The organism is Actinomycetospora chibensis (genome assembly GCF_028737215.1).
GTDB classification, from domain to species: domain Bacteria; phylum Actinomycetota; class Actinomycetes; order Mycobacteriales; family Pseudonocardiaceae; genus Actinomycetospora; species Actinomycetospora chibensis.
In genome coordinates this window covers 1-110,735 of record NZ_JAQZAM010000017.1, presented here as the reverse complement: position 1 = coordinate 110,735, position 110,735 = coordinate 1, and the positions used below count along the sequence as shown (strand labels likewise).

The window sequence follows — 110,735 nt, the reverse complement described above, 5'->3', positions numbered from 1 at the left end:
ACAGGCGGTGCGCGATGGTCAGCGTGGTGCGGTGGCGGGCGAGGTCGTCGAGCGCGAGCTGCACGGCCCGCTCGGTCTCGGTGTCGAGCGCGCTGGTGGCCTCGTCGAGGACGAGCACCCGCGGGTCGCGCAGGAGCGTGCGGGCGATGGCGATGCGCTGCTTCTCGCCGCCCGAGAAGCGGTGGCCTCGGGCGCCGACCATCGTGTCGTAGCCCTCGGGCAGGGCGGCGACGACGTCGTGGATGCGGGCCGCGCGGGCGGCGGCCTCGATCTCGGCGTCGGTCGCGTCCGGCCTGGCCGCGCGCAGGTTCTCGCGCACGGTGGTGTGCAGGAGATAGGTCTCCTGGCTGACCACCCCGACGACGCCGGCGAGATCGGCCAGCCGCAGGTCGCGCAGGTCGACACCGTCGATGGTGATGCGCCCGGCGTCGGGGTCGTGGAGGCGGGCGACGAGCGCGCCGAGCGTCGTCTTGCCCGACCCGGTCTCCCCCACCAGCGCGAGCGTCGTGCCGGCGGGCACCGTCAGGTCGACGTCGTCGAGGGCGGGTCGATGGCCGCCGGGGTGGGTGAACGTGACGCCCTCGATGCGCAGGTCGCCGCGCACGTCGGTCAGCGACACCGGCTCGTCCGGATCCGCGATGTCCACCGTCAGGTCCTGGTACTCGAAGATCCGGGCGAACAGTGCCAGCGAGCTGGCCACCTGGACGCCGACGTCGAGCAGCCCCGAGAGCGGACGGAAGACGCCGGCCTGCAGCGAGGTGAAGGCGACGAGGGTGCCGATCGAGAGCGCGCCGACGGTCCAGGGCAGGCCCGCGCCGACGTAGATCAGGGCCGGGATGGCCGCGAAGACGACGCCCATCGTGGCCATGCGCCAGCGTCCGGCCAGCTGCGAGCGCAGCTCGAGCTCGGTGAGGCGCGCCGAGGACGACGTGAAGCGTTCGACGAGGGCGGGGCCGGTGCCGAGCGTGCGGTGCAGCGCGGCGGCGTCGACCGACAGGCCCTCCTCGATGGTGACGTTGAGGTCGGCGAGCTCGCGCTGGCGTGCCGCGGTCAGCTCGCGGCGCATGCGCGCGACGCGGCGGCTGACGAGCACCGCCGGCGGCAGCACGACCAGGGTGACGAGCGCGAGCTGCCAGGACAGGGCAACCATGGCGACGGCGGTGGCGACGACCGTCGTGAGGTTGGCGGCGATCGACGTCGCCGTCGAGGTGACGACTGTCTGCATGCCCCCGATGTCGTTGGTGATGCGCGACTGCACCTCGCCGGTGCGGGTGCGCGTGAAGAAGCCGAGCGACTGGCGCTGCAGGTGGGCGAAGACGTCGGTGCGCAGACGGTGCATGACGCGCTGACCGACGCCGGTGGAGATCCAGGTCTGGACGACGCCGAGCGCCGCGGTGACGGCGGCGACGCCGATCATCCCGGCGGCGAGCAGGACGAGCAGGCGCAGGTCGCGCTGCGGGAGCGCCTCGTCGATGACGGCGCGGAGCAGGAACGGCGAGGCCATGGCGACGATCGAGGACGCGACGATGACCACGACGACGACGGCCAGCGGGCGCCGGTCTTGACGGAACAGGCGCGCGACGCGGCGCAGGGAGACCTGGCGCGCCAGCTCGGCGTCCTGGGCACGGGTCTCACGGCTGGGTTCAGGGGGGCGGGGCAAGGGGCGGCTCCTCGGTGGTGGTTTTGTTGAGGTAACCTCAACGTGAGGATACAACAACAACTCGCGAAGGGTATTCCCCGTGGACGACGAGCGCAGCGACGGTCCGGAGCAGGGCTCGCTCGCCGAGGCGTTCTGGCAGGTCGCGCGCCGGCTGCGCCACCAGTCCCGCGAGGCGCTCGCGCCCTGGGGCGTCTCGCCCTCCCAGCTCCGGGCGCTCGGCGTGCTGCTGCGCCATGGCGCGGTGCGATCCGGCGAGCTCGCCGACCACCTGCGCATCGCGCCCCGCTCGGCCACCGAGGTCGTCGACGCGCTCGCCGAGCGCGGCCTGGTCGAGCGCCGACCCGATCCCGAGGACCGGCGGGCGACCCAGGTCGTCGCCACCGAGGCCGGTGCCGAGCTCGGGCGGGCGGTGCAGGCGGCGCGCGCCGTCGAGGCCGATCGCGTGTTCGCGAGCCTCGACGAGGACGACCGCGCCGAGCTCGCCCGCCTCCTGCGCCTGCTCGCGCAGTAGAGGCTCGCCGGTCGGGCCCGACCCGGCGAGCCCGGCTCTCTCCCGTCCCACGACCCTTCGGTTTCCGAAGCATGGCGATGAGAGACAGTCAGCCGCTGAGGTTGCTGACGCCCCCCCTCACGCACCGCCGTCGAGCACGGTCCGGAGCACGACGGCGAACTCGTCCGGCTTGCCGGGCCAGCCGAACTCGCCGTCGAGGAAGCCGCCGTGGTGGCTCGGGAAGACCACGGCCTCCTGGCCGAGGCGCTCGGCGGTGGCCACCGAGGTCCGCGCGGTGAACGTCCCGGCCGTCTCCTCGGCGACGCCGATGACGACGCGGGTCGGCGCCGCCATGAGGGCGTCGACGTCGAGCTCGTAGTCGGTGACGGCGACGGAGCGCGCGGAGAGCAGCGGGTCGTCGCGGGACCCGTCGTCCTCGGTCGGCATGCCGAACATCGCGGGGTCGGGCGCCGGCTGGGCGAAGTACTCGTCGGTGAACTCGCCCTGCCACATCCCCAGGGACATGAAGCCCGCCATGCCGTGGCCCCAGCCCTTCGCCCGGTAGGCGTCGCGGAACTGCTTCGCCGCCCGTTGGGCCGCCTCGGCGTCCGGCAGCACGCCGATGATCGGCGGCTCGTGAGCCACGAGCGTCACGACGTCCTCGGGGTGGGCCGTCACGAGCGCGAGACCGGCGATCGCTCCCCCGCTGCTGCCGAACACGTCGACGGGGCCGGCGCCGAGCTCGGCGATCAGGGCGTGGAGGTCCTCGGCCTGGGTGGCGGGGACGCTGGTGTCGAGGCCGTCTCTCCGGGTGCTGCGGCCGAGCCCGCGGGGGTCGTAGGCGACGACGGTGCGGTCCTCGAAGCGCGCCGCGAGAGCGCGGAAGCCGCTCGCGTCCATCGGCTGGCCGATCATGAGCAGCACCGGGTGCCCGTCGGCCGGCGGCAGCGGGCCGTAGACGTCGTAGGCGATCTCGGCACCCGATGTCGACAGGACGTGCGTCTCCACCACGACTCCTCAGCACTGGAAGTACGAAAAGAGGACTATCTGGTTGTAGCGTAGTGGGACTGATGGGCGCCGCGTCAAGTGAGGTGTCGCCGAGCGCCCGCGCGATCGCGGTGATAGGTCTGCGCCCATGGCGGACGCCCCGAGCACCATCGTCACGACTCCGGAGCAGGAGAAGCTGCGGGGCGAGGTGCGGGAGCTGTGTGCGCGGTTCCCCGATGAGTACTGGCGGGAGCGGGACCGGGCGCGGGAGTACCCGGACGCGTTCGTCGACGCGTTGACCGAGGCGGGGTATCTGGCGGTGCTGATCCCCGCCGAGTACGGCGGCGGCGGGCTCGGGATCACCGAGGGCTCGATCGTGCTCGAGGAGATCAACCGCTCCGGCGGGCACTCGGCGGGCTGCCACGCGCAGATGTACACCATGGGTGCGGTGCTCAAGCACGGCTCGCAGGCCCAGAAGCAGACCTATCTCCCGGCGATCGCGGACGGGACGCTGCGGCTGCAGGCGTTCTCGATCACCGAGCCCGAGGCGGGATCGAACACCACCGACATCGCCACCACCGCCGAGCGTGACGGCGACGAGTATGTGATCTCCGGGCACAAGAACTGGACCAGCCGCATCGAGCAGTCCGACCTCGCTCTGGTGCTCGCCCGCACGACCCCGCGCGCCGACGATCCGGCCGAGCGCACCCGGGGGATCAGCCTGTTCCTGGTCGACCTGCGCGACATCCGCCGCGACCAGCCCGACACGCTGCAGGTCACCCCGGTGCGCACGATGTTCAACTACGCCACCAACGAGGTCCGCTACCACCGCATGCGGGTTCCGGCCTCGGCGCTGATCGGTGAGGAGGGCAAGGGCTTCCGCTACGTGCTCGACGGGTGGAACGCCGAACGCATCCTGCTCGCCGCCGAAGCCGTCGGCGACGGCTACTGGTTCATCGCCCGCGCCACCGCCTACGCCAACAACCGCGAGGTGTTCGGGCGCCCGATCGGGGCGAACCAGGGCGTCCAGTTCCCCCTCGCCCGCGCCTACGGCCAGGTCACCGCCGCGGACCTGATGCGCTACCGGGCGGCGGCGCTGTTCGACGCCGGCGAGAAGTGCGGCGAGCAGGCCAACCTCGCCAAGCTGCTGGCCAGTGAGGCCAGCTGGCAGGCCGCGAACGCGTGCCTGGACACCCACGGCGGCTACGGGTTCGTCGACACCTGGGACGTGGAACGCAAGTTCCGCGAGACCCGGCTCTACCAGGTGGCGCCGGTGAACAACAACCTCGTGCTCGCCTACCTCGGCCAGCACGTCCTCGGCCTCCCGCGGTCGTACTAGACACCCACCGGGTCCTCGCCGACCAGGGCACCGGGCACGACGGCTAGCGCTGCTGGGCGCGCCGGGCCGCGGCGATGACCTCGGTGAGGGCGCCGTGCAGGTCACGCAGCTCACCGAGCTCCATGTCGAGGCGCTCGACGACGGCCGGCGGGATCTGCTCGGCCTGCGCGCGCAGCGCGACACCCGCCGGGGTCAGGCGCACGGCCAGCGAGCGCTCGTCGCCCGGGTCGCGCTCGCGAGTGAGGTAGCCGGCGGCCTCGAGGCGCTTGAGCAGCGGCGAGAGCGTGCCGGGGTCGAGCTCGAGGCGGTGGCTGAGCTCCGTCACCGACAGCGGTGCGTCCTGCCAGAGCGCGAGCATCACGAGGTACTGCGGGTGCGTGAGGTTCATCGGCTCGAGCAGCGGCCGGTACACCGAGATCACGGTGCGGGCCGCGACCGCGAGCGCGAAGCAGACCTGGTTCTCGAGGGCCAGGGGATCGAGCTCCTCCAGTGCGGTGTCGCCCATCCCACGTCTCCTCGTCGCCGGTTCGTGGTCATAATACTGGTGTGCAAACCATTGGTGCACCAACGATGGAGACCGATGTGACCGTCCGCCGCCCGAACCCCCTGCAGTGGCTCTGGTACGCCTTCGGCGGGTCGTTGCCGGCGCGGTACGCGCCGTGGGTGCTGCGTGACACCACCTGCCGCACGTGGTGGCTGCGCCACGTCCTGCGCGCGGTCGTGCAGATCGCCCCGTTCGTCATCGCGATCGTCGTCTTCGTCCCCGGCCCACTCTGGCTGCGCCTCATGTGCTCCCTCGGCGGGGCGATCATGGGTCTGATCTTCTCGATCAGCTACCTGCACGAGACCGCCGAGCACCGCCTGGTCAAGGCGGGCTACCCGGTGGGCACCGGCCCCGCGACGCGCGCCGAGCGCACGGCCGAGAAGGACGCCGCGGCGGCCGATCGCTACGCCGCCCGGTACCGGACCCCGCCCGGCGACTGACGGGCCACGGACATCTGAGCCACGGGCACACTGGGCACGTGACCACACCCGAGACCCCCGACGGGGACGACCCCGACACCGACGACGACACCGTCTTCGAGCAGCTCGACGAGGCCGAGTCCCTCGACAACCCCGACCTCGACGACCCGCTCGACGAGGGCGTCTCCCCGAACGAGCAGCCCTGGGGCACCACCGCCTGGGGCGTCACGCCCGAGGAGGAGGAAGAGGGCGAGCCGCTGGCCGACCGCCTGCGCCGCGAGGTGCCCGACGACGAGGACACCGACGACGGGGACGGCCTCGGCGACGAGTCCGACACCGACGGCGAGCTCCGCGACGACGAGGTCGGCGACGAGCGCTCCGGGCGGCTCGTCCTGAGCGAGGACGGCGAGGACTTCTTCGCCGAGGACGTCGGCGTCGACGGTGCCGGGGCGAGCGCCGAGGAGGCCGCGATCCACCTGGTGGACGACGACCGCTGACGATCGACCGCCGGCGCGCGCCCCTCGGCCAGCCGGATCGCGCTCGACAGGCCGATCACCCCGGCGCCCACCACCACGACGTCGCTCATGGTCGACATGAGGGGCCCACCCGGCGACACCGGGCTCGGACGAATCCGATCACCGCGCGAGCTCCGAGAGCGTCACCGCCGCCAGCCCGCGTCGCCCGGTCCGCGCGAGCAGGGCGTCGACGGTGCCGGCGACCGCCCCGCGTCCCGGGCCCTCGTGCAGGACCACGACGGCGCCGCGTCGGACGACCGCGTCCAGCCACCGCGCGGTCCCCGCCGTGCCGGCGCCGGCCCCGGCGACCGCCACCGCGCTGCCGAGCACGGCGTGCAGGCCCTCCTCCTCCGCGATCGCGAGGTGCTCCCCCGTCGGCCACCCGGAGCCCGGCCGGAACCACCGCACCGGGGCGTGCGCCTCCAGCGTCCGCTGCGAACGCCGCAGCGAGTCCCGGAACGCCTGGTGCTCCAGGCGCCAGCTCGGCTCGTCCCGCCAGGTGTGGTTCCCGAGCTCGTGGCCCTCGCCCACGAGGCGGGCGACGAGGTCGGGGTGGCGCTCGGCCCGCTCGCCGAGGACGAAGAACGTCGCGTGGGCGCCCCGCCGTGCGAGCACGTCCAGCAGTGCCGGGGTGGTCGACGGGTCGGGCCCGTCGTCGATCGTCAGGGCGAAGTGCCGCGCCCGCGTCGGGACGGCGAAGCGCACCCGACCGCGCAGGACAGGGCCGAGCGCACGTGCGACCACACGGGCGAAAGGAGCCACGGGTTGATCCAACTCCTGCGGGACCGGGAGTACCGTGAAGGGGTACGTCGAGCCGTTGCGGGGCTGAGCCCGCCCGCAGAGCACGCCCCTCACTCGCCCCGGAAGGTCGCCTTCCCGTGGCCCTGCTCGACGAACGACGCCATCGCGTTCTGCAGGTCGGCGGTGGCGAACAGCTGCCCCGCGGCGCCCGGCGTCACGCGGTGGGCCGCCTCGAGGCCGCCCTCGGCGAGGTGGCGCAGGATCTCCTTGGTGGCCGCGTGCGCCCTCGTCGGGCCGGCGGCCAGCGAGGCCGCGAGCTCCCGGGCGGCGTCGTCGAAGCCCTCCGCGGGCAGGAGACGGTCGACCACACCCCAGCGCTCGAGCTCCTCGGCGCCGAAGCGCCCGCCGGTCATCACCAGCAGGCGCGCGCGTCCCGGGCCGGCGCGCTCGGCCAGGCGCTGCGTACCGCCCATCGCCGGGGTCAGGCCGACGGTCGCCTCGATCAGCCCGAACGAGGCGCGCGGGCTCGCGACGATGAGGTCGCACGCCAGGGCCACCTCGAACGCCCAGGTCAGCGTCAGCCCGTGCGCGGCGAAGACCGTCGGGAACGGCAGCCGGTGGATCCGCCGGCCGAGGTCGACGAGCTCGTCGAAGTAGCGGGTCCCGCGGTCGACGTCGCCGGCCTGCGCCATGGGGTGGAAGATCTGCTTGACGTCGACGCCGCCGCTGACGACCTTGCCCTCGGCGCGCACCAGCGCCGCCCGCGGCCGTACACGCTCCAGCTCGGCGACGGCATCGCGCAGCGCCTCGTGCAGGGCCTGGTCGTAGAGGTTGAGCGGCGGGTGGTCGACGGTCACGAGGGCCAGGCCTGCGGCATCGTCGGTCGTGTCCACGTCGACCGTCACGGGGCGGGTCGTCATGACCGGAGAACCTGCCCTACACGCGGCGGCCGAGCAGCGCGAGCAGCTCGTCGCGGGCCGTGGGGCCGGTGGGCGGCACCGGCTCGCCCCACAGACCCGCGCCGGTGAGCATGATCGGGTCGCTGCGGATGTAGGCCAGCGCGCGGTCGACGCCGACCTCGTCCAGCGTCTCGTGGAGCCCCGCCCCGCGGGCGAGGTCCCACTCGTGCACGGTCAGGTCGAGCAGCATCTGCTCGGCGTACTCCCCGACCGGGAGCCACCCGAACGACGTGTGCACCTGCGCGGCGTGCCCCTCGGTGGCGGTCCACAGCGGCCGCGACCGGGCGACGGCGCGCCACCACGCCGCGGGCGGGTCGCCCTGGAGCAGGTCGCCCGCGTACCGGTCGCCGACCTCGTCCATGGGCGTCCCGGCCAGGACGTGCGGCGCCCAGAGGTGCTCGAAGCACAGGTGGGAGACGAGATCGCGGACCGACCATGCGCTGCACGGCGTCGGGGCGTCCCATCCCGTGGGATCGACAGCACGGACCCGGATCGTGAACCGGTCGATGGCGGCGGGCACCAGTGCACGGGGATCGGCCATGGGCACGACCCTCCTCGCCGGCACCCGCGTCTGGGAAGCTCACCGACGATGGCCGACGTGGACGACGTCCGTCGACTCGCCCTGGGGCTCGACGGCGTGGAAGAGATCGACAGCGACGGCTTCGACTTCCGCGTGGACGGTCGGGGCTTCGTCTGGTCGTACCCGGACCGCAGCGGCGGGCGCCGCGTGCTGCGCACCGACGTCGCCGTGCTCTTCGTCGGCGACGAGGCCGAGCGCCAGGCGCTGCTGCTCGGCGAGCCCGACCTGTTCTTCTCGACCCCGTCCTACGAGGGGTTGCCACTGGTGATGCTGCGTCTGGAGAAGGTGGACGTCGTGCGGTTGACCGAGCTGGTCACGGACGCCTGGCTGATGCGCCGCGAGCGCTGAGGTCCGGCCCGGGCGGGAGGCACGCCGTCATCCGCACCGTCGTCCCGTCCCCCGGGTCGCTGTGGATCTGCACGAGGTCGCACAGCTGGTGGGCGAGGCTCAGGCCGTACCCACGCCCTTCGGCGGGTCCGCTGCGGTGCCGGCCGACGAGGGGGTCGGCGATCCACCCGCTGTCCTGCACCTCGCACACCACCGCGGCGGGCTCCCCCTCCGCGCCCCGGCCCTGCTCCCGCGTCCACAGCGCGAGCAGGCCCGGGCGCCCGGTGTGCACCACGGTGTTCACCGCGACCTCGTAGGCGGCGAGGCTCAGGTCGGCGGCACGGTCCTCGTCGAGCCCGGCGCGCAGTGCGTGCTCGGCGACGGCGCGGCGCACCACCCGCGGTCCGTCCGGTGCGCCGAAGACCAGCGTCTCGCCGATCTCGTCGGGATCGGCGAGCGGACCGCTGACCCATTGCGCGAGCTCCGCGGGGTCCGCGTAGTGCGTGCTCGCCGAACTGGTGCCCCGCTCGAGGATGACCGGGTGCGTGCGCTCCGCGTCGGCCACCATCGCCGGGGCGAGCGCGGTGGTGTCGTACGGGCAGAGGATCGTCGCGGGACGGTCCGCCAGCGCGACGTTGATCAGCGCCTCGTGCTGCACCGCCGCGGCGTACTCCGCCGGGCTGCGGCCGGCCCAGATCGGCTCGCCGATGATCCGCACGCGCCGGCCGGCGTGCTCGTCCACGAACGCCCGCAGCACGCCGGCGATGATGCGCCCGGGGTTGCGGCCGGCGACCGTCATGTCGTGGAGGACGACGTCGGAGGTCTGCGGACCGAGGGCGGCGTGCACGAGGTCGAGCCGGTCCGGCGGGGCCGCCATCATCACCGGCTCGCCGGCGTCGATCCCCTCGCGCAGGAACGGGACGGTACCGGCGAGGTAGGCCTCGTCGTCGGCGTAGAACAGGGCGGGATGGACGAGCGTGTCGGCATCGCCCTGGCGGTGCCGTGCGTGCTCGTCGTCCGTGCTCATCCTCGCCATTCCGGCCGTCGGCTCCCTGACGGACGACATCCTGCCTGGTCCGGGCTCTGAACACCGCCTCCACCCGCCGCTTTCCACCCGGATACCGACGTGCGGCGCAGCCGCCACGGTGGATGCCCGAGGACCTTCCCCCGACCGCACCAGCCGAGCACACTGCCGGCGTGGACGCGGGGACGCTGCGGGTCGGCTCGGCGCTGCCCGACCCACCCTTCGAGCTCGAGGGGCCGGGGGGTGGTGCCGTCGGTTTCGACCCGGCCGTCATGCAGGCCGTCGCCACGGCGCTGGGCCGGGAGTTCGTGCTCGTCCGCTACGCGGCCGACGACTTCGACGGCATCTTCGCGGGCCTCGACCGCGGCCGGTACGACGTGGTCGCGTCCGGCGCGACGATCACCGAGCACCGCCGCACCCTCGCCCGCTTCTGCCGGCCGTACGTGCGCTCCGGGCAGAGCCTCGTCGTCGACCGCGAGCGGAACCCGGACCTCCACGGCGTCGACGACCTCGCCGGGCGCGCGGTCGGGGTGCAGCACGGCAACACCTCCGAACCGGTGGCCGACGACCTGGCCCGTACCGGGCGCATCGCCGGGGTCCGCCGCTACGCCTACCGCGACATCCTCGTCGCGCTCGACGACCTCGCCACCGGCCGGATCGACGCGTTCATGAAGCTCGAACCCGTGATGCGGTGGCTGACCCGCGACCGGCCGTCGCTGGCCGTGGTGCAGACCGGGATCACCCGGGAAGACCTGGGGGTGGCCGTGCGCCGGGACGACGCCGGGCTCGCCGGGCGGATCGACGACGCCCTCGACGGGCTGCGCGCCGACGGCACGCTCGCCCGCCTCGGACGGCAGTGGCTCGGCACCGGCGAGCCGGGCACCACGACGTCCGTGGTGTAGCTACCGCCGGCCCTTGCTCTGCCAGTAGCCCGGGCCGGGGGTGTCGACGGTGTGGCGCCGGCTCTTCGCGTTCCACGACCAGCGTCCGGCGCCGAGCCCCCAGCTCACACCGTCGGGCCCGGCGTGCAGCCGGACCGGGCCGAGCCGGAACGTCCGCCGCAGGTGGTGGCGGGGATGGACGTGGGGCAGCAATCGGAATCCCATGGAGCCTCCTTCGTCGTCAGGACAACGGCTGCCCGGAGGGCGGAGTTCCCGAACGCCACCAAACAGACGAATCGGTCAGGCGAACAGGTGCCCGCGGACGACACCGCCGTGCACGGTCCGGACGACCACGACGGCCCACGCGGCGAGGAGCACGACGGAGAGCACGACCGCGGCGCCCGCGAGCGCGGGCAACGGGAGGCGGGCGGCGAGGGCACTGGTGCCGGTGACGCAGGTACCGACCGGGAACGTGAAGCTCCACCAGGTCAGCGAGAACGGCAGGCCGCGGCGGGCGGTACGGATCGTCACGGCCGTGGCGAGGGCGAGCCAGAGCATCGCGAAGCCCCACACCGGCACGCCGTAGAGCAGGCCGAGGACCGCGGCGCCGGTGGCGTAGGGCTCGGGCAGGCTGCCGGCGGCCTGGCCGCCGAGCAGGTTCACGGCGGTCACCGACTGGCCGAGCGGGCCGAGCACGATCCACATCGTCGGTACCGCCGCGGCCGGGCCGGTGCCGTGGACGACGAGCTTGTGCCAGATCTGGGGCAGGATCGCGAGTGTGGCGAGCAGGCTCATCCCGAACATCGCATAGCAGGCCAGTAGCAGCGTCGTGCGGGCCGTGCCCGCGTCCAGGTGCGGCAGGAGCAGGGCCCCGTCGGCGGCCGAGACCATCGGCGGCACCACCGGCATCAGCCAGCCGCCGAACACGCCGTCGGCAGCGATCTCGTGCTCGGTGATCATCCGGTACGGGATCCAGACGGCCGTGATCAGGCCGATCACGGTGCCGGCGCCCCAGAGCACGCTGCTGGCCGCCACCGCCGGGCCGACCCCGAGCACCGGCCCGCCGAGCAGCACCGTCCCGGCGCCGACGGTCATGACGGCCATCGCGACCGCCCCGAAGGACTGGGCCATCACCGGGTTGCTCGCGTGGCGACGGGCGGCGGCGGGGTGACGCAGCCAGTGGACGGCCCACGCCGCGACGAGCGCGACCAGCAGTACCGAGGCGACGCCCCAGACGACGGTCGCGAACACCCGCAGACCGGGGACGGCCACCGGCAGGCTCGCCGCGGCGCCACCGACGACGCCGGTGCCCATGACGGTGGAGAACCAGTTCGGGCCGAGGTTCGCGAACACCGCACCGGGCCGGTCGAGGTCCCGGAGGAGGCGGCGCGGACGAGCGGCCGGGGCCACTGCAGGGGCCGGCGGGAGGGTCGTCGGTCGCTCGTCGCTGATCACCGTCATGACGGGAATGCTGCTGCCGCGCGACCTCCCCGAGTAGGTGGCCCGACCTCATGCACCCATAAGCTGCGGTTGTGCCCCTACCGCCCCGCGTGGCCGATCTCGGCCCCTACGACCTGCTGCTCTCGGTCGCCGAGCGCGGCAGCATGGGCCGCGCTGCGGCGGCGCACGGCGTCTCTCAGGCCGCGGTCAGCGCCCGCGTGCGCTCGCTCGAGGCCGCCCTCGGCGTGACGCTGCTCGAGCGCTCGCCGCGTGGGACCACGCTGACCCCGGCGGGCGCGCTGGTCGCGGGGTGGGCGCGGTCCGCGGTCGACGCGGCCGAGGCGCTGGAGGCCGGGATCGCCTCGTTGCGCGCCGAGCAGTCGAGCCGCCTGCGGGTGGCCGCGAGCCTCACGGTGGCCGAGTACCTGCTCCCCCGCTGGCTGGTCGCCCTGCGGACCCGCAACCCCGGCACCGCGGTGTCGCTGTCGTCCCAGAACTCCACCGACGTCGCCGCCGACGTGCTCGCCGACCGCGCCGACGTCGGCTTCGTCGAGGCGCCGACCGTGCCCGACGAGCTCGACGCCCAGGTCGTCGCGCGGGACCAGCTCACCGTCGTCGTCTCCCCCGACCACCCGTGGGCCCGCCGCCGGCACGGGATCGACGCCGCCCGCCTGGCCACCACCCCGCTCGTGGCGCGCGAGCACGGCTCCGGGACGCGGTCCCACCTCGAGCGGGCGATCGGTTCGCTCGCCGAGCCCGTCCTCGAGCTGGCCTCGACGACGGCGATCAAGAACGCGGCGGCGGGCGGGGTGGCGCCCGCGGTGCTCAGCTCGCTGGCCGTCGCCCCGGACCTCGCCGCCGGCACCCTCGTCGCGGTCCCGGTCCGCGGGGTGGCGCTGCACCGCGCGCTGTCCGCCGTGTGGCACCGCGGCCGCCCGCTGACCGGGCCGTCGGAGGACCTCGTCCGGATCGCGACCGGGTCGGGCTGAGTCTGCGCCGGGACGCCGAGGTCAGGCCGCCGTCGCCTGCACGACCTGGGAGCGGTAACTCTCGATGATGTCCATGAACTCCCGGTGCTCGGCCGCCGGAACGCCGAGGAAGTTCAGGGTCGCCGCGATCTCCATCGCGACGGCGTCGAAGCCCGCCTCGTCGATGGCCAGGTCGTCGTGGGCCTTCACCATGTCCTCGCCGACGTAGCACTTCGGCCCGCCCGTGGCCTCGATCGACCAGGCGGTCACGAGGAACTTGTAGCCCGGGGCGTTCGCCGCGACCCCGTGGTGCGCGTGGACGGCCGGGTTGGCGTTGACCGCGGCGTTCTCGAAGAGCCGGTCGACCAGGACGTCGACCGCACCGGAGATGCCGTAGACGCCGCCGAGGCGCTCGAAGAGGGTCTGCTCAGCCATGACCTGGTCCTCCCCGGAGGTGACCGCCGGTGACGTGGTGGGTCGGCGGTGTGATCACGTTCACTGTCGCCGACGGCCACTCCCCGGTCAATGGTGCACAACCGATTACCGTCCGACCGGGACTCCGGCGGGGAGGTCCCGGGCCGACGCGGCGTCCCGGTGGCGGACGAGCATGCGGCGCCCCACCAGCACCCCGACCCCGGCGATCAGCATCGCGACGGCCGCGACGATCCATGCCGCCGCGAAGGAGACCCCGGTGGCGAGCAACCCGAACCCGACGGGACCGAGGCACCCGCCCGCGTACACCCCGACCTGCACGATCGCGGTGGCCGCCGCCGGGGCGGACGGGTTGAGGCGCACGACGGCGAACTGGAGCAGACCGGGCCACGACCATCCGAGCCCGAAGCCGAGGACGGTGCCGACGACCAGGGCCACCGACCCCGGGACCGCGAGCAGGAGCACCCCGGCGGCGCCGAGGAGCAGGGACCCGGCGACCACCGCCACGTGGCCGCCCGCGCGCCGGTCCGCGAGCCAGCCGTGGAGCATCCGCATCACGACGGCGACGACGCTGCCGAGCGTCAGGACCAGGCCGGCGAGGCCCGGGGCCACGCCCTGGTCGACCGCGGAGGCCACCAGGAAGATGCTCAGGCCGGTCGAGCTCGCGGCGCCGAGTCCCGCCGCGATCCCGACCACGGCCAGAGCCCCGGTCGCGCGATCGGCCTTCCCGGCGGCCGACCGCTCCTCGGGGCCGGACCCGCGTGGCGCGACGGCCAGGGCGCCGAGCGCCATCCCGGCCGCGATCACGTACGCCCACCGCCACCCGACGGTGAGGCCCACGGCAGGCACGGCCAGGCCCGCGAGCAGCGTCGCCAGCGGGACGCACGCCTGCTTGACCCCGAACGACAGCCCCAGACGGCGGGCCGGCATCGCCCTGGCCAGCGTGAGGTTCGTGCTGAGCTGGCCCATGACGTTGGTCCACGCCCCCAGCAGCACGATCGCCACGACGGCCGCGTAGCTGCGCGCGAGGCCCGCGATCAGCAGCATCGAGATCGCGGCCCCCACCAGCGCGATCCGGCTGGTGCGCCGCGACCCGAGCCTCTCGACCAGCTTCCCCACCGGGAGCGACACCAGGGCGGACACGCCGAAGTACGCCGAGACGATCAGACCCAGCGCCGCCGGGTCGAAGCCCAGCTCGGCACCGACCTGCACCGAGAGCGCGCCGAGCAGGAAGATCGGCAGCACCGTCGCGGTGGTGATCGCGACGGCACCGGATCCGACGCGTACCGCCGATTGTTCGGCCTGCCCCGACTGCCCCGACTGCTCTGCCATCGTGAGCAACGCTAACCGAATCTCGGGCTCCGCGGCCGGGCCGGCGCACGGGTCACACCGGTCACACTGCGGCGGTGCCGATCAGCCCCTTGCGCGTCACGAGTCCGGCGAGCTCCTGCTCGGACAGGTCGTCGGTGCCCTCCGGGCGACGCGGCACCACCATGTACCGCGTCTCCGCGCTCGCATCCCACACGGTGATGTGCACGGCGTCGGGCAGCTCGAGGCCGAACTCGCGCAGGACCCCGCGGGGATCACGCACCACCCGCGACCGGTAGGCCTCGCTCTTGTACCAGGTCGGCGACGGGCCGAGCAGCGCCACGGGGTAGCACGAGCACAGCGTGCAGACGACGACGTGGTGCTCGTCGGCGGTGTTGGCGACCGCGACCAGCGGCTGCACCTGCAGGCCCGCCGCCATCGACATCCCGAGCTCCTCGATCGCGGTGCTCGCGTCGGCCAGCAGGCGCTCGCGGAAGCCCGGGTCGACCCAGGCCCGCGCGACGATCGCCGCGCCGTTGGCCGGGGAGCCGCCGGCGGCGAACGCGTCGATGCGCGCGTCGAGCTCCCCGTCCGCCAGCCACCCCCGCTCCTCCAGCAGCGCCTCCACGTGCCGGACCCGCGCGGCGAGCGGTCCGTCGTCGTGCGTGGTGCTCATGTGGGGTCTCCCTCCGGGGCGGGATCCGGGGAGGTCGGTTCCAGGTAGTCCTCCCAGAGCTCGACGACGACGGCGTGGTCGCGGCCGTCCTCGCCGGGACCGAAGAGGTCGCTGGCCCGGAACCGCACCTGGTGCACGGCGCGCGGGGCGGAGTCGAGACCCTGCGCGAGCTCGTCGGCCAGCGGATGCCGCCCGCAGGTGCCGACGATCTCGCCGCACACCCCGCGCGCGTAGCGCGGCAGCCGGGTGTGCCCCGGCGGGTCGGCGGTCCGGGTTCGGACGCGGTCGCCCGGCGCGAAGCGATCAGCCACCGGCGAGCTCCTCCGGCGTGGCGATCCCCTTCTCCGCGAGCAGCGTGGTGATCGCGTGGAACCACTTCTCGTAGTACGAGGACGCCAGGTACTCCGCAGGCGGCATCCGCTCGATGGCGTCGCGGAACTCGTCGAGGTTGTAGACGCCCCGACGCAGCATGACCCCGTTGAGGGCGAAGACGTGTGCCTCCCAGTCGGCGTGGAACGCCGGCTCGTCGGGCTCCTCGATCACGGCCGGGAACCCGACCATCCCGCCCACGTCGTTGATGCGGCTCACAGGCCGTTCCTACCGCAGACGGACCCGGACGCAAGGGGGCCAGAAATACCGAAAGGCTGTGATCCCGCGGGTATGAGGCGCGGGATCACAGCCCGGCAGGTCGGACGCGCACCCTGACGGCGGCCTCCGACCAGGCCACTCCGGAGTGGATTCTCCGGGAAGGCTGGGGAAGGTCAGGCGGGGCGGACCGAGTCCGCCTGGGGGCCCTTGGCGCCCTGGCTCGACTCGAAGCTCACCCGCTGGTTCTCCTCGAGGGAGCGGAAGCCGCCACCCTCGATGGCCGAGTAGTGGACGAAGACGTCCTTGCCGCCGTCATCCGGGGCGATGAAACCGAAGCCCTTTTCGGCGTTGAACCACTTGACTGTGCCGTCGGACATGCATCCTCTTTTTCAGGTCGGACAGAGCGGGCCTCGCCCGCTCTCGAGCGTTGCCCGATCCACTCAAGGCACGGCACGGAGATGTGGCGAGCTGTGCGAGCGGGTCGATGTCAACATGATCCACGAAGCTCAGAGCACAGCGAGGACAACGAGACGGCAACGGGATCAACGTATCAGAGCCGTTCGGGGCCGTCGGTAGCCCCGGGCGCAACGGTCGGCAACGGCCGGAACGTGACCCCCGTCATGCGCCGCGCCGTACGATCCCACGGGTGAGCACGCCACCCCTCCGGCTTCGGCTGATCGGCCGATTCCGGGTGGAGGGCGTGCCCGACGGGGCGGTGCCCGGAGGGCAGGCGGAGCGGCTCCTGTGCATCCTCGCCGCCCATCACGGCCGCTTCCTGCCCACCGCGGTGCTGACCGACCTCCTGTGGCGCGACCGGCAGCCCGCGGAGCCGGCGCGCAACCTCGCCGCCCTGGTCAGCCGCCTGCGACGGTCGCTGGGACGCGACCGGGTCGAGGGCGATCCGCGGGCCTACCGGCTGGTGCGCGACGACACCACCGTCGTCGACGTCTCCGAGGCGCTCGACCTGGTGGCCACCGCCGAGCGTGAGCTCACGCGGGGACTGCGGGCCCTCGCCGCGATGAGCGCCGAGGTCGCCGAGGGACTGCTGACCGCGGGCGTCCCCCTGGCCGGCGAACCGGACGCCGACTGGGTCGACACGGTCCGCGCGTCGGTCGCCGGCGCGCTCTCCCGGGCCCGCACCTGTCGCTGGACCGCCGCCCTCGACCTCGGCGACCTCGAGACGGCCGTCGACGAGGCGTCCCGGGCCCTCACCGACAACCCCCTGGACGAGCCCGCCGCCCGGGCGCTCATGACCGCCCACGAGCGCCGCGGCGCGCACGCCGATGCCCTCGGCGCCTACGACGACCTGCGACGCCACCTCGCCACCGACCTCGGGAGCGACCCCTCGCCGAGCACGCAGGAGGTCTTCCTCGCCGTGCTGCGCCACGGGTCGGAGGCACCCGTCGCCGAGCCCGAGCCGGCCCCGCCCCCGCTCTCGGCCCCACCCACGGCCTCCGCACCGGAACCGTCGCCGCTCATCGGCCGTGAGTCGGAGCACGCGGTGCTCTCGCGGGCCTGGTCGGCGGCGGCCCGGGGCCGGGGCGGCCTGGTCCTGGTCACCGGGGAGGCCGGGATCGGCAAGAGCGCGCTCAGCCAGGCGCTGCGGGTCGAGGCCCGGCGCAGCGGGGGGCTCGTCGCGGCGGTGCGCTGCTCGGGCGCGGAGCGCTCGCTCTACCTCCAGCCGCTCGCCGAGGCCGTCCGGGACGTCGTCCTGCGCCTGGCGCCCGGGGCCGGGGACCTGCTCTCGGAGCGCGATCGCGCCGCGCTCGCCGACCTCGTCGGCGAGGTGGCCCCCCACCGGGCACCCGCCCCGTCGCACTCCGAGCTGCGCCGGCGACGCACGCTCGAGGCGATGGCGGAGCTGTTCGGCCAGGTCGGCGAGACGCGTCCCCTGCTGCTCGCCGTCGAGGACCTCGAGCACGCCGGGCAGACGACGATCGAGGCGCTGCACGTCCTCGCCACGCGCCTGGCGACCCGCCGGGTGCTGATCGTCGCGACCGAACGGACCGCCGAGTCGGCCGGCGCCGCGGAGACCCTCCGCGACGTCGCCACCGTCCTCGACGTCGGGCCGCTGTCCCGGGAGGCGTTGCGCGCCCTGCTCACAGCCGCCGGGCGGGAGCAGGACCTCGAGCGCTTCTCCTCCTGGACCGGGGGCTCGCCGCTGCTCGTCAGCGAGCTGCTCCGCCACCCCGAGACCGGCCCGGCCGGAGAGGATGTGGCGGCCGACGACCCGACCGCCCCGGCCATCCCCGGCTCGCTGCAGGAGGCCCTGTCGCGCCGGCTCGCCGCGACGGCCGAGGACGTCACGGTGCTGCTGGCCCAGGCCGCGGTGCTCGGGACGTCGTTCGGGCTCGACGAGGTCGCCGCGCTGAGCGGAGTGGGCGTCGAGGAGTGCGCGCACCGGGCCGGACGCGCGACCCGCGCCGGGTTCCTGCTCACCGACGGCGCGCGCTACCGCTTCGCCAACGACATCGTGCGCCGGATCGCCTACGAGTCCGCTCCCCTGCCGGTGCGCGTCAGCAGGCATCGGCGCGCGGCGGTCCTGCTCGCCGACCGGCCGGAGGCCGCGGCCGCCCACCACGCGGCGGCCGGCGACCACGCGGCCGCGGCGAGGTCGTGGATGGCCGCGGCGGACGCCGCGCACATGGTCTTCGCCCACCAGGAGGCCGACAAGCTCCTGACCGCCGCTCTCGGTGCCGCGGACCGGGCCGGTGACCGGGCGCTGCACGCCACGCTGCTCGTGCGCCGCGGAGGGGTCCGGGCCGACCTCGGGCACCACGAGGACGCGCGCGACGACCACGACGAGGCGCTCGCCCTCGCCCGCGACCTCGCCGACGAAGAGCTCGAGGCGCGCGCCCTGGAGGGCCTCGGCTGGACCGCGCTCTGGGCGCGCGACGCGCTGGGTGCCGTGGACCTCGCGGAGCGCGCCGGGCACCTCGCCGAGTCGGCGGCGGCGGCGCCGGGCGCGCGCCGGACCTCACTGCTGCTGCTCGGGCGCGTCCGGCACTGGGACGGCGACTACACGGGAGCGACGCACGCCTACCAGCAGGTGCTCGCCGTCGACGCCGACGACGCCACGAGCGCGGTCGCCATGGCCTACCGGGGCGCGCTCCTGCAGCACATGGACCGCTTCGCCGAGGCTCGCGCGGTGCTGGAGCGGGCGGTCGCGCTGTGCACGCGCACCGGCGAGTTCCGCACCCTGCTGCAGAGCCTGTTCTTCTGCGGGCTGGCCCGGGGCGACGTCGGCGACCTCGCCGGCGCGCTGCGCTCGCTGGACCGCGCCCGGCGCCTGATCGACGAGGCGGGCGTCAGCTACTACCGCGCCGGGATCGAGACGACGACGTCCTGGCTGTGGCAGGAGGTCGGCGACATCGGCCGGGCCCGCGAGCACGCCGAGGAGGCCGTCGAGCTGGCGAGCCGCGGCGGCGGGGCGCTCGAGCTGGAGCAAGGCCTGCACGCCCTGCTGGCCCTCGCCGACTGCGACCTCCTGGCGGGCCGCGACGACGACGCCGGGGCGCGGGTCGAGGCCGCCGCGCCCCTGCTCGACCGACCCCTGCCCTTCCGGCCGCGGGCGGCGATGCGGCTGCTCGAGATGCAGGCCCGCTGGGAGCCCGCCCGCGCGGAGGCCCTCCTCGAGCAGGCCCGCACGTTCCGGTCGACGAAGTACGAGGCGCTGGCGCTCCAGCACCTGGGGCGGGACGCCGACGCCGCGACCGTGGCCGCGCAGACCCGCTCGGACCTGGTGGTGGCGCAGATCGGCGCGCCGTCGGCGCGGGAGGCGGCCCGCGACCGGATCGCCGCCGCGCTGCCGCCCGAGCTGCGCACCCGGTTCGTCGCGCGCGGGCGGCTCGCGGTGCCGTCACCCAGCACGCACTGACGGACGCCACGACCCTCAGCGCAGCGCGATGTCCATGACCACGTGGGGCCGGCCCGCGTAGATCTCGTCCGCCCGCGCGGTCCAGCCCAGCCGTTCGAAGAAGCGGCGGTTGTCCCGCTGCACGTGGGCGACCATGCGCCTGCCCCCGCGCGCGGCCGCCGTGGCGACGGCGAACCGGACGAGCGGGCCACCGACGCGCGCGGTGCGGAACCCGGGGAGCACGGCGAGCCGGTCGCCCTGCCACTCGCCGTCGGGGTCACCCGCCGCCAGCGGGAAGAGCCGCACCACGCCGGCGGCCCGCCCGTCGATCCACGCGACGACCTGCAGCACGTCGGGCCGGGCGTCGTGGGCGTCGACGTCGGTCCCGTCGAAGATGCCCTGCTCGGCCACGAACACCGCCCGCCGGATGCGGTGGTGCTCCTCGGCCTCCGCGGCGTCCGCGACGAGGCGGCAGTCGGCCTGCGCGGGCGCGACCCGCACCTCGGTCACGGGTGACCCCTCACGAGGCGGAGCCCGGACGCGGGCCGATCTGCAGCAGCGGCTGCTGGACCGCGTTGATCGCCGAGCACGCCTGGCACCGCGCGCAGCCGGCCACCGCGTCGTCCGCGCTCATGCCCCGCCGGCTCATGTACGCGGCGACCTGCCAGTAGATGCGGTTGCTGTACGGGCCGGGCGGGGGCGCCCAGTCCTCCATGAGGCTCCCCGCGACGGGACGCAGCGGGACGACGAACGGGTAGACGCCGATGTCCACCGCGCGCCGGCAGGCCTCGACGGTCAGGTCGGGGTCCTCGCCCATGCCGAGGATGACGTAGGTCGACACGCGACCCGACCCCCACAGCTCGACCGCGCGCTCCCACGTCCGGAAGTAGGTCTCGATCCCGGTGCGCGCCTTGCCCGGTGCGACGTGGGCCAGCACCTGCGGGTCGAAGGACTCGACGTGGATGCCGACGGCGTCGGACCCGCCCATGTCGTGGACCTCGTCGAGGATCGCGAGGTCCCGCGGCGGCTCGAACTGGATCTCCACCGGGAGCCCGGAGGCGTCCTTGACGGCCCGGCCGCACCGGGCGACGTAGCGCGCGCCGCGGTCGGGCGCGGTCGAGCTGCCGGTGGTCAGGGTGGCGTCCACCGCGCCGTCGAGCTCCTTCGCGGCCACCGAGACCTCGCCGAGCTGCTCGGGCGTCTTCTTCACGATGGTGCTGCCCGCGGCCAGCGAGACGCCGATCCCGCAGAAGCGGCACTGGTCGGCCGTGTTCCAGTAGTTGCAGGTCTGGACGACGGTGCTGGCCATCGAGTCCAGGTGCAGCAGCGCGATCTTCCAGTACGGGACGCCGTCGGCGGTCTCGCGGTCGTAGTAGCGCGGGCGATGGGACGCGGCGACCGAGGCGAGCCGCCGGCCGTCGCGGTAGATCGCGCGGCCGCCGTCGTCCTCGGGCCGCAGCACGTAGGGCGAGCGCCGGGCCTCCTCGGTGCGGACGGGGACCGTCACCGGCATGCCCTCGATCCACAGCATCCCGGAGTCCGACGGCCCGGCCCCGCCGGTGCGGGTCTCGACGTCGGCGTCCGTGCGCAGACCCGCGCTCTGCAGCTCCACGATCAACGCCGCGACGTCCGCGGGGGTGGGGGTCTCCCCCGGGTCGTCGAGCGGCGCGATCTCGTGACCCGTGTCGGAACGCAGGACCCCTGTCATCCCTGATCCACCCTCGATCCTCGTTGATTACAGGAAACGTTCATCGCTCATCGGAAACCATCCGCCCGCCGCCGTCAAGGGACCCGATCTCCGCGCGGCGCTGCGCGAGCGCGGCGTCGCGCTCGGCGCGCGTGGCGAACCAGGCCGTGTCGTCGTCACCCCCGGCGAGCACCTCGCCGGTGTCCGCGGCGAGCGCCACCTCCGCGACACCGTGCGGCTCGGAGTCGCGGTAGGGCTCGTCGATCGCCACCAGGGCGAGGCCGGTCGGCAGGTGCATCGACACGGAGCGGGTGAACCCCTCCTCCAGCACCACCCAGGTCCGGCCCTCCTCCCGCCCCGCGGCGACGAGCGCGGCCCGGCGGGCCCGTGCCCGCTCGGCCTCGATCTCGTCGGCGCGCACCGCGCACGCCGCGGCGTCCACGAGTACGGCGTCCGGTCGCTCCTCCATCGCCAGCAGCTCGGCGGGCGTCGCCGTCGTGCGTCGCAGCTCGGCGAGCCGGTCGCCGACGCCCTCGGCGAGGCGCCGGTAACCCTCGGCGTCGGTGAGCGCTGCCGCCCAGAGGCGGTTCGCCGCCGAGCGCCACCGCGCCCGGGCGGCGTCCCAGTCCCCGTCCCCCGAGGTCTCGACGCTCCTCATCTGCGACCACCTCCCGACACGATCATCTACTATAGTCGACGACCTGACAGCTCCGGTTGCCGATGAGGAGTGCTCGTGCCCAGGACCGCAGTGGTCGCGCTCGGCGGCAACGCCATCACCCGCAACGGCCAGTCCGGGACCTACGAGGAACAGTCGCGCAACGCCCGCGCCATGGCGGTCGCCGTGTGCGCGCTGCGCGACGCCGGCTGGAACGTCGTCCTGGTCCACGGCAACGGCCCGCAGGTGGGCAACCTCGCCATCCAGCAGGACGAGGCCGCGGACATCGTCCCCGCCCTCCCCCTGTTCTGCGTCAACTCGATGACGCAGGGCCAGCTCGGGAGCCTGCTCAGCCTGGCCCTGCTCGCCGAGGGCCGCGGCCGCCTGCCCGGCGTGGTGTCGGTGGTGACCCACGTGATGGTCGACCCGGCCGACCCCGCCTTCGACAGGCCCACCAAGCCCGTCGGCCCCTTCTTCACCGAGGACCAGGCACGGCGCCTGGCCGCGGCCCGGAACTGGCAGATCGTCAAGGACGGCGACCGCGGGTACCGGCGGGTGGTCGCTTCCCCGAAGCCCGTCGGCATCGTCGAGGTCGACGCCATCCGCGCGCTCATCGAGCAGCACATGATCGTGGTGGCGGCCGGCGGAGGCGGCATCCCGGTGATGGCCGGCGACCGCGGCCTCGAGGGCATCGACGCCGTGATCGACAAGGACTTCACCGCGCAGCGGCTCGCGGCGTCGGTGAACGCCGACGCGCTGGTCCTGGTCACCGACACCGCCAAGGTCCACCTCGACTTCGGGACGCCGCAGCAGCGCGCCATCGAGGAGATGACCGTCGACCAGGCGGCCGAGCATCTGAACGACGGCCAGTTCCCCGACGGCAGCATGGGGCCGAAGGTCCGCGCCGCCGTGCGCTTCATCAAGGAGGGCGGCCGCACGGCGGTGATCACCACGGCCGACCGCGCCGGGCCCTCCCTCGACGCCGTCGGGACGCACGCCGACGACCGCATCGGCACGCGGATCGTGGGGGGGCGGGCGTGACGACGCGGGTCCGGATCATCAAGGACACCTACCTGGACTCCGTCGTCCAGCTCTCCGGCACCCGCGCGATGCGTGCCGTCGAGGGCGTCGACTGGGCGACCGCGGCGATGGCGACGCCGGGCAACCTGGAGACGCTCGAGCAGGAGGGCTTCGCCGGCGACGACCTGGAGGGTGCCGCCCCGGGCGACCTCGTGCTCGCGGTGCGGGCGGCGTCGCAGGACGCGCTCGAGGCGGCCGAGGAGGCCGGGCGGGACGCGATGTTCTCGGCCCGCGCCGCCGAGAACGGCGCCGACGCCGCCGAAGCCACCGCGCGCACCCAGACGGAGGCGCTCGCGCGCCTCGCCGGCGGCAACGTCGCGGTCATCTCCGTGCCGGGCGACCACGCCGCCCTCGAGACCCACAAGGCGCTGAGCGAGGGCCTGCACGTCCTGCTGTTCAGCGACAACGTCCCCGTCGCCGCCGAGGTCGAGCTCAAGACCCGGGCCGAGCAGCTCGGCCTGCTCGTCATGGGCCCGGGCGCCGGCACCGCGATGCTCGGCCGCACCTGCCTGGGCTTCGCCAACGTCGTCGCCCCCCTCGCCGAGCGCACCGGGGCGGTCGCCGTCGTCGCGGCGGCGGGCACCGGCGCGCAGGAGGCGGCCGTGCTGCTCGACCGCGCCGGCGTCGGCGTGACGCACGTGGTGGGACTGGGCGGGCGCGATCTCAGCGCCGACGTCGGCGGGATCATGGGCCGCACGGCGGTCCGCGCGCTCGCGGCCGACCCGTCCACCGAGGCGATCCTGCTCGTCTCCAAGCCGCCGGACGCCCGGGTCGCGGCCACCGTGACCGCGGAAGCCGGCGACACGCCCCTCGTGGCCGCGCTCATCGGGCTGGAGGAGCCTGGGGTCTCCCCCACCCTCGAGACCGGGGTGCTCGCCGTCCTGGACCGCCTCGGTCATCCACGACCCGACGTCACCCTCGGCCTGCGGACCCAGGTCGAGGCGGCGATCGCCGCGATCGGACCGGAGCGCACGCTCGTGCGCGGGCTGTTCTCCGGCGGGACCCTCTGCTACGAGTCGCTGGTCGTCCTGGGCCGTGTCCTCGGCCCGGTGTACTCGAACACCCCGGTGGACAAGGAGCTGGGCCTGCCGGCCCCGGCGTCCGCGCACGTCTGCCTCGACCTGGGCGAGGAGGAGTACACCCGCGGGCGACCGCACCCGATGATCGATCCCGAGGCGCGCATCGAACACCTGCGCGAGCAGGGCCGCGACCCCGAGGTGGCGGCGATCGTGCTCGACGTCGTCCTCGGGTACGGGGCGCACCCGGACCCGGCCGGCGAGCTCGCCCCGGTCTGCGCCGCGATCACCGCCGACGGCGGCCCCCGGGTCGTCGTCTACGTCCTGGGCACCGAGCACGACCCGCAGGGGTTCGAGCGCCAGCGCCGGGCGTTCCGGGAGGCCGGGTGCGTGGTCACCGAGACCGCGGCGCGGGCATCGCTGGCCGCCGCCGCGATCGCCCGGCGCGAGCCCGCGCTGGCGGAGCTCGCGCTGTGAGCCCAGGGGACGGACCGGGAATCGTGCTGGTCACCCACTCCACGTCGCCGCGCGGCGGGATGGTGCACACGCTGGCGCTGGCCGAGGCGCTGCACGACCTGGGGCGGCGGGTCCACCTCGTCACCCAGGGCGACCGGCTGTTCCGGCCCACGACGGTGCCGCACACGGTGCTGCCGGCCCCGGCGAGGGACGGCACGCTGACCGACCGCGTGTTCGCCTCGATCGACGCCCTGACCGGCGCCCTCGGCGAGCTCGCGGACGGCGCGGACGTGCTGCACGCCCAGGACTGCATCGCCGCCCGCGCCGCGGCGCGCGTCCGCGCGGCCGGCGCCCCGGTGTCGGTGGTGCGCACCGTGCACCACGTCGACGACTTCACGACGCCCGCGCTGGTCTCCTGCCAGCGCGAGGCGATCATCGAGCCGGACCGCGTGCTCGTCGTGAGCGAGTACTGGCGCCGCGTCCTGCACGATCACTACGCGACCGAGTCCACGGTCGTCCCGAACGGCGTCGACCCGGACCGCTTCCCGCCGATCAGCCCCGAACGCCGCGCGGAGATGCGCACGCGTGTGGGTGCGTCGTCGGGTCGGGGGGACCGCTTCCTCTTCCTCGCCGTCGGCGGGGTGGAGCCGCGCAAGGGCACCCACCACGCGTTCGAGGCGCTCGGGGAGCTGGTCCGCCGGATGGCGCACCCGCCGATGCTCGCCGTCGTCGGCGGGCACTCGTTCCAGGACTACGCGCCCTACCGCGAGGCCACGCTCGCCGCGCTCCCGGGCCTCGGCCTCACCCTCGGCGAGGACGTCGTCCTCCTCGGCACCGTCAGCGACGACGAGCTCGGCGCCTGGTACCGCAGCGCGGACGCCCTGTGCTTCCCGTCGGTCAAGGAGGGCTGGGGGCTGGCCGTGCTCGAGGCGATGGCCGCCGGCCTGCCCGTCGTCGCGGGCGACCTCCCGGTGTTCCGCGAGTACCTGCTCGACCACCACGACGCCCTGCTGCCGCGCTCGGGCGACAGCGCAGCGCTCGCCGCCTCGATGATGGAGATGTACGCGGACACGGCCCTGCGCCGGCGTCTCGTTGCGGGGGGGCTGAACACCGCGGGCCGGTACCGGTGGTCGGCGTCGGCGCAGCGGCACGCGGCGATCTACGACGAGGTGCGCGCGACCCGGGCCCCGGCCGTCCGGCGGGGGTAGGTTCCCCGGCGCTGATCGCGTGACGCCAGACGCCCGGGAGCCGCGTGGGGAGTGCCGCCGTCCTGCTCGCCGGGGCCCCGACGGCCGGGGTCCCGGCCTTCGCCGTCGCGATCACCCTGGTCGCCGCGGTGCTGCACGCGGTGTGGAACGCCGTCGCCCACGGGATCTCCGACCGGCTCGTCGGCTTCGCCCTCATCGGGGTCGCCTACACGGTGATCGCCGGGGCCGGCGCGTTCGTGCTCGGCCTGCCGCCGGCGGCGGCCTGGCCCGCGATCGTCGCCTCCGCCGGACTCCACGCCGTCTACACGCTCCTGCTCTGGACGAGCTACGAGCTCGGCGACTTCAGCCAGGTCTATCCGGTCGCGCGCGGCAGCGCCCCGCTGATCGTCGTCGCGATCGAGACGGCCCTGGGGCGCGACCTGCCGGCGCTGCAGCTGCTCGGGATCGGCGTGATCTCCCTGGGGCTGATCAGCCTCGCGCTCGACGGCGGGCGCCCGTCCCGGGCGTCGCTCCCGGCGCTGGGCGCCGCGCTCGCCACCGGCGTCGCCATCGCCGGCTACACCGTCGTCGACGCGACCGCGGTCGCGTCCACCCCGGTGGCCGTCTACGCGGTGTGGATGTTCCTGCTGCAGGGCCCGCTGATGCCGGCGATCGCCCTGGCGCGCCGCGGGCGAGCCCTGAGCGCCCAGGTGCGCCCCGTGGCCCTCGCCGGTCTCGGCGGCGGCGTGGTGTCGCTGGTGGCCTACGGGCTCGTGCTCGTCGCCCAGACCAGCGGCGCGACCGCGGCGATCGCCGCCCTGCGCGAGAGCAGCATCGTCATCGGCGCGCTCATCGGCTCGCTGTTCCTCGGCGAACGCTTCGGGCGCAGCCGGGTGATCGCCGCGGCGGTGGTCGCCGTCGGCATCGTGCTGGTCGACCTGTGAGGCTGCGGGCGATCAGTGCCCGTGCCCATGGCCGTGGTCCTCGCCGTCGGCGTGGTCGTGCCCCGACGGGCGCTCGGCGAGCAGCGCGGTCCGCTCCGCCACGGCGGCGCCGGGCAGCGTGCCCGCCGCGACCAGCCGGTCCTCGAGGGCGCCGAGCCAGCAGCGGTAGTAGTGGAAGTCCTCGCCCGGCGCGTGGTCGGCCTCCCAGGCCGCGATGCGGGCGACCAGGGCGTCGCGGAACTCGTCCCAGGTGAAGACGCCGGCGTCGGCGAGCGTCACCGCCATCCCGAACGCCCGGCTCTCCCAGGGCTCCGCGAACACGAGCTCGCCGTTGGACCGCGGTGGGGCCGCCGCGCCCGTGACGTCGAGCATCGCGGTCACGGGGCGCTCACCGTGCTGACCAGGGCGACCCCGACCATCGCGTCGCGCGTGACGATCCCGGCGAGGGCCTCGGCGTCCCAGCCCTCGGTGCCCGTGGGGCGCTGGGGCAGCACGAGGTAGCGCACCTCGGTGCTGGAGTCCCAGACCTGGATGTCCTTGCCCTCGGGTACGTCGAGGCCCATCTCGCCCAGCACCCGGCGCGGCGTGCGCACGATCCCCGCCCGGTAGGCGGGGTCCTTGTACCAGCTCGGCGGCAGCCCGAGGATCGGCCACGGGTAGCAGGAGCACAGGGTGCACACGACCACGTGGTGGACGTCGTCGCTCTGCTCGAGCACGACCATGTGCTCGCCCTGCGGCCCGCTGAAGCCCATGTCCTTGATGGCGGCGGTGCCGTCGCGCAGCAGCCACTCCCGGTACTCGGGGTCGGTCCACGCGCGGGCGACGACCTTGGCGCCGTTGAGCGGGCCCACGTCCCGCTCGTAGGTGGTGATGAACTTGTCCATCACCGCCGGGTCGATCAGCTCGCGCTCGACGAGGAGCTGCTCGAGCGCCTCGGTGCGCAGGGCCGGGGAGAGACGGCGGGAGATGTCTCCTGCAGGGGCGTTCACTGCGGCTCCAGGTAGCTCTCGAACAGGTCGATGTGCAGGGTGAACGGCTCGGCGTCCGGGCCCCACAGCTCCGTGGAGGCGAACCCGACCGTGTAGACGTGCTGGGCGTTCTCGCCCTCGAACACGGCGTGGGTGTCGGGCAGGACGTGCGCGGGACGGATCGCCGTCACCGTGCCCGAGCGTCGGCGCACGTAGGCCGGGAGCTTCGTCGGGCCCTCGGGGTGCATGTCCTTCGTCCGCACCGCGCCGCCGACGGCGAACGCCGGCGCCTGCTCGACCTCGCGCAACGAGCCCGCCGCGGTGGGCTTGTAGTCGGGGCGGTCGGGCTCGGGGAACGCCGGCTCCGTCACGTCCTCGCCGAGGTTGCGCCGTGCGCGGGCGTCCACCGCTCCCGGCGCGAGGATGTGGGAGTCGGTGAGCATCAGCTCGGCGGCGTTGAGCCACCGGCCGTAGTAGCCGTCGACGAGGTAGTCGACGGGGTGCAGCCGGCCCAGAGCGTGGCGGAACGCGTCGAGGTTGCGCCCCGAGATCCGCCCCATCGTCAGCACCGTGATGGCGAAGCTCCGGCCCTCCCAGGGCTCGGCGAAGGGCGGCTCGTCGGTGGGCACCTGCGCGGGGCCCCATGCGTGGGTGCCGCCCATGTCGGCGATCGAGTCCATGCGAGGACCCTCCTCTGCGCTGCGCGCGAATGCGTGCTCGTCCGTGCTCCCGCACGGACGAGCACGCAGGGGACCGAAGGTCAGACCGTCCAGGTCTGCATCACGAGCGCACCTTCGCGCCGTGCCGTGAGCTGGGCGTCGAGGACGTCGAGCGGGTTGATCGGCTTGACGCCCTCCATCATGTCGACCTCCCGCATGCCGTAGAGCATCGCGGCGGAGAACCGACACGCGTAGACCTTGCCACCCTCGTTCATGAAGGTCTGCAGCTGCTTGTTGTAGCCGAGCGCCCCGGGGAAGGCCTCGTCGCCGACCGTCGGGAAGCCGCGGGAGGCCGAGGCCATCAGCGACCCCGGGCCGAAGAGCACGATGCTGGTGTCGAAGCCCTTCCGGCGCACGCGGGTCGCGGTCAGCATGTTGACCAGCCCGACCGAGCCCTCGAAGGGCACGGTGTGCATGAAGATGTACGCCTTCTCCCCCGTCTCGGCCTGGATGTCGTCGAAGACCTTGTCCTCGTAATCGACGATCGCGTCGCCCTTGCTGACCCGCTCACCAACGACCTGGACCACGGTCACACCCCATTCTCTGTGTCGCTCGACTCGTGCTGCACGTGCTCAGACCGCCGGGTCCCGCCGTTCGGGGGGCGGTGACCAGGTCCGGCGATGGCTGCCGGGCATCGCGCGCATGACGCGGTGACGCAGCGGCCAGGGCAGTGCCCGGTAGGTCGGCGCGAAGACGCGCCGCCAGAACAGTTCGACGGCCCCGTGCGGTCGCCGGGGCGGGCGGGTGCCCGAGTAACGCCGGGCGAGCCGCTCGTGGGCGTCGATCATCAGGTAGTGCTCGGAGTTCTCCCGCAGCCAGCGGGAGAAGGAGTTCCGCGTGCGCGGCATCTAGAGCTTCCCCGCCTTCCGCAGCTCCTCGAGCCCGTTGGTCGCCGCGACGACGATCGGCTCGTTGAGCGCGCCGATCGCCGGCGAGTAGACGTTCTCCATGGCGGAGAGGTCGTGGAACGTGAACCCGTGCTTCACCGCCATCGCGAGGAAGTCGGCCCGCTCCTTGATCCCTTCGCCGCCGACGATCTGCGCGCCGATGAGGCGCAGCGACCCGGGCTCGGCGAGCAGCTTGACCTTCACGGGCTTGACGCCCGGGTAGTAGCGGGCCCGGGAGATGCCCTGGGCCTGGCCGACGACGTACGGGATGCCGAGCGCCGTCGCCGTGGTCTCGCCGAACGACGCGCCGCCGATGATCCACTTACCCGCGGGCGTGCCCCATGGGACGTACACCGCCTTGTACCGCCGGTCGCCGCCGCCCGCGTTCTGGCCCGCCGTCTTGCCCTGGGCGTACGCGTGGCTGCCGGTGAGGCCCTGCAGCGGGACGCGGGTGAGCCCGTGCGGGATCTCGGTGCAGTCGCCGGCCGCGAAGACCCCGTCGACCGACGTCGCCATCCGCTCGTCGACGACGACGCCGCCGGTCGAGCCGATCTCCAGGCCCGCCGCCGCGGCGAGCCGCGCGTTGGGCACCTTGTGCGTCGCGACGACGACCAGGTCGCAGGGGATCTCGCCGTCCGAGGTGGCCACGGAGCTGACCCGGCCCTGGCCGACGAACCCCTTGAGCGTGGTGTTGAAGTGCGTGATGACGCCCAGCTCGCGCCAGGACTCCTCGACCGGCGCCATGATGTCGGGGTCGGCCATCTCCGCGAGCGGCCACGGGTGCGGGTCGACGAGGTGCGTCTCGATCCCGCGGTGCGCCAGCGACGTCGTCATCTCGACGCCGAGGGGCGTGGCCTCGATGACCACGGCCGTCTTCACGGAGTCGAGGACCTCGTCCCACTCCATGGCCCGGCGGATGTTCTTGACGTAGTAGAGGCCGCCGAGGTCCTTGCCCGGCACGCCCGGGTCGGCGTAGTCGAACCCGGTGGCGAAGATCAGCGTGTCGTAGGAGACCGCGCCCTCGCCCTCGACGTGGACCTTCCGGGCGGCGGTGTCGACCTTCGTCACCGTGGTCTCGTAGTGCACGTCGATGCCGACGCTGACGTACTGCTCCTTGGTCGCCAGGAACAGCTTGTCGAAGTCCGAGATCTCCTTGCCGTGCACGTAGGGGATCCCGCACGGGCTGTAGGCGACATCCTCGTACTCGGTGTAGACGACCACCTCGGCGTCCGGGGAGGCGGCCTTGACCCCGCCGGCGGCGCCCAGCCCGGCGGCCCCACCCCCGATGATCACGGTCTTGTGCGGCACACGGAACCCCTCGTCGGACTCGTACGATGCGTCGGCGCGGGCGGACGGGCTCGCTCCGGGATGGCCACCATAGGTGATGGTCATTTACGATACTAAGCGCGCCATCCGTGTCAAGGAGGCCCCATGGCCCGATCAGCGGCCGCCGCGACGGACCGCGGCGAGCCACCCGTCGAGCCCGCTGCCGAGCCCGCTGGCGTGCCCGGGGCAGGCCCTGACCCGGGCTCCGACGCCGCCGCCCCCGGGTGGGCCGCTGTCGTGGACGCGATCGGTCCCAAGGTCCGTGACCTGCGACAACAGGCCGGGCTCTCGCTGCAGCAGCTGGCGCGGCGCGCGGACGTCTCGGCCGCGTCGGTGCACAAGGTCGAGCGCGGCGACATGGTCCCGACGATCACGACGCTCCTGAAGCTGGCGGCGGCGCTCGAGCACCCGATCGGCCACTTCGTCGACGACCGCATCCCCGAGCCGGTCGCCAGCCATGTCCCGGCCGACGCGCGTCCCGACCTGCCGGCGCCGCCGTCGGTCCACCGCGCGGGCATCACCGGTCCCGCCGCCCGCTTCCGTCTGCAGGGCACGGTCACCGAGGTCGACGAGGGCGCCTCGGGTGCCGACGAGGGCCCGCGCAGCGGCGAGGTCCTCGTGCACGTCCTCGACGGTGAGCTCAGCTTCGAGCTGGCCGGCGAGCGCCACGTCGTGGCCGCCGGCGACACGTTGCACTACCCGGGCGACCGGCCGGCGCTCTGGCGCAACAGCGGCGCCGGGCCCGCGCGGGCCATCTGGCTCGCGGTCCGCGGGAGCTGAGATACCGCCAGCGCCAGCCCGGCGGCCAGCTGCGCGCCGGAGCTCGCGCCGACGGCGACGAGCGAGCGCCGTGCCGCGGCGAGCTCCCTGGGCGGGCCCGGGGCCACAGCGGCCACCGCGGCCAGCCAGTCGTGCACCGGCGCGATGCACTGCCCCCGCGCGGCCCACGCCAGGAACGCCCGGGCGATCTCCGTGGTCGCCACGCCCGCGGCGAGCGCGTCGAGGCGCGGCCCGGCGGCCGGCCCCCCGAACAATCGGGCGACGACGAGGACGCCGGCGAGCAGGTCGTCGCCCGACGGGGTCAGGCCGGGGCCCCGACCGCCCACCCGCGCGGCGAGCTCCTCGAGCCGCCCGGCCCGCACGAGGTCGGCGATCTCGGGCTCGACATCGGCCCCGAGCTCCCCGACCGGGGCGCCCGGGTCCAGCGCGCCCGGATCCAGCTTGTCCGGATCCAGCTTGTCCGGATCCGGCAGCGCGCCCCGCCACACCGGGCCGTCGACGCGCAGCGCCCAGTGCCCGCCCGCGAGCCGGGTGCCGTCGCCCGACACCGGCTGCCCCGCGCGCAGCGGGGGCAGGACCTCGCACCGCACGTGCAGCGGCCCCGGGGCGAGGGAGGCGTCGACGAGCGCCACGATGTGCCCGTCCAGCCGCAGGTACGCTGCCCGCCGGTAGACGGCGACGACCGTCCCGCGGCACGACTGGGCGAGCACCGCGTGGGCGCCCTCCCCCAGGTCCACGGTCACACGGCTAATCCTCCTCGCCGGCCAGGTCGAGCAGCGCCTCGACGAAGCAGTCCAGGGGCGCCGTGGCGACCCCGGCGCCGACCTGCCCGACCCCCGAGTGCGCCGCGAGGATGCCGGTGGTGACCTTGGGGGTGATCCCGAGCTCGACCACCGCGCGCACGTCCACCCCCACCGGTGTCCCGCTGAACCCGAGCGCGGGCAGCGTGAACCGGCTGCTGGCGCCGACGCAGATGCGGCGGAAGAGCTCGGTGGCCCGGGCGGCGTCGGCCATCGAGCCGCCGAGGAACGCGGCGACCGCCGGCGAGTTCCCCGCCGCCGGCCCGCCGAGCCCGACGAGCTCGAGCACGGCGCTGTCGCCGATGTCCGGCGCCGCGTCGTCCGGGCCGTAGCCCGAGTAGTACAGGGCCTCGCCGACCGGCGGGGAATCCGTGACGTACCAGCGGTCGGAGCCGGCGAGGCGGATCCCGAAGGTGGTGCCGTTGCGCGACATCGTCGTGACGATGCTCGAGCCCTCCACCTGGCCTGCCCACTCCGTGAGCGCGCGGGCCGCGCCCATCGCGAGGGTGAGGAAGAACAGGTGGTTGCCGCCGAGGAAGTCGGCGAATCCCTGGCGGGAGTCCTCGGGCAGCGCGGCGATGTGCGGCAGCCAGGTGCGGACCAGCAGGTTCGTCGCGGCCTGGGTGCGCATGTGCAGGTCGTCGCCCATCGCGATGCCCTGGGCCGCCGACGCCAGGATGTCGAGCGACCCGGTGCGCGCCAGGATCGCGGCGACGGCGGGGCCGGCGACGTCGCGCAGCAGGCGCAGCCGGGCGATCGCGGCGTCGGTGTCGCGGCCGAACCAGGGGACCTCGCCGGGTCCCTGGTTGATCGGCGCGAACGTGCGGACGATCCCGTCGCCGGTCGACATCTCGATCACGAGCACCGGCGCGGTCGGCCCGATCGCGCTGGCCATCGGGACGACGGTGTCGTGGAGGTTCGCCGGCTCGAGGCGCACCGCCCCCGAGGCGAGCAGGCCGTCGGCCTCGGCGGTGTCGGCGGCCCAGCCCTCGGCCACCGTCGCGGCGCGCATCGAGCGGCGCAGCGGGTCGGCGACCTGCTCCCACCCGATCGCCGGGCCGCAGTGCAGGAGGACCCGGCCGGCGGCATCGGAGACGCCCGGGACCACCTCACCGGCCGGGGCGACCCCGACGAGGAAGGGCACGCCGGTGTCGAGGCGGCGCAGGACCTCGGCGTTGGCGGCGTCGATCTCCGCGCCGCGGCCGGCGTAGAGCCGGGTCAGCGCCTGGACCGCGTCCGGCCGCCCGCCGGCCGGCGGGCGCCAGTCCACGTGCTCCACCGGACGCCCCTGGGCGCGCACCGCGTCGGCGAACATCGGCAGCCCGACGTTGACCACCGCGACCTCGTCGGGCAGGACGATCGGGGGGAGGGTGGTGCTCATCGTGCTCCTCCTGAGCGGTGCGGGCCTGAGGGGTGCGGGCCTGAGCCCTGCCGGGCTGCGGCGAGGAGCGCGTCCTCGGCGGTGTCGTAGCCGGCGAGCCGGTCGGCGGCGGACGCCGCGAGACCGGTGAGTCGGGTGCGCAGGCTCGTCGTCATGCGGGCCAGCGCGTCCGGCGACGCCCCGCCCCGGGCATCGCGCGAGAGCACGATCTGCCACGGGTCCAGCACGGCGGACAGGTCGCGACCGGCGACCCCGAGCGGCGTGCCGCGGTGCTCCACGGCCGCCTCGTCGATCATCTCGCCGGTGATGGCGACGCCGCGCACACCGGCGCGGCTCGCCGCCCGCACCGTGCGTCCGACGATCAGGTACGCGGTCCGGTAGTCGACGTCGCAGGACTGCACGAGGTACTCGGCGAGGTCGGTGGCCTGGGTGTAGCCGCCGCGGACCTCCTCGGCGAGACGGTCCTTGTTCACCCGCAGCGTGCGCACCACGCCGGCCGAGAGGCGGGCGATGCGGACGGCCAGGTCGAGCGCGCGAGGCACCTCGCCATAGGCGTAGATCAGGTTGTCGCTGCGGGCCGAGGGGCTCTTGGTCACCGCGAGGAACCCGGCGAGCCGCCCGATGAGCACGCCGGACGCGCCCCGGATGATCGACAGGGCGTAGGGGTTGCGCTTCTGCGGCATGAGGACGCTGGCGCGGGTGTAGCCGTCGTCGAGGTCGACGTAGTCGAACTCGCTCGACGACCAGATCTCGAGGTCCTCGGCGAGCTTGCAGAACGTCGTCAGCAGGCTCGACGACGTCGCGAGCACGGCGATCAGCCCGTCGACCTGCCACATCGCGTCGCGCGTGTGCTCGATGACGTCGGAGAAGCCCAGCGTGCTCGCGATGAACTCGCGGTCGGTGAGCAGCCGGGTGCCGTTGACGCAGCCCGCGCCGCCAGGGCTCGCGTCGACCCAGTCGAGCTCGCCGAGCAGCCGCTCGGCGTCGCGCACCGCGGAGTAGACGAACGAGAGGACGTAGTGCCCGAACGTCGAGGGCTGCGCGTGCTGCAGGTACGTCTGGTCCGGCATCACCGTCTCGGCGTGCTCCTCGGCGCGGTCGACGGCGGCGAGTCCGAAGCGCGCGGTGTCGCTGATCAGCTCGACGATCTGGCGCCGGATGTGCAGGCGCAGCGCGATCCGCACGGCCTCGCGGCGGGGGCGCCCGGCGTGCAGCCAGCCCGCGGCGTCGCCGATCCGGGAGACGAAGTAGGCCTCGCGCGAGTTGTAGGGCTCGCCCAGCTCCGGGTCGTACGGGAAGTCCTCGGGCGGCGTCGCGTCGGCCTCGAGGAGCAGCGCCAGGACCGCCTGCCGGGCGTCGTCCGGCACGAGGCCCCGGCGCGCGAGGTCGAGCACGTGGCCCATGTCGGCCAGGTTCAGCCCGCGGTGCAGGAACGGGGCGTCGGCGTTCTCCAGCGCGAAGCCGGAGTCGACGAGCTCGGGTGCCGCGGCCGTCCGCGGGGGGCCCGACTCGCGGACGCTACGAGCGGTCATGGTGCTCCTGTCGTGGCGGGGACGGGCTCGCCGAGGTGGGTCAGGGCGGACGCGACGCCGCCGGTGTGCCAGAGGACGACGGGCCCGGGCCGCCCCTCGTGAACGAGCCCGGCCCGCAGGCGCGCGAGGGCGACGGCGAACGCCTTGGCGCCGTAGGTGTCGTCGAGCAGCAGTCCCTCGGTGCACAGCGCCGTCGCCGCGGCGGCCCGGTCGGCGGCCGACGCGCGCCCGAAGCCGGGTCCCCGGTGGTCGACCACCTCGAGACGGTCCTCCCGCGGCGGCGCGGTGCCCAGGGCCGCGGCGCAGGCGCGCGCGAGGTCCAGCACCGTAGGGGTGATCTCCTCCGGCGGCCGGCTCACCGACACCGCGAGCACCATCGTGTCGGCGCCGGCCGCGGCGAGGCCGACGAGCAGGCCCGCGGTGCTGCCGCCGGAGCCCAGCGGGAGCACCACGGACGCGGGGAACGCCCCGTCGAGGCGCACGCACTGGTCAAGCAGCTCGGCGGCGGCCCGCGCGAAGCCCGCGGCGCCGACGGGGGTCGAGCCGCCGCGGGGCACCGCCAACGGCCGGCGTCCCGCGGCCCGGAGCTCGGCGGCCCGCTCGGAGACGACGACGTCGACGCGCTCCCGCCGGTCGTCGCCCAGCGGCACGAGCCGCGCGCCGGCCGCCTCCGCCAGCGCCAGATTCGGGGTGGGGCCCAGGGACGCGCCGCCCCACACCACCAGCTCGCACGCGATGCCCGCGACCCGCGCCGCCATCGCCGCCGCCGCGACGAAGTTCGAGTCCGGGCCGCCGCCGGTGACCAGAACGTCCACGCCGTGGGCCTGCGCATCGCCCAGCAGGTACTCGAGGGGGCGCGTCTTGTTGCCGGCGATCCCGAAGCCGGCGAGGTCGTCCCGCTTGATCCGCAGCGGCCCGCACCCGAGCTCCGCGCGCAGCCGCGGCGCGTCCACCAGCGGGGTCGGCAGCGTGCCGAGCAGCAGGCGGGGCGGGAGCCGGGGCAGCCAGGTCACACGCCCTCCCCCGCCCGGGCCTCGCGGGCCCGCGCCACCACCTCGTCGACCATCCGGCCCGCGGTGGCGACCGGGGCGCGCGCCATCCACCCGCGCACCTCGTCGGCCGACGCGACCCCGCGCGCCACGACCCCGTCGACGACGTCACCGCCGCCGGCGAGCACGCCCTGGAGCAGGTCCTGGGCGGCGTGCTTGCCGAGGCGCCCGGACAGCCCCGCGAGCACGCGCTCCGAGGTGAGCCGGTCGCCGAAGCGCTCGAGGTTCGCGGCCATCGCCTCGTCGTGGACCTCGAGACCCGCGAGCAGGGTGCGCGCGAGCCCGAGCGCGGTCCCGGCCAGCAGGCAGACCTCGGGCAGGGCGACCCACTCGGCCTTCCACCCGCGGCCGTCGCGCTCGTGGCTGACGACGGTGCCCTCGAGCAGCACCCCGGCCGACGACCGGGCGAGGCGGGCGAGGGTGTCGAGGTGCTCGCCGACCTCGGGGTTGCGCTTGTGCGGCATCGTGATGCTGCCGACGGCCGTCGCGGTGGTCGGCTCGGCGAGCTCGCCGATCTCGGGGCGGGCGAGCTCGTAGACCTCGGTCCCGATGCGCGCGAGCGTCCCGCACACCAGCGCCAGGACGTGCCCGAACTCGGCGACGCGGTCGCGGCTGGTCAGCCAGGACGCGCCCGGATCGCCCAGACCGAGCTCGGCGCAGAAGTCCCGGCGCAGCGCGAGCGGGTCGAGCTCGGCCTCGTGGAACGCGAGCGCGCCCACCGCGCCGGCGAGCTGGCCCACCGCCCACCGCGGACGGCCCTCGCGCAGACGGTCGAGGTGGCGGCGCAGCTCGTCGGCCCAGGACGCGGCCTTGAAGCCGAAGGTGATCGGGGCGCCGGGCTGGCCGTGGGTGCGCCCGACCATCACCGTGTCGCGGTGGCGCTCGGCGAGGTCCAGCACCGTCGCCTCGAGGGCCAGCAGGTCGCGCCGGACGATCGCCCCGACGTCGCGCATCAGCAGGCCGAACCACGTGTCGCTGACGTCCTGCACGGTGGCGCCGACGTAGACGTGCTCGCGCGCGGACTCCGGGAGCACCCGCTGCAGCTCCCGGATGAGGCCGAGCGTGGAGTGCGACGTCGACCGGGTTCCCGCCGTGACCCGGTCCAGGTCGAGCGCCTCCGCGCGGGCCCCCGCGGCGATCTGCTCGGCGGCCTCGGACGGGACGAGGCCGTGGCGCGCCTGCACGCGGGCGAGCGCGACGAGGACGTCGAGCCAGGCCTGCCAGCGGGCGGTCTCCCCGAGCAGCTCCTCGAGCTCCGGAGTGGACCAGAGGTGCGCGTAGACCGGCGAGTCGGTCAGGCGGGTGACCACGGCGCCGCCCCCTGGGTCTCGGCGAGCTCGGCGAGCCGGCCCAGCGCCTCCCGCACGTGCTCCAGAGAGGCCCCCCAGGGCACCGAGACCCAGGTCGTCGGCCCGTCCGGACCGTCGGCGACCCCCTCGTCGAGCTCCTCCTGCTGCAGGCAGCACTTGGTCAGCAGGGCACCGGGGCCGGCGGCGGACGGGTCCACCTTCGGGCAGAAGTCGACCTGCGGTGCGTCGCGGCCGTAGAACCACCGGTGAATCTGGCGGGAGCGCTCGCAGCCGACGAGGGTCCAGTCGGCGGGCTCGGGTCGTTCGTCGAGGTAGGACACCGTGGCGCCGGGGATCTCGCTCCCCCCGCCGCGGCACGGGAGCAGGTAGTGCTCGGCGGGGAGCCGGTGGGCGAGGTCGGCCAGGTCGACGACCTCGCTCTCGAGGCGCAGCGGCCGCAGGGTCTCGGTGACGTCGACGATCCGGCGGGCCTGGTCGGCGAGCTTGGCCGGGTGGGGCGGCACCACCTCGCGCACCACCACCCGCAGCGGGTCGGGGTCGACCACGAAGTTGACGTGCTCGTAGCGGCCCTGCACCACGACCGCGCGCGCGCCGGGGACCTCCGCCGCCACCGCGACCAGTGCGGACGGGATCGCCGTGTCGACGTCCGGGCGGTGCACGAACACGCACTCGTCGGGGCCCGCGAGCAGCTCGACCGCCGTGATCGGGCTGAAGAGCGCGTCGCCGGGGTCCCGCGCGACGGCGAGCAGCGCGACGCGGTCGTCGGTGTCGTCGTGCGGGCGGACCACGAGGAACCGCGTCTTCCAGTAGGCCTCGCGCCCGAGGTGGTGCTCGCGCAGGGACGCCTCGTCGAGCGGCCCGTCGTACCGCGCGACGGCGACGCCGCGGTAGCGCCCGGGGATGCGGTTGGGCGTGCCCGTCACCGCACGGGCTCCATGGTGACGGGCAGGGACACCTCGGCGGTGTCCGAGCGCAGGCCCAGCCGCAGCGTCTCGACCGAGAGGATCTCGTCGAGCGCGACGTTGCCCAGGTTCACCCCGGGCCCGAAGCGCCGGACGAACCACGCCTGCTGCGCGGTGCGGGGGGCCTCGAAGACGATGCGGTCGAGGCCCACGGCGTCGACGATCTCGTCCACCACGTCCTCGCGGACCGTCCCCTCGCCGTCGTAGATCCCGACGGTGCCGCTCTGGCGCCCCTCGGCGACCACGAGCGCGGCGCCGGCGTCCCGGTCCTGCCCCGCCTCGTCGCCCCACTGCGCGAGGGTGTGCTGCTGGGCCGGGTCCTTGGCCCCGACCTCGGTGACCACGACGAACCGGTCGGCGGCGCGCCGGACCAGCTCGTGCTTGGCGTCGAGCGCCATCGGCACGGTGCCCCGCGACACCTCGACGTGGGTGAACCCGGCCTCGTCCGCCCACGCGAGGCACGCCTCCGCCGCCCCCTGGGCCCAGGCGATCTCGAGCAGCGTGCCTCCGAGACACGACGCGACGGCGTGGTCGGCGAGCACGGCGAGCTTGTCCGCGATCCGGTCGTCGAGGTACGCGGTGCCCCATCCGGTCTTCCAGATGTCGACGTACGGGGCCGTGCCGGCGAGCAGATCGGCCGCGACGGCGGGCGTCACGCCCGTGTCGAGGACGTGGGTGAGCCCGGACGAGCGGGGCTTGGGCGGCCGGGACAGCAATGTCAGGAAGCTCGCGGGGCCCATGGCCGTCGATGGTAGATCAGATAGTAGATGTACGCCTACGATGCGAGACGATCGAGGAGGTGCGGTGTGGGAACGACCGTGACGAGCGAGCTGGACGAGATCGTCCGGGTCGTGGCCGAGCACCCCGGGCTGCTCGCGAAGACCGAGATCGGGCTGGTCGGCGAGGTCCTCGGAGACACCGACTGGACCAGCGGACCGGGTGACGACGGGGCCGTCGTGCGCACCTCGAGGGGCTCGGTGGTCGCCTGCGGCGAGGCGCTGTGGCCCCCGTTCGTCGCCCACGACCCCCGGGCCGCGGGCTTCGCGGCCGTGCTGACCAACGTCAACGACGTGGTGGCGATGGGCGCCGAGCCTCTCGGGATCGTCAACACGGTCGCGGCCTCGGAGGAGACCGCCCGGGCTGCCCTCGAGGGGATGCGCCACGCCTCCCGGCTCTTCCGGGTCCCGATCGTCGGCGGCCACCTCACCCGCCACGACGGCGAGCCCTCGATCTCCGCCTTCGGGCTCGGCGAGGTGGGCGGGGTGGGCGGGGCCGAGGGGACACTGTCGATGACGCGGGTGGAGCTCGGGCAGAGCCTTGTCGTCGCGGCGGCCACCGACGGCGCGATGCGTCCCGACTTCCCCTTCTTCCCGGCGTTCGAGCAGCGCGGAGAACGGTGCGCGGACGACGTCCGCCTGCTGCCGGCGCTCGCCCGCAGCGGGGCCGCCGTCGCGGCGAAGGACATCAGCATGGCCGGGCTGGTCGGCTCGCTCGCGATGCTCCTGGAGTGGGGGACGTTCGGGGTGGAGATCGACCTCGACGTCCTGCCGGCGCCGCGGGGCGTGGACACCGCGGCGTGGCTCACGTGCTTCCCGAGCTTCGGCTTCCTGCTCTGCGTCCCGCCCGGATGCGAGGACGACGCCCTCGGCCCGTTCCACGCGCGCGGCCTCGAGGCCGCGGTCGTCGGGCGCATCGACGACACCGGGCGGATCGACCTGCGCCGAGGCGGGTCCGTGGCGACCGCCTACGACCTCACGCGGCGCGCGGTGACCCGGCTCCCCCGGACCGGCCGGTGAGCGGCTCAGAGCTCGCCGGCGAGCAGGTCGGACGCCGCGAGGTCGCGCCGGACGGCGTCGACGCCGGTGCAGGGCGCGGGGACGTGATCCGGCGCGAGGTGGGGGCCGCGCAGGGCGACGTCGGCGGCGACGGAGAACAGCCGCAGCACGCGCTCCGGGTGGCGCCACCGGTGGCCGGCCGCGAAGTCGATCCACGCCTCCGGCGGGACCACGTCGCTCTCGGAGTAGTCCAGCTCGCCCCAGGTGACGGCGAGCTCGAGCAGCTCGATCACCTCGTCGGGGTCGTCCTCGACCCGCAGCAGCCGGTCGTGGTGGATGCGGGTGCGCCGGTCCGGTCGGCATCGTTCGACGCCCGGCGCCCAGGCTCCTGCGGCAGGGGGTTCCGTGGCCGGCCCGGTGGACGGCGGCCGGCCCACCAGCGGCACGACCACCGGGTGCGCCACGCTGTCGATGCTCATGGGCCGATCCCCCACTCCGTCGAAGGAAACGTGATGGCCGCCACCTTCCTCACCGGTGTTGCAGCGGTGTTGCACCGTGGCTGAGCGCACCGTCTCGGCCGTCTGGGAGGAGGGCCTGCGCTGCTCGGTGGACGCCGGCGGCTTCCCCCTCACGGTCGACGAGCCCACCTCCGTCGCCGGCGGCACCGGCCGGGGACCCCAGCCCACGGAGCTCCTCCTGGCCTCGGTCTCCTCGTGCTTCACGCTGGCCGTCGCCCACAGCGCCGCCAAGCGCGACATCGACCTGCGCGGCCTGTGCGTCGACGCGACCGGCACGTACGACGGCCCGAGGTTCGTCGCGATCCGGATCACCGTGCACGCGGACGCGCCGCAGGGCGAGGAGCTCACCCGGTTGATCACCGCGGCGGAGCGGGTCTGCTACGTCACCAACACCCTGCGGCTCGCCCCCGAGATCGAGATCCGGAGCGCCTGAGCGCTCAGGCCCGTCCCCGGTACGCCGCCAGCGCCGCCTCCAGGACTGCCCGGACCGGCCACCCGAGGACCGCCGCGGCGGCCTCGGCCTCGGCCAGCTCGGGGGTCGCGAGAGGGAGGGGCGCCCCGGGGTCCCCGGGTTCGTCGGGGTCCTCCGCGACCTTCACCGTGACCACCCGGGTCGCGCCCGCCGGGCCGACCTCGACCGGCACCGACCGGCGCCGCGCGGTCGCCCGCTCCCAGCGCGACCAGCGGACGCCGAAGGTGCTCGTGTGCCGGAACACCGCCTGGACGACGGCCTCCCGGGCCGCCTCGGGGCACAGCACCGAGAGCACCTGACCGGGCCGTCCGTGCCGGCCGACCACGGGCGTCGTCCAGCAGTCCCAGGCGCCCGCCGCCCGCACGGCGGCGAGCACCGAGGGCCACAGCCGCGGGTCGAGGTCGTCGACCGTGGCCTCGACGACCACGACCTCGTCGCGTCCCCGCTGCCCGGCGTCGGCGGCGGCCCGCCCCAGCACGACGCGGGTGATGTTGGGCCGGTCGGCGGGATCGCGGCGCCCGCCGCCGACGCCGACGGCCGTGACCCGCATGTCGGGCAGCGCCCCGGGGGTGGCGAGGGCGGCGACCAGCGCCGCGCCGGTCGGGGTGGTGCGCTCGCCCTCCAGCTCGCCGCCCGCCAGCTCGAGCCCGGCGTCCGCGGCGAGACGCAGCACCGCGGGGCCGGGCACCGGCAGCGGGCCGTGGGCGCTGCGGACCGTCCCGTGTCCCACCGCGAGCGGCGAGCACCACGTCGCGGCACCGTCGTCGAGCAGGCCGAGCGCGTCGCAGGCAGCAGCGACACCGACGACGTCCGCGAGGGCGTCGAAGGCTCCGACCTCGTGGAAGTGCACCTCGCCGGGCTCGAGTCCGTGGACCGCACCCTCCGCCCCGGCCAGCAGCCTGAAGACCTCCCCGGCCAGCCGTCGCGCGGGCGGGCGCAGGCGGGCGGTGTCGAGGAGCTCCAGGACGTCGGCGAGGCGCCGTTCACGGTCCGGGACCGCCGGGCTGCCGACGACGACCCGGGCGCACGCGAACCCGCCGCGGCGCTCCCGGAGCACGTCGACCGACAGACCCGGGACGCCCAGCGAGGCGACGGCGTCGCGGACCGCGTCGAGATCGGCGCCCGCGTCGAGCAGGGCGCCCAGGAGCATGTCGCCGGCGACGCCCGACGACGCGTCCACGAAGGCGACGGAATCAACCACGGTGCACGATCTTCACCACGTGGGCCGCTGCGCCGAAGCCGTTGTCGATGTTGACGACGACGACCCCGGGGCTGCAGGCGGCGAGCATCGTCGCGAGCGCGGCCCGGCCGCCGGCCGCGACGCCGTAGCCCATGCTCGTCGGCACCCCGATCACCGGGGCCGGGACCAGGCCCGCGACCACGCCGGGCAGCGCCCCGTCCATCCCGGCGACGGCGATCACGACGTCGGCGCGGCCGATGTCCTCGATCCGCGACAGCAGGCGGTGCAGGCCGGCGACGCCCACGTCGGCCACGAGGCGGGCGCCCACGCCGAGGGCGGCGAGGGTCGCCGTGGCCTCGCGCGCGACGGGCACGTCGGTGGTGCCCGCGGTGAGAACGACGACGTCGCCGACCGGGGGCGGGAGGGCCCCGACGGTCACGGTGCGGCCGACCCGGTCGACGGTGACGTCGTCGAAGGCGTCCGGGGCGCGGTCGAGCACCTCGTCGGGGCACCGCGTCGCCAGCGCCGGGCCGTCGGGGTCGAGGCGGCGGAGCTCGGCGAGGAGCGCGAGCGTGCGCTCGGGCGTCTTGCCCTGCGCGAACACCACCTCGGGGACACCGGTGCGGGCCCGGCGCCCGCCGTCGGGGAGCGCGTCGTGGGGCTCGCTCACGCCGGCGTGATCTCCAGGTTCAGCGATCCCGACCGGAACGGATGCGGGTCGATCTCGACCTCGCGGTAGCCCGCCGCGCGTACGGCGGCCTCGACGGCGGCCCGCTCCCCCGGCTCGTCGACGCGACCCAGCTCGTCGCCGGCGATCTGCACGCGGCCGAGGTCGCCGTGGTGACGCACCCGCAGGACCGCGTAGCCCCGCTCGTGCAGCGCGGCCTCCGCCCGGTCGATCTGTGCGAGGACGGGCGCGGAGACCGTCGTGCCGTACGGGATCCGCGACGCGAGGCAGGGCGACGCCGGCTTGGCAGCGCTGGGGAGGCCCAGGAGCTCGGCCAGCGCCCGGATGCGCGCCTTCCCCAGCCCGGCCTCGACCAGCGGGTGGCGGACGCCGTGCTCGGCCGCCGCGGTCAGCCCCGGCCGCCAGTCGCCCAGGTCGTCGGCGTTCGCACCGGAGAGCACGACCCGGTCGCCGGCGATCGTCGTCAGCCGGTCGTAGAGGTCGGTCTTGCAGTGGTAGCAGCGGTCCCGGCCGTTGCGCCGGTAGCCCTCCCGCTCGAGCTCGGTGCTGGTGACGACGCGGTGCGCCACGCCGATCGCGGCCGCGACGGCCGACGCCGCCTCGATCTCCCCGGTCGCCAGCGCGGGCGACACGGCCGTCACGGCGAGCGCCCGCTCCCCCAGCACCCGGCCCGCGACGGCAGCGACCACCGACGAGTCGACCCCGCCCGAGAACGCGACGACCGCACCGGGGAGGCCGGCCAGCAGCGGCTCCAGCGCCGCGAGGTCGTCCGCGGGAGACGGCGCGGGGAAAGCCATGCCCGCAGCATGGACGCTGCCGTGGCCGCCGTTCAAGATTCGTGCATGACGACGGGGTCCATCACCGGCCGGGGCATGACCCTCAGCGACATCCTGGCCCGCTGGGCGCGCGTGACGCCGGAGGCGGAGTTCGTCGTCGACGCCACCACCGGCGAGCGCCGGACGTACGCCCGCTCGCACGACCGGATCACCCGGCTGGCCACCACGCTGGCCGGCGAGGGCGTCGAGCCCGGCGACCGCGTCGCGGTGCTGGGTCTCAACGGCGTCGACCTGCTCGAGTCCTACATCGCCGTCCTGCGCACGGGCGCGATCTGCGTGCCGGTCAACTTCCGGCTCGCGGCGCAGGAGGTCGCCTACGCGCTGGTCGACTCCGGCGCGGTGGTCGCCGTGGCCGACACGGCGACCGCGGACCTGATGGCCGCGGCCCGGGACGGAGCGCCCGCCGTCCGCCGGACGATCACCATCGGCGGCGACCTCGAGGACGTCCTCGCCGCCGCCGACCCGACCTACCGCGAGCTCGCCGTCCCGGACGACGCCACCGCGTTCATCATGTACACCTCCGGCACGACCGGGGCGCCCAAGGGCGCGATGCTCACCCATCGCAACCTCTACCTGCACGCGTTCTCGTCGACCATGCACCTGGGCGGGCCCGGCGGGCCGAGCGTCTGGCTCTCCGGGACGCCGCTGTTCCACATCGCGGGCGTCGCGGGCTTCCTCCCGTCACTGTTCGCGGGCGGGACCACCGTCATCCCGCCGTCGGGCGGGTTCGACCCCGAGGAGGCGCTCACGGTCCTGGAGCGGGAGCGGGTCACGTCGTGCTTCTTCGTGCCCGCGCAGTGGGCGGCGATCTGCGAGCGGGTGGGCGCGCGGGAGCGGGACCTCTCGGCGCTGCGCAAATGCGGGTGGGGCGCGGCCCCGGCCTCGACCGGCCTGCTGCGCACATTGAGCGCGAGCTTCCCGGACGCCGAGATCGTGAGCTCGTTCGGCCAGACCGAGTGCAGCCCCGTCACCACCACCCTGCGCGGGCAGGACGCGGTGCGGAAGATCGGCTCGGTCGGGACACCGATGATCAACGTCGAGGTCCGGGTGGTGGACGACGACATGAACGACGTCGCCCCGGGCGAGGTCGGCGAGATCGTGTACCGCGGGCCCCTGGTGATGAGCGGCTACTGGAACAAGCCCGCCGAGACCGCCGAGGCGTTCCGGGGCGGGTGGTTCCACTCGGGCGACCTGGTCCGGCAGGACCCGGAGGGCTACTACTACGTCGTCGACCGCAAGAAGGACATGATCATCTCGGGTGGCGAGAACATCTACTGCGCCGAGGTCGAGAACGTCCTGGCCGCGCATCCCCAGGTCGCCGACGTCGCCCTCATCGGCGTCGCCGACGAGAGGTGGGGCGAGACCCCGCTCGCGGTGGTCGTCCCCGCCGACCCCGCCGACCCTCCGACGCTCGCCGCGCTCGAGGAGCACTGCCTCGCCCACCTCGCCCGGTACAAGCGCCCGCGCCGCCTCGCGGTGGTCGACGCCCTGCCCCGCAACGCCACGGGCAAGGTGCAGAAGACCGTGCTGCGGGAGAGGGCCGACGCGCTCTCCGAGACCGCCGGACGCTGACGTCACTCCCGAGAGACGTGCTCAGGACGAGGTGGCGGCCTCCAGGAACCGCTCCAGCTCGCGGCGGGTGTCGGAGCCGCAGGGCTGGAACACCACCTCGGTGACGCCCTGCTCGCCGAGCTGGTCGAGACGGCGCTTGACCTCGTCGCCGGTCCCGGTGATCGTCGCGTCGCGCAGCATCGCGTGGCCGCCCGCGGCCCACGCCGCCTCGTCCGCCTTGTTGAGCTCCACGCAGTGGCCGGAGTGGACCGCGAGGTGCCGCTCGCCCTCGGGGGCGGACTCGACGACGTCCATCCACGCGTCGCCGCCGGGGAGCCCGCGCACGGCGTCGGGACCGCCGAACTCGTAGGCGCCGTGGTACGCCAGAGCCCACCCCGGGCCGGCGGCCTCCCGGGCGTGCGCGGAGTCCGCGCCCTCCGACTCGTCGAGCACCGTGCCCCACAACAGATAGGGCACCCACGAGTACTCGCCGAGGAAGTCGGGCACCTGCAGCGTCGCGTAGAGGCCGTCGCCGAGCTCGCGTGCGACCGCGTGGCCCTTCGGCCCGAGCGCGCCGACGAGGATCGGGACCTCCACCGGCCGCGCGGGGGCGTGGCCGTCCGGGTGCAGCATCTGCATCCGGGTGCCCTCCCACTCGACGACCTCGCCGCGCAGCAGGTCGCGGTAGGCGCGGATGTAGGCGTCCATGAACTTCCAGGTGATCGCCCCGTAGCCCATCGCGCGGCGCCCGGTGAAGCCGGTGCCGAACGCGACCGCGACGCGGCCGGGCGCGAGGTCGACGAGCGTGGCCGTGGCCGCGGCGTTGACCATCGGGTGGCGCAGGCTCGGGATGAGGACGCCCGGCCCGATGCCGATCCGCTCGGTGCGCTCCGCGGCCAGCGCGAGCGTCATCCAGACGTCGGGGCTCTGCTGGGGCGTGTCGTAGACCCAGGCGCGGGCGTAGCCGAGGGACTCGGCGAGGGCGATGTCGTCGGGCGAGCTCAGGGCGGTCGGGAAGGCGCAGGACACGTCCATGGGTCCTCCAGGCATCAGGTCGTCGGACGGAGCGAGGTGTCCCACCCGGCGACGTGCACCTCGGCCACCTCGTTCGGGCCGACCGTCCAGCTGGGGTGCCGCTCGAACACCAGCGTGTCGTGGCCCGGGACGATCCGGTCGAGCTCGCCGCCCAGGTATCGATGAATCTCGCCGTAGGTCATCAGCATGGAGTAGGTGTTGCCGTTCGTGTAGCCGCTCGGCCACATCTCCTCGACGTTCGAGTACCACATGACCGCGTCACCGGCGACGACGTAGCGCCCGCCGGAGGTGTCCACGGAGATCCACTGGGTGCCGAAGGTGTGGCCGTCCTTCGAGAGATGGCCGCGGATGCCGGGGGCGAGCTCGTCGTCGTCGCCGACGAACTTCAGGCGGTGGTCGCGCGCCAGCTCACCGAAGACGCGGGCGTCGTCGCGGTCGAACGACGAGGTGATCCAGCTCTCCTCGCCCAGCGGGGTGTAGAGATCCGGGAGCGCCAGCGCCTTCAGCCAGCCCTGGTACTCCTCCCACTGCACGAAGACGTCGGCGTTCTCGAAGGCCCGCACGTTGTTGGCGTGGTCGAAGTGCATGTGGGTCAGGAAGATCTTCTCGATCTGCTCCGGGCTCACCCCGACCTTGCCCAGCACCGTCTCCGGCGGCTCCCAGTCGTAGAACCCGAAGCGGTGGATCCACTTGTCGGCGTGGAACCCGGCGTCCACGAGGTAGTGGTGCACGACGCCGGCGTCGTCCTGTCCGCTGACGAGCACGTAGATCATCGGCGAGGCCGACACGCCCTCCCCGCTGTGGATCGGGACCCCGCCGAAGAACTCCCGCGGCAGGTCGACGTGGGAGAAGCACAGCGGACGGATCGAGTAGTCGGGCACGGGCGGCCTCCATCGACGTGCGGACGCCCCCCGCCGTACGTCGATAGCGGGCGGGGATGCCGTGCGTCGAGACCGGTGTCCGACGGTGCGGGACACGCCCTCTCAGACCAGCGCCCAGGTCGGGTCCAGCAGGAGGTCGACCGCGACGGCGACGTCGTCGGCCAGCGGCCGGTCCTCGGTGCGCGGGTCGAGCACCTCCTCGGCGCGGGCCAGCGCCTCCTCCACCGGGGCGGGCCCGGTACCCGCGGCCGGGACCCCGGCGTTCTGCCGCCGCAGTCGCAGCGCCCGGACGGCGGCGACGAGCTCGCAGGCCAGGACACGGGTGTAGGCGATCGCCACCTCGGTGGTGGCCCGAGCGGCCTGGGTGGAGAAGCTCGCGTGGTCCTCCAGGCCGCGGGACACGACGGCGCTGCCCAAGGTCACCGGCAGGGCGACCTGGCGCAGCGCGGCGAGCGCGTCGTGGCTCATGTATTCGAGGATCATCACCCCCGAGCTGCCGGGCGGCCCGTCGACGAGGAACGCGCGCAGGCCGGTCTGCTCGGGCTCGACGAGGTCGCCGAGACGGGCCGCCGAGAGCTCGGCGACGCCGTGGATGCAGGCGCGGACGTGGTCGAGCGCGCCCGCGACGTAGGCGGTGTGGAAGTGCGCGTGGTGGTACACGTCGTCCTCGGCGACGGCGATCATCGGGTTCTCCGCCCCGGCGTTGATCTCGACGTCGAGCACCCGGTGCAGCGTGTCCAGGGCGTCGATCGCCGGGCCGTTGACCTGAGGAAACGCGCGCAATCCGAACGGGTCCTGGATGCGGCGGCCCTTGGGAGGGGTCCGCTCCATGCCGAGCAGGTGGCGCATCCGCTGGGCGCAGCGGACCTGGCCGGGGTGCGGCCGGGCGCGGTGCACCGGGTCGGCGTAGGCCTCGGGGCTGCCGTCGAGCGCGAGGTAGGACAGGGCCGCGACGACGTGGCTCGAGGCGAGGACGACGTCGAGGGTGCCGGCGGCGAGCGCGGACTCGGCGAGCGTCACCGCGTTGCTGGAGACGAACGCCAGCGCGTCGCCGGCGTCGACGGCGACCGGTTCCGGCACGGGCGGCGCCGTGTCCCACGCCCCCTCCCCCGCGAGCGCCAGCGCGATCTGGGCGAGCGGGGCGAGGTCGCCGGTGCCGATCGCGCCGAGGTGGTGGACGACGGGCCGGGCCCCGGTGCGCACGGCGTCGGCGAGGGCGTGCACGAGCCCCGGCGACACCCCGGAGCGGCCGGTGAGGAGCTGGTTGAGCCGGATGAGCATCGCGGCGCGGACGAGCTCGGGATCGAGCTGGTCGCCCGCGCCGCCGGAGTGACTGCGCAGCAGGCGGAGGCCGTGGCCGGCGGAGCCGGTGAGACCAGCAGAGCCGGCGGAGCCGGTGAGACCAGCAGAGCCGCTGAGACCACCAGAGCCGGCGGAGTCGGCGGGCTCGGCGTCGTCTCCGACGTGCTCGTCGCGGTTGGCCCCGACCCCCGTGGTGCGGCCGTAGACCGCCCGGCGGGTGCTGAGGTCCGCGCCCAGGCGGGCGGCGCGCGCGACGTGGGCGAGGGCGGCCCGGTCGAGGTGGACGTCGGTCGGCCCGAGGGTCCGGGCCACGGCGGCGACGTCGCGGGCCGACAGCGAGGTGCCGTCGAGCCACAGCGGCGGTCGCCCATCGGTCATCGGCGAGTCGGTCTCCGGGCGGACCGGGATGTGGGTGCTCACGCTCGGGCCTCCTCGAGACGGGGTGCGGGACGCACGCGGCGCCCGGTACGCCACACCGCGGCGGTCAGCGGGACGCCGGGGCGCTGGGCGAGGTCGACGACGGTCGGGGCGTCGAGGACGTGCAGGTCGGCGCGGGCACCGACGCGCAGGTGCCCCACGTCGTCGCGGCGCAGCGCCCGGGCGCCGCCGAGGGTCGCGGCGCGCACGGCCTCGTCGACGGACAGGCCGGAGCGCAGCACCGCCAGGGACACGCAGAGCGCCATGGACGTGGTGTAGCAGCTCCCGGGGTTCGCGTTGCTCGCCAGCGCGACCGTCGCACCGGCGTCGGCGAGGCGCCGCGCCGGCGGTGCGGGCTGGCCGGTGACCAGGTCGCAGGCGGGCAGCAGCGTCGCCACCGTCGACGAGCCCGCGAGCGCGTCGACGTCGGCGTCGGTCAGGTGGGTGGCGTGGTCGACCGAGGCGGCACCGGCCTCGACCGCCACCCGCACTCCGGGCCCGGGGCCGAGCTGGTTGCCGTGCACCCGTCCCCCGAGCCCCCGTGCGTCGCCGGCGGCGAGCACCCGAGCCGCGGCGTCGGCGTCGAAGGCGCCCTGCTCGCAGAAGACGTCGATCCAGCGCACGTCGTCGGCGACGGCGTCGAGCATCGGGCCGCAGACGAGCTCGAGGTACTCGTCGGCCGTGGTGTCGGCGGGCGTCAGGTGGGCGCCGAGGAAGGTGACCTCCTCGACCTCCTCCGCCGCGATCCTCGCCGCGCGGGCCTCGTCGGCGACCGAGAGCCCGTAGCCGGTCTTGGTCTCCAGGCACGTGGTGCCCTGGCCGACGGCCTCCGCGACGTGGCGGCGCAGCCGGGCGGCGAGGTCGGCGTCGGACGCGGCGCGGGTGGCCGTCACGGTCGTCCGGATCCCCGCCGCCGTGTAGGGCCGGCCGGCGGCCCGCTGCGCGAACTCCTCGCGCCGGTCGCCCGCGAAGACCAGGTGGGTGTGGCTGTCGACCCAGCCGGGCAGCACCGCGCGGCCATCGACGTCGACCGAGGTGTCGCAGGCGGGGGCGTGTGCTGCGAGCCCCGTCCAGGACACGCGGTCGCCGTCGATCACCAGGGCGAACGGCCCCGGGCCCGTCGGTCCGTCCGGGTCGTGGGTGGTGAGCTCGCCGATCCCGGTGATCAGCTGGGTCGTCATGCCGCCTCCTGCGCGCGGGCGTGCACGGCGCCGATCTCGGCGGCCAGGCGCGCCGCGGGCCGCTCGACGCGCTGGTGGACCCCGTCGCGGACGATCACCTCTCCGCCGACCCGGACCTCGCGGACGTCGGACGCCGACGCGACGAGCAGGACCCCGTCCGGCCGGGCGCCCGCGGTGCGCACCGAGGCGGTGTCGACGGTGACGAGGTCGGCGGGCTCACCGACGGCGACGCCCGCGCCGTCGGTGCCGGCGCGCAGGAGCTCGCCGGGCGTGAACCGTTCCCGCACGCCGTGTCGAAGCCGCTCGTGCATTTCGAGCGCGCGCATCTCCTCGAAGGGGTCGACGACGGCGTGGCTGTCGCTGCCCAGGCACAGCCGCACGCCTTCCTTCGCGAGCGTGCCGGCCGGCCCGATCCCGTCGCCCAGGTCGCGCTCGGTCGTCGGGCAGAAGCACGCCCGGGCGCCGGTGCGGGCGAGGCGGGCGACGTCGTCGTCGGTGAGGTGGGTGGCGTGCACCGCCGTGGTGGCGGGCCCGAGCGCGCCGGCCTCGTCGAGGAGCGCGGTCGGGGTACGGGCGTGGACGGCGAGGCAGGCGGCGTTCTCGTCGGGCTGCTCGGAGAGGTGGACGTGCAACGGCCGGCCGCGGGCCCACGCCGCGACCGTCGGCAGGGCCTCGCGCGGGACCGCGCGCACCGAGTGGATCGCGGCGCCGACGCGCACGCCCACACCGTCCTCCAGGGCGGCGACCAGCGACGCCCGCGCCGCCCAGGCGTCGACGTCGGCGTCGGCGAAGCGGCGCTGGACGCCCTCGGGTGCGCGACCGAACCCCGCAGCGAGGTAGCACGTGTCGAGCAGGGTGAGCCGCAGCCCGGCCGCTGCGGCCGCGTCGACGAGCGCGCGGTCCATCGCGATCGGGTCGGCGTAGGAACGCCCGCCGGGGGCGTGGTGCAGGTAGTGGAACTCGGTGACGGCGGTGTGGCCCGCGAGCGCCATCTCCGCGTAGACCGCGGTCGCCAGCGCCCGATAGCCGTCCGGGTCGAGGGCGGCGGCGGCGCGGTACATGCCCTCGCGCCAGCTCCAGAACGAGCCCGGCCCCCGCGCGGGGTGGCCGCGCAGGGCGCGGTGGAAGGCGTGCGAGTGCCGGTTGACCAGGCCCGGGACGGTGAGACCGGGCAGCACCGTACCGGCCGGGGCCGAGCCGGGCGTGATCGCGGCGATCCGGCCGTCGACGATCTCCAGCGCGACCGCGGGCGCGGGGCCGCCGGACAGCCACGCCTGCTCGCACCAGATCAGCGACACAGCTCCTCCAGGACGTCGGCGAGGGCACGGACACCGGCCGCGACGTCGGCGTCCTCGGCGTGCTCATCGGGGGCGTGGCTGACGCCGGAGGGGTTGCGGACGTGCAGCATCCCGGCCGGCACGTGCGCGGCGAGGACGCCGGCGTCGTGGCCCGCGGCGGTGGCCAGGCGGCCGGCACCCGTGATCGTCGCCAGCGTGTCGGCGAGCCCGGGGTCGAGGGTGACCTCGTCGGACACCGACTCGGCGCGCACCTCGACGGTGCACCCCTCGGCGTCGGCGGCGCTCCGCGCGGCGGCGGTGACGTCGTCGACCAGCGCCTGCGGGAGCGGGCCGCGGGCGTCGAGCCACAGGTCCACGCGGGAGGCGACGACGTTGGTCCCGCCGGGCACCGGATGCAGCCGCCCGACGGTGGCCCGTGCGTCGTCGCCGTGGGCCTCCATCGTGGCGCGGGCGGCGAGCACCGTCGCCGCCGCCGGGACCATCGGGTCGCGACGGTCGGCGCGGCGGGTGGTGCCGGCGTGGTCGGCACGGCCGGTGAACGACAGCCGCCAGCGTCCGTGCGCCACGATGGTCGACCCGACGGCCAACGGCTCGCCGCGGGGCGCGAGGTTCCGGCCCTGCTCGACGTGCAGCTCCACGAATCGGCCGAGGCGGGCGATCCGTCGGGGCTCGGGCCCGAGGTGTTCGGGTCGCAGGCCGCGGCTCGTCAGCGCCTCGGCGAGCGTCACGCCGTCGGGGTCGCGCAGCCCGCGCGCCCGGTCGGGGTCCAGGGAGCCGGTGAGCAGCCGCGAGCCCAGGCACGGCACCCCGAAGCGCCCGCCCTCCTCCTCGGCGAAGACGACCACCGCGAGCGGGCGTCCCGGAACCACGCCGCGGGACCGGAGCGCGTCGACGGCCGCGAGGGCCGAGGCCACCCCGAGCGGGCCGTCGTAGGCGCCGCCGCCCGGCACGGAGTCGAGGTGGCTGCCGGTGGCCACGGCGTCAGGGCCCTCGGGGTCGCCCCACCAGGCCCACAGGTTGAGGTTCGCGTCGGTCTCCACCTGCAGGCCGCGCCGCCCGGCCTGCTCGGTGAACCACTCCCGCAGGGTCGATTCGGCGTCGTCGCCGAGGTGGCGCGACCAGCCGCCCCGGCGGGGGTCGCGGCCGACGTCGTCGAGGTCGGTCAGCAGTGTCATCCCTGCTCCCGCAGTGACTCTCGGAGGGGGATCCGCACCCCGCGCTCGTCGGCGACCTCGAGGGCGCGGGGGTAGCCGGCGTCGGCGTGGCGGATCACGCCGGTGCCGGGGTCGTTGGTGAGCACACGCGCGATCTTGCGCCCGGCGAGCTCGCTGCCGTCGGCGACGCAGACCTGCCCGGCGTGGATCGAGCGCCCGATCCCGACCCCGCCGCCGTGGTGCAGCGACACCCAGCTGGCCCCGGACGCGGTGTTGAGCAGGGCGTTGAGCAGGGGCCAGTCGGCGATCGCGTCCGAGCCGTCGATCATCGCCTCGGTCTCGCGGTGCGGCGAGGCGACGCTGCCGGCGTCGAGGTGGTCGCGCCCGATCACCACCGGGGCCGAGAGCTCGCCGGACGCGACCATCTCGTTGAACCGCTCCCCCGCGCGGTGGCGCTCGCCGTAGCCGAGCCAGCAGATGCGCGCGGGCAGGCCCTGATGGCGCACCTTCTCCCCCGCCAGCCGCATCCAGCGTGCGAGCGGCTCGTCGTCGCCGAAGAGGTCGAGCACCGCGCGGTCGGTGGCGGCAATGTCGGCGGGGTCACCGGAGAGCGCCGCCCACCGGAAAGGCCCGCGGCCCTCGCAGAACTGCGGCCGGATGTAGGCGGGGACGAAGCCGGGGATCTCGAAGGCGCGCTCGACGCCGGCGAGGCGGGCCTCGGCGCGGATCGAGTTGCCGTAGTCGAAGACCTCGGCGCCGTCGTCGAGGAATCCGAGCATGGCCTCGACATGCGCGCCCATCGACTCCCGCGCCCGGTCGGTGAACTCCTCGGGCTTCGCGCGGGCGTACTCGGCCCAGTCGGCGACGTCGACGCCGACCGGGAGGTAGGACAGCGGGTCGTGCGCCGAGGTCTGGTCGGTGACGACGTCGACGGGCGCGCCCCGGCCCCGGATGGCGGGCAGCAGCTCGGCGGCGTTGCCGATGACGCCCACCGAGACGGCTTCGTGGGCACTCCGCGCGGCCTCGACCCGGGCGAGCGCGGCGTCGAGGTCGTCGGCGACCTCGTCGAGGTAGCCGGTCTCCACCCGCCGGCGCGCGCGGGCGGGCTCGGCCTCGACCACCAGCGCCGTCCCGCCGTTCATCGTCACCGCGAGCGGCTGCGCGCCGCCCATGCCGCCGAGCCCGGCGGTGAGCGTCAGCGTGCCCGCGAGCGAGCCGCCCCGGGCGCGGGCGACGGCGGCGAACGTCTCGTAGGTGCCCTGCAGGATCCCCTGGCTGCCGATGTAGATCCACGAGCCTGCGGTCATCTGGCCGTACATGGTCAGGCCGAGGTGCTCGAGCCGGCGGAACTCCGGCCAGGTGGCCCAGTCGCCGACGAGGTTCGCGTTGGCGAGCAGCACCCGCGGCGCCCAGTCGTGGGTGGTGAAGACGCCGACAGGACGCCCCGACTGCACCAGCAGCGTCTCGTCCGGCGCGAGGTCGACGAGGCAGCGCCGGATCGCGGCGAGGCTCGCGTGGTCCCGGGCGGCTTTGCCCGTGCCGCCGTAGACCACCAGGTCCTCGGGCCGCTCGGCCACCTCGGGGTCGAGGTTGTTGTCGAGCATCCGCAGCGCGCCCTCGGCGCCCCACGTGCGTGCCGTCATCGTCCGTCCCCGCGCTGCTGGCATGGGTCCCAGTGCAGCGCGCTCCTGCCGTCGCGGACAGGTGCTCTGGCGGTCCGGTGTCTGGGATACGAGACTGGGCGGGTGGCCGGTGTCCCGGGGTTGCGACGCGGGCTCTCGATCCTGCGCCTGCTCGCGGCGTCCGACGAGCCGCTGACCGCGACGACGCTCGCGGCCCGCCTCGACCTGCCTCGCTCGAGCACCTATCACCTGCTCACCGAGCTCGAGGCTGCCGGCGTCGTCGCCCACCTCCCCGACCGGGGTCGCTGGGCCGTCGGGATCGGCGCCTTCGAGATCGGCACGGGCTACCTGCGCCACCACCCGGTGGACGAGGTGGCCGGGCCGTCGCTGCGGCGCCTCGCGCGTCGGGTGGGTCACGACGTCCACCTCGGGGTCCTCGACGGGCGCGAGCTGCTCTACCTGCTGCGCGAGCGCCCGCCGCATCCGCAGACCCTCGTCACCGCGGTCGGCGTCCGACTCCCGGCACACCTGACGGCGTCGGGTCGGGCGGTCCTCGCGGGCCTCGCCCCCGCCCAGCGCCGCGCCGTCCTCGCCGGCGGGGGCCCGCTCACCCGGCGCACGGAGCGCGGCCCGACGTCCCAGCGGGCGCTCACCGCGGTGCTGGCCGCCGACGCGCGACGCGGCTGGTCGACCGAGGACGGGGAGGTCAGCCGCGGCTACGCCTCGGTCGCCCACCCGATCCGCGACGCCGGCGGACAGGCGGTCGCCGCGATCAGCGTGACGTTCCCGCACCAGTGCGAGCCGGCGTGCGGCGACACCTTCGCCCCGCTCGCCGGCGTCGTCGGGCGCACCGCCGGCGAGATCACCCGGCACCTCGGCGGCGCGTCGGCCGGACGTCGCTGACGGGCGTTCGCACTGCCGCTCCCGCGCCCGCGTGCCACGGTGATCCCACGTTCGTGGGCCGCCCTCCAGCCTCCGTCCGGCCACCCCTGCCCCCGGTGGCGTCCTGTTCGAGCACGACGCCGGAGAGCGGGTGAAGCACGTGTCGAGTCGTGCTGCGGACACCGAGGCACGCAGCCTCGCGCACTGGGACGAGGCCGGCCGAGCCGGGATGGAGGCGTTCTACGCGCTGGCCGTCGAGGACTACCGGCGAATGGTGGCGGCGCGTGACTGGGCCTCCGACCTGCGCGGGAGCGCCGTCGACGGCCGGGTGCGCGTCCTCGACGTGGCCTGCGGCAGCGGGAAGTTCCCCGCCGAGCTGATGCGCCGCGGCCTCGCGTCCGGGGTCGACGGGATGCACGTGGAGATCGATCTCCTCGACCCGTCGGTCTTCTCGATCGCCGAGGCCCGGTCGGTGCTCGGGCCGCCGTTCGTGCTCCGCGCCGAGCACGCGGTGCGCCTGCAGGACCTCGACCGCACGGTCGGCGGCTTCGACGTCGCCTGGGCCACCCACGCCCTCTACGCGATCCCGCCCGACGAGATCGGCGCCGGCGTCGCGCGGATGACCGACACACTCCGGCCGGGCGGGTTCGGCGCGATCGTCCACGCCACGACCGGGTCGCACTACCTGCGGTTCGCCGAGGCGTTCCGCGCCTCCTTCGCGCCGGAGGCCACGCCCTTCACCAGCGCCGAGCAGGTGACGGACGCCCTGCGCGCGGCCGGCGTCGACCCGTCGTCGTCGACGCTGCGGTACACGGTCGGGACCGACGACCGCGCCGTCCTCGAGGGCTTCCTCCAGCGCTGCGTCTTCGACGACTCCGTCGACCTCGCGACGATGGAGGCCCAGGAGCCGCTCGCCGGATACCTCGCCTCCTGCCGTGACGACGGGACCTACCGCTTCCAGCAGGAGGTCCACGTGATCACGTGGACGGCGAGGACGTGAACCCGCACCTGGGGGTCGCCACCGCGCGCGGCGAGGCGTCGGACGTCACCGCGGCCTGGGACGGGGACAACGAGCAGTGGTGGGACTGGTACATGTCCCTGGCGGACAACGTGGAGGGGGCCTCGGAGCCGCTCGTCGCGGTCGACGCCCCCGATTCCGGTCCGCTGCCGGGCGACACGGAGATCGTCGCGGAGCTCGCCGAGCCCTACGTCGTGCCGTCGACAGCGGTCGCGGCCTTCGCGGCCGACGGCTTCGTGCGCCTGCCCGGCGTCGTGTCGCCGGGGGCCGCCGAGGTCCTGCGGCGCCGGCTGATCGCGCTGCTGGACCGCGGCGGGTCCGGTTCCGGGCTGCGCAGCCGCGAGATGATGTGGCGCGAGGACCCGCTGGTGCGCGCCGCGGTGCTGTCCCCGCGGGTCGGCGGCATCTCCGCCGCCCTGCTCGACGTCGACGCCCTACGGCTCTACCACGACAGCGCGCTCTGCAAGGAGCCCGGCGCGGGCCGGACGCCCTGGCACCACGACGCGCACCACTTCCCGCTGGCCTCCCACGACGTGATCTCCATGTGGATGCCGCTGCAGGCGGTGCCGGCCGCGATGGGGCCCCTGGCCTTCGCGCGCGGGATGGACGCGTGGCGGCAGGTCGACGACCTCGCCTTCGACAAGTACGGCACGTCGTACGACCGCCGAGTGGCCGAGACGTTCCGCGCCGCCGGGGTCGAGGTGTGCGACGAGCCGTTCGCGCTCGGGGACGTCAGCTTCCACTCGACGCTGTGCTTCCACACTGCGGGCGCCAACCGCTCCACCCGCTCCCGGATGGTCCTGGGCGCGACGTACTACGCCGACGGCGTGCGGATCGTCGACCACCCCACGATGGTCAGCGGCGACTGGCAGCTCTTCGTCCCCGACACCGCGCCCGGCGAGCCGGCCGCCAGCGCCCACAACCCGCTCCTGGAGCTCGCCGGGCGCTGATCGGTCCAGACTGAGGCTCCCACCGTCCGACGAGGAGCCGACGATGATCACCGGTGCGCACGTGATCCTGTACAGCGCCGACGCGGACGCCGACCGCGCCTTCCTGCGCGACCTGCTCGGCACCCGCACGGTCGACGCCGGCGGCGGCTGGACCATCGCCGCCCTGCCGCCGGCCGAGGTCGCCGTCCACCCCACCGACGAGGCCCCGTCGCACGAGCTCTACCTGATGTGCGACGACGTCGAGGCGACGACCGCGGACCTGCGCCGGCGGGGCATCGTCGTCGACCCCGTCACCGACCAGGGCTGGGGCCTGCTCACCGGCGTCCGGCTCCCCGGTGGCGGGACGCTCGGGCTCTACGAGCCCCGGCACCCCGTGGCGACGGAGCCGGGCTGAGCTACAGCGAGACCTCGACCCCGCGGCCCTCGCGTCGGGCGGCAGCGAGCACCACCGACGCCGCGGCGGCGTCCTGCACCGCGACGCCGACCGACTTGAACACCGTGACCCGGTCCTCGTCCTCGCGGCCCGCGCGGCGGCCGTGGACGAGCTCGCCGATCTCCACCACGCCGTCGGGATCGAGTTCCCCCGCGGCCACCAGCTCGGCGAGGTCGTTCGAGCCGGCCGGGAAGGGCTGCAGGCACGTCTCGCGGTGCTCGACGACGACCAGGGCCTCGCGCAGGATCGCCGCGTCGACCTCGCGACCGTCCGGGATGTAGCCGACCGACGCGATGTGCGTGCCGGGCCGGACGTGCCCCCGTCGCAGGAGGGGCTCGACGGTGCTGGTCGCCGCGCACACGACGTCGGCGTCGGCGATCGCGTCGTCGATGGTGGTCCCACGCGCTGGCAGTCCCTCGCCCTCGAGGTCCGCGGCGAGGGCGGCCGCCTTGGCGGGGTCGCGGGCGCCGACGCGGACGTCGGCGAAGTCGTGGACCCGGCATGCGTACCGGGCGTGCTCGCGCGCCTGGGGGCCGTTCCCGAGGACGGCGAGCACGCGCGACCCGGGCCGGGCGAGGTGCCGGATCGAGCGCGCGGAGCATGCCGCGGTCCGCGCCGCGGTGAGGAGGTCGCCGTTGACGAGGGCGAGCATCTCGCCGGTCGCCGGGTCGAACACGGCGATCGCGGCCTGGTGGACGGGGAAGCCCTGCGCCTCGTTGGCGGGGTAGACCGTCAGCAGCTTGCTCGCCAGCACCCCGAGACGCGGGCTGTACGCCGGCATCGTGGCGAGCAGCCCGGCGCCGGGGACCCCCGAGCCTGTCTCCTCCGGCACGCGTGGCCCGCGGGAAGCAGAGGTCCGGCAACACCCAGCGACGACTCGTGACGAGCGGCGTCCGCTCGACCCTGCGAGCAGAGGCTGATTCGGGATCGTGTGCCGCCGACGCTGGCAGCGTGGACGCCTGGTCGTCACCGTGGAGGCCCAGCCCGTGGCGGTCACTACCTCGCAACGCGTTCTCGAGCAGATCGCCGAAGAGGCCGCAGACACGGCGAGCCGGCCGGAGTAACCACGGCTCCGCCCCGGCGTTCTCCGTGAACCGGCCCATGACTGTCGGGGGTCGGCTCTAGAATCGAACACATGAGCGAAGGCGGTGTGGGGCTGGTCGAGCGCGAAGCGCTCGCGGCCGCGCGCGCCGAGGAGCTCGCCACCCACCAGGCCTACTACCGGCGCCTGGAGCGCATCGCCGAGCTCGATCGTCTAGGGGTCGCGGCGCAGACCGGAGATCGCAGCACCGAGCGGCTGGTCCAGGAGAACTGGCGGGTCGATCCGGCGAAGGCGAGCCGGTTGGTGGCCGAAGCCCACGACCTCGCCCCGCGCCGGTCGCTGCAGGGCCAGCCGCTGGCGCCGCGCCTGTCGTGCACCGCGACGGTGTTGGCGTCAGGTGAGATCTCCCCGGAGCACGTGGCCGTCATTCGTCGCACCATGGCCAGGCTCGACAAGGTCGAACAGCTCGAGCCCGGGGAGTGGCCGCGGGCCGAGGCGTATCTGGCCGGGCAGGCGACCCTGGTTCCGCCCAGGAGGCTCCAGCAGTTCGCGGAGCGGTTGCTGGCGCATCTGGATCCGGACGGAGCCGCGCCGGACGAGGACGCCGACCTGTTCGACGACCTGAAGATGACCTCGTGTCGCGACGGGTCGCTGGAGATGCGCATCAAGATTCACGACAGGGTCGATGCCGAGTCGATCCGCGAGGGGATCGGGGTGTTGGCGACCCCGACCGGCTCGGACGACCACCGGCCGTTGGGCAACCGGCAGGCGTGCGCGCTCAAAGAGGTGTTCGCCGACGCCCTCGGGCCGAACGGTCTGGTCACCGACACCCGCCAGGCCCAGGCCGAGGCCGCCGAGTCGGACGACGAGTCAGGCGCCCAGTCGGACGCCGAGTCGGACGCCGAGTCAGGCGCCGAGTCGGACGCCGAGCCTGATCCCGAGGACGCGCTGATCCCCGAGCCCCGCCGACCCGAGCCCGCGGGACCGGCAGCGCCGACTCCGGAGCCCACTCGCGGGCCGGGGCGGGCGTTGTTGACGATCACGATGGACCACCGCTGGCTGCAACTGGCGGTCGGGCACGGCACGCTGGACTCCGGGGCCATGTCGGACCCGGCCACCGTGCGGCGGTGGGCCTGCGACGCCGACATCGTTCCGATGGTGCTGGGCAGCAGGTCCGAGCCGCTCGACATCGGGCGGCGCTCCCGGTTGATCCCCGACGCGATCCGCCGGGCGCTGAACCACCGCGACGGCGGCTGCGCCTTCCCCGGCTGCACCCGCCGACCGAGACGGTGCCACGCCCACCACATCGAACACTGGGGTGACGGCGGCCCGACGAGCCTGGACAACCTCACGTTGTTGTGTCGACATCACCACCAGGTCATCCACCACGGGCACTGGCGGATCGACATGATCGACGGGCTGCCGTGGTTCACCCCGCCCTCGTGGATCGACCCCGACCGACAACCCCGACCCGGCGGACGATCCGTCGCCTTCTGCTGAGCCGCCCCGCGATGCTTCGGAAACCGAAGCATCCCGACCAGCCGTTGCCCTCTGCCCCGGCCTCGACTCTCGGCCGCCACCCAGCAGGCTCACCGTCGGGAGTACGCCGATCACGAGCCGCGCCCGGCCACCCGGATCGGATTACGAGAAGCGGCCGTATGCAGGCGATACAGGCGTGTGGAACACCCCTACGGTCGACGTGACGACGACACCGGGAGTCCCCATGGCCGCCGAGGTGAACCGCACCGGCAACGTCTACGTCAACCCCGTGAGCCGGGAGCGCGCCGCGGTGCTGGAGAGCGCCGCCGACACCGGCGGCGAACGCGTCCGCGCCGAGCTCTGGGCACCGCCGGGCGCGGCCGTGGCCTTCCCGCACATCCACCCCGGCCAGAGCGAGAGCTTCGAGGTGCTGGAGGGCCGGCTCGGGGTCCGCCACGGCTCCCGCATCAGCACCGCCCTGCCCGGTGACCGCGTCACCATCCCTGCGGGAGAGGTCCACGCCTGGTGGACCGAGGGGGACGAGCCGGCGCGGGTGCTCGTCGAGGTGCGGCCCGCCGGCCGGTTCGAGGAAGCGATCATGACCAACTGGGGCCTCGCCGCCACCGGGCACACCACGCCGAGCGGACGCCCCGGCCTGCTCCAGCTCGCCCTGCTCGCCGAGGAGTGGGCCGACACGATCCGCCCTGCCTCACCGCCGATGTGGGCCCAACGGCTGCTCTCCCGCACGCTCGGTCCGCTCGCCCGCGCGCGGGGCCTGCGCGGCAGCCACCCCGAGCTCGAGGAACGCATCCTCATCGGCAGGCTCGGAGAGCGTCTGACGGTCGCCGGATCCTCACCCATGGCGCCGCACGAGTCGAGGTGACGTCGTCGCGCACAACCGCCCGTCCGGACCTCTGGTCCGGCGACCCCCGGCGTGGCAGCGTTGCCGTCATGGACATCGGCCCCGTCCGTCGGCGCCTCACCGCAGAGCCGATCAGCTCACCCGTGCCCGGCGAGGACCCCCCGGAGCGCGAGCCCGTCACGATCGAACGAGCCGTCGAGCACGACGATCCCGAGTGCGTTGCGGCGTCCCGCACCTGACGTGCGGGCGTCGTGACCCTCCCGCCGCTCGATCCCGTCCGGCGCGGACCGGTCGCGAGCGCCCCTGGCGTCCCGGACCTCCCGGCCCCGATCCTGGGCTGGCGCACGTGGCGCGTCGGTCGGCGGGCCCAACGCCGCACCGAGCTCGTCGCCCCGCTCGCCGGGATCACCTGGCCCGCGCGCCAGCCCATGATTGCGACGTGCGGATCGCAACGGCACGCGCCCCCGGGCGACCGGTGCGCGTGCGGGCTCTACGCGGTGACCGACCCGACGACACTCGAGTGGGGTCCCTCGGACCACGAGGTGCTCGGCGTGGTGGCGCTCTGGGGCCAGGTCCTCGAGGGCGCCCGCGGATGGCGCGCCTCGCACGCCTACCCGCGCTTCGTCCTCACGGGCCCGGCCATCCCCGGCGAGCAGCGCGCCGCGCTCGCCCGCCGCTACGGGGTGCCGGTGCTCCGCTCCGAGATCCCGCCGCGCGGCCTCGCCGCCCTCCTCGGCCCGGACGCCGACGTGCTGCGCCACGGCGAGACCGCCGAGGTGGAGGCCGTGCTCGCCGCGCACATGCCGGGCTGGGCCGAGCGGTGGGAGGCGCGACGCCGGGAGGCCGAGGCCGCCGCCGCCCGACGGCCGTGGTGGACGGCCCTGCGACGGCGGCGCTGACCGGCCGACCGAGCGCCCGGCGGCCGACACCGCTCACGGGAGATCGGTACGGCCCAGCGCGCGGGCCAGGAGGACGCGCGTCTCGGCGGGGTCGACGACGTCGTCGATCTCGAAGACCGTCGCGACGCTGAGCGCCTTGCCGCGCTCGTAGTACGTCGCCACCAACTCGTCGTAGCGCTCGCGGCGGGCGTCGGGGTCGTCGATCGCGTCGAGCTCCTTGCGGTACCCCAGCCGGACCGCGCCCTCCAGCCCCATGCCGCCGAACTCGCCGGTCGGCCAGGCCACGGTCAGCGCGGGCGCCTTGAGGTCGCCGCCGGCCATCGCCATGGCGCCGAGCCCGTAGGCCTTGCGCAGCACGACCGCGCACAGCGGCGCCGTCAACCGGGCCCCGGCCACGAACATCGCCGAGAACCGCCGCACGGTCGCGGTGCGCTCGGCGTCCGGGCCGACCATGAACCCGGGGGTGTCGCACAGGGAGACCACCGGCAGCTGGTGCGCCCGGCACAGGTCGAGGAACGCGGTGGCCTTGTCCGCCGCGTCGCCGTCGATGGCGCCGCCGAGGTGCTCGGGGTTGTTGGCCAGGACGCCGACCGCGCGGCCGTCGAGACGGGCGAGCGCGGTGACGATCCCGGCGCCGAAGCCCCCGCGCAGCTCCAGCACGCTGCCGGTGTCGAACAGCGCGGCGAGGACGGGACGGATCGCGTAGGCGCGCAGCCGGTTCTCCGGGACGAGGTGGCGCAGCGCGCGCGGGTCGGCGTGCTCCCCCGGCGTCGTGCGACCGCCGGCGGGCGCGAGGTACGACAGGTAGCGCCGCGCCGCCGCCACCGCGGCCGGATCGTCGGGCACGAGGACGTCGACGACGCCGTTGGCCCACTGCACGTCCATGGGGCCGACGTCGCCGGGCGCGACGGTCCCGAGACCGCCGCCCTCGATCATCGCCGGCCCGCCCATCCCGAGGCCGCTGCCCTCGGTCGCGATGATCACCTCGCAGCTCCCGGCCAGCGCGGCGTTGCCGGCGAAGCAGTAGCCGGAGACCACGGCGACGGTGGGGACGACGCCCCGGAGCTCGGCGAGCAGCCGGAACGTCGGGACGTCGAGCTGGGCCACCGCGGAGGTGTCGGTGTCGCCGGGACGCCCGCCGCCGCCCTCCGCGAAGATCACCACGGGCAGGCGCTCGCGCGCGGCCAGGGTGAACAGGCGATCGGTCTTGGCGTGGTTGTGGACGCCCTGCGTGCCCGCCAGCACCGTGTAGTCGTACGACATGACGGCCACCGGGAGGCCCCCGACGGTCCCGGTGCCGGTGATCAGCCCGTCGGCGGGGGTGCGGGCGACGAGGTCGGAGACGCTGCGGCGCGCGCGCTGAGCGGCGATCGTGAGCGCGCCGTACTCGACGAAGCTGTCGGGGTCGAGCAGGTCGTCGACGTTCTCGCGCGCGGTCCGCCGGCCCGCTTCGTGCCGACGACGGGTCGCCTCGGGGCGTCCCGCGTCGAGGCCGGTCTCGTGGCGGCCGAGGGACTCGGCCAGATCGGCGCGGACGTGGTCGGGGTCCGTCGCGGTGGCGTCCTGCGCCGGGGCGTCGACGTCGTCGATCGGAGCGAGGAACGCGACGGGCACTCCGGCGGCGACGGTGTCGCCGAGCTTGACCGCCACCGTATCGACCCGGCCCGGGGCCCCGGCGTGGACGACGTGCTGCATCTTCATCGCCTCGAGCACCACGAGGTCGGCGCCGGCCGGGACGACGTCGCCCTCGGCGACCTCGATCGCGACGACGACGCCGTGGGTGGTGCTCAGCGCCGCCCCGGTGCCGAGCGGAGCCGTCGTCGGCGCCTGTTCCGGCGCCGCGACCTCCGGCACGAGCTCCGCGATGTGGGCGTCGACGAAGGCGGTGTCGAGGGTGCCGTCGCCGAGCTCCGGCCGGTCGAGCAGCGCCCGGAGCAGGGCGACGTTCACCGGGACGCCGTCGACGTCGAGCTCGGCCAGCGCGCGCCGCGCCCGCACGGCAGCCTGCGCGACCGAGCCTGCGGTGACGATGACCTTCGCGAGCAGCGAGTCGTAGCGGGGCCCGACGGCGAACCCGGCGTAGCCGTGGGTGTCGACGCGGACCCCGCGCCCGCTCGGGGGCTGGAACCGGACGAGCGTGCCGGCCCCGCTCGTCACCGTGCCGTCGGCCGCAACGGTCTCGGTGTTGACCCGCACCTGCAGCGCGGTGCCCCGCGAGGCGGGGGTGGCGGTGAGGCCGAGGTCCGCGAGGGTCTCGCCGTGCGCCACCCGCAGGCCGGCTTCGACCAGGTCGAAGCCGGTCGTCTCCTCGGTGACGGTGTGCTCGACCTGGATGCGCGGGTTCACCTCGAGGAGGGCCGACTGCCCGTCCGCCACCAGGAACTCGACCGTCGCCAGCCCTGCGTGCGCCGGGACGAGACGCGTCGCCGCGCCGTGCAGGGCGGCCCGGAGGTCGTCGGCCAGCGCCGGCGCCGGCGCGATCTCGACGAGCTTCTGGCGGCTCCGCTGCGCCGAGCAGTCCCGGTCGCCGAGCACCACCGTGCTCCGGCCGTCGCCGAGCACCTGGACCTCGATGTGGCGCGCGTGCGGGAGCAGCTGCTCGACGTAGACGGCGTCGTCGCCGAACGCCGCGCGGGCCTCGGACGCGCAGAGCCGCATCGTCGCCTCGAGCGCGGCGGGGTCGGTGACCGGCCGCATCCCCCGCCCGCCTCCCCCGGCGAGCGCCTTGACCATCACCGCGCCGCCGGGACCCAGCCCGTCCAGGAACGCCCGGGCCGTCGCGAGGTCGGTGGGCCCCTCGGTGCCGGTGAGCACGGGGATCCCGAGCTCGCGGGCGCGGTCGCGGGTGCGGGTCTTGTCCCCGAACAGCGCCAGCGTCTCCGGGTCGGGGCCGACGAAGGCGATCCTCCGGTCCGCGCACGCCCGGGACAGCGCCGGGTTCTCGGCGAGGAAGCCGTAGCCCGGGTGCAGGGTGTCGCAGCCGGAGCGCACGGCGGCCCCGACGATCTCGTCGAGGTCGAGGTAGGCCGCGGCGCCGACTCCGGGGAGCCTGACGGCCTCGTCGGCCCGGGCGACGTGCGCGCAGTCCCCGTCGTCGTCCGGGTGCACCGCGACGGTGGGGACGCCGAGCGCCGCGGCGGTGCCGAGTATCCGGACCGCGATCTCGGCCCGGTTGGCGACGAGGAGCTTCACCGCTCAGGCGAAGTGCTCGAGGAGGAGCGCCGTCGTGCGCTCCGGGGCGTGGGCGGGGATCCAGTGCCCGACGCGGGGCAGGCGCTCGTAGCGCCAGGGACCGGTGACGAAGCGCTGCGAGTCGGTCATCTGCCGCTCGGTCAGCGCGGGGTCCCGGTCGCTCCACACCCCGAGCACCGGGCACCCGATCGCCGGCATCGCCAGCGGCCCGTCGGTGGCCGCGAAGATCTCCGGCGGCATGTTGGCGCGGTACCAGTTGAGGCCCGCGACGAGCGCGCCCGGCCGGTCCAGGTCCGCGATCTGTGCGTCCACCAGCGCGTCGGCGCCACGGGACACGCCGTCGTGGGCCCACTCCCGGAACCACCGCCAGTCGTCGGCGGGCAGCTGCGCCTCGGCGACACCGGGGAACTGGAACCAGAGCATGTACCAGGAGAGCTGCTTCTGGACGAAGCCCGCGGACGCGAACGCCTGCGGGTGGCCCACCGAGAACGCGGCGAGGCGCGTGACCCGCTCGGGGGCGAACGCGGCGAGCGCCCAGGCGGCCAGGGCGCCCCAGTCGTGCCCGGCCACGCGGACCTCGCCGACCTCCAGGGCGTCCAGCAGCCCGAGGAGGTCGCCGAGCACGGTCCGCAGCCCGTAGCGCTCGACCTCCGCGGGGCGGTCGGAGTCCCCGAACCCCCGCAGGTCGGGGGCGATCACCCGGAAGCCCCGGGCGGCCAGCGTGTCGATCTGGTGCTGCCAGAGCGTGGCGCGGTCGGGCCAGCCGTGCAGGAGCAGCACCGCCGGCCCCTCACCGCCCTCGACGACGTTGAGCGTGATGCCGTCGAGCGCGACGCGGCGGGCGGTCGGAGTGGTCGGCACGGAATCTCCTCGTGAGGGGCGGTGGACCCTATCGTCACTCGTACGACGAGGGACGGAGCGCCCGATGGCCATGTTGGGGTTCGATGACGAGGGGGCCCGGCGGCTGCAGCGCGTCTACTCCACCCCCGACGTGGTCGCGCAGCGGGCCGAGGTGCTCCGCCGGCTCCGCCCCGCCGCCGGTGAGGCCGTCCTCGACGTCGGTTCGGGTCCGGGCTTCCTGGTCGCAGCGATCGCCGACGCCGTCGGCACCGACGGGGTGGTGCGCGGGCTGGACCCCAGCCCGGCGATGAACGCCATGGCCTCGGCGTACTGCGCGGACCGTTCCCAGGTCCGGATCGACGACGGGGACGCCGGCGCGCTCCCCTACCCCGACGGCGCCTTCGACGCCGTCGTGTCGACGCAGGTCTACGAGTACGTGGCCGACGTGCTCGGCGCCCTCGTCGAGGTCCGGCGGGTCCTGCGTCCGGGCGGTCGCTTCGTCGTCCTCGACACCGACTGGGAGTCGATGGTGTGGCACGCCGCGGACCGTGAGCTGCACCGGCGGGTCCTGGAGGCCTGGGAGGAGCACCTGGTCGACCCACGCCTGCCCCGCGTCCTGCCCGGGCTGCTGGAGCGGGCGGGCTTCCGCGTCGTCGAGCGCGTGCTGATCCCGCTGTTCAACCCCGTCTACGACGAGAACACCTACAGCGCGGGGACGATCGAGGTCATCGGCGACTTCGTCACCGGCCGTCAGGGCCTCACCGAGCAGGACGTCGCTCGGTGGGCCGACGACCTGCGCTCGCGCGGCACCGACTATCTGTTCACCATCAACCGGTACTGCTTCGTCGCGACGAGCTGACGGTTCACGTCCCGAGGCGCGCCGGGGCGCTGATCGCGCGCAGGTGGCGGAGCCCCTGCGCGTAGGACTCGATCAGGGACGTCTCGGTGTACGGGATCGCGTGGCGGTCGCAGAACGCACGGACCAGCGGCCGGGCGTGACGCAGGTTCATGCGAGGCATGCGCGGGAAGAGGTGGTGCTCGATCTGGTAGTTCAGCCCGCCGAGCACGAGGTCGGTGACCCGGCCGCCCACGATGTTGCGGGAGGTCAGCACCTGGCTGCGGACGGGGTCGAGCTTCTCCGTGGCGGTCGGCATGGGCATGCCCTTGTGCCCGGGGGCGAACGAGCAGCCGAGGTAGAGACCGAACAGCCCCTGGTGGACGACGATGAAGACGACGGCCACACCCGGCGAGAGCACGAGGAAGACCGCCGCGAAGTAGAGCGCGGTGTGCGCCACGAGCAGGACGATCTCCAGCCGGAGCCGGGGCACCCGGCGGGCGACGAGCGACCGGACCGCGGAGATGTGCAGGTCCACGCCCTCGAGCAGCAGCATCGGGAAGAACAGGCCGGCCTGGTGGCGGAGCACGAACCGGCCGATCGGTCCGCGACGGGGCGCGGTCGGACCGCTGGCCTGGGCCTCGGTGAGGGCGAAGACCCCGAGGTCGACGTCCGGGTCGCGCTCCTCGTGGTTGGGGTTCGCGTGGTGGGCGTTGTGCTTGCCGACCCACCACCCGTACCCGAGACCGATCAGCAGGTCCCCGTGCACGTAGCCGACGACGTCGTTGGCCCGCTTGCTGGCGAAGATCTGGAGGTGGCCGGCGTCGTGGCCGATGAACCCGAACTGGACGAACAGGGCCGCGAACGCCGCCCCGGTGACCAGCTGCCACCACGAGTCGCCGATCATCACGAAGGCGACCGCGACGGCGCCGAACACCAGCGCGGTCACGAGGATCTTGACGAGGTAGCGGGCCCGTCGGCGATCCATGAGACCGGCCTCGCGGACCTGCGCGAACAGCTCCGCGTACCCGCCGCCCCTCGGGAGGCTCGCCTCCGTCACGACAGCAGGATTCGGCAGTGAACTCATGACGACATGTCCCTCGGAGCGCGGATCGACGGCGGTGACCTGCGCAGAACCAGGGTCCGAGGCTCGTGCGGCCACCCGGACACTACTCGCATCCGGGTGAGGCGGCGCTCCGGTCGCTAGGCACCGGGGTCGGCGTCGAGCATCTTCCGCGGCTGGCCGTGCAGCCGTCGCCGGACGTTCACCACCAATTGCACGGTGGCCGCGAGGGTCATGGCCGTCCAGAGGGCGGCCCCGATGGTGACGATCAGCGCGGCCGCCGGGGGCACGATGCCCGCAGCGGCGAGGGAGAGGCCGCCGACCAGCAGCCGGGCCGGGCGTTCGGGGAGGCTGACCACGCCGATCTCGACCATGCCGGCCGCGCCCGCGCTCGACCGGATCGACTCGTCGAGCAGCGTCAGCACCGCGGCCGCCGCACACAGCGGCCCGGGAGCCCCGAGCACCCACAGCCCGACGATCATCGCCACGTCGCCGATGCGGTCCACGAGCTGATCGAGCACCTGGCCCCAGGCGCTCGAGGTGCCGGTCAGCTCCGCGACGGCGCCGTCGATCCCGTCGAGCACCGCCACGACCACGACGAGCGCCGCGGCGAGCAGGGCCCACCGCCCCCCGAGCGCGGCGACGCCGCCGACGGCCACCGCCCCGACCCCGCCGGTGGCCGTCACCCACGTCGCCGGAACGCCGCGACGGGCCAGCGGCGCACCGAGGCCGTGCGCGAGGCGGAGCCAGGCCATGGTCGGCCTGGAGGAGCGGACGTCGTAGCCGCCGTGCGCCCGCGACCACCGGTCGACGTAGGCCTCGAGGTCGTCGACGTCCACGTGCCAGGACCCTACTGGCGGGTACCGCCCGGGCGCTGCGGTCCCTCGAGGCGGAGATCGGCGACGACGGGGTCGTGGTCGCTCGGTGGTGCGCCCGTGGCGGGGTCGCGGTCGCGCACGATCGAGGCCGCCTCGACGTTCCAGGGGCCCCCGGGACCCCCGGCGAGGATCCAGTCGAGACGCAGGGGTGCGCGGCCGGTGCGCGCGCGGTGGAACGAGCGGACGATGCCGGACCGGACGCCCCCGAAGCCGTGGAAGGTGGCCTCGTCCCGACGTCCACCCCCGCCGACCACGAGGTAGGTGTCCTCGAAGCCCTCCGCGAGGAAGGACCGGTGGGGCGCGGAGCCGGGCGGGCAGTTGAAGTCCCCGGTGACCACCGTCGGCAGTCCACCGTCCGTGCGACGCAGGAGCAGCTCGGCGCCCCGTTCCCGGGCGAGGCCGCTCCAGTGGTCGAGGTGCGTGTTGACGTGCCGGAAGGTCACCCCGGTGCCGCGGACCGCGAAGGTCACCCCGTGCGCGGTGCGGACGTTCCGCGAGCCCCACGCGGTGGAGGGCACGTCCGGGGTCTGGCTGAGCCAGAAGCCGTCGGCGTCGAGCACTTCGAGCCGGTCGGGGTCGTAGAGGATCGCGTTGTACTCCGGGCGCCGGCGGGTCCCCGCCGCCGGACCGAGGACGAGGCCGTACCCGGAGAGCTGGTCGCGGTAGGTGGCGAGCGCCTCGGCCTGCAGCTCCTGCACCCCGAGGACGTCCGGCGCCTGGCTTCGCACGACGTCGGCGTTGAGCGCCGCGCGCCGCGGCCACCGGTGGCGGCCGTCCGCGGGCGACGAGAAGCCCCGGACGTTGAAACTCATGACCCGCAGCCGGGTCGGTCCGCCGGCGATGGGCACCTCCGCACCGTTCGATCCCTCCGGGCGACCAGGTACCCCGCCGGACAGCCGACCACCGGGCGGGACGACCTACGCTCTGCCGTCATGCGGTCCGCGCTCGGGATCTTCTCGCGCATCGAGCAGAGCCACCGGAGCGTCGTCGGTGGGGCTCTGGTGCCGGTCGACGGGGACACCGAGGCCCGGGAGCGGTGGCTGTACGAGCAGGCGCCGTTCGGGCTCCTCGCCCACGACGGCGGAGCGGACCCGCGGTTCGTCTACGCGAACCTCACCGCCCAGCGGTGGTTCGAGTACGGGTGGGACGACCTGATCGGGCGGCCCTCACGGCAGTCGGCAGGGCCCGAGGAGCAGGCCGAGCGCGACCGGCTGCTCGCGGACGCCGCGCGACGGGGCTGGTCCGACGGCTACCGCGGCGTCCGCGTCTCCCGGACGGGACGACGGTTCCGCATCGAGGACGTGCTGATGTGGAACCTCCTCGACGACGCCGGGGAGCGGTGCGGCCAAGCGGCGTTGATCCGGACCTGCCGCCCGGTGGTGGACGACGAGCACGCCCACCCCGACCCCTGACCGCGGTCCGGCACAGTGCATGAGTGATCCGGACCTGGCTCGCGGTGTTCCGGGCCGACGACGTGCGCGCGTCGAGATGAGAGAGCCGTCGACCCGTGCTCCGAGCAGGGATCGTTATCTTTCCGTGATGCTCCCTCGGGCTCGGGAGAGGCTTCGGTGGGCCGTCGTTGACGGGGGTCGGGGCTAGCGTCCTTCTTGTGAGCATCGACCACGATGTCCGGTTCGGCCTGGGGGCCGGGCTGGATGCTCTGGCGCCCGGCGCGGAGCTGGCCGCTGCTCTGGACCGCGTGTCGGCGGCCGCGTTGACCGGTGAGGATCTCGCGGCCTACGTGCGGGGCCGGTGGCGGTTGCTGAACCGGGCGAGCGCGGAGCTGCTCGAGGGCCTCCACCATCTGGGGCGCGCGCAGGCCGGGCGCACCGAGCGCCTGGCGTCGTGCGACGGGTTCTCCGGTGACGAGGTCTCGGCCCAGCTGGGTTGGTCGCGCACCATGTCCTCACCCAAGCTGGACCTGCCCGACGACGGCTGGGACGACCACCGCACCGACACCCACGACGACATCGACCCCGACTGGTTCCAGAAGCTCACCCAGAAGACCCGCCCCACGGCCACCATCCCGACCCGCGGCTCCTACGACGACGAGCCACCGTTCTGAGGTGTCCTGCCTCGGGGCGAGCTGCTACGGGGGTGTCCTCGACGCGCGCGACCACCCCGACCGCGGAGCGCGATCGGGGTGGTCGCCAGGGAGTCGAAACTCAGGCGGGCGACATCGGCACGCCCATTCCCGGGTCCACCCGCGCCGGCCCGTTCTTGCCGGGCTTCACGTCGAAGTCGAAGATCCCGGTGGGGATGTACACCGTCGAGCACGAGTTCGGGATGTCGACGACGCCGGAGAGGCGGCCCTCGATCGGCGCCGCCCCGAGGATCATGTAGGCCTGGATCGCGGAATAGCCGAACTTGGTGAGGTAGTCGATCGCGTGCAGGCAGGCCCGCTGGTAGGACAGGTGCGAGTCGAGGTAGTGCTGCTCTCCGTCGAGCGTCACCGACGTGCCGGAGAACGCGATCCACTCGCTGTACTGCGGGTCGGTGTTGCCCGGGACGAAGATCGCGTTCTCGGAGACGCCGTAGGTCTCCATGCCGCCCTTGATGAGGTCGACGTGCAGATCGATGAACCCGCCCATCTCGATCGCGCCGCAGAAGGTGATCTCGCCGTCGCCCTGCGAGAAGTGCAGGTCGCCCATCGAGAGGTTCGCCCCGTCGACGAACACCGGGTAGAAGACCCGGCTCCCCTTGGTGAAGTTCTTGATGTCCTGGTTGCCACCGTTCTCGCGCGGCGGTGCGGTCCGGGCCGCCTCGTGGCGGGCCCGCTCGAAGTCGTCACCGGTGAGCGAGCCGAGGATCGCCGCCTCGGGCTGGGGTGGCAGGGCGAGCGGCGGCACCCGCTGCGGGTCGGTGTCGATGAGGGCCTGCTCGCGGGAGTTCCACGTGTTCAGCAGGTCGTGCGAGGGCGCGGTGCCCATGAGCCCGGGGTGCACGATGCCGGTGAAGGCCACCCCCGGCACGTGCCGCGACGTGGCCCGGCCGCCCTGGAAGTCCCAGATCACCTTGTAGGCGTCGGGGAACTGATCGGTGAGGAAGCCGCCGCCGTTCCTCTTCGCGAACACCCCGGTGTAGCCCCAGCCCTGGCCGGCCAGCGGACCGGAGTCCTCCTGCGGGATCGGGCCGACGTCGAGGATGTCCACGATCAGCAGGTCGCCGGGCTGCGCGCCCTCGACCGAGATCGGGCCGGAGAGCACATGCACGTTGTTGAGCGGGGCGTTGAGGATGTCGTCGGCGGAGTCGTCGTTGTGGATCGCTCCGTCGAACCACTCGCGGCAGTCCACCCGGAACGAGTCGCCCGGCTTGACGTGCACCTGGGCGGGGACGTCGGGGTGCCAGCGGTTGTGGCCGACGATCTGCTGCTCGGTGAACGTCTTGGTGCTGTCGAGCGGGAAGACCTTCTGGGGCATCGGACTCTCCTTGCTGGGCGGGCTGGGGGCGAGCTGGGTGTGGGCGGCGCAGGACGGTCAGGCGACGGCGGCGTGGTCGCCGCTGCGGGCGGCGGGCGCCGCGGGTGCGGGCTGCCGGCGCGCCCACGGGATCAGGGCGAGGAAGACGACGACGCCGAAGATCGCGAGGCCGATCGCGAGCGGGACGCCGATCTGCGTGTACACGCCGGTGAGGAGCAGGAACGCCGGGATCCACGCGGTCACCCAGCCCTGGATGGCGCACACGGCGCCGGTGTAGCGCCCGATCCCGTCGCGCTTACGACCCAGGAGCACGAAGAACAGGGACCAGAGGAACGCCCAGTACAGCCAGATGACGCCGAACGCCGGGTCGGCGAAGCGGAAGAAGTTCAGCGCCGAGAACACGACGGCGGTGATCGCGACGAACAGGCAGAAATAGCCGAGCCCGGTGCCGTCGAGATCCCAGGTCAGGTTCACCGCCACGTAGAGATAGGTGAACGAGAAGAGGAAGAGGCCCGATGCCGCGAGGATGACGTCGGCGTCACCGTTCGCGGTGAAGATCAGGTAGAGCGGCGTGATGATCTGCAGTCCGCCGACGAAGAAGTTCATCGGCGCGGCCGACTTCGCGTCGATCCACCCCAGCAGCATGACGCCGTTGATGAAGAGCACGGCGCCGACGAAGAGCAGGCCGACGCTAGCCACGGGGCGGCCTCACTCGGGTGAGCAGCATGGGATTCCCTTTCGGACGAGGGCAGGACGACAGCGCCGTTCCGGCCCGAGGCCGGACGGTGGCGGGGAGCGGACGGGATCAGGGGCGCGGCAGCGCCGCGGTGCGCGGATCGAGACGGGGGGCGGGCCGCGGGCGCGACGCCCGAGCCGGCGGCGGCGCGGAGACCACGGTGGGCTCGGTGCGCGAGGCCTCGGCGCGGTCGATGGCCGCGACCCGCGTGCGGTCGGCCAGGCCGAGCCGTGGCACGGTGATCATCCGCCGGGCCTCGCCGCCGCAGGTCGGGCAGGAGATCGTCGCCGGCGCGGCGCCCATCGGCGCCGTGACCTCGGCGGGCCCGTCCTCACCGCACCGGTACGCGTACAGGGGCATCCGTGGGGCTCCCTTCGTCGCGACCGGCCGCCGGGAGGTGGCAGATGTCACGCGCGAGAAATGATTTCCCAGGAAACTAGCCGCGTGGCGACGAGACTGTCAACGGCCGTCGCACGCCGTCGCGAGCCGGGTTCGGACGGTCACAGCTGCTGGACGACGTCCCAGGTCAGGCCGTCCGCGAGCGCCAGGAAGACCCGCTGCCGCAGGTGACGGTCGTGGACCTCGACGGTGCCGCGCGGGCTCTCGTACGCGAGGCCCTCGGACACCGACATCATCGTCGGCACGGACGTCGAGCCGGCGCGCCGCGTCAGCTCGGTGAGCAGCCGGACGCCCTCGTAGCAGGACTCGCCGAGGCTGTTCAGCACCGGCGCCTCGTCCCCGAACTCGCGGAAGTAGGTCGCGGCGAACTCGAGCCCGGAGCTCGTCGCGAGGTCCTCGAAGTAGCCCGCGGAGGTCATCAGACCGCGCGTGCAGTCCGCCCCGGAGGCGAGCAGGACGTTCTCCTCGATGAGGGAGCTGAACCGCAGGATGTCGCGGTCGAGGCCCGACGCGCTGAAGGCGCGGTTGAACGCGACGGCGTCGTCGCCGATGAGCAGCATCAGCACGGCCTCGCACCCGCTGGCCTCGACCCGGTGCACGACGTTCGAGAAGTCGGTCGTCCCGAGCGGCACGAACACCTCGTCGCAGACCGTCCCGCCGATCCGCCGCAGGTAGCGCGCCGCCGTGGTGGCCGTCCGGCGGGGCCAGACGTAGTCGTCCCCGACGATCGTCCAGCGCCGGACGCCCGCGGTGCCGGAGAACCAGTCGAGGGTCGGGCCGAGCTGGAGGTCCGGCGTCTCGCCGGTGAGGAACACGCCGGGTCGGCTCTCGCCGCCCTCGTAGAGCGCCGTGTAGGCGTACGGGACGCGGCCGCCGATGCGGGGGGCGACCGCCTCGCGGACGGCCGAGATGTGCCACCCGGTGACGGCCTGGACGGCGCCGGCGCTCACCAGCGCGTCGACCTCGGTGGCGACCTCCGCGGGGCTGCGTCCGCCGTCGACGGGGACCAGGTTCAGCTCACGGCCGAGGACGCCGCCCTCGGCGTTGATCTCCTGCGCGGCCAGTGCGGCGCAGCTCTCGCACGACGGCCCGAAGATCCCGGCGGGCCCCTGTAGCGGGATCACGAGGGCCATGTCGAGGACGTCACGACCGCGCGCGGCGGTGCCGCCAGAAGCCGTCGGGTCGCCCATTGCTCGACGCTAGCGACCGGGCCGCCTTCCGGGGCTGCTCCGATCGTACGAGTTCTCCCCCGCCCCCTCACGTCTGCCCGATCACGACGCCGTCGCCGCTACCATCGATCGGTGCCCAGCAGCGCGGACCGACCCTCGCCGAACGGCGACGATTCGCTCCGCCTCCTCTCGCTCGTCGAGCGGACCCTCACGGGGCGACTGGAGGAGGCGCTGCGCAGCTGCGACTCCAGCCTCGACCAGTGGCGGATCCTGCGCCTGCTCGCGGACCGCGGCGGCAGCCCGATGAACGTCGTGGCCGACCACGCGATGCTCCTCGCACCCAAGCTCAGCAAGCTCGTGGACCGCATGGTCGCCGCGAACCTCATCCTGCGGCGGCAGGACCACGAGGACCGGCGCCGGGTGCTCATCGTCGTCTCGGAGCGCGGGCGGCGGGCCCTGGCCGAGTGGGACGAGGCCACCGCCGAGGTCCGCGCCCAGTTCCGGGAACTGCTCGGCGCCGATGCCGAGCAGTTCGGGGCGTTGCTACGACGCCTGCAGGACGGCCTCGACCCGGCCGCGGTCGAGCCGTCGACGGCCGTCCCGGGCTGACCATGATCGCTCCACCCGCGAGGTAAGGCTACCCTGACACGAGTCGGACATACCGACCGCTCCGGGAGGGTGCTTCGTGACCAGTTCCGTGCGGCAGACCGTGCCGCCCGCCGCGCCGCCCGCGCGCATCGCGCTGGCGATCGTGCTCGCGGCCGTCGTCGCCGCGGTCGTCAACACGCTCATCGGGCTCCTGATCGGCGTGATCGAAGGCACCGGCTACAACCCCACGACCGCCATCGCCTACAGCGTGATCGGGATCCTGATCGGGGCCGCGGGCTGGGCGCTCGTCCGCCGCGTGGCGCCCCGGCCCGCCGCCGTGCTGCGCTGGCTGGTGCCCCTGGTCGTCGTGCTGAGCTTCATCCCGGACCTGCTGCTGCTGCAGTACGGGCTGTCCGTGCTCCTGGTCATCGGGCTCATGGTCATGCACGTCGTGTGCGCGGTCGTCGCCGTCCCGGCGTTCCGTCGGGTCCTGCCGGTCTGACCGGGTCCCCGGTGGCCCGGGGCGTCGCGCCGTCGGCATAGTGGAGATCGTCAGCGTGCCCGTCCCTCCCGGCCCGTCGGGGACGCACGCCCGGAACGGGAGGAGCGCGCCGATGCCGGCCGCGGACGGATCGGGCCCCGACGAGGCGACCGCCGGGGGAGCTGCCGAGGGCGGCACCGGGGGTACGGCGACACCGGCGCGCCGGCGCCGGGGCGGCCGGGAGTACAGCCCCGAGGAGATCGAGGCCGCCAAGCAGCAGTGGCGCGACATGCGGCCGTGGGACAGCCCGATGGCCCGCGCCGACAAGGTGCTGGTCGGGGCCACGGTCGCGGTCATCGTCCTCGGGCTCGCCTCGCTCCCGTTCCGGCCGTTCCTCCTCGCCTCGCACCCGGTGCTGCTCAGCCTCGCCACCGGCAGCCTCTCGGCGATCGGCGCCGGCGCGGCCTTCGCCCGGGTGGGCGACACCGCGCTCTGGCTCGTGATCGGCGCGGGCGTCATCGGGATGGTCAAGTTCGACTGGCTCTTCTGGTGGGCGGGCCGGCGCTGGGGCGCGAAGGGGGTCCGCTTCTTCGTGCCCACCGAGCGGGCGCAGCGCTTCGTCGCACGCGTGCGGTCCTGGCCCACCTGGATCATGCCGCTGCTCGTGGTCGCGGCGGCCCTGCCGGGCGTCCCGTCCCTGCTCGTGCACCTGCTCGCCGGGCTGGCGGGCATGCGGCTGCTCACGTTCCTGCTGGCCAACGCCGTCGGCGCCGCCCTGGTCGCCGGCCTGGTGGCGGGGCTGGGGTACGGGCTGGGCCAGTACGCCGTCGACGTCGTGCTCGCCGTCGACCGCTACGCCCTCTGGATCACCATCGCGATCGCCGTGTTCGTGGCCTACCGCGCGGGAGCCACCCAGAACCGGAAGGCCAGGGAGCAGCGCGAGGCGCGTCCGTCGCCCGGCGAATGATCGATCGCGCTCCGGCGCGTGTCCCGCCGACCCCGGGCGGTATGATAGAGATCGACCCCGACCCGCCGTGCTCGTCATTGCGGCGCGGTCGGCGAGCGCGGTGGATGCCGTCACCCTCGACCGGTGACGCGGACCCCGCGGTGCCGCGGCGACGCGGACCCGCGGCCCAGTGGGAATCGTGGAGGAACCGTCCCGGTTCCCACTGCGACACACCACCCGCAGCACGATGCCCGGCAGTCCCCTGCCGGGCGTTCCGGAGGAGGTACATGGCTCGACGAGGCCAACCCCAGTCCGGCGGGCGCCACGGCGCCCCCGGGCAGCGGCGGCGAGGACGCAGGCGCGAGGACGTCATGTCCGTGCTCGCCCACGCCGTCGAGGACGTCCGGACCGCCCTGCGCGGCGGCCGGGTCACGACGTCCACCCGCACGAAGTTCCAGGCCGTCGCCCTGGTGCTGCGCGAGGAGCGCGCCCGCATCCGCGCGGACGAGAGCATCGGGGACTCACGGCGCACCGAGAAGCTCAAGCGTCTCGACGACATCGCGACCACCCTGGCGAAGACCGCCGTCCGCCACCCGGCGCTCCTGGCGCTGCTCTCCGAGGACGCCGTCGTCACCGACGACGCCCGGTCGCTCAAGCGCGACATGCTGCGCAAGGCCGGCATCGAGACCGAGGTCGAGCAGGACCCGGAACCCGTCGAGGAGCCGACCGCCGCGCCCGCCAAGCCCGCCGTGGTGCCGCAGTCCGTGATCTCCCGGCAGATGGCGAACCCCTTCCTCGCCCCCGACTTCTCGGCCGCGCGACCGGCCGGCCCCCGGCCCACGCCCCTGAGCGGCTGGGAACTGCTCGACCCGCTGCTGCGGTCCTTCGAGCGCGCCGGCGACGGCACCTCGGTGTGCATGCCCCTGCCCGAGCCCGGCTCCCGCAAGGCGCCCGGCGGCCGCGAGCTCATGCCGCACCAGGCCCGGCTGGTCGCCGCGGCCGCGGAGGGGCACCGCACCTTCCTGCTGGCCGACGAGCCCGGGCTGGGCAAGACGGCCGAGGCGCTGCTCGCCGCCGAGGCGGCGAAGGCCTATCCCCTGCTCGTCGTGGTGCCGAACGTCGTCAAGACGAACTGGGTGCGCGAGGCCGGCCTGTGGTCCCCGCGCCGCAAGGCCACCGCGATCCAGGGCAACGGCGACTCCGTCGACGGCTTCGCGGACATCGTGGTGGTCAACTACGAGGTGCTCGACCGGCACGTGGGCTGGCTGCGGGAGTTCGGGTTCCGCGGGATGGTGGTCGACGAGGCGCACTTCATCAAGAACAAGACCTCGCAGCGCTCGCAGCACGTGCTCGGGCTCTCCGAGCGCATCCGCGCGTTCACCGCGCGCCCGCTGCTGATGGCCCTCACCGGCACGCCGCTGATCAACGACATCGAGGACTTCCTCGCCATCTGGGAGTTCCTCGGCTGGATCGACGAGAAGAAGCCGCTCGCCGACCTGATGGACGCCCTGACCGCCACCGGTCTGACGCCCGCCGATCCCGGGTTCTCCGCCTCGGCGCGCGAGAGCGTCGTGGACCTCGGCATCGTGCGTCGCCGCAAGGTCGACGTCGCGGCCGACATCCCGCCGCGCCGCATCGCCGACCTGCCCGTCGAGCTGGACGGGCCCACCGGCCGCTCGATCCGCGCCGCCGAGCGCGATCTCGCCGCCCGCATGGTGAAGCGCTACACCGACGCCCTCGCCGCGCGCGGGGCCGCGCCGACCGACGAGATCGATCACGACCTCGTGCGTCGTGTCGCCACGTGGGAGCAGAAGGACGCCGCCGGCTCGTCGTCCGGCGACAACGTCTTCAGCATGATGCGGCGCATCGGGCAGGCGAAGGCCGCCCTCGCCGCCGACTACGCCGCCCAGCTCGCGCGCAGCGCCGGCAAGGTGGTGTTCTTCGCCAAGCACGTCGACGTCATGGACGCCGCCGAGGAGACGTTCGCCAAGCAGGGCGTCCGGTACTCGTCGATCCGCGGTGACCAGACCCCGAGCGTTCGGCAGCGCAACATCGACGCCTTCGTCGAGGACCCGGAGGTCGCCGTCGTGGTCTGCTCGCTGACCGCAGCCGGCGTCGGCATCAACCTTCAGGTCGCCTCGAACGTCGTGCTGGCCGAGCTGCCGTGGACCGCCGCGGAGCAGACCCAGGCGATCGACCGGAGCCACCGCATCGGTCAGTCGCAGCCGGTCACCGCCTGGCGGATCCTCGCTGCGCAGACGATCGACGCCCGGATCGCGGCGCTGATCGACGACAAGGCCGGCCTCGCGGCCGTCGCCCTCGACGGCAGCGACGAGGAGGTCGGATCGTCGACCGACGCGCAGCACGCCGCGCTCGTGGCCATGCTGACGGAGGCGCTCTCGGCCCCCGCCTAAGGTGGTCGCCGTGCCGATGCCCGCGAAGTACGCGACCACCTGCGGCGTCTGTGGCTCGCCCGTGAGCCCCGGCGAGGAGATCGCGCGCTCGGGCGAGCGCTGGGCGCACGCGGCGTGCGCGGAGGCCACGCCGGCGAAGGCGGGTGCGTCGAAGGCGGGTGCGTCGAAGGCCGTCTCGAAGCCCACGAAGCCGGCGCGCCCGGACATGCCGGCCGCCGAGGGCGCGCTCGAGGTGTGGACCGACGGCGCGTGCTCCGGCAACCCCGGCCCCGGCGGCTGGGCGTGGGCCACACGCGACGGCCGCCAGGACAGCGGGGGCGAGCCCGCGACCACCAACCAGCGGATGGAGATCCGGGCCGCCCTCGAGGCCGTGCGTGCCCTGGATGGCCCGCTCGTCGTCGTCAGCGACTCCACCTACGTCGTGAACTGCTTCCGCGACGGGTGGTGGAAGGGCTGGCTCGCGCGGGGCTGGGTCACCAGCGCCAAGAAGCCGGTGGTGAGCCGGGACCTCTGGGAGCCCCTGATCACGCTCGTGAACGAGCGTGGCGACGTCTCCTTCCGCTGGACCAAGGGCCACTCGGGCGACGAGATGAACGACCTCGTCGACACGCTCGCCGTCGAGCAGTCGAAGGCCGTGTCGGCCTCGTAGCCGCTGGCCGGAGGGTGCGGCTACTGGAACAGCCCCTCGCGCAGGGCCTTCGCGAGCGCGGAGGTCCGGTCGTTGACCTCGAGCTTGCGGTAGATCGCCCGTACGTGGGTCCTCACGGTCTCCTCGCCGACGATCAGGTGTCCCGCGATCGCGTGGTTGTTCATCCCGATCACGATCAGCGAGAGCACTTCGCTCTCACGCAGGGTCAGCCCGAAACGTCCGCCGGGCCAGTACTCCCCCGATTCGATGCGGGTCACCGTCGACGCCTCGTGCCCGGCCGTGGTCGTGACGACGAGCTCGCCCGCATGGACCCGGTGGATCGCCGCGACGAGCTCCTCGCCGGAGATGTGCTTGAGGAGGTAGCCCCGCGCCCCTGCGTGCATCGCCTGTGACAGGTACTGCTCGTCGTCGTGGACGGTGAGCATGATGACGCGCGCGTCGGCGCACCAGGTGAGGAGATCATGGCAGAGCTCCAGGCCGCTCGTGCTCCCCAGACGCACCTCGCTGAGCACCACGTCCGGAGCGAGGCTCTCTGCGATCCGCAGGGCCTCGGGGGCGTCCTCGGCCTCCCCGACCACTCGAATCGTCGGGTACTCCGCCAGCATCTCCTTCAGGCCCACACGGACCATCTGGTGATTCTCGACGAGGACCACCCGCACAGTTCCCGACACCGGTCCCCGACCTCCGTGCGTTCCGTCGCCTTCTCCGTCGAGGGCTCGGGACTCCCGTTCTCGCTCGACGACACCGTCTTCGCGGAGCTGGAACCCGGCGCCCTGCCGGTCAGGACGACCGGCAGGGCGCCGGGAGAGTACTGCTCGATCACCCGGCGGCGGCGGTGGACACATCCGACGTCGTCGGCGGGAGGCCTGCCGCCTCCCGGAGCGCCTTCGCGGCGGCCGCGGGGTCGTCGGCGGAGTAGATCGATCCGCCGACGACGGCGACCTCCGCACCGGCTTCCTTGACCGAGGCGATGGTGTGGACGCTGACGCCGCCGGCGATGGAGAACGGCACGCCGGCCTCACGGCCGTCGACCAGCAGCGACTCGATCGAGTAGTCGGGACGCGCCTGCTCGTCGAGTCCGGCGTGGATCTCGACGAAGTCGACGCCCAGCTCCGAGACCTCGCGGATCCGCTGCACGCGGCCCTCGACGACAGTGATCATGTCGGCGACGACCTTCCTGCCGGCCCTCTTCCCGGCCGCCACCGCACCACTGATGGTGTCGTCGTCGGCGGTGCCCATGACCGTGACCACGTCGGCGCCCTCGGCGAACGCGAGGTCGGCCTCGAGCTCGCCCGCGTCGGCGGTCTTCAGGTCCGCGAACACGAGCTTGTCCGGGTGCGCCGACTTGATCGCGCCGATGGCACTGACGCCCTCGGACTTGATCAACGGCGTTCCCAGCTCGAGGATGTCGACGTAGTCGGCGACCTGGCGAGCCAGGGTCAGCGCGTCGCCGAGCGTCGCAACGTCCAATGCTACCTGCAGCTTCACTGGCATCTCCTGATCTGTCTTCGACGTGTTCCTCGTGCGAGGAATCCAGCGGTCAGCCCATTCCTGCGCGATCGACAGGTGGGGTGGCGGAATTCTCGACCGAGAACGGACTGCTCTCCGCCGACCGATTGCCGGCGGGGCGCGGAGCTCTCGATATCCGGCGCAACTGCGACAGCAGCGCACGCTCCGACATCACCGACCTTAGTCGACGCAGCCGTTCACCACCAGTCTCGCGAGCGAATGCGCGGCAAATTTCCGGCCGTGCCGGATGAATTCGTGGACGCCGCGGACGTGCCGATACCACGCACGGTCATCGCCTTCTCCTGCCATTCCTTGGGGGCTGATGAAATGGTTGCTCGAGCGGCCGTCACCCCGCGCGCGACAACGAGCGGCGCGCGGCCTCGACCACGGCTTCCACGGTGAGGCCGAATTGCTGGTACAGGGTCTGGTAATCGGCACTGGCCCCGAAGTGCTCGAGGGAGACGATCTCGCCCCGGTCACCGACGAAGCGGTGCCACGGCATGCCGACCGCGGCCTCTACCGCCACGCGGGCGGTCGTCCCGGGGGGCAGGACGCGGTGCCGGTAGGACTCCTCCTGCGCGTCGAACCACTCGACGCAGGGCATGGAGACGACCCGGGTCGGCACGCCTTCTCCCTGGAGCACCTCTCGCGCGGAGAGGGCCAGCGAGACCTCGGACCCGGTGGCGATCAGCAGGAGCTCCGGTGTGCGATCACCGGCCTCCGCGATCGTGTACCCACCGCGCAGGACGCCGTCCGTCGTGACGCCCTCGAGGATCGGGACGTTCTGGCGGGTGAGGGCGAGCCCGGCCGGCCCGGTCGGGCTCGCGAGGACGCCGCGGAAGGCTGCGGCGGTCTCGCGGGCGTCGGCCGGGCGGACCACGGCGAGTCCGGGGATCGCGCGTAGGGCCGCGAGGTGCTCGACCGGCTGGTGGGTCGGCCCGTCCTCGCCGAGGCCGATCGAGTCGTGGGTCCAGACGTAGACGGTGGGCAGCTTCATGAGGGCGGCCAGGCGCACGGCCGGACGCATGTAGTCGCTGAAGACCATGAAGGTCCCGCCGTAGGCACGCGTGCCGCCGTGCAGTGCGATGCCGTTGAGGATGGCACCCATGGCGTGCTCACGGACGCCGAAGTGCAGGGTGCGACCGTACGGCGACGCCTGGCCCCACAGCTCCGTCTCGATCGTGCTCGGGCCGAACGAGTCGGCGCCCTTGATCGTCGTGTTGTTGCTCTCGGCGAGGTCGGCCGATCCTCCCCACAGCTCGGGCAGCACGTCCCCGATCGACTCGAGGACCTTCGCGAGGGCCTTCCGGGTGGCGACGGCATCGTCCCCGGGGGTCCAGTCCGGGAGATGGTCGGTCCAGCCGGCGGGGAGCTCCCGACGGGACATCCGGTCGTAGAGCGCGTGGCGTTCCGGGTTCTTCCGCGCCCACGCATCGAACGACTCGTCCCAGGCGCGCCGGGTCTCCCGGGCCCGCCCGGCGATCGCGCGGGTGTGCGCGAGCACCTCGTCGTCGACGGCGAAGCTGGCGTCCGGGTCGAACCCCAGGATCTCCTTGACCCGTGCGACCTCGTCGGCACCGAGAGCCGCGCCGTGGGCGGCACCGGTGTTCATCTTCTCCGGCGCCGGATAGCCGATCACCGTCCGCAGCGCGATGAAGGACGGCCGGTCGGTCTCGGCGACCGCGCGCTCCAGGGCGTCGCAGATACCGGCGACGTTCTCGCCCCCGCACACGGTCTGGACGTGCCACCCGTAGGCCTCGTAGCGCTGCGCCACGTCCTCGGACAGGGCGACCGCCGTGTCGTCCTCGATCGAGATGTGGTTGTCGTCGTAGATCACGATGAGGTTCCCGAGCTGCTGGCGGCCGGCGATGGAGGACGCCTCGGCGGTGACGCCCTCCTCGATGTCGCCGTCGGAGGCGATGACGTAGACGACGTGGTCGAAGGGGCTGGTGCCGGGCGCGGCGTCGGGATCGAAGAGACCCCGCTCGCGGCGGGCGGACATGGCCATCCCCACCGCCGCGCCCAGGCCCTGGCCGAGCGGACCGGTCGTGATCTCGACCCCCGGCGTGTGGCCGTACTCGGGGTGACCCGGCGTCTGCGAACCCCAGGTGCGGAGCTGTTCGAGATCCGCCAGCTCCATCCCGTACCCCGCCAGGAACAACTGCAGGTACAGGGTGAGACTCGAGTGGCCGCAGGAGAGGACGAACCGGTCGCGACCTGCCCAGCCCGGGTCGTTCGGGTCGTGGCGCATGACGCGCTGGAACAGGGCGTAGGCCAGGGGTGCCAGCGACATCGCGGTCCCCGGGTGACCGCTGCCGCAGCGCTGGACGGCGTCCGCGGCGAGGACCCGGGCCGTGTCGACGGCTCGTCGGTCGAGGTCCGACCAGTCGTCGGGAACCGACACGGAGAGCAGGGAGGCGACCTCGCCGAGGATGTCGTGCCCCGGTCGGACGGACGTGGCTTCGATGCTGTTCACGTGGCGTGCACTCCTGAGGTCTCGGTGAGCGTTGCTGGGCTGGCCCCGGGCGCACATCGACGCGCGAGCGTCTCGGGCTGGTTGGTCGCCTCGAGCACGGACATCCAGAGATCCCCGTCGGGGTCCACCCGGTTGCGATGGCTCGTGATGAGCGGCATCGGGACGTGCACGAAACGCCGCCGCCAGCGGACGACGACGGTCTCGGTCCGGCCGGCCATGGCCGCGTGGACGGCGGCGTGGGCCAGCCGGAGGCAGTAGACGCTGTCGTAGGCGTTCGCGGTGACGCTGCGGATGGAGTAGCTCGGGTCGACGTAGCGCAGCGCCGGTGTCAGGCCGATCCGGGTGAGGTGGCTCGAGATGCGGTCGCTGAGGAACTGGCCGATGTCGCCGAGGCGCAGGTTGCCCGAGGCGTCGGTCGCACCGTTCCCGTCGAGGGTCCCGGCCGCCGGGAGCAGCTCCTGCCCGGCACCTTCGGCGACGACGATGACGACGTGGCCACGGGTGAGCAGGTGGTGCTCGACCTTGGCCAGCAGGCCCTCGGGCCCCTCGAGCTCGAACGGGACCTCGGGGATGAGCACCATGTCGGCGCCGTGGTTCGCCAACGCCGCGTAGCAGGCGATGAAGCCGGAGTGCCGACCCATGAGCTTGACGATCCCCACGCCGTTCTCGTGGGCCGCGGCCTCGGTGGTGACCGCTTCGATGAAGTCGGTCGCCCGTTCGAACGCGCTCTGGAAGCCGAACGACTGGTCGGTGTAGGGCAGGTCGTTGTCGATCGTCTTGGGGATCGCGACCACCGCGATGTCGAGTCCGCGCCGGGTGATCGCCGACACCAGCCGCATCGCTGCCCGGATGCTCCCGTCGCCGCCGATGACGAACAGGATGTCGATCTTGCGGGCGATGAGGGTGTCGACCATCTCGTCGGCGTCCTGGTCGCCACGAGAACTGCCGAGGATCGTCCCTCCGGAGCGGGTGATGTCGTGGAAGCTGCTCTGGGTCAGATCCATCGTGTCGTTGCGGTACTTGGCGGTCAGTCCTTTGAGCCCGTTGCGGAAGCCGAGAATCCGACGTACCCGGTAGTGCACGGTGAGTTCCTGGACGACGCCCCTGATGACGTTGTTGACACCGGGACAGAGCCCACCGCAGGAGACGATGCCGACCGTCGTCCGGGCCGGGTCGAAGTAGATTTTCCGCCGAGGCCCGGCGCACTCGAAGGACGGGAGCGCCGCGGCGTTGTTCGCGGTGATGATCGAGGTCGTGTCGTCGAGCATCACCCGGTCGTCCTCGTGGACGAAATGCGGGGTGGTCTGCTTGTCGGCGAGCCACGCGGAGAACGGCGACGTGTGTCGGCATTCGCCGAGCGTGCGGATGTGGAGATCCTCCAGGTGCACCGTCACGGATTCTCCTCCCCCGGGAGTGGGTGGTCGGGCCGGAACGTCGGGGTCACCAGGTCGGGATCGGTTCGAAGGTGGTGTGCCGGATGAAGCGCACCTGTCCGTCGGTGATCAGGAGCGACTCGGCGACCGTGGTGCCGTCGACGCGGCGCGGTGCGCCGAGCAGTGGTCCGCCGCTGATGCCGGAGGCGGCGAACAGCGCGCCACCGCCGACGAGCTCGTCGCGCTCGTAGACGCGATCGACGCTCATGCCGGCGCCACGGATCGCCGCGGCCTCCTCGGCGGTCTTGGGCGCGAGGCGACCGAGCATGCCGCCGCCGAGGGCCCGGACCGCGGCGGCGGTCATGACGCCTTCGGGCGTGCCGCCGACGCCGAGCAGGAGATCGACGTCGCAGGTCGGCAGGAGGACCTCGAGCGCTCCCCCGACATCGCCCCCCGCCGGCGTGTGGACCGCGGCTCCTGTCGCCAGCACCCGCGCGATCAGCCCGTCCTCCCCCTGGTGGCGAGGCTTGTCCATGATCACCACACGGAGCTCGTCGGCCCTCTTCGAGAGGGCCTCCGCGACCTTCTGCACGGTGCGCTCAGGGGGGTCGTCGAGATCGACGGCGTGACGCGCCGCCGGAGGGACCACGATCTTGTCCATGTAGAAACCCGGTCCGGGGGACCAGAAGGAACCCGAGTCGCCGAAGGCGATCGTGGACAGGGCTCCGGGAAGCCCCTTCGCGCAGAAGGACGTGCCCTCCAGGGGGTCGACGGCGATGTCGAAGTCGGGCCCGCCTCCCTCGTCCCCGACGACCTCGCCGTTGAACAGCATCGGCGCGTTGTCCTTCTCCCCCTCCCCGATGACCACCGTTCCGCGCCCGGGGACGGTCGCCAGAGCGCGACGCATGGCCTCGGTCGCGGCGCCGTCGGCGGCGTCCGCGTCGTGCCGGCCGACCCAGGAACAGCAGGCCAGCGCCGCGCGGTGCGTCGCCGCGACCGCCGCCGACTCCAGGGCTCCGAGGTCGAGGCACACCGGCAGGAACGTGTCGCTCTGGGATGGCATATCGAGTCTCCACATCTCCTGGCTCGCTCTTGAGAGAGCGACCGCGTCGTGCATGGCGTCGACCGACGGGCCCGGCGGCTAGGCGTTCCGGGCGCGGTCGGCGAGCCGGCGAGCCCGTCCCTGCCCGGGCCCGGGCCCGCAGGGAATGCCGTGAGGTCGTCCTTGCCGGACCGGGGTGACGTCGCCGAACACGGAGGCCGTGTCGATGGCGACCCGGAACGCGCCGGCCGCGGCACGCGGGTCCGGAGCTCGACGGATCGCGGCACCGACCACGGCGACCACCGCGCCCGAGGCCCGGACATCGAGGATGCTGTCGAGGTCCACGCCGCCGGCGACCGAGAAGGGCGCTTCCGACTGCCGTCCCGCCTCGATCACGGCTCGGACGGAGTACCGGCACAGGGCCTGCTCGTCGCCGCCGGCGTGGAACTCACAGAACTCCACGCCCAGGCCGGCGAGCTCGCGAGCCCGGAGGACGCAGCCCCGGACGTCGGTCATGTCGGCGACCACGCCCTTGCCGCGGCGTCGAGCCGCCGCGACCGCGCCTCGGACCGTGTCGTCGTCGGCTCCGCCCATCACCGACACGAGGTCTGCCCCGGCGCCGAAGGCCATGTCGGCCTCGAGTGCTCCGGCGTCCACGGTCCTCATGTCGGCGAAGATCGTCTTGTCGGGGTACGACGCCGTGATCGCGCGGATCGCCGTCACGCCCTCGTTCTTGATCAGAGGGCTTCCGATCTCGATGATGTCGACGTGCTCGGCCACCTGGCGGCACAGGGCGAGCGCCTCGTCGAGCGTCGACACATCCATGGCGAACTGCAACTGCATGACCGCATCCTTTGCACGGGCTCGACGGCATCGACGGCATCGACGGCAAACGCAGGAGCTACTCGAGATTGGCGTGGAGGCGCCACAGCTCGCGGGCCTGGCTCCCGCTGGTCTGCCAGAGGACGTGGAAGAGCGCGTCCGTGAGGATCAGGAGGGACTGCTCGAACAGGCTCCCGGCGTACTGGGCGGACGTCGTGCCCTCGAAGTCCTGCTTGTCGGCGGCAGGGACCAGCAACGTCTCGGTCGCCAGCCCGGCGAGATCGGAGTCGGGGTCGGTGGTGATCGCCAGGACGTCGGCGCCCTGCTCGGAGGCCGTCCGCGCAGCCGTCACGACCCGCTTGGTGGAGCCGGAGCCGGAGGCCGCGACCAGCACGTCGCCGGCGCCGATCGCCGGAGCGGTCGTCTCCCCGACGACGTGGGTGGCCTTGCCGAGATGCATGAAACGCATCGCCGCCATCTGCAACGCCAGCCCGCTGCGTCCCGTGCCGATGGTGAACACCGCGGGAGCATCGATCAGCAACGCTCCTGCCCGCTCCCAGGTCGCGGCGTCGACGCCCTGGAGGACCTTGGCGTGCTCACCGATGATCAGGTCGGCGGCGTCGCCGAAATGCGCGGCGCTCTCGCCGTGGGCGCCCGATGTCGATGCAGACAATTGACACAACCCCTTTCCACACTGAATGGGCCGAAATGCCCGTGCTCGTTCTGCAGCGGGTCGCCCCGGACCCGATGCACCGTCGAAGACATCGCGCCACCGGGTCCTCGAGCCCGCGGTGGCGAGGAGCCGGGTCGCGTCGCGACCCCCGCCTCGGTGCCCGGACCCGGCCCCGGGCAGGCGCCCCTGCCTGCCCGTGGCCCCGGGCTGTGCTGCGGCGAGCACGCCGTGCGGACCGGTCGTCGACCGGCCCTCAGGGCCTCACCGCGGGGGACGCGGGGTCCCCCTCGAGGCGTCCGGTGCCCGTGGATGACGAACGAACATCGAGGTCATGGGCCAGACGCTAGGCACGCTTGCGGGGCAGTCGGCTCCCCTACGCGGGGGAGTCAGAGGGTTACTCCGTGCAGTAGCGGGCCTCGAAAGGGCGTTCTCGGTGGTGATGCCGTTCGGGTCCGGATCGTCACGAGGCGTCCCGCTCCACCTCGGTGCGCGTTCGCGGACGCGAGAGCGTGGAGACGGGCCGGAAGCCCCCTGCGCCCTCCCACGGACCCGACGCCGACCAGCGAGGACCTTCGGCTCGACAGGCCGGCGACCGGCCGTGTGATGGCGACCGATGGCGACGAGATGCTTGCGCTCCGTCGTCGGCGACGGCTACAACTGTCGTTCGTCGGGCACCTCGAGTGGCCCGACGCTCGGCCGGTTCCCACCGCCCCCACGGGGGACCGCGCCTCGCCGGAGGGCCTTCCGCGGATGTCGCCCCTCTGTGCACCTCCAGCCGCGATTCCTCCCGCTGCGGGTCGATCCCGCACGCGTCGGTGACGTCCGCGCTGCCGGCTCGGCCGTGCGCCGGCTCGGCGCGCAGGAGCTGGAGACCATTCCTCGCCGCCGCACAGGGGCGGCGTTCCACGGAGAGGTAGGGGAACCCATGTCATCTCTGACCGACGTTGCTCGGACACTGGTGTCGAACAAGCGAGGCATTCTGGCGGCCGACGAGAGCATCGGGACGATGTCGAAGCGCCTCGAGAGCGTCGACGTCGAGCCGACGGAGGAGAACCGGCGCCGCTACCGGGAACTGCTCCTCACAACTCCGGAGCTCTCCGAATCCGTCAGCGGTGCCATCCTCGCGGACGAGACGTTCCGCCAGGTGCTCTCGGACGGGACCACGTTCCCCGCCGCACTCGCCGGGATCGGGGTGCTCGCCGGGATCAAGGTCGACACCGGCGCCAAGCCGCTGGCCGGCGCTCCGGGCGAGACGGTGACCGAGGGGCTCGACGGACTCCGCGAGCGCCTCGACGAGTACGTGGCCATGGGAGCCACCTTCACCAAGTGGCGCGCGGTGTACTCGATCGGCGACGGCCTCCCCACGGACCGGACGAAACGGGCCAACGCCCACGCACTCGCCCGCTACGCCGGGCTGTGCCAGGAGGCGGGTCTCGTGCCGATCGTGGAGCCCGAGGTGGTCATGGACGGCGACCATTCGCTGGAGCAGTGCCGGCAGGTGACCCGGGCGGTCCTACGGTCGGTGTTCAGCGAGCTGAGCCTCATGGAGGTCCAGCTCGACGGCATCGTCCTCAAGCCGAACATGGTGGTGGCGGGCGACGGTTGCTCGCAGAAGCCCACAGCGTCCGAGGTCGCCCGCGCGACCGTGGAGACCCTGCGCGAGACCGTCCCGCCGGCGGTGCCGGGGATCGCGTTCCTCTCCGGGGGACAGGACCCGCAGGAGGCCACCGACAACCTGGCCGCGATGAAGGAGCTCGCTCCCCTTCCCTGGGAGCTGACGTACTCGTTCGGTCGGGCGCTGGTCGGGCCGGCCCTCGAGGCCTGGCGAGGCAGCGACGACCGGTGGGGCGCCGCGCAGGATGCCCTCTCCGAGCGGGCGGTCGCGAATGCTGCCGTCCGCTGACTCCCCTCGCTCCTCGGCCTCTCGTGCCGTCGAGCGTGCGGAACCCGACCTCGTCCTCGAGCTCACGCGGGTCACCGAGATCGCGGCGCTCGCGGCGGGCCGGTGGATCGGGCTGGGCGACGAGCGCAGCGGCATCACCGCGGCCGTGGCCGCCGCGCGCTCCCTCATGGGATCGATCCCCATCCGGGGGACGGTCGTCACGGACGAGGGTGAGGACGGCCCCTTCCGGGCCGGCGCGCAGGTCGGTGACGGCACCGGCCCGGCCCGCGACCTCGCCCTCGCCCCCCTCGACGGTGCCACCCTGGCCGCCAAGGGCATGCCCGATGCTCTCGCGGTGATCGCGGCCACGGAGTACGGCGGGATGTTCCGGGCACCACCGATCACCGATCTGGAGGTGCTCGTCGTCGGGCCGGATGCGCGCGATGTCGTCCACCTCGACCGTCCGCTGGCCGAGAACGTGCGGGCGGTGGCCGCAGCCGCGCAACGGCCGATCTCCGACATCACCGTGACCGTCCTCGGGCGCGTCCGGCACGAGGAGATCGTGCGCGAGATCCGTGGCACCGGGGCGCGGGCCCGTCCCCTCCAGGGCGGGGAGATCGCCGGTGCACTCGCCGCCTCACACCCCGACAGCGACAGCGACATGCTCGTCGGCATCGGTGGCGCACACGAGGGCGTCCTCGCGGCCGCCGCACTGGCCTGTCTGGGCGGCTCGATCCAGGCGCGATTGTGGCCACGCGACGCCGGCGCGCGTCGACGGGCGCTCGACGCCGGGCACGACGTCGACGCGGTCCTGCACACCAGGGACCTCGTCGGTGGGGAGGACATCCTCTTCAGCGCCACCGGGGTCACCGGCTGCGCCGACGTCCCCGGACTGCAGTACCGCGCCGACCGTGCCACGACGCATTCCGTGGCCATGCATTCGAGCACCGGCACGGTCCTGGTCGTCGAGGGTGATCACCAGATCGGACGGCTGCACGACCTCCTCGGCGCCTGACCCGCCATGCGCCTCCCCCGATCGACCACCGCACCGGCATCAGCGCTCGTGCAGCGGCGGCGGCTGTCCGCTCTCCTCGTACCGGTCGAGCATCGCGATGCGGTCGAGATGCCGCCGGTCCTCCGAGAAAGGAGTGTCGACGAAGGAGGTGATGATCTCCGTGGCCTCGTCGAGGGTGTGCATGCGAGCGCCGATCGCCACGATCCGAGCGTCGTTGTGCTCCCGCGCCAAGCACGCGGTCTCGGTGCTCCACGCGAGGGCGGCACGGATTCCGGGAACCTTGTTCGCGGCCATCTGTTCACCGTTCCCGGAGCCACCGACGACCACACCGAGACTGCCCTCGTCGGCCATCACCCGAATACCGGCCTCGATGCAGTAGGGCGGGTAGGCGTCGTCCGGGTCGAATTCGGCAGCCCCGAGATCACGTACTTCGTGCCCCAGTTCATCGAGGCGCCGGAGCAGATGGTTCTTCATCTCGAACCCGGCGTGGTCGGAAGCGAGGTAGACGCGCATGCCCGCAAGTCTGACAGTCATCCCGCTGAAAACAACACCTACTCGGTCGCAGCAAACGAGATCGTTCGCCGGATCCCACCGGAACACTATGCCGCCGCACCGCCGAATGTTAGAATGAAGATCACTTCAACGGCTCTGATCTCGCGGTCGGTCGACCGGTTGCGCCGACCCACTCGGCCCGAGGTCCACCGCCTGCGACGTCGTGAAGTGTGCACCGAATTCGCGACGACAGCCAGAACGACGATTCTTCGTCGTCGGGCGCGCCGAACCGCAAGCCACGCGGAAAGGATTCGACGACCAATGGCGACCTGGACGCTCCACCAGCGACGGGTGATCGACGAGGGCCTGAAGGGTTCGCCCCGGGCGGGCACGACGAAACGCAGACGGAGGGCATCGATGACCGCACCAGCCATCGTCGCATCAGTTCTGGGCGCCGATTACTCCCGCCTCGCCGCGGAGGTCCTCGACCTCCAGGCGGCGGGCGTCGACCGTATCCAGTGGGACGTGATGGACGGCCGCTTCGTCCCGAACCTGACGTTCGGAGCTGCGGTCGTCGGCGCGTGCCGACCCTATGTCGACCTGCCCTTCGAAGCTCACCTCATGGTCGAGGACCCGGACCTGGTACTGGCGGACTTCGTCTCCGCCGGGTGCGGCACGGTCATCGTGCACGTCGAGACCTGCCAGCACCTGCATCGCACACTCTCGAACATCCGGGATCTCGGGGCTCGCGCGGGGGTGGCCGTGAACCCGTCGACGTCGCTCGACTTCGCCCCTTACGTCCTCGACCAGCTCGATCAGATTCTGATCATGACCGTCAATCCCGGATTCGGCGGTCAGGAGTACATCGGCGCGATGGAGGACAAGGTCTCCGAGGCCCGCGAGCTCGCCGACCGTTCCGAGCGGCCGATCCAGATCGAGGTGGACGGGGGAATCTCGGCGAGTACGGCAGCAGCGTCGCACCGGGCCGGCGCGGAGCTGCTCGTCGTCGGTTCCGCACTGCTCAACCACCCGTCGGGGAAACGGGCTGCGGCCGAAGAGCTCCGCGAAGTGCTGGCGCAGGCGACGTCCCTGACATAGCAGTGGAGAAGAAAGCCTCCGGCGAGAGCACACCGGCGCGCCGGAATGACGTAGAGGAGTTCTCCATGATGACCGACCAGCCCTCGGTGAGGGAAAGTCAGGACAACCTGCTGAAGCAGGCCGCGAAGATACTTCGGACACGATACGAGCTCGGCAAGGGCTATGCCGACGTGTCGTCGGCCGAGGCGGCGGACCTGGTGGTCACCCTCGAAGCGACGGCGTCCGCGACGAACCGTACCGACGGGGTCGACCGCGAGGAGGCGATCGCGCTGGCGCATCGGCTGGTGGACGACGATCAGCCCGAGATTTCCCCGATGTGGCCCAGCGCATCCGTGGAGAGGCGCCCCGGCTAGCGCCGGGGGCGACGCGACGCCGGAGACATCGGGGTCGCCCCCGAGGTGACGATGGACCTCGCCCGGAGGGACGACTGAGGTGATGTCGGGGCAGCCGGACCCGTTCCGCACGGGTCCGGCGCCCCTCCATGCCACCTCCACCGGCGTCGACCCACGTCGGTCGGGATCACGTTTCTGGTGAGAGGCGATGTGGAGAGGCCACCTCGCGAGTCCCACGTCCGCGCCGGGAGCGCCGTGACCCCGATCGTCGAGTTCGTGCTGGGCATCGCCGTGCTGGTGTACAGCGCCGAGAAGCTCATCGGGCATCCGGTCGGCGTCGCGAGCCGAGGGGCGGTCTCGCTGTTCCTCGTCGCGGTGGTCTTCACCGGCATCGAGTTCGACGACCTCGCCTATCGTCGCACCGACACCGGCCGACGTTCCCACGAGCTACCTCGGTCTGTACGTCGTCTACGTCGTAGGGAGGCCAGGGAGAGCCCGCCGGCGACGACGGTGCCGACACCGCGACCGGCGACCCGCACGGGGTTGAGGGTGTGCGAGAGCGCCCCGAGGCGGGCGAGGACCTGGTCGCTGAGCTGGTCGAGCGGGTCGGCCAGGGACTCCGTGACGGCGTGGATGCGCCGCCCGGTGCGCTCGGCGGCGGAGTCGAGCTCGTCGCCGAGCCCGGCGCCGGCGACGGCGGCGCGGTCGGCCTGCTTGCGCGCGGCGCGCTCGCCGCGGGCGACGGTGTCCACGACCTGGTCCTCGGCGCGGTCGGCCGCGGAGGCGGTCTCGTCGCGGACCTGTCGGGCCGTGCGCTCGGCCTGGTCGGCGATCTGGCCGCCGGCGGTCCCGGCGATGGTCGCGGCGTCGCGTGCCGCGGCACGGACGGACTTGTCGCCGTCGACGACGGCGGCGGCCTCCTCGCCCATGCCCTCGGTGGCGGCGTCGGCGGTGGCGGCCGCGTGCTCGACGCCGGCGCGGGTGCGGCCGGCGGCCGTCCTCGCCGCGGCGTCGGCCTCGTCGGCCAGCGCCTCCCCGGTCGCGGCGAGCTCGTCGCGCGCCGCCCGCCCGGTGACCTGGGCACCCTCGACGGCGGCGTCGGTGGCGACGCCGGCCGCGGTGCGGGTGGTCCGCGGGTCGCCGGCGGCGACCGTGCGGTTCTCGCGGACCTGGCCGTCGTTGCCGTGGACGATCACCTGTCCCCCGCCGTCGTTGGCGACGATCTCCACGGCGCGGGCGATCGCCTCGGCCTGGGTCGGGGTCTTGGCGCTCGCACGCTGCGCGTGGTCCTTCTCGACGTGCCAGCCGTCCTCGGCGGGCACCACGTGGCGGTCGGACATCAGGGGATCACCTGGTTCTGTCGGTGGAGAGCCCGGACGGACCGGGCCTGCTCCAGGGTGCGGTCGGGGGGTGACGAACCGGCGACGGTCGGGTGAGGATCGCCGGCCCGGGGGTCAGGACAGCCGGGCGCTGCGGGCGTCGTCGAGCCGGATCAGCAGCTCGACGGGCAGGTGGGCGAGGTCGAGGGCCCCGCACAGCCGAGGCACGGCCTCGGTGTCGATGCGCCGGCGGAGGTCGGCGACATCGGCGGCGTCCTCGGTGCCGACGGTGAGGTGGAGCGTCGGGCGCGTCGCGGTCCCGGCGAGCCGCGCCGAGGCGCGGTGCACCCCGGGGTAGGTCTCGACCTCGTCGACCAGCGGGCCGGCCGCGGCCTGGGCGTCGAGACGGGTGGTCCCCGTCGCGGGGTCGTCCTCGAGACGCCACGTGCCGGTCGGGGCCCGCCGCTGGGTCTGGGCGAGCAACCAGCGCAGGGCCAGCAGTCCGACGACCACGGCGACGACGACGGTCACGTACGCGACCCAGGTCGGCGGCGAGAGGCTCTCCGGGGTCAGCGGCTGGTCGGCGGGCACCAGGTCCAGGACACCGGACGCGGAGAGCAGGGTGAAGGCGGCCGCCGCGAGCAGGACGATCGCGACGAGGAGCAGCAGGGTGCGGTTGAGCCGGGCGGGCCGGTTCGGGCTGGCCATGGGTGGCCTCTCTCGGTCGGGCGGGAGGGCGGAGGTCGTTGGGATCAGGCGTTCGCGTCGGCACGGGCCCGGACCCGCACCGTCGGTCGAGGAGACGGACCGATCGCGGCCACGCGGGCCTCGAGCCGATCGCGGACCTGCCCGGGAACGGCGGCGGGGTCGGCGGCGGCGACCCGCACGGTGGCGGTGATCCGGCTGCGGCGGGCCGAGACGTCGGCCGCGGTCACCCCGGCGACCGCGCCCGCCGTGGTGGCGAGGTCCTTGGCCAGGGTCGCGCGGCGCACGCCGGCGTCGGCGCCGGGACGCCCGTCCGGGTACTCCATGGGGGCCAGCGGGACGACGGTGGGCTTGCCGGGGCGCAGTGCCGCGATCAGCAGGACGACGCCGAGCACGGCCAGCAGGATCGCCACTGCGACGGTGGCGGCGCTGTTCCACCGCTGCGCCGAGGTGACCGCGAGCAGCTGGTCGAGACCCAGGATCGGGGTCTGCCCGAGCAGGGACTGGACGACCGCGACGGCGGTCAGGACGCAGAGGGCGAGCAGCACCGTGGCGACGAGGGTCGCCGGCGTGCTGCGCCGGGGGCGGCGGATCATGCGATCACCCTCCGGGTGCCGGTCGTGGTGCTGGTGAGGGCGGCGACGGAGACGTCGACGCGCGAGACGGTGAGCTCGGTCAGGGCGTGGACCCGGTCGCGGAGATGGGACCGGACGGCCTCGGTGGTGGCACGGACCGAGGCGGGGTAGACGACGGAGAGCCGCACCTCGAGCGCGGCGGTCTGCCCGGTGACCCGTGCGGACACCCGGGGGCGTCCGTCGCCGTCGTCGCTGCCGGTGGGCACGCCCAGCACGCGGCGGGCGGCCCCGCGGACCCCGTCGATCTCGCCGGCGGCGGCGGCGGCGACCTTCTCGACCACGGTGTCGTCGATCGAGAGCGAGCCGCGCTCCCCCGCGGTGTCGATCTGGAGCTTCCCGGTCGGACTGTCGTCCGGCGCCGGCGATCCGATGGTGCTGTCGGGGCTGTTCACGGCGGGCTCAGAGCCGTGTGCTCGGACGGTCACCGGAACGACCACGACCGGTGAGACCGTCGAGGTCGAGCTGTCCGTCGAGGTACCGGCCGACGAGCAGGCCCACCACGCCGAGCACGAGGACCAGGAGGAAGGCACCGAAGCCGCCGAAGGCGCCGGCGAGGCCGAGCACGAGGCCCACGACCAGGCCGAGCACGGTGTTGGACACGCGCATGTCGATCAACTCCAAGGGAGAGGTGTGCGGAGGGCCGGCCCGGCCCGGCCGGCCGGTCAGACGACGACGACGTCGCCGACCGGCCGGCGGGCTGCAGGGGTCCGGCGGGGGGTCAGCCCGGCTCGACGTCGAGATCGTCGAGGCCGATGTGGATCGGCAGGCCCGGGACGACGGCGGTCACCGCGGCGCGGACCTGGGTCTCCAGGGTGCGCAGCGCGACCGGGCGGGCGACGAGCCGGACCGTGATACCGGTGGTGGTGATCTGGACGCCGGTGACACGGCGACCGGGCAGGTAGGTACCGACGGTGCCGAAGGGGCCGGCCGACAGGCGGGCGACCGCCGGGCAGGCGAGCACCGCAGCGGCCACCGGCTCGGCGAGCGCCTCGGTGTCGAGTGCCGGCCCGGTCGGGGGACGGGTCACTGGACCCTGTTGGTGGGCCGCGCCGGGGCCTGGTCCTGGTCCTGGTCGTCGTCGTCCGACGGGACGTGGAGGTCGACGACGTTGATGTTGACCTCGACGACCTCGAGCCCGGTCATCTGCTCGACCGCGCCGATGACGTTGCGGCGGATCGCCCGCGCCAGGTCGGCGATCGCGACGCCGTACTCGACGACGATCGTCAGGTCGACGGCGGTCTGGCGCTCGCCGACCTCGACCGAGACGCCCTGGGTGTTCGAGGACCGCCCGCCGGGGATGCGCTCGGTGATCGCGCCGAAGGCGCGGGCCGCGCCGCCGCCGAATCCGTGGACGCCCGGGACCTCGCGTGCCGCGATCCCGGCGACCTTGGCGACCACGGCGTCGGAGATCGTGGTCTTGCCCTGCGCGCTCTCGAGTCGCGAGCCGGTGGTGGCCGACACGGCCGCGTGCGCGGGGGTCGGCGTCGTGGACGTGGTGGTCGGGGTGCTCATGGCTCAAGTCCTTCCGCGAGTGGAGACGGTGCCGCCCGGTCGGCGGCGCTTCCCGTTCAACTCATCTGGTTGGACACGACCGAACGACGATCCTCACGCGGCCTCGGGGGTGACGCCGGGCACGCTGATCGAGACTCCGGCGCCGGCCGGCGCGCTGGGCGGCCCGACGCCGGCGCGGCGTGGCCCCTCAGTGGCAGGGGAACCCGAGGAAGTGGCGGGCGTCGTGCACCAGCTCGTGGATCATCGAGCTGTCGCCGAAGAGCGACGCCGCCCCCTGGTCGATGCCGATCAGGTAGTAGAGCACCAGCCCGACCACCACCGCGCTGACCAGCCACGGCAGCGCCTCGGAGGCCGGCACGGCCACGGCCGTCGCCCGGCCCTTCGCAGCGGCGACACCAGAGCTCATGGCTTCTCCTCGAGGACGGCGGGGCGTGCGACCACCCTCGACCCAACCCGGCACGGCCAGGACATGTCAACACCTGTGCACGGATCGCATGACGGCGTCAGCGCGGGCCCATCCGCAGAGCGCCGTCCATCCGGATCACGTCGCCGTTGAGGTAGTCGTTGGCGACGATCATCGCCACCAGCCGGGCGTACTCCTCGGGGGCGGCGATGCGCTGCGGAAAGGGCACGCTCTCCCCGAGTCCGGCGCGGACCTCGTCGCTGAACCCGGCCATCATCGGGGTGTCGACGATGCCCGGCGCGATCGTCATGACGCGAATGCCGTACTGCGCGAGGTCGCGGGCGGCGGTGACGGTCATCCCGGCGACGCCGGCCTTGGACGCGGCGTAGGCGACCTGGCCCACCTGCGCCTCGTAGGCGGCGATCGACGCGGTGTTCACCACCACGCCCCGCTGGCCCTGGGCGTCCGGCGACAGGGCGGCCATCGCCTCGGCCGCCAGGCGCATCACGTTGAAGGTGCCGAGCAGGTTGACCTTCAGGACCGTGTGGAAGAGATCCAGGTCGTGGGGCCCGCGGCGGGACAGGACGCGGGCGGACGGGGCGATGCCGGCGCAGTTGACCGCGAGCCGCAGCTCGCCGCCGTCCTCCTGGATGCCCGCGACGGCGGCCCGGACCTGCTCCCCGTCGGTGACGTCGGCCGCGACCAGGCGCACGTCACCGCCGGCCGGGGCCGCGTCGGCGACGGCCTGCTCGAGATCCAGCCCGTACACGGTGGCCCCGCCCTCGACGAGAGCGGCCGCCGTCGCCGCCCCCAGGCCGGAGGCCGCTCCGGTGACGAGCGCTGCGATGCCGTCGAGCTGCATGCCCGATCCTCTCTGCCGTCGGTGTGACGATCCCGCGCGTCGAGTATGGGGCTCCACCGTGACGATCAGGGCCGGGACGATCAGGGCCGGGACGATCAGGGCGCCGTGCAGGAACGACCGGTCTCCTCGGTGCCCGGTCCGGACAGGAGCCCGCGCAGCGACCGGCGGGCCCGGGTCTTCTTGCTGTGCAGAAGGGCCGCCTCGACGGCGCGGTGCGTTGCCTCGGGCTCCTCGACGTCCACGACGAGACGGTGGAACGGACGCCCCGACAGGTAGACGACGATGACGCGGGGGCTCCGGCGCACGCCCCACAGCTGTCGGCGTTCACCGATCCCCCAGGAGCCCGCGCGGAGCCGCCCGGGCCACCAGGAGCCCGGACAGGGCACGCGAGGGCTCGAGCTGATCGCCTCGCCCCTGGTCATCACCCGCGAGCCGACGATCCGCTCGAACGACACGTCGAGCCCTCGCGAGCACGCGGCCACCCGGTCGACCCCGGTGAACTGCACCCGCAGTCCGGTCGGCGTCACGGCGAGGCTGATCGCCATCGGCACCCCTCGAGTCTCCGCCCGTGGAGCAGCCGAGCGACTGCCCCTCCAGCGCGTCGACCCGGGGGCCGGGGGGCGAACGCGATCGTCATTGTGTCGTCGCCGGAGCCCCGAGGGTTACCGATGTCACCCGCTCGGCGGCGAGCTCCGGGGCACGCCGTGCGCTCCTCAGCGCTCGATCATCTGCATCTGGGCCTCGGTGTGGTGCGCGCCCTCGGCCGGGGGCAGCGCGTCGAGGCGGCGCAGCTGCTCGTCGGTGAGCTCGACGCCGTCGGCGGCGACGTTCTCCTCGAGCCGGCTGACCCGCTTGGTGCCCGGGATCGGCGCGATGTCGGTGCCCCGGCTCAGCAGCCACGCCAGGGCGACCTGCGCGGGGGTGGCGCCGGCCTCGGTCGCGACGGCCTGGACCTCGTCGGCGAGGGCGAGGTTCCGCTGGAAGGCCTCCCCGACGAACCGCGGGTTGTCCTTGCGGAAGTCGTCGTCGGCGAAGTCCTCGATCGACCGAATCTGCCCGGTGAGGAACCCGCGTCCCAGCGGCGAGTAGGGCACGAGCCCGATCCCGAGCTCGCGCAGCAACGGCAGGATCTCCTCCTGGTCGCGGGTGAACAGCGAGTACTCCGACTGCAGCGCGGTGATCGGGTGGGTCGCGTGGGCGCGGCGGATCGTGTGGGTCCACGCCTCCGACAGGCCGATGTGGCGGACCTTGCCGGCCTGGACGAGCTCGGCGACGGCGCCGACGGTCTCCTCGATCGGCGTGCCCGGGTCGACGCGGTGCTGGTAGTAGAGGTCGATGTGGTCGACGCCGAGCCGGCGCAGCGACCCCTCGACCGCGGCACGGACGTTGCCCGGGCTCGAGTCGGCGCCCGCTCCCCCGGTGTGGGAGATCAGGCCGAACTTGGTGGCCAGCACGACCTCGTCGCGCCGGCCCCTGATCGCGCGGCCGACCAGCTCCTCGTTGACGTACGGGCCGTAGACCTCGGCGGTGTCGATCAACGTGACACCCAGGTCGAGGGCGCGGTGGATGGTGCGGATCGACTCGTCGTCGTCGCTACCGGCACCGGTGTAGCCGTGGGACATGCCCATGGCTCCCAGGCCGATGCGGCTGACGTCGAGGTCGCCCAGCTTCGCGGTCTTCACGGTGGTCCTCAGGTCGTCGGGTCGGGTTGCGGGGGTCCGGGGGTGGGTGGCGGAGCGGGTCAGTCGACCCGGACGCCGCCGAGACGGGCGGCCATGGCGGGGTCGCGGTGGTCGAAGAACAGCGACTCGCCGGCGTCCAGACCGGCGACACGGGCCATCTCGTCATCGGCGAGCTCGAAGTCGAACACGTCGAGGTTCTCGGCGATCCGCTCGGGACGCACCGACTTGGGGATGACGACGACGCCGCGCTGGACCAGCCAGCGCAGCACGACCTGCGCCACCGACTTCCCGTGCGCCTCGGCGACGGACGAGAGGGTCGGGTCGCCGAACAGGTTGTTCCTGCCCTCCGCGAACGGGCCCCACGACTCGATCTGCACGCCGTGCTCGGCCATGAGCCGCTGGTCCTCGACCCGGCCGTGGAACGGGTGGGTCTCGACCTGGTTGACCGCCGGGACCACTTCGTTGTGGGTGAGGAGGTCGACGAGCCGGTCGCCGTGGAAGTTCGAGACCCCGATCGCCCGGGCCCGCCCGTCGGCGTACAGGCCCTCCATCGCACGCCACTCGCCGTAGTAGTCGCCGTAGGGCTGGTGGATCAGGTAGAGGTCGACGTGATCGAGTCCGAGCCGGCTCAGCGAGGCGTCGAACGCCCGCCGGGTGTTGTCCTCGGCGGGGCCGTCCTGGACCCACAGCTTGGTGGTCACGAACAGCTCGTCGCGCGGGACACCGCTGGCGCGGATCGCCCGGCCGACGGCCTCCTCGTTACCGTAGGCGGCCGCGGTGTCGATCGATCGGTACCCGGCGGCGAGGGCGTCGGTGACGGCCTTCTCGGTGTCGTCGGCAGGAATCTGGTAGACGCCGAAGCCGAGGATCGGCATCTCGACGCCGTTGTTGAGGGTGACGTCCTGCATGGTGTCCTCCCGGGCAGTGCGGTGATCAATGGGTGACGGTGACCTCGGGCCTGCCGTGCGTACCCCCGGCACGGCCCACACAACGCCGTCCGGCGGCGTCCTGGCAGGGGCCGCCCTTCCGGGTACCGGCACGAGACGCCGCCGAGGTTCCCGCGCTCGAGACGCACGTGGTAGTCCACGCTCACGCCCGCGAGCAGCGCCACCTCCTCGCGCCGGAGCCCCGCGACCCGGCGCTGTCCGCCGTGCACGGGCAGGCCCGCCTGCGCGGGCGTCGGAGACGGGCTGGACGCGCTCGCTCCGGCCTGGCCGACTGATCCCCACACGGTCGGACGACAGGAAGGCAGCGGACATGGACCTGGGCATCGCGGGGCGGACGGCACTCGTCTGCGCCTCCACCTCGGGCCTCGGCCTCGCGACGGCGTCGGCGCTGGCCCACGAAGGCGCGACCGTGGTCGTCACCGGACGGTCCGAGGAGCGCGTCCGCGACGCCGCGTCCGGGCTGCCCGGGGCGGTGGGGATCGCGGTGGACCTGGTCGAGGCGGGCGGCGCGGAGCAGCTGTACGCGGCCACGGTCGAGCAGGTCGGCGAGCCCGACATCCTGGTGCTCAACGGCCCGGGTCCGGCGCCCGGCTCAGCCCGGGACGTCGATGCGGACGGCGTCCGGACGGCAATCGCGACCCTCGTCGCGCCGCACCAGGTCCTGCTGGAGCGGGCGCTGCCCACGATGATCCACCGAGGGTGGGGTCGCGTCCTCAGCATCAGCTCCAGCGGCGTGCAGGCCCCGATCCCCGGGCTCGCGCTCTCGAACCTGGGGCGCGCCGCGCTCGCCGGCTACCTCAAGACCCTCGCGACCGAGGTGGCGGCGTCCGGGGTGACCGTCAACTCGCTGCTGCCCGGACGGATCGCGACGGCGCGGGCGGAACAGGTCGACACCGCGGCCGCGGAACGCTCCGGCCGCTCGCGCGAGGAGGTCGAGGCGGAGGTCCGCGGCACCATCCCCGTGGGGCGGTACGGGGACCCCGCCGAGTTCGGCGCGGCCGCCGCGTTCCTCTGCAGCGCTCCGGCCGGGTACATCACGGGCACGGTGCTGCGCTGCGACGGCGGCATGTTGCCGATCCTCTGACGGCGTCGTGGCCGGCGGGCGGGTCGGTGCTGCACCCGGTCGCGGCACTTCCCGGATCGTGTGATCGACGTTACTCTCACTTCGCATTCGGGCTAGTGGAGTGGACCTTCCAGCGGGGTGATGGTCGTGGGCAACTCTGTCCTGGGCGATCTTTCGAGTCAGCTGCGTGTGGCGTTCCACCGCGTCCAGGACTGGGCGTATCCGGATCAGGTCGATCGTGATGCGTTCCGGGCCTACATGAAGACGCCGCACGACGTCGGCGGTGAGCCGGACCCTCCGGCCTTGTTCGAGGACAAGGAGGAGGAGCAGTGGGAGCTCAACACGTTCGTCACCTGTGAGGTCCTGGGCTGGCGTGGCATCTGGACCTCGGAGGAACGCCGGAGGATCGGCAACGTCGACCTCGGACGGACGAACTACCTCGGGCTGCCCTACTACGGCCGCTGGCTGTGGGCGATCGCCCGGTGCCTGGTCGACAAGCGCCACATCACCCTCGGCGAGCTGATCGAGCGGGTGGGCGAGGTCCGGGATCGGTACGCCGGCGGCATCCGCGGTCCCCTCGACGCCGCACCCCGCACGACCGGGAACACCGACGCGGTCGCCCGCAACCGCCATCACGTGGACGCGATCGGCAAGGGCGATCCGCAGTGCTTCGCCGACACGGCGGGCACGCCCGGGTTCGCGGTCGGCGATGCGGTGTCCGTGCGCGAGCTCCCCACGATCTTCTACACGCGCACCCAGGAATACCTCAGGGGCGCGAGCGGAACGGTCGCCAAGGTCTCCTACGAGAGCCTGGCGCCGGAGGACGAGGCGTTCGACCGCGAGGACCAGGAATCGGAGTGGTTCTACATCGTGCGCTTCCGGATGGCGGACCTGTGGACGGCGTACACGGGCCCTCCGAACGACACGCTCCAGGCGGAGATCTCGGAGCGCTGGCTCCGACCGGCGGTCTAGCCCGGCAGCACGTGACGCGGAGACGAGGAGGGGGACGGGGATGACGGAGACGGACCTGGACGGGTCAGGTCACGAGACGCACCAGCACGCCGGCACGGCACCGATGGTCGAGGAGGTCACCGACTTCGAGGTGCTGGAGATCGCTCTGCGGGAGCTGGCCATCGAGAAGGGCCTGTTCACCGCCGAGGACCACCGGCGCTACACCGAGCACGTGGAGCAGCTCGAGCCGGCCGCCGGGTCACGATTCGTCGCCAGGGCCTGGCTCGATCCGGAGTTCCGGCGTCTGGCGCTCGACGATGCTGTCGCCGCGTCCCGCGAGATGGGCATCGACTGGCTCCACCCGACCGGGTTCGGCACCCCCAGTGACTTCACCGCGTTCGAGGTGCTCGAGGACACCCCGACGCTGCACCACGTGATCGTCTGCACCCTGTGCTCCTGCTATCCCCGCCCGATCCTGGGCATGTCGCCGGAGTGGTACCGGACGCCGAACTACCGTCGCCGCATCGTGCGGTGGCCGCGCCAGGTCCTCGCGGAGTTCGGCCTCTACCTGCCCGAGGACGTCGAGGTGCGCGTCGAGGACTCGAACTCGAAGCACAGGTTCATGGTGCTCCCGGTCCGGCCGGACGGCACGGAGGGGTGGAGCGAGGAGCAGCTGGCGGAGATCGTGACCCGCGACTGCCTGATCGGTGTCGCGCTGCCCAAGCCCGGGGTGACCTCGAACGCGGTGCGCCCGGTGCACCCCGCGGTCCGTCCGGTGACGAGCGACTAGTCCACGGGGACACGACATGACGACCGACCACGACATCGCCTCCGTCCGGGTCCGGACGCTGGAACGGATCGTCGAGCACGACCAGATCTGGGAACGGATGGCCGCGGAGTACGGCGTCACCCATGCGGTGCCGCCCTGGAAGTCCAGCCTCGACGCGATGTGCGACGCGCTCGACGAGGAGGGGGCGGCGCTGCCCCTGCTCACCCGTCGCGACGACGAGGACCGCATCACCCGCGAGGTGTACTCCTCGCTGCCCCACCCGGAGAACCAGCTCGTCGCCCTGGCGCACTCGCTGGTCGCCCGGAACGTCATCGACGAGACCGAGCTGGCCGGCCGCCTGGCCACGGTCCGCGCGCGACTCGACCCGGGCGGGGCCTGACCTGCACCAACAACGGCTCGGCGGCCCGGACGTACCGTGGGCGAGTGTCCGCCGCACGTTCGTGCCCGCCGTGCTCGAAGGGGTCGCGGCCCTGGCAGGTGGCGCTGTGCGGCACCCGGGCCCGGCTGCACGGCGACGACACCACCGCTCAGATCGTCCGCTTCGCCACGGTGGGCGTGATCAGTTCGCTGGTCTACTTCAGCGTGTTCCTGCTGCTGCGCCCGCTCGGCGTCCAGCCGGCCAACCTGGCCGGCGCCGTCGTTTCGTCCATCCTGGCCAATGAGCTGCACCGGCGGCTCACCTTCCACGCCGGGGGACGGATCGGCTGGTGGACGGCGCAGTGGGAGGGCGGCGGACTGGCGGCTGCCGGCCTGATCGCCACCGCCACGGCCCTGGCGGTGCTCGAACCCGTGGTGAGCGATGCCTGGTGGGCGCAGCTGCTGCTCATCGGCGCGGTGACCGGCGCTGTCGGTTCGGCTCGGTTCGTCGTGCTCCGACTCTGGGTGTTCTCCACTCACACGCGCCGGACCACCACGCGGCCCGAGCCCGAACCGGCCTGATCCGCACCAGCGCCGTGCGCGAGCGGCGGATCGACCGGGTCGCCCACGGGGTGTCCGTGAGCGGGCCGACCCCGTACGGTCCGGGGCGCACACCTGCCGTCCCGAGGTGGACCGGCCCGCGACCTGCGGAGAGGTGTGTGCTTCTCGACCCGTCCCGGACCCGACGGCGGCACGGCCCGCCGGACACGTGGACGCGGACGCCCCCATCCCTGTGGGCGGAGTCGTCGGTGACCACGTCGACGAGGGCAGCACGGACAACAGCGCGACGTCGCCAGCGACGTCGACGACGACGAGCACCACGGCTGACGCCGAGGACGGGAGCACGAGCATGAACGACAGCAACGCCGGCAAGACCACCGCCGAGGGCGGCGACACCACGGGCCAGCACGGCGGCAAGGGCCACAACTCCGACATCCCGGAGGACTCGCCGGCGTCGGAGTCGGACGTCTCGTTGTCCCAGCAGGTCGCCGACCGTGAGCCCGACAGCGGGAAGGACACGTAGGACGAGGCCCCACCGGACCGCGCCGGCGGCGAGGACGCCCTCGCCGCCGGCGCCGAGGCCGGGTGACGCACTCGCCGCTCGCCGAATCTCGGGTCACACTGACTACCCGATCGGGTGGTCGGCTCGGCCGGTTCGGTTGACAAGGTGGTGGAGGTCGTACCAGGGCCGTGCGGCCGGGCGGTGCGGCTCGCGCGAGTCGGCGCCGAGCCCGCGAACCACCTCCGGGGTCACGAGCCCCGTGCCGGGTGCGGGCGACGGAGGACAGTCGATGATGACGACCGAGCCGGAGGTCCCCACGCCCGCCGTGCCACGCCGGGCACCCCGCGAGGCGTCAGCTCGCTTCCGGGCGCCGACGCACGTGCACAACGTCATCGAGCGGCGGCGGGTGCTCGAGGGTCTGCGTCGTTCCGAACCGCGCCGGCTCACCGTGATCCACGCACCGGCCGGGTACGGGAAGACGACGTTGGCGGTGCAGTGGCTGGCGATCCTGCAGGACGCCGGGGCCCTGGTGGCCTGGCTGGGCCTGCACGGCGACGACGTCGATCCGCACTGGTTCCTCGCGCACCTGCTCGAGGCCGTGCGTCGAGCCCTCCCCGCGGCCGGCGAGTCGATCGACGATCTTGCTGCCTTGATCGAGCAGAGTGCCGAGGACGTGCAGGGCTACACCCTGTCGGCGCTCCTGGAGGTCGTGGGCGATCACGAGGAGCGGGTCGTCCTCGCGTTCGACGACTGGCACCTCGTCGACGAAGCCGCGGCGCGGCGGGCGCTGGTGCACCTGGTGGACTTCGCGCCGCCCAACCTGTCGATCGTGCTGACCAGCCGTCGCCGGCCGCAGCTGCCGTTGAGTCGGCTGCGCGTGCGGGGACACGTGGTGGAGATCGACGCCGACGCGCTGCGGTTCGACCTCGACGAGACCCGGGAGTTCCTCGTCGAGCTCAACGGGCTGCGTCTCGACGGCGACGACGTCGCGCGGCTCTCCGCCGGCACCGACGGGTGGGTCGCCGCGCTGCAGCTGGCGTCGCTGTCGTTGCGGGACAGCGCCGACCCCGCCGCGTTGATCAGCGGGTTCTCCGGACGTCACCACTCGGTGGGCGAGTACCTGGCGGAGAACGTGCTCGACGCGCTGCCGGCCGACGTCCTGGACTTCCTACTGGCCACCTCGGTGTGCGACCGGCTCTGCGGCGATCTCGCGGGCGTGCTCGCCGGCCGGGGGGACGGCCAGGCGATGCTCGAGGAGCTCGAGAACCGGGACCTGTTCCTGCGTCCCCTCGACACCGAGCGGGAGTGGTTCCGCTACCACCACCTGTTCGCCGACTACCTGCGACGTCGACTGGATCGCGACCATCCCGACCGGCTCGCCGACCTGCACGCCCGGGCCTCGGCCTGGTTCGCCGAGCAGACCCTGGTCCCGGAGGCCGTGGCGCACGCGCTGGGCGGCGGCGACATCCGCCGGGCCACCGACCTCGTCGAACAGCACGCGATGCCGCTCGTGGAGCACAGCCGGATGGTGAGCCTGCTGGGGCTGCTCGGCCGGCTCCCGGCCACCGCCGCCGACGACCGGCCCGGGTTGCTGATGGCGGTCGCGTGGGCGAACTGCCTGTTGCAGCGGACCGCGGCCGCCCAGTCCTCACTCGACGCCCTGCTCCCGGCGCTGCCGGGGGCCGCGGACCACGAGGAGATGCGGAGCGAGGCCGACGTCGTGCAGGCATGCATCGACATCTACGGCGACCGCACGGACAGGGCCGAGGACCTCGTCGCACGGAGCCTGCACAGCTCCCGCAGCTACCGCCCATGGGTGGTCGCGGTGTCGGCGAACATCCAGACCTTCTGCGACATCCACGCGATGCGATTCGACCGCGCGCGGGAGCGGCAACGGTGGGCCGCCCCGTTCCACGATCGCACCAGGGGTCCGTTCGCCGGCGTCTACGGACGCTGCTTCGCCGGGGTCGCCGCGCTCTCGCAACTGGACGTACCCGCGGCGCGGGAGGAGCTCGAGGGTGCGGTCATCCTGGCCCGCGAGAGCGCGGGCCGGCGCTCCCACGCCGCACAGCTCGCCGGCGCGCTGCTCGGAGAGCTGCACTACGTGCGCGGCGAGGTGGGCGAGGCCGAACGTCTGCTCGACGAGAGCGGGGAGCTCGGCTCCGAGAGCGGCGTCGTCGACTTCATGATCGCGAGCTTCGTGCTGTCGGCGCGCATCAAGGCGGCGCGCGGCGCGACGGACGAGTCGGCCGAGTTGCTCGTGGAGGGCGCCCGGGTCGCCGATCGGCTCTGTCTGACGCGGCTGCGGGCCGCTGTCGGCGCGGAACGCGTCGTCCAGATGCTCGCGAGGGGCAGGACGAGAGAGGCGCACCGGGTGGCCCGCGACCTGCCCGAGGGCTCGTCGCGACACGACGGGATCGGTGTGCGGATCGATCAGCTCCGGACATCGGCGCTGGCCGCGGTGCACTCCGCCGAGGGCGAGCACGACCGGGCTGTGGCACTCGTGGAGGACCTCGTCGCCGAAGCCACGGAGCACGGGCAGCTCCGGGTCGCCACCGAGCTCTCGATCCAGCTGGCGGGCATCCAGCAGCGCGCCGCCCGGTGCCTGTCCGCCGAACGCACCCTCGCCGCTGTCCTGACCAGGGTCGTCTCGGCCGGAGTTCCCCAGCTCGTCCACGAGGGCGGCCCGGACGTCCGGGCCGTCCTCGCACGCATCGTGGGCCGACTCGGCGACGGCGACGTCGACGAGTCGCTCCCGCCCGCCGAGGAACTCCATGCCCTGGTGGCGAACGCGCCGCAGCCGATCGGCCGGGCCTCCGCGGGTGATCTCAACGGCCGGGAGCTCGAGGTCGTCCGCATGCTCGACGTCGGACGCAGCAACCAGCAGATCGCCCGCGCCCTGGGCGTCACCGTCAACACGGTGAAGTGGCACCTGAAGAACGTCTTCAGCAAGCTCGACGTCACCAACCGCACCGAAGCGGTGTCGGTGGCGCGACGAGGTGGGCTGTTGGTGTGACCGGCGTCGGCCCGCCGGAGCGCCCCGCGGGCCGACGCCGGTCGGCCGGTCACAGAGAGGCGTAGAGGGCCTGCTCGAACTCGCCGTAGAGCGCGAACGCCCCGGGTGTGACGAACGGGAGCGAGTTGGTGTAGATCGACGCGCAGATCCCGGTCGTGGGGTCGATCCAGAAGTGCGTGTTGAACAGGCCCGCCCAGGCGCCGCTGCCCGCACGGCGGCCGCCCGGCACGTCGACTGTGTTGAGCAGCAGCCCGTAGCCCCACTTCCAGCCGGGCCCGGCGTTGAACGAGGCGGTGGTCGCCGGGTCGGCGGTCGGGATCTCGGGCGGGAAGTTCAGGGCACCGATCTGGTTGGTGAAGGCGTCCTCGACGCTCGTCCGCTCGAGGATGCGCTCGCCGTCGAGCTCACCGCCGCGCAGCAGGGCCTGCTCGAAGCGGATGTAGTCGCGGGGGGTGGAGTAGAGCCCGTGACCCCCGGCCCACCAGTCCGGTTCCTGCGGGAGCAGTTCGCCGGCCGAGGCCCAGCTCCCGTCCTCGCCCGGCACGTGGACGGTCACGGCGTTCTCGGTGCGGGCCGCGTCGAGCAGGAACATCGTGTCGGCCATGGCGAGCGGGCCGGTGATCTTCTCCTTGACCACCACGTCGAGGCCCTGCCCGGTGACGGCCTCGATCACCTTCCCGAGCCAGTCGGTGTTGATGCCGTAGGTGAAGCGGGCCCCGGGATCGTGCAGCAGCGGGGCCTTGAACGCGCCGGCGCCACCGAGGACGTTCGGGGTGCCGGTCACCTGCTCGTAGCGGGCCAGGTCGGCGTCGAAGAACCAGTAGCCCAGGCCCGACGTGTGGGTGAGGAGGTGGCGCACGGTCGCCTGGGTGCGGGGTGCGCGCAGCCGTGGGGTGTCGCCGTCGAAGCCGTCGAGGACCTGGAGGTCGGCGAACTCCGGGCAGAACTCGGCGACCGGGGTGTCGAAGTCGACGCGCCCGGACTCGCGGAGCTGCAGTGCGGCCACGGTCGCGACCATCTTGGTCATCGACATGATCCGGAACTGCGTACCGGTGGTGACGGTGCCGCCCTGACCGACGGTCGGGGCACCGGCACCGCCCTCGTAGACGATGCCGTCGCGGTCGGCGGCGATGGCCGCGACGTGCGGCACCGCACCGTCGTCGACCGCGGCCTGGAGGACCTTGTCGATGGCGCTGCTGTCGATGGGCTTGCTCATGATCGGTCTCCGGTCTGCTGGCGCGCCGATCCCGGGAGCCGGGTGCGACGCGTGGGGTGAGGGGGGAGGACGGGGCTCAGGTCCGGGAGAAGGTCGGGTAGCCGCCGGCGGCCTCGTCCTCGCACTTCTGGCGGTAGGTGCCGACCCCCCCGATGTAGGACAGCAGCCGACGCGGCTTGCCCGGCACGTTCGAGCCGAGGTACCACGAGGTCGTCTTCGGGACGAGCGTCGCGTTGGCGAGCTCCTCGTGATGGGCGACCCAGGCGTCCTCGCCCTCCGCCGTCGGTTCGATGGTCGTCTTCCCGTCGGCCTTGAGGTCCCGGATCGCTCCACTGATCCACTCGGTCTGCTGCTGCAGGCAGGTGGTCATGTTGCACAGCGCCGCCGACGGGGCGAGGGGCACCGCGGTGGTGAGCAGGTTCGGGTAGCCGTGCTTGCCCAGGCCCATCGTGGTGCGGATGTCCTGCCCCCACTCCTCGGCCAGCGAGCGGTTGTCCCGTCCGCGGACGTCGATCCGGGTCAGCGCGCCGGTGCCGGCATCGAAGCCGGTGGCCAGGATGATCACGTCGAACTCGTGGAGGGTGCCGTCGGCGAGCTCGATCCCCTCGGGGCGGATCTGCGCGATCGCGTTGTCGCGGACGTTGACGAGGTCGACGTTGTCCTGGTGGTAGACCTCGAGGTAGCCGTTCTCCAGCGGCACCCGGTGGGTGCCGAACCCGTAGTCGGTCGGTACGAGGGTGTCGATGAGGTGCTGGTCGCCGCGCAGGCGCGCCCGCATCTTGTCGCGCACGAACTCCGAGACCGCCTCGCTGATCTCCTCGACGAAGAACACCTCACCGAACCCGGCGAGCCAGAGCTTGAGCGACCCGTCCTGATAGATCTCCTCGAGGATCTCCTGGCGTCGCTCCGGGGAGCAGTCCGCCCAGGCGTGCTCGAAGTCGTACTCGAAGCCGGAGAACGTGTACGGGATCGTGGCCTTGAGCTCCTCGAAGCGGCTCTTGTACCAGTCCTGGTCCTCCGGTCCGTAGGTCGGATTCTTCATCGGCAGCATGTACTGCGGAGTGCGGGCGAAGACCGTGAGGTGGCCGACCTCGGAAGCGATCGTCTGGATGACCTGGATGCCCGTCGCGCCGACCCCGACGACACCGACGCGCTTGCCCGCCAGGTCCGGGCCCTCGGCGGGATAGGCCGACGTGAACACGAGCTGCCCGCTGAACGACTCGATGCCCGGGATGTTCCGCAGGGGCGCGGAGAGCATCCCGGCGCAGGAGACGAAGAACTGGGTGTCGATGACGTCGCCCTGGTCGGTGTGCACGAGCCAACGGCCCCGACCCTCGTCGTAGTGCGCGGACGTGATCCTCGTCCCGAACTGGATGTCCTTGCGCAGGTCGAGCCGGTCGGTGACGTAGTGCATCCACCGCTCGATCTCCGGCTGCCCCGGGAACTTCTGGCTCCAGCTCCAGTCCTTGTAGAGCTTCTCGTCGAACAGGTACTGGTAGATGTAGCCCTCGGAATCGAAGCGTGCGCCCGGGTACCGGTTCCACCACCAGGTACCGCCCACGTCGCCGGCGGCGTCGAACGCTTTCACCCGCAGGCCCTGCTCGCGGAGCTGATGGAGCTGGTAGAGGCCGGCCACGCCCGCCCCGAGCACGACGGCGTCCAGCTCGGTCACACGACTCCCCCCTTCCCCGTTCGGGGTCTCGACGCTGGCTGAAGTCATGAGTCGGTGCTCCTTCGTGGAAGGGTCCGTCGGCGACCTCGGAGACCGAGGCGTGCGTCGTCGGGACGGCGCGCGCACCGATGCGCCTCGTCCGACGCGCAGGGCTCGCTCGATCGCTGCGGGCTGTGATGCAGAGCACTCTGGCATCGGCGTCGGGAAAGGGACCCACCTAGGGCGTGTCTCCCAAGTCTGTGAGCTGGGCCGGTCCACGATCCGTGGATGG

Annotated in this window: 117 protein-coding genes and 1 pseudogene (1 of these 118 running past the window's edge); 43 read left to right on the top strand and 75 right to left on the bottom strand. The window is 73.7% G+C overall.

Features of this window, described 5'->3' with window-relative positions:
• Positions 1-1,660 carry the 5' portion of an ABC transporter ATP-binding protein gene (locus PH189_RS23860; protein ID WP_274191329.1) on the bottom strand. 116 nt of this gene lie to the left of the window's left edge, so 1,660 of the gene's 1,776 nt are visible here — the first part of the coding sequence; the start codon lies at positions 1,658-1,660; its stop codon lies off the left edge, out of view.
• A gap of 79 nt (positions 1,661-1,739) precedes the next feature.
• Between PH189_RS23860 and PH189_RS23855 the strand changes: the two genes are divergently transcribed.
• Entirely contained in the window at positions 1,740-2,171 is a 432-nt protein-coding gene (locus PH189_RS23855; protein ID WP_274191328.1) for a MarR family winged helix-turn-helix transcriptional regulator, read from the top strand.
• 117 nt (positions 2,172-2,288) lie between these two features.
• Here the strand turns inward: PH189_RS23855 and PH189_RS23850 are convergent, their stop codons facing one another.
• Positions 2,289-3,161 (bottom strand): alpha/beta fold hydrolase, encoded by an 873-nt coding sequence (locus PH189_RS23850; RefSeq protein WP_274191327.1) that lies wholly within the window; start codon positions 3,159-3,161, stop codon positions 2,289-2,291.
• 124 nt (positions 3,162-3,285) lie between these two features.
• Here PH189_RS23850 and PH189_RS23845 point away from each other — a divergent pair, with 124 nt between their 5' ends.
• A complete protein-coding gene (locus PH189_RS23845) occupies positions 3,286-4,476 on the top strand; it encodes an acyl-CoA dehydrogenase family protein (protein ID WP_274191326.1) in 1,191 nt (396 codons plus the stop codon).
• A gap of 43 nt (positions 4,477-4,519) precedes the next feature.
• On the opposite strand, the gene PH189_RS23840 is transcribed toward PH189_RS23845, so the two are convergent.
• Positions 4,520-4,981: a MarR family winged helix-turn-helix transcriptional regulator gene (locus tag PH189_RS23840; RefSeq protein WP_274191325.1), complete on the bottom strand. Its 462-nt coding sequence runs from the start codon at positions 4,979-4,981 to the stop codon at positions 4,520-4,522.
• Between the two features lie 65 nt (positions 4,982-5,046).
• Between PH189_RS23840 and PH189_RS23835 the strand changes: the two genes are divergently transcribed.
• Both PH189_RS23835 and PH189_RS23830 read left to right on the top strand, forming a co-directional pair.
• Positions 5,047-5,460: a DUF5313 family protein gene (locus PH189_RS23835; RefSeq protein ID WP_274191324.1), complete on the top strand. Its 414-nt coding sequence runs from the start codon at positions 5,047-5,049 to the stop codon at positions 5,458-5,460.
• Between the two features lie 38 nt (positions 5,461-5,498).
• Positions 5,499-5,936 (top strand): DUF5709 domain-containing protein, encoded by a 438-nt coding sequence (locus PH189_RS23830; protein WP_274191323.1) that lies wholly within the window; start codon positions 5,499-5,501, stop codon positions 5,934-5,936.
• A 138-nt stretch (positions 5,937-6,074) separates the two neighbouring features.
• On the opposite strand, the gene PH189_RS23825 is transcribed toward PH189_RS23830, so the two are convergent.
• The 3 genes from PH189_RS23825 to PH189_RS23815 all read right to left on the bottom strand — a co-directional run bounded on the left by PH189_RS23825 (position 6,075) and on the right by PH189_RS23815 (position 8,195).
• On the bottom strand, positions 6,075-6,716 hold the full coding sequence (locus PH189_RS23825) for a polysaccharide deacetylase family protein (RefSeq protein ID WP_274191322.1): 642 nt from the start codon (positions 6,714-6,716) through the stop codon (positions 6,075-6,077).
• Positions 6,717-6,805: 89 nt separating this feature from the next.
• The gene (locus tag PH189_RS23820; protein ID WP_274191321.1) at positions 6,806-7,615 is read right to left on the bottom strand and encodes an enoyl-CoA hydratase/isomerase family protein; all 810 of its coding nucleotides are present in this window, start codon (positions 7,613-7,615) and stop codon (positions 6,806-6,808) included.
• 16 nt (positions 7,616-7,631) lie between these two features.
• On the bottom strand, positions 7,632-8,195 hold the full coding sequence (locus PH189_RS23815; RefSeq protein WP_274191320.1) for a TIGR03086 family metal-binding protein: 564 nt from the start codon (positions 8,193-8,195) through the stop codon (positions 7,632-7,634).
• Positions 8,196-8,243: 48 nt separating this feature from the next.
• Between PH189_RS23815 and PH189_RS23810 the strand changes: the two genes are divergently transcribed.
• Positions 8,244-8,582, top strand: a complete 339-nt coding sequence (locus tag PH189_RS23810) for an MmcQ/YjbR family DNA-binding protein (protein ID WP_274191319.1) — start codon at positions 8,244-8,246, stop codon at positions 8,580-8,582.
• Here the strand turns inward: PH189_RS23810 and PH189_RS23805 are convergent.
• Positions 8,548-9,588, bottom strand: coding sequence for a sensor histidine kinase (locus PH189_RS23805; RefSeq protein WP_274191318.1), 1,041 nt, complete (start codon positions 9,586-9,588; stop codon positions 8,548-8,550). The genes PH189_RS23810 and PH189_RS23805 overlap by 35 nt on opposite strands.
• Positions 9,589-9,758: 170 nt before the next feature.
• Here PH189_RS23805 and PH189_RS23800 point away from each other — a divergent pair, with 170 nt between their 5' ends.
• A complete protein-coding gene (locus PH189_RS23800) occupies positions 9,759-10,487 on the top strand; it encodes an ABC transporter substrate-binding protein (RefSeq protein WP_274191317.1) in 729 nt (242 codons plus the stop codon).
• Here PH189_RS23800 and PH189_RS23795 read toward each other — a convergent pair whose 3' ends face one another.
• Positions 10,488-10,691 (bottom strand): DUF4236 domain-containing protein, encoded by a 204-nt coding sequence (locus tag PH189_RS23795; protein ID WP_274191316.1) that lies wholly within the window; start codon positions 10,689-10,691, stop codon positions 10,488-10,490. It abuts the gene before it with no gap.
• A 75-nt stretch (positions 10,692-10,766) separates the two neighbouring features.
• On the bottom strand, positions 10,767-11,927 hold the full coding sequence (locus PH189_RS23790; RefSeq protein ID WP_274191315.1) for a TDT family transporter: 1,161 nt from the start codon (positions 11,925-11,927) through the stop codon (positions 10,767-10,769).
• A gap of 71 nt (positions 11,928-11,998) precedes the next feature.
• Between PH189_RS23790 and PH189_RS23785 the strand changes: the two genes are divergently transcribed.
• Positions 11,999-12,895, top strand: coding sequence for a LysR family transcriptional regulator (locus PH189_RS23785; RefSeq protein WP_274191314.1), 897 nt, complete (start codon positions 11,999-12,001; stop codon positions 12,893-12,895).
• A 21-nt stretch (positions 12,896-12,916) separates the two neighbouring features.
• On the opposite strand, the gene PH189_RS23780 is transcribed toward PH189_RS23785, so the two are convergent.
• From PH189_RS23780 to PH189_RS23755, 6 genes are all read right to left on the bottom strand, one after another.
• Positions 12,917-13,309: a group I truncated hemoglobin gene (locus tag PH189_RS23780; RefSeq protein WP_274191313.1), complete on the bottom strand. Its 393-nt coding sequence runs from the start codon at positions 13,307-13,309 to the stop codon at positions 12,917-12,919.
• A 105-nt stretch (positions 13,310-13,414) separates the two neighbouring features.
• Entirely contained in the window at positions 13,415-14,638 is a 1,224-nt protein-coding gene (locus PH189_RS23775; protein WP_274191312.1) for an MFS transporter, read from the bottom strand.
• Positions 14,639-14,699: 61 nt separating this feature from the next.
• On the bottom strand, positions 14,700-15,290 hold the full coding sequence (locus PH189_RS23770; RefSeq protein ID WP_274191311.1) for a nitrile hydratase subunit alpha: 591 nt from the start codon (positions 15,288-15,290) through the stop codon (positions 14,700-14,702).
• Entirely contained in the window at positions 15,287-15,601 is a 315-nt protein-coding gene (locus tag PH189_RS23765; protein ID WP_274191310.1) for an SH3-like domain-containing protein, read from the bottom strand. Before PH189_RS23765 ends, PH189_RS23770 begins: the two co-directional genes overlap by 4 nt.
• Positions 15,594-15,878, bottom strand: coding sequence for an SH3-like domain-containing protein (locus tag PH189_RS23760; RefSeq protein ID WP_274191309.1), 285 nt, complete (start codon positions 15,876-15,878; stop codon positions 15,594-15,596). The genes PH189_RS23765 and PH189_RS23760 overlap by 8 nt, the downstream gene beginning before the upstream one ends.
• Before the next feature lie 173 nt (positions 15,879-16,051).
• A complete protein-coding gene (locus PH189_RS23755) occupies positions 16,052-16,255 on the bottom strand; it encodes a cold-shock protein (protein ID WP_274191308.1) in 204 nt (67 codons plus the stop codon).
• Between the two features lie 269 nt (positions 16,256-16,524).
• Between PH189_RS23755 and PH189_RS23750 the strand changes: the two genes are divergently transcribed.
• Positions 16,525-19,755, top strand: a complete 3,231-nt coding sequence (locus PH189_RS23750) for an ATP-binding protein (RefSeq protein WP_274191307.1) — start codon at positions 16,525-16,527, stop codon at positions 19,753-19,755.
• Between the two features lie 15 nt (positions 19,756-19,770).
• Here the strand turns inward: PH189_RS23750 and PH189_RS23745 are convergent, their stop codons facing one another.
• Genes PH189_RS23745 through PH189_RS23735 form a run of 3 tightly spaced genes read right to left on the bottom strand, consistent with a single transcriptional unit; the run spans position 19,771 to position 22,079 of the window.
• A complete protein-coding gene (locus PH189_RS23745) occupies positions 19,771-20,244 on the bottom strand; it encodes an MSMEG_0567/Sll0786 family nitrogen starvation N-acetyltransferase (protein WP_274191306.1) in 474 nt (157 codons plus the stop codon).
• Between the two features lie 10 nt (positions 20,245-20,254).
• Positions 20,255-21,442: an MSMEG_0568 family radical SAM protein gene (locus PH189_RS23740; RefSeq protein WP_274191305.1), complete on the bottom strand. Its 1,188-nt coding sequence runs from the start codon at positions 21,440-21,442 to the stop codon at positions 20,255-20,257.
• Positions 21,443-21,482: 40 nt separating this feature from the next.
• Positions 21,483-22,079, bottom strand: a complete 597-nt coding sequence (locus PH189_RS23735) for a hypothetical protein (protein ID WP_274191304.1) — start codon at positions 22,077-22,079, stop codon at positions 21,483-21,485.
• A 75-nt stretch (positions 22,080-22,154) separates the two neighbouring features.
• Between PH189_RS23735 and PH189_RS23730 the strand changes: the two genes are divergently transcribed.
• The 4 genes from PH189_RS23730 to PH189_RS23715 are packed head-to-tail and all read left to right on the top strand — an operon-like array spanning position 22,155 to position 26,759.
• On the top strand, positions 22,155-23,117 hold the full coding sequence (locus tag PH189_RS23730; protein WP_274191303.1) for a carbamate kinase: 963 nt from the start codon (positions 22,155-22,157) through the stop codon (positions 23,115-23,117).
• The gene (locus tag PH189_RS23725) at positions 23,114-24,649 is read left to right on the top strand and encodes a protein FdrA (protein WP_274191302.1); all 1,536 of its coding nucleotides are present in this window, start codon (positions 23,114-23,116) and stop codon (positions 24,647-24,649) included. The genes PH189_RS23730 and PH189_RS23725 overlap by 4 nt, the downstream gene beginning before the upstream one ends.
• A gap of 23 nt (positions 24,650-24,672) precedes the next feature.
• The gene (locus PH189_RS23720) at positions 24,673-25,836 is read left to right on the top strand and encodes an MSMEG_0565 family glycosyltransferase (protein ID WP_274191301.1); all 1,164 of its coding nucleotides are present in this window, start codon (positions 24,673-24,675) and stop codon (positions 25,834-25,836) included.
• A 44-nt stretch (positions 25,837-25,880) separates the two neighbouring features.
• The gene (locus tag PH189_RS23715) at positions 25,881-26,759 is read left to right on the top strand and encodes a DMT family transporter (RefSeq protein ID WP_274191300.1); all 879 of its coding nucleotides are present in this window, start codon (positions 25,881-25,883) and stop codon (positions 26,757-26,759) included.
• 12 nt (positions 26,760-26,771) lie between these two features.
• Here PH189_RS23715 and PH189_RS23710 read toward each other — a convergent pair whose 3' ends face one another.
• From PH189_RS23710 to PH189_RS23685, 6 genes are all read right to left on the bottom strand, one after another.
• Positions 26,772-27,131 (bottom strand): nitrile hydratase accessory protein, encoded by a 360-nt coding sequence (locus PH189_RS23710; protein WP_274191340.1) that lies wholly within the window; start codon positions 27,129-27,131, stop codon positions 26,772-26,774.
• A 5-nt stretch (positions 27,132-27,136) separates the two neighbouring features.
• Complete coding sequence (nthA, locus tag PH189_RS23705) at positions 27,137-27,748, bottom strand: nitrile hydratase subunit alpha (RefSeq protein WP_274191299.1); 612 nt, start codon at positions 27,746-27,748, stop codon at positions 27,137-27,139.
• On the bottom strand, positions 27,745-28,407 hold the full coding sequence (gene nthB, locus PH189_RS23700) for a nitrile hydratase subunit beta (protein WP_274191298.1): 663 nt from the start codon (positions 28,405-28,407) through the stop codon (positions 27,745-27,747). Before nthB ends, nthA begins: the two co-directional genes overlap by 4 nt.
• 80 nt (positions 28,408-28,487) lie before the next feature.
• Complete coding sequence (locus tag PH189_RS23695; RefSeq protein ID WP_274191297.1) at positions 28,488-28,973, bottom strand: MSMEG_0572/Sll0783 family nitrogen starvation response protein; 486 nt, start codon at positions 28,971-28,973, stop codon at positions 28,488-28,490.
• A 45-nt stretch (positions 28,974-29,018) separates the two neighbouring features.
• Positions 29,019-29,294, bottom strand: coding sequence for a hypothetical protein (locus tag PH189_RS23690; RefSeq protein ID WP_274191296.1), 276 nt, complete (start codon positions 29,292-29,294; stop codon positions 29,019-29,021).
• Entirely contained in the window at positions 29,295-30,725 is a 1,431-nt protein-coding gene (locus tag PH189_RS23685; RefSeq protein WP_274191295.1) for an FAD-dependent oxidoreductase, read from the bottom strand.
• A gap of 39 nt (positions 30,726-30,764) precedes the next feature.
• Here PH189_RS23685 and PH189_RS23680 point away from each other — a divergent pair, with 39 nt between their 5' ends.
• On the top strand, positions 30,765-31,439 hold the full coding sequence (locus PH189_RS23680) for a helix-turn-helix domain-containing protein (RefSeq protein ID WP_274191294.1): 675 nt from the start codon (positions 30,765-30,767) through the stop codon (positions 31,437-31,439).
• Here PH189_RS23680 and PH189_RS23675 read toward each other — a convergent pair.
• From PH189_RS23675 to PH189_RS23645, 7 genes are read right to left on the bottom strand one after another with little or no spacing between them, the layout of a single operon-like run.
• On the bottom strand, positions 31,355-32,182 hold the full coding sequence (locus PH189_RS23675; RefSeq protein ID WP_274191293.1) for an oxamate carbamoyltransferase subunit AllH family protein: 828 nt from the start codon (positions 32,180-32,182) through the stop codon (positions 31,355-31,357). The genes PH189_RS23680 and PH189_RS23675 overlap by 85 nt on opposite strands.
• A 4-nt stretch (positions 32,183-32,186) precedes the next feature.
• Positions 32,187-33,620, bottom strand: coding sequence for an oxamate carbamoyltransferase subunit AllG family protein (locus tag PH189_RS23670; RefSeq protein ID WP_274191292.1), 1,434 nt, complete (start codon positions 33,618-33,620; stop codon positions 32,187-32,189).
• Positions 33,617-35,152 carry an argininosuccinate lyase gene (locus PH189_RS23665; protein ID WP_274191291.1) on the bottom strand — a complete coding sequence of 512 codons (1,536 nt, stop codon included), beginning with the start codon at positions 35,150-35,152 and terminating at the stop codon, positions 33,617-33,619. The genes PH189_RS23670 and PH189_RS23665 overlap by 4 nt, the downstream gene beginning before the upstream one ends.
• On the bottom strand, positions 35,149-36,165 hold the full coding sequence (locus tag PH189_RS23660; RefSeq protein ID WP_274191290.1) for a 1-aminocyclopropane-1-carboxylate deaminase/D-cysteine desulfhydrase: 1,017 nt from the start codon (positions 36,163-36,165) through the stop codon (positions 35,149-35,151). The genes PH189_RS23665 and PH189_RS23660 overlap by 4 nt, the downstream gene beginning before the upstream one ends.
• Positions 36,162-37,511 (bottom strand): class-II fumarase/aspartase family protein, encoded by a 1,350-nt coding sequence (locus PH189_RS23655; protein WP_274191289.1) that lies wholly within the window; start codon positions 37,509-37,511, stop codon positions 36,162-36,164. Before PH189_RS23655 ends, PH189_RS23660 begins: the two co-directional genes overlap by 4 nt.
• Complete coding sequence (locus tag PH189_RS23650; protein WP_274191288.1) at positions 37,496-38,434, bottom strand: DUF7714 family protein; 939 nt, start codon at positions 38,432-38,434, stop codon at positions 37,496-37,498. The genes PH189_RS23655 and PH189_RS23650 overlap by 16 nt, the downstream gene beginning before the upstream one ends.
• Positions 38,431-39,213 carry a phosphosulfolactate synthase gene (locus PH189_RS23645; protein ID WP_274191287.1) on the bottom strand — a complete coding sequence of 261 codons (783 nt, stop codon included), beginning with the start codon at positions 39,211-39,213 and terminating at the stop codon, positions 38,431-38,433. Before PH189_RS23645 ends, PH189_RS23650 begins: the two co-directional genes overlap by 4 nt.
• A 66-nt stretch (positions 39,214-39,279) precedes the next feature.
• Between PH189_RS23645 and PH189_RS23640 the strand changes: the two genes are divergently transcribed.
• Positions 39,280-40,269 (top strand): AIR synthase related protein, encoded by a 990-nt coding sequence (locus PH189_RS23640; protein WP_274191286.1) that lies wholly within the window; start codon positions 39,280-39,282, stop codon positions 40,267-40,269.
• 5 nt (positions 40,270-40,274) lie between these two features.
• Here the strand turns inward: PH189_RS23640 and PH189_RS23635 are convergent, their stop codons facing one another.
• Positions 40,275-40,727 (bottom strand): hypothetical protein, encoded by a 453-nt coding sequence (locus PH189_RS23635; protein WP_274191285.1) that lies wholly within the window; start codon positions 40,725-40,727, stop codon positions 40,275-40,277.
• 76 nt (positions 40,728-40,803) lie between these two features.
• On the opposite strand from PH189_RS23635, the gene PH189_RS23630 reads away from it, so the two are divergent.
• Entirely contained in the window at positions 40,804-41,199 is a 396-nt protein-coding gene (locus PH189_RS23630) for an OsmC family protein (RefSeq protein ID WP_274191284.1), read from the top strand.
• A 4-nt stretch (positions 41,200-41,203) separates the two neighbouring features.
• Here the strand turns inward: PH189_RS23630 and larC are convergent, their stop codons facing one another.
• From larC to larE, 3 genes are read right to left on the bottom strand one after another with little or no spacing between them, the layout of a single operon-like run.
• Positions 41,204-42,439, bottom strand: a complete 1,236-nt coding sequence (gene larC, locus PH189_RS23625) for a nickel pincer cofactor biosynthesis protein LarC (protein ID WP_274191283.1) — start codon at positions 42,437-42,439, stop codon at positions 41,204-41,206.
• A complete protein-coding gene (larB, locus tag PH189_RS23620; protein ID WP_274191282.1) occupies positions 42,432-43,088 on the bottom strand; it encodes a nickel pincer cofactor biosynthesis protein LarB in 657 nt (218 codons plus the stop codon). The genes larC and larB overlap by 8 nt, the downstream gene beginning before the upstream one ends.
• Positions 43,085-43,903 (bottom strand): ATP-dependent sacrificial sulfur transferase LarE, encoded by an 819-nt coding sequence (gene larE / locus PH189_RS23615; RefSeq protein ID WP_274191281.1) that lies wholly within the window; start codon positions 43,901-43,903, stop codon positions 43,085-43,087. The genes larB and larE overlap by 4 nt, the downstream gene beginning before the upstream one ends.
• A gap of 45 nt (positions 43,904-43,948) precedes the next feature.
• Here larE and PH189_RS23610 point away from each other — a divergent pair, with 45 nt between their 5' ends.
• A complete protein-coding gene (locus tag PH189_RS23610) occupies positions 43,949-45,514 on the top strand; it encodes a long-chain-fatty-acid--CoA ligase (protein ID WP_274191280.1) in 1,566 nt (521 codons plus the stop codon).
• 21 nt (positions 45,515-45,535) lie between these two features.
• Here the strand turns inward: PH189_RS23610 and PH189_RS23605 are convergent, their stop codons facing one another.
• The 7 genes from PH189_RS23605 to hutU form a co-directional block, all read right to left on the bottom strand.
• A complete protein-coding gene (locus PH189_RS23605; RefSeq protein ID WP_274191279.1) occupies positions 45,536-46,528 on the bottom strand; it encodes an LLM class flavin-dependent oxidoreductase in 993 nt (330 codons plus the stop codon).
• 14 nt (positions 46,529-46,542) lie between these two features.
• Positions 46,543-47,409, bottom strand: a complete 867-nt coding sequence (locus PH189_RS23600) for an MBL fold metallo-hydrolase (RefSeq protein ID WP_274191278.1) — start codon at positions 47,407-47,409, stop codon at positions 46,543-46,545.
• Positions 47,410-47,511: 102 nt separating this feature from the next.
• Positions 47,512-49,089, bottom strand: a complete 1,578-nt coding sequence (locus PH189_RS23595; protein ID WP_274191339.1) for an aromatic amino acid ammonia-lyase — start codon at positions 49,087-49,089, stop codon at positions 47,512-47,514.
• 38 nt (positions 49,090-49,127) lie between these two features.
• On the bottom strand, positions 49,128-50,309 hold the full coding sequence (hutI, locus tag PH189_RS23590) for an imidazolonepropionase (protein WP_274191277.1): 1,182 nt from the start codon (positions 50,307-50,309) through the stop codon (positions 49,128-49,130).
• A complete protein-coding gene (locus tag PH189_RS23585) occupies positions 50,306-51,607 on the bottom strand; it encodes a formimidoylglutamate deiminase (RefSeq protein ID WP_274191276.1) in 1,302 nt (433 codons plus the stop codon). The genes hutI and PH189_RS23585 overlap by 4 nt, the downstream gene beginning before the upstream one ends.
• Entirely contained in the window at positions 51,598-52,782 is a 1,185-nt protein-coding gene (locus PH189_RS23580) for an allantoate amidohydrolase (RefSeq protein WP_274191275.1), read from the bottom strand. Before PH189_RS23580 ends, PH189_RS23585 begins: the two co-directional genes overlap by 10 nt.
• Complete coding sequence (gene hutU, locus PH189_RS23575) at positions 52,779-54,428, bottom strand: urocanate hydratase (RefSeq protein WP_274191274.1); 1,650 nt, start codon at positions 54,426-54,428, stop codon at positions 52,779-52,781. Before hutU ends, PH189_RS23580 begins: the two co-directional genes overlap by 4 nt.
• A 78-nt stretch (positions 54,429-54,506) precedes the next feature.
• Between hutU and PH189_RS23570 the strand changes: the two genes are divergently transcribed.
• The 4 genes from PH189_RS23570 (at position 54,507) to PH189_RS23555 (ending at position 57,627) form a co-directional block, all read left to right on the top strand.
• A complete protein-coding gene (locus tag PH189_RS23570) occupies positions 54,507-55,286 on the top strand; it encodes an IclR family transcriptional regulator (protein ID WP_274191273.1) in 780 nt (259 codons plus the stop codon).
• 139 nt (positions 55,287-55,425) lie between these two features.
• Entirely contained in the window at positions 55,426-56,265 is an 840-nt protein-coding gene (locus PH189_RS23565; RefSeq protein WP_274191272.1) for a class I SAM-dependent methyltransferase, read from the top strand.
• Positions 56,247-57,233 (top strand): phytanoyl-CoA dioxygenase family protein, encoded by a 987-nt coding sequence (locus PH189_RS23560; protein ID WP_274191271.1) that lies wholly within the window; start codon positions 56,247-56,249, stop codon positions 57,231-57,233. Before PH189_RS23565 ends, PH189_RS23560 begins: the two co-directional genes overlap by 19 nt.
• Before the next feature lie 43 nt (positions 57,234-57,276).
• A complete protein-coding gene (locus PH189_RS23555; protein WP_274191270.1) occupies positions 57,277-57,627 on the top strand; it encodes a VOC family protein in 351 nt (116 codons plus the stop codon).
• Position 57,628: 1 nt separating this feature from the next.
• On the opposite strand, the gene PH189_RS23550 is transcribed toward PH189_RS23555, so the two are convergent.
• A complete protein-coding gene (locus tag PH189_RS23550; RefSeq protein WP_274191269.1) occupies positions 57,629-58,498 on the bottom strand; it encodes an ornithine cyclodeaminase family protein in 870 nt (289 codons plus the stop codon).
• Between the two features lie 303 nt (positions 58,499-58,801).
• On the opposite strand from PH189_RS23550, the gene PH189_RS23545 reads away from it, so the two are divergent.
• From PH189_RS23545 to PH189_RS23530, 4 genes are all read left to right on the top strand, one after another.
• Positions 58,802-60,208 (top strand): HNH endonuclease signature motif containing protein, encoded by a 1,407-nt coding sequence (locus PH189_RS23545; protein WP_274191268.1) that lies wholly within the window; start codon positions 58,802-58,804, stop codon positions 60,206-60,208.
• Between the two features lie 223 nt (positions 60,209-60,431).
• Positions 60,432-61,070 carry a cupin domain-containing protein gene (locus PH189_RS23540; protein ID WP_274191267.1) on the top strand — a complete coding sequence of 213 codons (639 nt, stop codon included), beginning with the start codon at positions 60,432-60,434 and terminating at the stop codon, positions 61,068-61,070.
• Positions 61,071-61,138: 68 nt separating this feature from the next.
• A complete protein-coding gene (locus PH189_RS23535; RefSeq protein ID WP_274191266.1) occupies positions 61,139-61,288 on the top strand; it encodes a hypothetical protein in 150 nt (49 codons plus the stop codon).
• Positions 61,289-61,300: 12 nt separating this feature from the next.
• Positions 61,301-61,948 carry a hypothetical protein gene (locus PH189_RS23530; RefSeq protein ID WP_274191265.1) on the top strand — a complete coding sequence of 216 codons (648 nt, stop codon included), beginning with the start codon at positions 61,301-61,303 and terminating at the stop codon, positions 61,946-61,948.
• Between the two features lie 33 nt (positions 61,949-61,981).
• On the opposite strand, the gene PH189_RS23525 is transcribed toward PH189_RS23530, so the two are convergent.
• Entirely contained in the window at positions 61,982-65,140 is a 3,159-nt protein-coding gene (locus PH189_RS23525; protein ID WP_274191264.1) for an acetyl-CoA carboxylase family protein, read from the bottom strand.
• A 3-nt stretch (positions 65,141-65,143) separates the two neighbouring features.
• Complete coding sequence (locus tag PH189_RS23520; RefSeq protein WP_274191263.1) at positions 65,144-66,001, bottom strand: alpha/beta fold hydrolase; 858 nt, start codon at positions 65,999-66,001, stop codon at positions 65,144-65,146.
• Between the two features lie 64 nt (positions 66,002-66,065).
• On the opposite strand from PH189_RS23520, the gene PH189_RS23515 reads away from it, so the two are divergent.
• Positions 66,066-66,839 carry a methyltransferase domain-containing protein gene (locus tag PH189_RS23515; protein ID WP_274191262.1) on the top strand — a complete coding sequence of 258 codons (774 nt, stop codon included), beginning with the start codon at positions 66,066-66,068 and terminating at the stop codon, positions 66,837-66,839.
• Positions 66,840-66,843: 4 nt separating this feature from the next.
• Here the strand turns inward: PH189_RS23515 and PH189_RS23510 are convergent, their stop codons facing one another.
• The 3 genes from PH189_RS23510 to PH189_RS23500 all read right to left on the bottom strand — a co-directional run bounded on the left by PH189_RS23510 (position 66,844) and on the right by PH189_RS23500 (position 69,568).
• Positions 66,844-67,875 (bottom strand): fatty acid desaturase family protein, encoded by a 1,032-nt coding sequence (locus tag PH189_RS23510; protein WP_274191261.1) that lies wholly within the window; start codon positions 67,873-67,875, stop codon positions 66,844-66,846.
• A 143-nt stretch (positions 67,876-68,018) separates the two neighbouring features.
• Positions 68,019-68,717, bottom strand: a complete 699-nt coding sequence (locus tag PH189_RS23505) for a CDP-alcohol phosphatidyltransferase family protein (RefSeq protein WP_274191260.1) — start codon at positions 68,715-68,717, stop codon at positions 68,019-68,021.
• An 11-nt stretch (positions 68,718-68,728) separates the two neighbouring features.
• Positions 68,729-69,568, bottom strand: coding sequence for an endonuclease/exonuclease/phosphatase family protein (locus tag PH189_RS23500; RefSeq protein WP_274191259.1), 840 nt, complete (start codon positions 69,566-69,568; stop codon positions 68,729-68,731).
• A 120-nt stretch (positions 69,569-69,688) separates the two neighbouring features.
• Here PH189_RS23500 and PH189_RS23495 point away from each other — a divergent pair, with 120 nt between their 5' ends.
• Complete coding sequence (locus PH189_RS23495) at positions 69,689-70,168, top strand: MEKHLA domain-containing protein (protein WP_274191258.1); 480 nt, start codon at positions 69,689-69,691, stop codon at positions 70,166-70,168.
• A gap of 197 nt (positions 70,169-70,365) precedes the next feature.
• A complete protein-coding gene (locus PH189_RS23490) occupies positions 70,366-70,821 on the top strand; it encodes a hypothetical protein (RefSeq protein WP_274191257.1) in 456 nt (151 codons plus the stop codon).
• A gap of 100 nt (positions 70,822-70,921) precedes the next feature.
• Here PH189_RS23490 and fmdA read toward each other — a convergent pair whose 3' ends face one another.
• From fmdA to PH189_RS23470, 4 genes are all read right to left on the bottom strand, one after another.
• A complete protein-coding gene (fmdA, locus tag PH189_RS23485) occupies positions 70,922-72,175 on the bottom strand; it encodes a formamidase (protein WP_274191256.1) in 1,254 nt (417 codons plus the stop codon).
• A gap of 57 nt (positions 72,176-72,232) precedes the next feature.
• On the bottom strand, positions 72,233-72,874 hold the full coding sequence (locus PH189_RS23480; RefSeq protein ID WP_274191255.1) for an AmiS/UreI family transporter: 642 nt from the start codon (positions 72,872-72,874) through the stop codon (positions 72,233-72,235).
• A gap of 106 nt (positions 72,875-72,980) precedes the next feature.
• Positions 72,981-73,271 (bottom strand): FmdB family zinc ribbon protein, encoded by a 291-nt coding sequence (locus PH189_RS23475; protein WP_274191254.1) that lies wholly within the window; start codon positions 73,269-73,271, stop codon positions 72,981-72,983.
• Positions 73,272-73,411: 140 nt separating this feature from the next.
• Positions 73,412-74,500 carry a substrate-binding domain-containing protein gene (locus PH189_RS23470; protein WP_274191253.1) on the bottom strand — a complete coding sequence of 363 codons (1,089 nt, stop codon included), beginning with the start codon at positions 74,498-74,500 and terminating at the stop codon, positions 73,412-73,414.
• 111 nt (positions 74,501-74,611) lie between these two features.
• Between PH189_RS23470 and PH189_RS23465 the strand changes: the two genes are divergently transcribed.
• The 5 genes from PH189_RS23465 to PH189_RS23445 all read left to right on the top strand — a co-directional run bounded on the left by PH189_RS23465 (position 74,612) and on the right by PH189_RS23445 (position 79,557).
• The gene (locus tag PH189_RS23465; protein WP_274191252.1) at positions 74,612-75,088 is read left to right on the top strand and encodes a MarR family winged helix-turn-helix transcriptional regulator; all 477 of its coding nucleotides are present in this window, start codon (positions 74,612-74,614) and stop codon (positions 75,086-75,088) included.
• A gap of 76 nt (positions 75,089-75,164) precedes the next feature.
• Entirely contained in the window at positions 75,165-75,569 is a 405-nt protein-coding gene (locus PH189_RS23460) for a DUF6069 family protein (RefSeq protein ID WP_274191251.1), read from the top strand.
• A 112-nt stretch (positions 75,570-75,681) separates the two neighbouring features.
• A complete protein-coding gene (locus tag PH189_RS23455) occupies positions 75,682-76,515 on the top strand; it encodes a DedA family protein (RefSeq protein ID WP_274191250.1) in 834 nt (277 codons plus the stop codon).
• Between the two features lie 350 nt (positions 76,516-76,865).
• Complete coding sequence (locus PH189_RS23450; RefSeq protein ID WP_274191249.1) at positions 76,866-78,908, top strand: DEAD/DEAH box helicase; 2,043 nt, start codon at positions 76,866-76,868, stop codon at positions 78,906-78,908.
• A 16-nt stretch (positions 78,909-78,924) separates the two neighbouring features.
• Positions 78,925-79,557, top strand: coding sequence for a ribonuclease H family protein (locus PH189_RS23445; RefSeq protein WP_274191338.1), 633 nt, complete (start codon positions 78,925-78,927; stop codon positions 79,555-79,557).
• A 20-nt stretch (positions 79,558-79,577) separates the two neighbouring features.
• On the opposite strand, the gene PH189_RS23440 is transcribed toward PH189_RS23445, so the two are convergent.
• From PH189_RS23440 to hxlB, 7 genes are all read right to left on the bottom strand, one after another.
• A complete protein-coding gene (locus PH189_RS23440; RefSeq protein WP_274191337.1) occupies positions 79,578-80,210 on the bottom strand; it encodes a response regulator in 633 nt (210 codons plus the stop codon).
• A gap of 166 nt (positions 80,211-80,376) precedes the next feature.
• The gene (gene hxlA / locus PH189_RS23435; RefSeq protein WP_274191248.1) at positions 80,377-81,045 is read right to left on the bottom strand and encodes a 3-hexulose-6-phosphate synthase; all 669 of its coding nucleotides are present in this window, start codon (positions 81,043-81,045) and stop codon (positions 80,377-80,379) included.
• A 367-nt stretch (positions 81,046-81,412) separates the two neighbouring features.
• Complete coding sequence (gene tkt / locus PH189_RS23430; protein ID WP_378014993.1) at positions 81,413-83,470, bottom strand: transketolase; 2,058 nt, start codon at positions 83,468-83,470, stop codon at positions 81,413-81,415.
• 68 nt (positions 83,471-83,538) lie between these two features.
• A complete protein-coding gene (locus PH189_RS23425; protein ID WP_274191247.1) occupies positions 83,539-84,936 on the bottom strand; it encodes an ATP-dependent 6-phosphofructokinase in 1,398 nt (465 codons plus the stop codon).
• Positions 84,937-84,982: 46 nt separating this feature from the next.
• Entirely contained in the window at positions 84,983-85,978 is a 996-nt protein-coding gene (locus PH189_RS23420) for a fructose-bisphosphatase class II family protein (RefSeq protein ID WP_274191246.1), read from the bottom strand.
• Between the two features lie 78 nt (positions 85,979-86,056).
• Complete coding sequence (gene hxlA, locus PH189_RS23415; RefSeq protein ID WP_274191245.1) at positions 86,057-86,800, bottom strand: 3-hexulose-6-phosphate synthase; 744 nt, start codon at positions 86,798-86,800, stop codon at positions 86,057-86,059.
• Between the two features lie 58 nt (positions 86,801-86,858).
• On the bottom strand, positions 86,859-87,452 hold the full coding sequence (hxlB, locus tag PH189_RS23410; RefSeq protein ID WP_274191244.1) for a 6-phospho-3-hexuloisomerase: 594 nt from the start codon (positions 87,450-87,452) through the stop codon (positions 86,859-86,861).
• Positions 87,453-88,377: 925 nt separating this feature from the next.
• Here hxlB and PH189_RS23405 point away from each other — a divergent pair.
• Positions 88,378-89,355, top strand: coding sequence for a class I fructose-bisphosphate aldolase (locus tag PH189_RS23405; protein ID WP_274191243.1), 978 nt, complete (start codon positions 88,378-88,380; stop codon positions 89,353-89,355).
• Entirely contained in the window at positions 89,339-90,349 is a 1,011-nt protein-coding gene (locus PH189_RS23400; protein WP_274191242.1) for a fructose-bisphosphatase class II family protein, read from the top strand. The genes PH189_RS23405 and PH189_RS23400 overlap by 17 nt, the downstream gene beginning before the upstream one ends.
• Positions 90,350-90,388: 39 nt before the next feature.
• On the opposite strand, the gene PH189_RS23395 is transcribed toward PH189_RS23400, so the two are convergent.
• Positions 90,389-90,862 carry a ribose-5-phosphate isomerase gene (locus PH189_RS23395; RefSeq protein WP_274191241.1) on the bottom strand — a complete coding sequence of 158 codons (474 nt, stop codon included), beginning with the start codon at positions 90,860-90,862 and terminating at the stop codon, positions 90,389-90,391.
• 300 nt (positions 90,863-91,162) lie between these two features.
• Between PH189_RS23395 and rpe the strand changes: the two genes are divergently transcribed.
• Together rpe and PH189_RS23385 are read left to right on the top strand one after the other, a co-directional pair.
• A complete protein-coding gene (rpe, locus tag PH189_RS23390) occupies positions 91,163-91,939 on the top strand; it encodes a ribulose-phosphate 3-epimerase (RefSeq protein WP_274191240.1) in 777 nt (258 codons plus the stop codon).
• Between the two features lie 65 nt (positions 91,940-92,004).
• Positions 92,005-92,292 (top strand): hypothetical protein, encoded by a 288-nt coding sequence (locus tag PH189_RS23385; RefSeq protein ID WP_274191239.1) that lies wholly within the window; start codon positions 92,005-92,007, stop codon positions 92,290-92,292.
• 389 nt (positions 92,293-92,681) lie between these two features.
• On the opposite strand, the gene PH189_RS23380 is transcribed toward PH189_RS23385, so the two are convergent.
• The 13 genes and pseudogenes from PH189_RS23380 to PH189_RS23320 form a co-directional block, all read right to left on the bottom strand.
• Positions 92,682-93,611 (bottom strand): DUF2188 domain-containing protein, encoded by a 930-nt coding sequence (locus tag PH189_RS23380; RefSeq protein WP_274191238.1) that lies wholly within the window; start codon positions 93,609-93,611, stop codon positions 92,682-92,684.
• A gap of 114 nt (positions 93,612-93,725) precedes the next feature.
• Positions 93,726-94,298 carry an alkaline shock response membrane anchor protein AmaP gene (locus tag PH189_RS23375; protein WP_274191237.1) on the bottom strand — a complete coding sequence of 191 codons (573 nt, stop codon included), beginning with the start codon at positions 94,296-94,298 and terminating at the stop codon, positions 93,726-93,728.
• A 44-nt stretch (positions 94,299-94,342) separates the two neighbouring features.
• Entirely contained in the window at positions 94,343-94,891 is a 549-nt protein-coding gene (locus PH189_RS23370) for a DUF6286 domain-containing protein (RefSeq protein WP_274191236.1), read from the bottom strand.
• Positions 94,888-95,322, bottom strand: a complete 435-nt coding sequence (locus PH189_RS23365; RefSeq protein ID WP_337994185.1) for an Asp23/Gls24 family envelope stress response protein — start codon at positions 95,320-95,322, stop codon at positions 94,888-94,890. The genes PH189_RS23370 and PH189_RS23365 overlap by 4 nt, the downstream gene beginning before the upstream one ends.
• A gap of 7 nt (positions 95,323-95,329) precedes the next feature.
• Complete coding sequence (locus tag PH189_RS23360) at positions 95,330-95,551, bottom strand: hypothetical protein (RefSeq protein WP_378014992.1); 222 nt, start codon at positions 95,549-95,551, stop codon at positions 95,330-95,332.
• A 97-nt stretch (positions 95,552-95,648) separates the two neighbouring features.
• Complete coding sequence (locus PH189_RS23355) at positions 95,649-95,957, bottom strand: hypothetical protein (protein ID WP_274191235.1); 309 nt, start codon at positions 95,955-95,957, stop codon at positions 95,649-95,651.
• The gene (locus tag PH189_RS23350) at positions 95,954-96,442 is read right to left on the bottom strand and encodes an Asp23/Gls24 family envelope stress response protein (RefSeq protein WP_274191234.1); all 489 of its coding nucleotides are present in this window, start codon (positions 96,440-96,442) and stop codon (positions 95,954-95,956) included. The genes PH189_RS23355 and PH189_RS23350 overlap by 4 nt, the downstream gene beginning before the upstream one ends.
• A 187-nt stretch (positions 96,443-96,629) precedes the next feature.
• Positions 96,630-96,848 (bottom strand): CbtB domain-containing protein, encoded by a 219-nt coding sequence (locus PH189_RS23345; RefSeq protein WP_274191233.1) that lies wholly within the window; start codon positions 96,846-96,848, stop codon positions 96,630-96,632.
• Positions 96,849-96,945: 97 nt separating this feature from the next.
• Positions 96,946-97,707, bottom strand: coding sequence for an SDR family NAD(P)-dependent oxidoreductase (locus tag PH189_RS23340; protein ID WP_274191232.1), 762 nt, complete (start codon positions 97,705-97,707; stop codon positions 96,946-96,948).
• A gap of 95 nt (positions 97,708-97,802) precedes the next feature.
• Positions 97,803-98,252 (bottom strand): hypothetical protein, encoded by a 450-nt coding sequence (locus tag PH189_RS23335; protein ID WP_274191231.1) that lies wholly within the window; start codon positions 98,250-98,252, stop codon positions 97,803-97,805.
• Between the two features lie 168 nt (positions 98,253-98,420).
• Complete coding sequence (locus PH189_RS23330) at positions 98,421-99,389, bottom strand: aldo/keto reductase (RefSeq protein WP_274191230.1); 969 nt, start codon at positions 99,387-99,389, stop codon at positions 98,421-98,423.
• Positions 99,390-99,448: 59 nt separating this feature from the next.
• Positions 99,449-100,297, bottom strand: a complete 849-nt coding sequence (locus PH189_RS23325) for an aldo/keto reductase (RefSeq protein WP_274191229.1) — start codon at positions 100,295-100,297, stop codon at positions 99,449-99,451.
• A 131-nt stretch (positions 100,298-100,428) separates the two neighbouring features.
• Positions 100,429-100,620: pseudogene (locus PH189_RS23320) on the bottom strand (hypothetical protein); the annotation flags it as partial.
• A 26-nt stretch (positions 100,621-100,646) separates the two neighbouring features.
• Between PH189_RS23320 and PH189_RS23315 the strand changes: the two are divergent.
• From PH189_RS23315 to PH189_RS23285, 7 genes are all read left to right on the top strand, one after another.
• Positions 100,647-101,420 carry an SDR family oxidoreductase gene (locus tag PH189_RS23315; RefSeq protein ID WP_274191228.1) on the top strand — a complete coding sequence of 258 codons (774 nt, stop codon included), beginning with the start codon at positions 100,647-100,649 and terminating at the stop codon, positions 101,418-101,420.
• Between the two features lie 126 nt (positions 101,421-101,546).
• A complete protein-coding gene (locus tag PH189_RS23310; RefSeq protein ID WP_274191227.1) occupies positions 101,547-102,371 on the top strand; it encodes an SH3-like domain-containing protein in 825 nt (274 codons plus the stop codon).
• A 40-nt stretch (positions 102,372-102,411) separates the two neighbouring features.
• Positions 102,412-103,140 carry a thiocyanate hydrolase subunit gamma gene (scnC, locus tag PH189_RS23305; protein WP_274191226.1) on the top strand — a complete coding sequence of 243 codons (729 nt, stop codon included), beginning with the start codon at positions 102,412-102,414 and terminating at the stop codon, positions 103,138-103,140.
• Positions 103,141-103,156: 16 nt separating this feature from the next.
• Positions 103,157-103,519, top strand: coding sequence for a hypothetical protein (locus PH189_RS23300; RefSeq protein ID WP_274191225.1), 363 nt, complete (start codon positions 103,157-103,159; stop codon positions 103,517-103,519).
• A gap of 98 nt (positions 103,520-103,617) precedes the next feature.
• Positions 103,618-104,079 carry a GtrA family protein gene (locus PH189_RS23295; RefSeq protein ID WP_274191224.1) on the top strand — a complete coding sequence of 154 codons (462 nt, stop codon included), beginning with the start codon at positions 103,618-103,620 and terminating at the stop codon, positions 104,077-104,079.
• A gap of 328 nt (positions 104,080-104,407) precedes the next feature.
• Positions 104,408-104,581: a hypothetical protein gene (locus PH189_RS23290; RefSeq protein WP_274191223.1), complete on the top strand. Its 174-nt coding sequence runs from the start codon at positions 104,408-104,410 to the stop codon at positions 104,579-104,581.
• A 268-nt stretch (positions 104,582-104,849) separates the two neighbouring features.
• On the top strand, positions 104,850-107,576 hold the full coding sequence (locus PH189_RS23285) for a winged helix-turn-helix domain-containing protein (protein ID WP_274191222.1): 2,727 nt from the start codon (positions 104,850-104,852) through the stop codon (positions 107,574-107,576).
• A 49-nt stretch (positions 107,577-107,625) separates the two neighbouring features.
• On the opposite strand, the gene PH189_RS23280 is transcribed toward PH189_RS23285, so the two are convergent.
• Positions 107,626-108,792, bottom strand: coding sequence for a serine hydrolase domain-containing protein (locus tag PH189_RS23280; protein WP_274191221.1), 1,167 nt, complete (start codon positions 108,790-108,792; stop codon positions 107,626-107,628).
• A 76-nt stretch (positions 108,793-108,868) separates the two neighbouring features.
• On the bottom strand, positions 108,869-110,464 hold the full coding sequence (locus PH189_RS23275; protein WP_274191220.1) for a flavin-containing monooxygenase: 1,596 nt from the start codon (positions 110,462-110,464) through the stop codon (positions 108,869-108,871).
• Positions 110,465-110,735 lie beyond the last annotated feature (271 nt).

Bases quoted from the DNA above. Each gene is read 5' to 3' on its own strand.
- PH189_RS23670 (WP_274191292.1), bottom strand. From the start codon at position 33,620: ATGAGCACCACCCTCCCCCCGATCGTCCTGCCCGACGAGGTCGCGGTG.
- PH189_RS23795 (WP_274191316.1), bottom strand. From the start codon at position 10,691: ATGGGATTCCGATTGCTGCCCCACGTCCATCCCCGCCACCACCTGCGG.
- PH189_RS23735 (WP_274191304.1), bottom strand. From the start codon at position 22,079: ATGAGGAGCGTCGAGACCTCGGGGGACGGGGACTGGGACGCCGCCCGG.
- PH189_RS23290 (WP_274191223.1), top strand. From the start codon at position 104,408: ATGAACGACAGCAACGCCGGCAAGACCACCGCCGAGGGCGGCGACACC.
- hutI (WP_274191277.1), bottom strand. From the start codon at position 50,309: ATGACGACCCAGCTGATCACCGGGATCGGCGAGCTCACCACCCACGAC.
- PH189_RS23635 (WP_274191285.1), bottom strand. From the start codon at position 40,727: ATGAGCATCGACAGCGTGGCGCACCCGGTGGTCGTGCCGCTGGTGGGC.
- PH189_RS23385 (WP_274191239.1), top strand. From the start codon at position 92,005: ATGATGACCGACCAGCCCTCGGTGAGGGAAAGTCAGGACAACCTGCTG.
- PH189_RS23285 (WP_274191222.1), top strand. From the start codon at position 104,850: ATGATGACGACCGAGCCGGAGGTCCCCACGCCCGCCGTGCCACGCCGG.
- PH189_RS23580 (WP_274191275.1), bottom strand. From the start codon at position 52,782: ATGACACTGCTGACCGACCTCGACGACGTCGGCCGCGACCCCCGCCGG.
- PH189_RS23405 (WP_274191243.1), top strand. From the start codon at position 88,378: ATGTCATCTCTGACCGACGTTGCTCGGACACTGGTGTCGAACAAGCGA.
- PH189_RS23840 (WP_274191325.1), bottom strand. From the start codon at position 4,981: ATGGGCGACACCGCACTGGAGGAGCTCGATCCCCTGGCCCTCGAGAAC.
- PH189_RS23555 (WP_274191270.1), top strand. From the start codon at position 57,277: ATGATCACCGGTGCGCACGTGATCCTGTACAGCGCCGACGCGGACGCC.
- PH189_RS23455 (WP_274191250.1), top strand. From the start codon at position 75,682: ATGCCGGCCGCGGACGGATCGGGCCCCGACGAGGCGACCGCCGGGGGA.
- PH189_RS23595 (WP_274191339.1), bottom strand. From the start codon at position 49,089: ATGACCGATGGGCGACCGCCGCTGTGGCTCGACGGCACCTCGCTGTCG.
- PH189_RS23395 (WP_274191241.1), bottom strand. From the start codon at position 90,862: ATGCGCGTCTACCTCGCTTCCGACCACGCCGGGTTCGAGATGAAGAAC.
- PH189_RS23495 (WP_274191258.1), top strand. From the start codon at position 69,689: ATGCGGTCCGCGCTCGGGATCTTCTCGCGCATCGAGCAGAGCCACCGG.
- PH189_RS23835 (WP_274191324.1), top strand. From the start codon at position 5,047: ATGGAGACCGATGTGACCGTCCGCCGCCCGAACCCCCTGCAGTGGCTC.
- PH189_RS23340 (WP_274191232.1), bottom strand. From the start codon at position 97,707: ATGCAGCTCGACGGCATCGCAGCGCTCGTCACCGGAGCGGCCTCCGGC.
- PH189_RS23740 (WP_274191305.1), bottom strand. From the start codon at position 21,442: ATGACAGGGGTCCTGCGTTCCGACACGGGTCACGAGATCGCGCCGCTC.
- fmdA (WP_274191256.1), bottom strand. From the start codon at position 72,175: ATGCCCCAGAAGGTCTTCCCGCTCGACAGCACCAAGACGTTCACCGAG.
- PH189_RS23805 (WP_274191318.1), bottom strand. From the start codon at position 9,588: ATGAGCACGGACGACGAGCACGCACGGCACCGCCAGGGCGATGCCGAC.
- PH189_RS23810 (WP_274191319.1), top strand. From the start codon at position 8,244: ATGGCCGACGTGGACGACGTCCGTCGACTCGCCCTGGGGCTCGACGGC.
- PH189_RS23780 (WP_274191313.1), bottom strand. From the start codon at position 13,309: ATGGCTGAGCAGACCCTCTTCGAGCGCCTCGGCGGCGTCTACGGCATC.
- PH189_RS23350 (WP_274191234.1), bottom strand. From the start codon at position 96,442: ATGAGCACCCCGACCACCACGTCCACGACGCCGACCCCCGCGCACGCG.
- PH189_RS23645 (WP_274191287.1), bottom strand. From the start codon at position 39,213: ATGGGCCCCGCGAGCTTCCTGACATTGCTGTCCCGGCCGCCCAAGCCC.
- rpe (WP_274191240.1), top strand. From the start codon at position 91,163: ATGGCGACCTGGACGCTCCACCAGCGACGGGTGATCGACGAGGGCCTG.
- PH189_RS23500 (WP_274191259.1), bottom strand. From the start codon at position 69,568: ATGAGTTTCAACGTCCGGGGCTTCTCGTCGCCCGCGGACGGCCGCCAC.
- PH189_RS23845 (WP_274191326.1), top strand. From the start codon at position 3,286: ATGGCGGACGCCCCGAGCACCATCGTCACGACTCCGGAGCAGGAGAAG.
- PH189_RS23450 (WP_274191249.1), top strand. From the start codon at position 76,866: ATGTCCGTGCTCGCCCACGCCGTCGAGGACGTCCGGACCGCCCTGCGC.
- scnC (WP_274191226.1), top strand. From the start codon at position 102,412: ATGACGGAGACGGACCTGGACGGGTCAGGTCACGAGACGCACCAGCAC.
- PH189_RS23515 (WP_274191262.1), top strand. From the start codon at position 66,066: ATGGCCATGTTGGGGTTCGATGACGAGGGGGCCCGGCGGCTGCAGCGC.
- PH189_RS23815 (WP_274191320.1), bottom strand. From the start codon at position 8,195: ATGGCCGATCCCCGTGCACTGGTGCCCGCCGCCATCGACCGGTTCACG.
- PH189_RS23345 (WP_274191233.1), bottom strand. From the start codon at position 96,848: ATGAGCTCTGGTGTCGCCGCTGCGAAGGGCCGGGCGACGGCCGTGGCC.
- PH189_RS23770 (WP_274191311.1), bottom strand. From the start codon at position 15,290: ATGAGCACCACGCACGACGACGGACCGCTCGCCGCGCGGGTCCGGCAC.
- PH189_RS23445 (WP_274191338.1), top strand. From the start codon at position 78,925: ATGCCCGCGAAGTACGCGACCACCTGCGGCGTCTGTGGCTCGCCCGTG.
- PH189_RS23790 (WP_274191315.1), bottom strand. From the start codon at position 11,927: ATGACGGTGATCAGCGACGAGCGACCGACGACCCTCCCGCCGGCCCCT.
- PH189_RS23820 (WP_274191321.1), bottom strand. From the start codon at position 7,615: ATGACGACCCGCCCCGTGACGGTCGACGTGGACACGACCGACGATGCC.
- PH189_RS23370 (WP_274191236.1), bottom strand. From the start codon at position 94,891: ATGATCCGCCGCCCCCGGCGCAGCACGCCGGCGACCCTCGTCGCCACG.
- PH189_RS23545 (WP_274191268.1), top strand. From the start codon at position 58,802: ATGAGCGAAGGCGGTGTGGGGCTGGTCGAGCGCGAAGCGCTCGCGGCC.
- PH189_RS23775 (WP_274191312.1), bottom strand. From the start codon at position 14,638: ATGGCAGAGCAGTCGGGGCAGTCGGGGCAGGCCGAACAATCGGCGGTA.
- PH189_RS23375 (WP_274191237.1), bottom strand. From the start codon at position 94,298: ATGGCCAGCCCGAACCGGCCCGCCCGGCTCAACCGCACCCTGCTGCTC.
- PH189_RS23335 (WP_274191231.1), bottom strand. From the start codon at position 98,252: ATGGCGATCAGCCTCGCCGTGACGCCGACCGGACTGCGGGTGCAGTTC.
- nthB (WP_274191298.1), bottom strand. From the start codon at position 28,407: ATGGACTCGATCGCCGACATGGGCGGCACCCACGCATGGGGCCCCGCG.
- hutU (WP_274191274.1), bottom strand. From the start codon at position 54,428: ATGCCAGCAGCGCGGGGACGGACGATGACGGCACGCACGTGGGGCGCC.
- PH189_RS23610 (WP_274191280.1), top strand. From the start codon at position 43,949: ATGACGACGGGGTCCATCACCGGCCGGGGCATGACCCTCAGCGACATC.
- PH189_RS23280 (WP_274191221.1), bottom strand. From the start codon at position 108,792: ATGAGCAAGCCCATCGACAGCAGCGCCATCGACAAGGTCCTCCAGGCC.
- PH189_RS23380 (WP_274191238.1), bottom strand. From the start codon at position 93,611: ATGTCCGACCGCCACGTGGTGCCCGCCGAGGACGGCTGGCACGTCGAG.
- PH189_RS23300 (WP_274191225.1), top strand. From the start codon at position 103,157: ATGACGACCGACCACGACATCGCCTCCGTCCGGGTCCGGACGCTGGAA.
- PH189_RS23710 (WP_274191340.1), bottom strand. From the start codon at position 27,131: ATGCTCGACGTCACGGGCGCGGCGGCCCCACCGCGGTCCAACGGCGAG.
- PH189_RS23420 (WP_274191246.1), bottom strand. From the start codon at position 85,978: ATGCCATCCCAGAGCGACACGTTCCTGCCGGTGTGCCTCGACCTCGGA.
- PH189_RS23685 (WP_274191295.1), bottom strand. From the start codon at position 30,725: ATGACCATCACCTATGGTGGCCATCCCGGAGCGAGCCCGTCCGCCCGC.
- PH189_RS23535 (WP_274191266.1), top strand. From the start codon at position 61,139: ATGGACATCGGCCCCGTCCGTCGGCGCCTCACCGCAGAGCCGATCAGC.
- PH189_RS23665 (WP_274191291.1), bottom strand. From the start codon at position 35,152: ATGACCGCTCGTAGCGTCCGCGAGTCGGGCCCCCCGCGGACGGCCGCG.
- PH189_RS23315 (WP_274191228.1), top strand. From the start codon at position 100,647: ATGGACCTGGGCATCGCGGGGCGGACGGCACTCGTCTGCGCCTCCACC.
- larE (WP_274191281.1), bottom strand. From the start codon at position 43,903: ATGGCTTTCCCCGCGCCGTCTCCCGCGGACGACCTCGCGGCGCTGGAG.
- hxlA (WP_274191245.1), bottom strand. From the start codon at position 86,800: ATGCAGTTGCAGTTCGCCATGGATGTGTCGACGCTCGACGAGGCGCTC.
- PH189_RS23470 (WP_274191253.1), bottom strand. From the start codon at position 74,500: ATGGGCGACCCGACGGCTTCTGGCGGCACCGCCGCGCGCGGTCGTGAC.
- PH189_RS23325 (WP_274191229.1), bottom strand. From the start codon at position 100,297: ATGCAGGACGTCACCCTCAACAACGGCGTCGAGATGCCGATCCTCGGC.
- PH189_RS23540 (WP_274191267.1), top strand. From the start codon at position 60,432: ATGGCCGCCGAGGTGAACCGCACCGGCAACGTCTACGTCAACCCCGTG.
- PH189_RS23475 (WP_274191254.1), bottom strand. From the start codon at position 73,271: ATGCCCCTGTACGCGTACCGGTGCGGTGAGGACGGGCCCGCCGAGGTC.
- PH189_RS23400 (WP_274191242.1), top strand. From the start codon at position 89,339: ATGCTGCCGTCCGCTGACTCCCCTCGCTCCTCGGCCTCTCGTGCCGTC.
- PH189_RS23680 (WP_274191294.1), top strand. From the start codon at position 30,765: ATGGCCCGATCAGCGGCCGCCGCGACGGACCGCGGCGAGCCACCCGTC.
- PH189_RS23605 (WP_274191279.1), bottom strand. From the start codon at position 46,528: ATGGACGTGTCCTGCGCCTTCCCGACCGCCCTGAGCTCGCCCGACGAC.
- PH189_RS23690 (WP_274191296.1), bottom strand. From the start codon at position 29,294: ATGCCGCGCACGCGGAACTCCTTCTCCCGCTGGCTGCGGGAGAACTCC.
- PH189_RS23755 (WP_274191308.1), bottom strand. From the start codon at position 16,255: ATGTCCGACGGCACAGTCAAGTGGTTCAACGCCGAAAAGGGCTTCGGT.